Origin of the sequence: Methylotetracoccus oryzae, assembly GCF_006175985.1 — a bacterium.
GTDB lineage: Bacteria > Pseudomonadota > Gammaproteobacteria > Methylococcales > Methylococcaceae > Methylotetracoccus > Methylotetracoccus oryzae.
In genome coordinates this window covers 1-115,343 of the sequence record NZ_SRSH01000015.1, presented here as the reverse complement: position 1 = coordinate 115,343, position 115,343 = coordinate 1, and the positions used below count along the sequence as shown (strand labels likewise).

Sequence of the window (115,343 nt, the reverse complement as noted above, 5' to 3'; positions counted from 1 at the left end):
CCTGCGGTGTGGGACCACCCAGCGTCACGTGGTTGCCGCCTCCGGTCCCGGTATGGCGCCCGTCCAGCATGAACTTCTCGGTCGCCAGGCGCGACAGGCGCGCCTCCTCGTACAGGGTGACGGTGTTGTGCTCCAGGTCCTCCCAGCTCGATGCCGGATGGATGTTGACCTCGATAACGCCCGGGTCGGGGGTGACCTTCAGTACCTTCAGTTCCGGTGATCCCGGTGGTTCGTAGCCCTCGATCAGCACCGGCAGGCCGAGTTCGGCAGCGGTCGCTTCGATCGCTTCGAGCAGGTTCGCGTAATGCCACAGCGTGTTCAGCGGCGGCATGAAGAGGTGCAGGCAGCCGCCGCGGGGTTCGATGCACAGCGCGGTATGCGGGATCCCCTCCCAGGTCCGGTAGCGCTGCCGGATGACCTCCGGCCGTTCGTCGGCCGCGAGCGGCGCGCGGACGTCCGGCGCGGGCGAGGCTGGGGCGGGTCGCGCGCTGGGCAGGGCTCCGACGTTCGGCGAGCGCTGCGGCGAGGGCGCGCTGATCAGGACCTCCTGCTCGACCTCGACGGCCCAGGGCAGTTCGTGCGTGGGCAGGCGCAGGCCCATCGGCGAACCGCCAGGGGTCAGGTACATCTGCTCCCGCGCGAACCGCCACAGGCCGGAGCGCCAGCCGGCAGCGGCGTAGTCCCACAGCAAGGGCAGCGCGAGTCCGACCGGCTGGTCCAGTCCGCGCGCCAGCACCAGGCTCAGGTCGTCGCGGAACTGCGGTGCCCAGGGAATCGCGATCGGGTCGAGATTGACCGGTTGGTTGGCCTCCCGCCACAAATAGTAGACCCAGTCCTCATAGCCGTTGACCAGGTATCTCGGATCGATGCCGAGTCGCTCGGTCAACCGTTCCGCGAACGTTCTGGCCTGTTCCGGCCCCACACCATAATCGCGCTCGGCATCGGCGATCAGCTTTTCGTCCTTCCACAAGGCTTGTCCGTCGGTGCGCCAGAAACAGCCCAGGGCCCAACGCGGCAATGGCTCGCCCGGGTACCATTTACCCTGGCCGAAATGCAACAGGGCGCCGGGGCCGAAGGCCGCGCGCAAGCGTTTCAGCAGCACGCCGGCGCGCCGCCGCTTGTCGGCACCAAGCGCCTCGGTGTTCCACTCGGGACCTTCCATGTCGTCGACCGAAACGAAGGTCGGCTCGCCGCCCATCGTCAGGCGCGTGTCGAGCGCCCGCAGTTCCGCGTCGACCTGATGGCCCAGATGCTGGATATCGGCCCATTGCGCTTCGGTGTAGGGCTTGGTTACACGCGGGTCTTCCAGCACGCGCTTGACGACATTGGCGTAGCCGAACTCGACCTCGCATTTGTCGCTGGCGCCGGTCAGCGGCGCGGCGCTCACCGGATCGGGCGTGCAGGCCAGCGGGATATGCCCTTCCCCGGCAAACAGTCCCGATGTCGGATCGAGCCCGATCCAGCCCGCACCCGGAATGAAAACCTCCGCCCAGGCATGCAGGTCGGTGAAATCCTCCTCGGGCCCCGAGGGGCCGTCCAGGGACTTCTGATCGGCCGTCAGCTGGATCAGGTAGCCGGACACGAAACGCGCGGCCAGCCCCATATGGCGGAGGATCTGCACCAGCAGCCAGCCGGTATCGCGGCACGAGCCGAGTGCCTTGGTCAGCGTCTCTTCGCCGGTCTGAACACCGGGATCGAAGCGGATCGTGTAGTCGATGTCGTCCTTCAGGCGCTGGTTGATCGCGACCAGAAAGTCGACGATGCGCATCTTGCGCCGGTCGACCTTCTCCAGCCAGGCCATCAGCTTCGGACCGCTCTCGGTCAGTTCGAAGTACGGTTCGAGTTCCCGCTTCAACAGCGGCTCGTACTGAAACGGAAAGTGCTCGGCGTATTTCTCGACGTAGAAGTCGAACGGGTTGATCACCGTCATCTCGGCGACCAGACGCACGTCGATCTTCAGTTCATCGACCTTGCCCGGAAAAACCACCCGGGCGATGGTGTTCCCGAAGGGATCCTGCTGCCAGTACAGGCGGTGATCGGCCGGTGTGATGTCGAGGCGATAATCGTGTATCGGCGTCCGCGCATGCGGCGCGGGACGCAGGCGGATCACATGCGGGGAAAGCGAGACCGTACGGTCGTATCGATAAGAGGTGCTGTGCTCGATGGCGACATGTATTGCCACGTACGATTCTTCTCCGAAAGGCTGCGCAGGTCGGCCGCGGCGCGGGGGGCGAGAGACCGACGGTTTTCCTGGGGCGAAGCCGTACTGTAACGGATTTTCATGGGTCCGGGCGAACGCGTTCGAACAATGCAGTGGTTCCTTGCGTTCACTCCCTGGCGACCGTCACTGAACGATCACCGGCCACCGGAGTGAATAGCGTATGCATCCTAACGCAGGAAACGGAGCCGTCCAGCCACTGCGCCAAGGCAGCCTGCCCGGGCCTTGCGGCGAGCGCCGCAGGGCAGGCTGTCGGCGAACGTATCAGTCTTCCTGCCGCTTGTGCTTGCCGGCCAGTTCCTTCTGCACGGCGGGCGGAGCCGGTTCGTAATGGCTGAACTGGATGCCCCAGTTCCCCTCGCCACCGGTCAGCGATTTGACCCGCGAACCGTATTCCTGCAGTTCGGCCAGCGGCGCCAGGGCCCGGATGATGACCTCGCCATTCGGGCCGGCGTCGGTCCCGCTGATGCGCGCCCGGCGCGAAGAGAGGTCGCCGGAGATCCCGCCGGCGGAGTTGCCCGGCCCGCTGACTTCCAGATCGACCATCGGCTCCAGTACGACCGCCCCGGCCTTGTCGACCGCATCGAGAAAGGCCTTGCGACCGGCCGTCACGAAGGCGATTTCCTTGGAATCGACCGCGTGATACTTGCCGTCGACGACCGTGACGCGAACATCCTGTAACGGAAAGCCAGCCAGCGCGCCGGTGGCCATGACCTGACGCACGCCCTTTTCGATCGCAGGAATGAACGTTCCGGGAATGGCTCCACCGACGATGCGATTGACGAACTCGAAGCCTTCGCCACGCGGCAGCGGCTCGATCTGCAGCGCGACTTCCGCGAACTGCCCGGCGCCGCCGGTCTGCTTCTTGTGGCGGCAGAAACCATCGGCCGGCTTGGTGATCGTCTCCCGGTACGGGATGGTCGGAGCATGCGTTTCGACCTCCACGTGGAAGCGCTCGTCGAGCTTTTCCAGTGCGACGCGCAGGTGGAAATCGCCGAGACCGCGCAGCACGGTCTCGTTGGCGGTCATGTCGTATTCGATCCGCAAACCGGGATCCTCGGCCACGAGTTTGTGCAGCACTTCGGTGATCTTCTGCTCATCGCCGCGGCGCTTGGCCTTCAACGCCAAACCGACCAGCGGCGTGGGATACGACAACTGCGGCGCGGCAACTGCATCCTGCTCGTGCTTCTCGTGCAGCACGACGTCCTGCTCGACCTCCTCGATCTTCGCGACGGCGCAGATGTCGCCGGCTTCCGCTTCGTCGATCTCCTGGTGCTCCTTGCCGCTGATGCGAAGCAGATGAGCCAGCTTCACCTGTTTGCCATCGCGCCCCACCAGTATCTGCGAACCCTTGCGGAGACGGCCCTGATGAATGCGCACCAGCCCGATCTTGCCGATGAACGGATCGAATTCGAGCTTGAACAAATGGGCCAGCAGCGGCGCGTCCGCGTTCGGTTCGGCCCAGAGCTGCTCACCCTTGCCATCGGCTTCGGCGATGAACGGATAGGGATTGGCCTCCAGCGGGCTCGGCGCCAGGTCGGCCAGCGCTTGCAGCAGTTCCGGCACACCGGCGCCGCTCCGCGCGGACACGAAGCACACCGGAATCAGGTGCCCTTCGCGCAACGCCTTCTCGAACGGGGCATGCAGTTCGTCGGGGTTCATATCGCCCTGCGACAGGTATTGCTCGGTTGCCGCCTCGTCGACCTCGACCGCCTGTTCCAGCAACGCCGCGTGCGCCTCGGACACGGACGAAAAATCCGCGGACCCGTCGTTGTGGGCCACGACGTCGACGACGCGCTCGGCATGATCCGTCGGCAGATCCAGCGGCAGGCATTCCTTCCCGAATGCCTCCGTAATCTCTTCCAGCAGCGTGGCGAGCCGATCAGGCTCGGCATCGATCTTGTTGATCAGGATCATGCACGGCACATGCTGATGGGCCACCCAGTCCATCATGCGCCGGGTCATGGGCTCGATGCCGGTCTGGGCATTGACCACGACCGCGACGGTCTCGACCGCCGACAGGGCGCTGAGGGTCTGGCCGAGAAAGTCCGGATAGCCCGGCGTGTCGATCAGGTTGATCCGCCGCCCCGCGAAGTCGAAACCGACGACCGAGACCTGGAGTGAATGCTGGTGGCGCTGTTCCAGTGCGTCGAAATCACTGACGGTATCGCCCTTTTCGACGCTACCCTTGACCGGTTTGGCGCCGGCATGGAACAGCAAGGCCTCGACCAGACTGGTCTTGCCTGCACTGGCCTGTCCAACCAGCGCAATATTGCGTATGTTTTCTGCAGTGTATGCAGCCACGGTTCATCCCTCGAAAATCACCAGAATTTAATCGGCGCAGTATAAAGGCTGGGGCGAAGTCGCGGCTATGGCCTCAAGGTCGTACCCCGCGTTGCCGGCGAACTTACGCCCCGAGGACCACTCCAAAATTGTGCTGGGTTACCAATGACAGGAGCGGCTTCAATGCAGCGTGCATGCTCGATCGCAACAGCCTTTTTCATGGCCTTGTCGTGTTCCGACGGCATGGCCGAGGTGGATCATCGCTTGTCCTTGAGCGTCGTGCAGATCCACGCCTACCCGGAGGGCGGACCAATGTTCTTCGGATCGGGCGTCGCAATCGGCGGCGACCAAGTGGCGACGAACTGTCACGTGACCCGACTGGCCCACACCATCGTCGTTGCGAAAGGGCCTGTCCGTTACCGCGTCACCGCACAACAGGCGGACCCGCGCCACGATCTCTGCCTGTTGACGGTCCCGGGGCTGCCCGTGCCACAGGCGCAACTCGGCAGTGCCGCTGACCTGTCGGTGGGCGAGGAAGTGTACTTCTACGGATTTCCGCGCGCGCTCGGGATGTCCTTTTCGGTGGGGCGGGTCGAGGGCTTGCATCCATTCGATGGTGCGCCGGTCATCGAGACGTCGACCGACTTCGTGCAGGGCGGGAGCGGGGGCGGCCTGTTCAGTGAGCGCGGTCGGCTGATCGGTCTCGCAACCTTCCTGACCGCCGGCAAGGCAGGGCGGAATTATGCAATACCGGCCGACTGGATTCCGGCCCTGTCGCGAACCGCGGCGAACGCGGTCGTGCCACTCAGCGGCGCGTCATTCTGGGAAGACGTGAATCATCTGCCGGGCTTCCTGAAGCGGCCCGAACCGCTGGCGACGGTCCACGCGCGGCCCTGAAGACCGCATTCAGTGATTTCGTGCGCATGGCGCACGAAACACCCTGCCCCCGAGATGCGCTTCAGCCGCGAACGCCACCCGGGTTTGCCAGAGAAGAGGGTGTCTTGTCGCGGGCTGCGCAGCCACGCAAGTACCGCGCCGCGAATCACGCGGGGTGATTTTTCGCTCGGCCTGCGCTCACAGGTAGGCCGGAACCATGCCGCGCCAGGCGGAACCCTGGTGGGCGCGACCGTGCCAGGTGCGCAGTGAATGCCCGATACCTTTATCCCAAAGGGTTTGACTCAGGTTCAGGTTATTGCCGAGAAACGGGTCTTCGTCGCCGATGACCAACACGATGTCCATGGCGCGCAATTGATCCAGCCGCCCGTGGTCACCGAGGTTCGGCAGGAAGTGACTGGGGGTATGGTAGTAGACGTTCTCGTCGTAGTAGCCATCGAACAGGTTGCGGAAGTGCTCGATGCCCAGCGTCAGGTCATAACGGCCTGACAGCGCGCAGACCTTGCGAAACAGGTGCGGATGGCGAAATGCGATATTCACGGCGTGGTACGCACCGAGGCTGCAGCCGTGGGCAATGGTGCACGGATGGCCGTTCTTGGCGGCCATCAGCGGCAGCACCTCGTTCAGCACGTAATCCTCGAACTGCATGTGGCGCCGGATGCGGTCGGCCGGGTGGCGCCAGAAGCAGTAGAAGCTCTCGTGGTCCAGGCTGTCCAGACAGTACAGCTGCAACTGCCCCGCCTCCAGCTTGTGCCGGACGCTGTCCACCAGCCGGAGATTCTCGTATTCGTAGAAACGCCCGTCGCGGGTCGGAAACACCAACACTTTCGCGCCGGCGTGACCGAAGATCAGCAACTCCATGTCGCGACCGAGCCGGTGGCTATACCAACGGTGATATTCGCGATTCATCGCACCCAAAAAATTGCTCGAGTTCCGCCAGCAGCATCCGTTGCTGCTCCACGCGGCGGGGGTAATCGAAATGACCGGCGTCCAGCACGAACAGTCGCTTTTCATCCGGCAGCGCGTTGTAGACGGCGAACTGACCGGGTGGCGCGACGACCGGGTCGAACAACGCCGCCGCCACATGGACCGGCACCGTCGTGAAACGGGCTGCCACGGCGGCATCGTAGTAACGCAAGGTTTCCGGAATGTGACCGCATTGTTGCCGGTACCGCTGCACGGCTTCGCCGCTACCGATCGTGGGCAAGCTCAGGCGCAAGGCCTGGTGTCCGAAGCTCGGAACGTTGTAATGCGCACTGGCGATCCGCTCGTCCCAGGGCACGGCCATCGCTCCGATGCCGCCGCCAAAGCTGATGCCCAGGTAGCCCACGCGTCCGCGGGCGCCGGGAAACAATTCCTCAAGTGCGGTCACGGCGACCCAGACATCGTCCACGCAACCGCCCAGCACGTAGCGTTCGCGATCGTCTATGCCCCACAGCACGTGTTCGTTGGGCGCCTCCGGCAGGCCCGCGCAGCGGCTGCGCGAAATTCCGCGGGCGCAGGGAAAGAACAGCACGGCATCGTCGAAGGGCAGGTCCAGATCCGGACCCTCCCGCCCGCCGTAACCGTGACCGATCACGAAACCGCGCCGGACCGGCAGCCTGCGCGGCGCCAGTACCCAGCCGCCGATGCGCATGCCCCCGGTCGATTCGTAACTCAGGTCATGGACCTCGAAACGCTCATCCGCCCAACCCGCCGGGCGGAGTTCAGCCGCGGGGCGCTGCTCCCTCGCTCTCGCGTAGCGGGCTGACCAGAAGGCGGCGAAATCCGCGGGAGGCTCGGGCGGGATCACCGCCAGCAAGGCGTCCAGGTCGTAGCCGTAGGTGGGATCGAATGGAAAACCGTGGTCGAGGGACATGATCGGCGACGTGTTCAGTGAATCCATACTTCGACAATACAACGTCCTTTTGTCAATCAGCCGGAGGAAGATCACCGCAGCAGCCGCCCCCGGAGTTCCCCCGAACGGCCAGCCCCTCGCATCCCACGGTTTCGCCGCAACGGGGCCGAAGACGCTTGTACCGTCCTGTCATCGTTAAGGAGTCCTTGAATCGATGCGCCCGGACCAATCCGGCCAATACGCGCCCGCGCAATGTGTCTGGCCGGTTGGCGGCCGCACTATCCCGGTCGCCAGCCAAATCCCTCGGTGTCAACTTCAGTGCGGATCAAAAAAGGGCGTAAAGGCAACGGAACCGGGAGGCCTCAATCCGTTCCCGATCTTGGGTCCGGCGCCGTCACGACTGGCACTGCGGGTTGCGTCCAGCGCAGCAGCGTGGTGACGAACGTCTCCAGGTCCACCGGTTTGAGCAGGAAGTCGTTAGCGCCCGCGTTTTCTGCCGCCTGGCGCTGCTTCCGTCCCGCCGCAGCCGAAACGGCGATCAAAGGCAGCCCGCTCAGACCGAGTTCACCGCGTATCGCGCCGATCAACTCGAGTCCATCCATCACCGGCATCTGGAGATCGATCAGGACGGCATCGACGGGCTGACTTCGCGTACGCAGGTACTCCAGCGCCTCACGACCATCGGCGGCGACGTCAACATGAGCCCCCTCCCGCTGCAGCAGGTATTGCAGAAGGTCGCGGTTCATCGCGCTATCGTCGACCACGAGGCACTGCAGTCCCTTCAGCCTGGGACCGGTCACGGTCAAAGGCGCAGACGCCACCGCCGTTTCCAGCAGGGCGTCCGCGGGGGCCAGCGGGAAACCCGCTTCGAACCAGAAGGTGCTGCCGACGCCCAGGGTACTGTCGACGCCAAGCGTTCCGCCCATTGCTTCGATGAGATGCTTGCAGATGGAAAGTCCGAGGCCCGTCCCGCCGTAGCGGCGGGTGACGCTGCCGTCGGCTTGCGTGAAGCGCGTGAACAGGGCGTCCTGTTGTTCCGGCGCGATGCCGATGCCGGTATCGTGCACCTCGAAGCGCAGGTGCGCCTGGGTCCCGGTCAACGCCGTCGCGATCACTCGCACCTCGACACTGCCCTGGTCGGTGAACTTGATCGCATTGCTGGTCAGATTGACAAGCACCTGTTCCAGTCGGCCCGCGTCCCCGAGGAGTGTGATATCGCAGTCGGCCGGCATGTCGAGCCGCAGTTCCAGGCCCTTGCCGACGGCCATCGAGCACAGCAGTCCGACGACATTGGACAACACCCCGTCGAGCGAGAAGGGCTGCCGCTCCAGGGCGAAACGGCCTGACTCGATCTTGGAAAAGTCGAGGATGTCATTGAGCAGGCCCATCAACGATTCGCTGGCGGTGCGTATCCGCCGCACCATCCCGCGCTGCTCGGGAGTGAGCGCATCCTTCTCCAACAATTGCGCGAAACCCAGGATCGCGTTCATGGGCGTCCGGACCTCGTGACTCACATCGGCCAGGAAAATACCCTTGGCCTCGTTCGCCCCGTCGGCGGCGGCCTTCGCCTCGCGCAGGCTCTCCTCGAGCGCACGCTCCGCCGTTACATCGCGGTTGATACCGACCATCCTCTCGGGCGCGCCATCCGGTTGATGCTCGAACAGCGCGGCCGATTCGATGTAGCGGACCCGCCCCCCCGGCAACAGGATGCGAAATTCGCCCGACCAGGCGGATTGCGCAAGCCTGGCAGCCAAAAAACCGGCTTCTATACGCTCGATATCGTCGGGATGAACCCGTGATCGCCAGAATGCGTAGTCAAGCCCGGTTTCGCGCATGCCGTCCGGCACCTCGTACCAGGCCAAAAGCCGGTCGTCCCATTTCAGACGGTCATCGGCGAAATTCCAGGTCCAAACGCCGACATCCGCCGCTTCGGTGGCCAACTTCAGGCGTTGCGCAGCTCGTCGCACCTCGAGTTCCGCCCGCTTGAGCGGTGTGATGTCCTGCACCGTGCCCACGCCGCTCAACAGCGTGCCGCTTTCGTCGAACTCCAGTTCCGCGAGGGCCCTGATCCAGACGATCTCGCCCCGAACGACGATGCGGTAGACCCTCTCGTATGGCGCACCACGCAAGGCATCCCGCCAGGCCGCCGCAACGCCCGCCTGATCGTCGGGATGAATACGAGCGAACCATTCGGTGAACGTGAGGGGCCGGTCACCCGGGAGATCGAACAGCTTCGCTGTCTCCTCGGAAATTTCGAAAACCTCGGAGTCGCGAAACAGATGCCAACTGCCGATCTGCCCAACGGACTGGGCGCGCCGCAAGCCCGCCTGGCTTGCCTCAAGCGCCTGTTCCGCTTGAAGGCGGACCGTGATGTCGCGAGCGGCGGCGAAAACACCCTGGATACGACCGTCTTCGTCGCGGACAACGGAGGCGTTGTACAGCACATCCGTCAGTTGCCCGGACGTATGCCGGAGGGTCAGCGGATGGTCCCGCACATGACCTTCCGAAAAGGCTTGCCGGTAAACGGTGCGGGCTTGGGCAGGATCGGTGAAGTAGTTCGCGAAGTCGCTGCCAATCAGCTGCGCGCGGGGCCATCCGGTAGCGTCTTCGGTCGCTCGATTGACATCGGTGATGACGCCGTCGGCGCTGATGGTTACCAGCGGGTCCAGGCTGGTCTCGATCAGGGAGCGGGTGTAGCGGGAAGCCAGGCGCCATGCCTCCGCCTCACGCTGCGCCGTCTGGGTCGCCTTGCGGTCGGAGATATCCATCCCGGCACCCCGCATCCGCAGCGGCGTACCGTCACTGGCGTACTCGAATTCGCCCAGAGAGCTCACCCAATGCGTGCTGCCGTCCGGCCACAGCACACGATACTCGACCGAAAAGCGCGCCCGCGAGGACTGGCAACGGGCCAATTCGATTTCGACCGCAGGCAGGTCGTTAGGGTCGACCCGTTGCGTGACCCCCGCATACGTTCCGTCGAACTCGCCGGGCGCATAGCCCCAGAGCGCTTCGTGCCGGTGTGACCAAGTGATACGCCCGGTCACGAGGTCCCAATCGAACGTTCCCATCTGCGCGGCATCCAGCGCAAGGCGCAAACCCTCCTCGCTGATCCTCAGTGCCTGCTCCGCCGTTTTGCGCCCGGTGATGTCGATATGTGTCCCGATCGCCCGCTGGGGATTCCCTTCCGCATCCCTCGCGATAACCCTCCCGCGGCTGATGACCCAGATATAGGAACCCGCCCGCGTACGCATTCGAAATTCCAGCTGGTACTCGCCGGCGGTCGCCAGCAGGTGTAGAGCCTCGGCTGTAACGGATTCCCGCTCGTCGGGGTGCAACAAGTCGGTCCAGGTCTCAAAGGATTCGGGGAAATCACCGGGCGCGTAGCCGAGCATCCCGAAATAGGCCGGACTGTAGTAGGTATTCCCAGTCGTGATATCCCAGTCCCAGATTCCATCCTGGGTGACCTCCATCGCCAGGCGGAAGCGCTGCTCGGCAGCAGACAGCGCCTGCTGTACACGCTTGAGCTCGGAGACATCCGTGGCCACGCCACCCATGCCGACAATCACGCCCGCCGCATCGCGCAACGGGAACTTGGTCGTGATGACGTCGATACGGGTACCATCGGCAAGGACCAGTTCCTCCTCGAGTTGCAACGCTTGCCCCGTACGCATGACTTGTTCGTTGTCGGCCCAAAGCCGCTCGGCCGTCGCGGCGGGGAAAACGTCGCGTCCGGTGCGCTCCATCACACCATCCGGCTGCAGCCGACAGGTAGACAAGTGGGCCGGGTTGGTCAGCGTGAAACGATGCTCGCGATCGATCGCAAAGACCGCCGACGGCGCGCTCTCGATGATCCTTGCCAACAGTTCCTGGCTCGCGTGCAGGGCGGCATCGGCCTGCTTGCGCTGCGTCACCTCGACGACGGTGCCGCGCATGCGCAGCACCCTGCCATCCTCCCGGTAGACAAACTCGCCCCGACCGCCCATCCAGTGCGTACTGCCATCGGGCCAGACGACCCGGAACTCGCAGCAGTAAGGGACCCGGTCATCCCGGCTTCGGGCCAGAGCGGCCTCGACTTCAGGCAGGTCGTCCGGGTGGACGCGTCGCGCGAAATCCGCGTAGGCACCGGTCATTTCCCCCGGCTGGAACCCCCACAGCGCTTCGTGCTGCCGGTTCCAGGTCACGGATCCGGTCTCCAGGTCCCAGTCGAAGCAGCCCATGCCGGAGGCCTCCAACGCGAGCCGTAGCCACGACTCGCTCTCCGTCAAGGCCTGTCTCGTCTCATCAATCTCGCCGACATCAGTCAGCGTGATCACCACGCCCGTGTCTGAATTGCTCTGGGCGAGGATCGGGGCCAGTTTGAAGGCGATCGAACGTCGGCTCCCATTCCGTGCGATCAACTGGCCCGAAAAGCGGGGCGTTGCAACCTGCTGCTCACCGCCCAGGATTTGTTGGAGTGTCTGCTGCCAATCATGTGCCGACGCGTCCTGAGTGAGCGCCAGGACCTCATTGATTGGCTGCCCCATGGCTTCGGCCAGTGACCATCCGCTCAGTTCGGCGAAGGTCTGGTTGCACAGCGTCACCCGGGCCGCTGCATCCACCACCACCACGCCGTCGGCAACACCGGCGAAGGTCGCATCGAGCCACTCGCGGTGACGGTTCAGATCACGGCTCAGCTGCACGTTGCTGATGGCCCTGGCCACAGCCTGTTTGATCGATACCGCGGTGATGTGATCCTTCTCGATGAAGTCGGTGGCTCCCGCTTGCAAGGCAGCAACCGCCAATCTCACATCAGCATGGCCGGTCAGCACCACCACCGCGGGCTGTTCGCATGACGGCTCCTGGTGCAGCGCCTCGAGAAACTCGAGACCATTGAGATCGGGAAGCCGATAGTCGAGCAGGATGCAGTCCGGCTTCAGGCGCCCGATCAGTTCAAGACCCGCCTGGCCCGTGTCGGCATCCGACACCCGATACCCGGTATCCAGGAAAGTGCGACAGGTGTGTCGATCCTCGGGCGAATCGTCGACGATCAGGACCATCGGTTGGTGAAGAACTTCCGTATCCTTCATTGGCTTCCAATACCTCGTGAAACAATTCCGGATGGGCGACTCAGGGCGGTCCGTGGTGGTTGACAGCCCAGCAGCATGGGAACATCGCGCCCCAACGGGGGTCAGCGCCGCCCGTATCCGCAGGTGATCGGATAGCGGCGGTCGCGTCCAAAGGCGCGCCGGGAAATCTTGACGCCGGGCGGGGCCTGGCGGCGTTTGTACTCGTTGCTGTCGACCAGCCAGGCCACCCGCCGGACCGCGTCATCGGGATAACCCGCGGCAATGATGTCCTCGACCGAGCGGTCTTCCTCGACGTACAAGGCCAGGATGGGATCGAGCAGATCGTAGGGCGGCAACGAGTCCTCGTCCTTCTGGTCCGGCCGTAACTCGGCCGAAGGCGGCCGGTCGATGACCCGCTGCGGGATGACGCGCGAGATCCCGTTCCGATAATCCGCCAGGCGGTAGACCAGCAGCTTGGGCACGTCCTTCAGCGGCGCAAAGCCGCCGGCCATGTCGCCGTACAGGGTCGCGTAGCCGACGCTCATCTCGCTCTTGTTGCCGGTGGTCAGCAGGATCTTGCGCTTCTTGTTCGAGATGGCCATCAGGATCACGCCGCGGCAGCGGGCCTGGATGTTCTCCTCGGTGGTGTCGGCGGGCAGACCCTCGAACGTGTCGGCCAGGGTCTCCGTGAAAGTGCGGAAAGCCGGCTCGATCGGGATCACATGGTGGGCAACACCCATCAGTTCGGCCTGCGCCTCGGCATCGGTCACGCTGATGTCGGCCGTGTAGCGCGACGGCATCAGCACCGCCTCGACGTTCCCGGCTCCCAGTGCATCCGCCGCCAGCGCGAGCGTCAGGGCCGAATCGATGCCGCCGGACAAACCCAACACCGCGCCGGCAAAACGGTTCTTGGTGACATAGTCGCGAATACCGGTCACCAGCGCCTGGTATACGGCGGCGGTCTCTTCCAGCGGCGGCGTCACCGTCGCCCCAATTGGCTCCAGCGAGGCGCTGCCGGCGAAATCGACCGCGAACAGCGCTTCCTCGAAGGCAGGTGCTCGGGCGACGACCGACCCGGCGGCGTTCATGACGAAGGACGAGCCGTCGAAGACGAGTTCGTCCTGGCCACCGACCAGGTTCGCGTAAACGACCGGCACGCCCGCCACCGTGACGCGATCACGGACCACCCGCTCGCGGTCATCGCCCTTGCCGACCTGAAACGGCGAGGCGTTGAGGTTCAGCACCAGCCGTGCGCCGCCCGCGGCCGCGCCTTCGACGGCCCCCGGCAGCCAGATGTCCTCGCAGATCGTCAGCCCCACCGGTACGCCATGCAGTTCGAACACGCAGGCATCGGCGCCGGGCAGGAAATAGCGCTTCTCGTCGAACACGCCGTAGTTTGGCAAGGCCTGCTTGCGGTAGATGCAGTGCACCCTGCCCTCCCGCAGCACCGCGGCGCTGTTGTAGGGCATGCCGACCTGACGCTCCGGAAAGCCGACGATGACGTCGATGCCCCGCACCTGGGCCGCGAGCCCCTGCAGCGCGTCGTCGACACAGCGCAGGAAATCGGGCCGGAGGATCAGGTCCTCGGGCGGGTAGCCCGACAAGGTGAGTTCGGGGAAGACGACGGCGTGCGCCCCGAGGCGGTCGCGCGCCTCGCTGGCTGCCTGGAGGACGCGGCGGCTGTTGCCGGCCACGTCACCGACGAGGAAGTCGAGCTGTGCGATCGCAATGCGGAGGTTCATCGCCCGGCACCCCACGCCTGCCATCGCATTCGGACAGCGGGAGGCTTCAGGCCAGCAGCTCCGACATCCGGCGCCCCATCGCGGACGGCGAATCGACCACCGCGATGCCGGCCGCCTGCAGCGCGGCGACCTTGCCCTGACCGGTCCCCTTGCCGCCGGTGATGATGGCACCGGCATGGCCCATGCGCTTGCCCGGCGGAGCGGTCAGGCCGGCGATATAGCCGACGACCGGCTTGGTGACGTGGGCGCGGATGTACTCGGCCGCTTCTTCCTCGGCACTGCCCCCGATCTCACCGACCAGGATGATGCCGCGGGTTTGCTCATCGGCCTGGAACAAGGCCAGCACGTCGATGAAATCCAGCCCCTTGATCGGATCGCCGCCGATGCCCACGCAGGTGCTCTGCCCGAGACCGGCGCGTGTCGTCTGGAACACCGCCTCGTAGGTCAGCGTACCGGAGCGCGACACGATGCCGACCGAGCCCGGCATGTGAATGAAACCGGGCATGATGCCGATCTTGCATTTGCCCGGCGTGATCACCCCCGGGCAGTTCGGGCCGATCAGCCGCACATCAGGATAACCGCGCAGGGCATTTTTCACTTTCATCATCTGCAGCACCGGGATGCCTTCGGTGATGCAGATGATCAAGGTGATGCCGGCATCGGCCGCCTCGAGAATCGCATCGGCGGCGAACGGCGGCGGGACGTAGATCATCGAGGCCGTGGCCCCGGTGCCGGACACCGCCTGCCGCACCGTGTCGTACACCGGCAGGCCGAGGTGGGTCGTGCCGCCTTTGCCGGGCGTGACACCGCCGACCAGTTGCGTGCCATAGGCGAGACACTGCTCGGAGTGGAACGTCGCCTGTTTGCCGGTAAAGCCCTGGCAGATCAGCCGCGTCGAACGATCGATCAGAATGCTCATGCGCGTGCTGCCTCCACTGCCTTGCTGGCCGCATCGTCCAGGTCGGATGCGGCGATGATCGCGAGTCCCGATTCGGCCAACATGGTCCGGCCGGCCTCGGCATTGGTGCCCTCGAGCCGGACGATCACCGGCACTGCGACATGGACCTCCTTCACGGCCGTGATGACGCCCTCGGCGATCAGGTCGCAGCGGACGATACCGCCGAAGATGTTGACCAGCACGGCCTTGACCTTGTCGTCGGCCAGGATCAGTTTGAACGCCTCGGCGACCTTGGCCGCAGTCGTGCCGCCACCGACGTCGAGGAAATTCGCCGGCATGCCGCCGTGCAGCCGCACCATGTCCATGGTCGCCATCGCGAGACCGGCGCCGTTGACCATGCAGCCGATCTCGCCGTCGAGGGTGACATAGCTGAGCCCGTGCTCGCGCGCGGCGGCTTCGGTGGCATCTTCCTGCGACAGATCCCGCAGTTCGACGAGGTCCGGATGCGCGTACAGGGCGTTGTCGTCGATGTTGATCTTTGCATCCAGCGCCAGCAACTGCCCCGCCTCGTTGACGATCAGCGGATTGACCTCGACCTGGCTCAGATCCTTGTCGAGCAACAACCGGTAGAGTCCTTGCATGATGCGCCCCAGCGCGGCCACCTGCGCGCCCTGCAGATTCATTGCGAAGGCCAGATCGCGGGTCTGGTAGGCCTGCAGGCCGACCACCGGGTCGACACTGCAGGTCAGAATCGCCTCGGGCTGCTCCGCCGCCACGGCCTCGATGTCCATGCCGCCCTGTTCGGATGCGATGAACAGAATCCGGGCGCTGGCGCGGTCGACCAGCGCGCTCAAGTAGAGCTCGCGCGCGATCGGCCGGACCTCCTCGACCAGTACCCCGCTGACCGGAAGCCCCGCAGGGCCGGTCTGGTGCGTCACCAGGCGCATCCCCAAGAGCTCCGACGCGACGGCGGCCACCGAGTCCAGGCCTTCGACGACGCGGACTCCGCCGGCCTTACCTCGACCACCGGTATGCGACTGCGCCTTGAGTACCCAGCGGTCGCCGCCGAGCGCCGTCGCTGCCGCGCAGGCCTGTTCCGCCGAGAAGGCGACCTGCCCCCGAGGGACGTCGATGCCATAGTCGGCGAACAGGGCTTTGGATTGGTATTCGTGTAGGTTCATCAGTGTGGAACCGAAGAGCGTTATCCGGCGTGGGTTGTGCTGCCGGAACAGGCCGTTTACGGGCCGCGAGTGCTAAAATCTTTGCGAAACGGCATTTTAGCCAAGTCCTGCGAAAACTGCACCGCGATGGCAACGGGTTCGCTCGAAGGAACGAAGACATCAACCGTCAACGGCGCCGAAGACGGCGTTGCGACTCCCGATGCAGCCGACCCGGGCGCTTATCTGACGCCCTGCCCCTTTTCCCCGAATTACCGGGTGCAGGTCGATCCGGCCTGGCGGTCGCTGGCCTTGTACGTCGGCTACCGCGGCGTACTGGGGTTCGCGTTCGTCGTGCCCCTGTGGCTCGGCCGATTGACCTCGCTCGTGGACGTGCAGGATCCCCAACGCTTCGCCACGGTTTCCGGCCTGTGTCTGATCACCGCACTGCTCAGTGCACCCCTGGTCGCGCTGCGCCGTCCTCAGTACACGACCCAGGTCAACCTACAGGTGCTGACGGACATCGCGCTGATCGCGATGCTGATGAGCGCCTCGGGCGGCGTGTCGGGAGGACTCGGGATCCTAATGGCCTGCACCGTCGCTGCCGGCGGCATCCTTACCGGGGGACGCTGCGCCCTGGGCTTTGCGGCGGTCGCGAGCATTGCGGTATTGTCGCAGGAGTTGTCCATCGGGCTGGGCGTGCTGCCGTCGGCGATGTCCCTGACCTCGGCGGGACTGCTGGGCGCGGCGTTCTTCGCCGTCGCACTGCTGGCCACGGCACTGTCGGCACGTGCGGAACAGAGCCAGTTGCTGGCCGCCCAGCGCAGCCACGACCTGGCAACGCTGCGTCAGCTAAACGCCTTCATCATCGACCATCTGCAGTCCGGCATCCTCGTGCTGGACGACCAGCAACGCATCCGGACCGCCAACCCGGCGGCGCGACGCCTGCTCGGGGCGGGTCCTTCGGTCGCCTCCGTCAAGGATCTCAACCCGGTATTCCAGCAGGCTTATGTGGAATGGTCCCACCAGGATTCGGAGGCCTCCGGCACGCTGCGTTCGCCTAACGGCCAGCCGGTCCATGCCCGGTTCGCACGCCTGCTGCAGTCGGACCCAGCGCTGAACATGGTCATGCTCGAAGACGAAGCCGTCCATAAACAGCGCGTGCAACATAGCAAGCTCACGTCGCTCGGCCGCCTGACCGGCAGCATCGCGCACGAAGTGCGCAACCCACTCAGCGCCATCAACCATGCCGCTCAGCTCCTGACGGAGTCGGATGCCCTGAGCGGGGAAGACCAGCGCCTCCTCGAGATCATTCTGCGCCACTCGAAACGCGTCAACGAAATCGTCGAGAACATACTGCAACTGTCGCGCGGCCGCAGCACCCAGCGCGAACGCGTGGAACTGGGCCCCTGGGTCAGCCGGTTTCTGGATGACTTCACCGAGGAGCGCGATCTGTCCGCCCCACCCTTCGCGCTGCGCGGCGCCGAACGCTCTCTGTGCGCGCTGATCGATCCGAGCCATCTCCGGCAAATATTGGACAATCTGTGCACCAACGCGATGAAATACGGGCGACCGGACAAAACCATGCTGGAGATACGCCTTGAAGCGGACGCACGAGACGGTCGCCCCTGCCTGGCCGTGGTGGACCACGGCGGGGGCATCGATGGACAGACCGCCGATCAGATTTTCGAACCCTTCTTCACGACCTCACGCAGCGGCGTGGGCCTGGGGCTTTACGTGGCACGCGAACTGGCCGAACTCAACCAGGCCCGGATCGACTATCGGCCGCTCAGCGATGGCAGCGAGTTCCGCCTTTGCCTGGCTGACGGCCAGAACCCGGCGATCTGAACATGACTGAGCCAGTCGTACTGATCATCGACGACGAGCCCGACATTCGGGAACTGCTCGGCATCACGCTCCGCCGCATGGGAGTCTCCGTCAAGTCCGCCGAGGATCTGGCCACGGGGCGCGCGCTGATCGACAGCGGCACCGTGCATCTGGTCCTGACCGACATGAAGCTGCCCGACGGCAATGGACTGGACCTCGTCGAGATGATCCAGCAGCGGTACCCGAACCTGCCGGTGGCTGTCATCACCGCGTACGGCAACATGGACGTCGCGATCCGGGCACTCAAGAGCGGCGCCTTTGACTTCGTCCCGAAGCCGATCGACCTCGAGGTATTGCGCCGTCTGGTCGAGGTCGGACTGAAGCTCAGTCTGCACAGCGACCACATCGACCGGCGGTCGCGCGACACACTGATCGGTGACTCGCCGGCGATGCGGCAGATCCGCGCCACCATCGTCAAGCTCGCCCGCAGCCAGGCACCCATCCTGATCACCGGTGAATCAGGCACCGGCAAGGATCTGGTCGCCCGCCTGATCCACAGCAAGAGCCCGCGGGCCGACCAGCCGTTCATTGCGGTGAACTGCGGCGCGATTCCGGGGGAACTGATGGAAAGCGAGTTCTTCGGCCACCGCAAGGGCAGCTTTACCGGCGCAGCAAGCGACAAGGAAGGCCTGTTCCAGGCCGCGGATGGCGGGACCCTGTTTCTGGACGAAGTCGGGGACCTGCCACTGTCGCTGCAAGTCAAGCTGCTGCGCGCGATCCAGGAAAAGTCCGTGCGGCGAATCGGCGATCCCAAGGAGATTCGCGTCGACGTGCGGATTCTCAGTGCGACGCACACGAATCTGACCGAAGCGGTGCGCGACGGCGCGTTTCGTCAGGACCTCTTCTATCGGATCAATGTCATCGAACTGCACGTGCCGCCATTGCGTGACCGGGGCGGCGATATCGCGCAATTGGCCGAACGCATTCTGGCGCGGATCGCGGCCGAAAACGGTCTGCCCGGCCTACGGCTCAGTCAAGCCGCCCTCGATCGACTCGCCGCCTATGCGTTCCCGGGCAACGTCCGCGAACTGGAGAACATTCTTGAACGCGCCGTCGCGATGTGCGACGAGACCGAGATCAAGCCGGGCGACCTGCTGCTCGAAGCGGGAACCGACGCGGGTCGGTCGACGGAAGCCGCGCCCTACGACCGTTCGATGCCGCTGGACCGTTATATCGACGACGTGGAGAAGCGCGCGATTCTGGAGGCGCTGGAGAAAACGCACTGGAACAGGACGGCGGCGGCACGCGTGCTGGGGCTGACCTTCCGGTCGCTGCGCTACCGCCTCAAGCGACTGGGCCTGGAATGACGACGGCCGAAAGCGGCCGCCCGAGACCCTGCTGTGATACCCGGTCTGCAATAGTCCTTCGCCGCCGGAGCGGCGGGACTCAAACGGGTTGTTTCAACCCTGATATTTCTCGATGCTCTTCAGCCGTCCGATCGCTTCCTTGACCTGCTGCGAACCCACGTCATCGAGATCCGCTGCCTTGTAGACCCGGTCGAGCAAGCCTTCGGCAACCAGCGCATCCTTGACCCACTTCTTGGCAAAGCGGTAATTCGTCGGCACGGGGCAGGTCTCGCCGGTGGCGGGGTTGCGCAACGTCGAGATCACCTTGTCGGTGGGCGGAGCCGAGATCGGCGCCGATGCGGGCTCCGCGGCGGCTTCGGCGGCCGGCGGCGGCGCGGTGGCTTCAGCAGCCGGTTCGGGCACCGGCTCGGCAGCAGGCTTCGGAGCCTCGACCGGCTTGGCCGCAGCAGCCTTGGCCTCGGGCGGGAGCTTGGCCTTCTCCTGAGCCGGACCGGCTACGGGGGGCCGGCGGTTGGTTTCCGAAACCGTCTTGAAGACCTCGTATAAAACATAACCGGCGAATACCACCGTCAAGCCCGCTACCAACTCGAACATGTTCTCTCTCCTCTCCAGGATTGTTTGTCGTTTTAGATTGCTTGCGCGTTTTTCGTGGCCGAGGCGCCCCCTGGTTCGGCGCTTCGGCCGCTACACCTTATGGCGAAACCCGCGAAACCGCAATATCCCGGATTTAGCTGACATTTGAGTGCCTCGAAGCGGTGGCACCTCAAACGGCGGGATTCGGCGACGCCTGGACCGCGGCGGGCGCGCTGCGCCGGAGGCTGCCGCCGGTGGCATGACCGAACTGCAACGCATGGAGATCGGCATACGCGCCGTGAGCCGCGAGCAACTCGGCATGAGTTCCCTGCTCGACGACCCGCCCGTCACGCAGCACACAAATCTCGTCGGCGTTCTGGATGGTCGACAGCCGGTGCGCGATGACGAGCGTGGTCCGGTTGGCCATCAGAATGTCCAGGGCGGCCTGCACATGGCGCTCCGACTCGGCATCGAGCGCCGAGGTTGCCTCATCCAGAATCAGGATCGGCGCATTCTTCAGCAGCGCGCGGGCAATCGCGATGCGCTGCCGCTGGCCACCCGACAGGATCAGTCCCTGCTGCCCGACCATCGTCTCGAAACCCTGCGGTAAGGCCTCGATGAACTCCATGGCATGCGCGGCGCGCGCCGCCTCGCGGATCTCCTCGGGCGAAACTGCACCGCGCCGCCCATAGGCGATGTTGTTCGCCACCGTGTCGTTGAACAGTGTGACTTCCTGGCCGACGTAGGCAATGTGGCCGCGCAGGTTGGCAAGCGTCAGATCCCGAATCGCATGACCGTCGATCCGGATTTCCCCCGCTGTCGGCTCGTACAGGCGCGGCAGCAGTCGGGCCAGCGAGGTCTTGCCGCTGCCCGATTGCCCGACCAGAGCGACCGTCTTGCCGGCTTCAATGGTCAGGTTCACGTCGCTGAGCGCCGGTTGCTGGTCCTCGTTGTAGCTCAGGCTGATAGCCCGGTATTCGATGTGTCCCTCGATTCTGTCCAGTTCCAGCGTGCCGGTATCGTGTTCGCGCTCGGTGTCGAGCATCTCGAAGATGCTGTCGCCGGCCGCGATCCCTTTCTGGATCGTGCTCATGATGCTGATCAGCCGCTTGATCGGGCTCAGCATCATCGCCATCGCGGCCACGAACGCGATCAGGCTGCCCGGGGTGATGGTCTGCCGCACCGACTCCAACGAGACGACATACAGGATCGCCGCGAAGCCGCTGATATAGATGAACTGGATCACGGCACTGCTGAGCGAGTCGGTCGAGATCAACCGCAGGTAGCGCCGCGCGTTGCTCTCGTTCTCACGGGCGAATTTCTCGGTCTCGTAGTCGCTGCCGTTGAAGACCTTGACGATGCGGTGCGCGTCGATGACCTCCTGAGCCACATGGCTGACATTCCCCATGGACTCCTGGATGCGCGCGCTGATGTTCCGGAAACGTTTGCTGACGAAGCGGATGCTGAACACCAGCAGCGGCCCGACCAGCATGAACACGGTCGACAGGATCAGGTTCTCGTAGATCATCAACGCGGTCAGGCCGATGATCGTCAGTGCATCCTTGAAAGCCGAGACGAGGCCGGTGGTCAACGCATTCGAAACCTGCTCGGTGTTGTAGAGCAGACGGGACAACAACTGGCCCGAGGACGAACGGTCGTAGTATTTGCAGGGCAGATACAGCAGTTGGTCGAACAGGTCGCGGCGCAGATTGGCGATGATGCGGCGACTGACGTAGCCCGAGCAGTAATCCCCGGCGAAACCCGTGACACCCCGCACCAGCGACAGACCGAGCAGAATCCACGGCGCGTTGCGCATGACGGCCGGGTCCTTGTCGATGAAGGTGCCGTCGATCAGCGGCTGGATCAGCTTCGCGAACGCCGGCCCCAGCATCGCGTACAGGATCATCGCGACGACCGAGATTGCGAACATCTTCCAGTACGGCATCCCGTAGGCGAGGAGGCGGCGGTAGATGGCGAGACCGGTTTGGGTCTGCTGGGAGTCGGACTGGCCGGTCATGGTCGATTGGGCACGCGCAAAAAGACGCAATGATACGCGAAAGCCGCCAAATGCCGTGGCAGCGCATGGCCCGGCCGGAAGCCCGAGCGCGGTGCCGGAGGCTGGGTGGACTGCGAGCGAAATGGCTGGGGGCGCGCTTGGGCCGGGAGCGGCAGGCTAATCGGAATTCGGTACCGGTAGCGCAGACTCGACGTCCTCGAACAGCGCGGCCAGCGGTGCCTTGAAACCGACGCTTGCCAATTCGAGCGTGTCGCTGCCGGCGAACGGATACAACACCCAGTGATCGGACGGATCGCGCCGGAAACAGTCGACCGTGAACCGGAGCGGGTCAATCAGCACGTACTCCTGCAGGCTATCGACCTGGCGGTAAAGTGCGAACTTCTCGCCGCGGTCGTAAGCCGCGGTGCTATCCGACAGGACTTCGACGATCAGGCTGGGGTGACGCTTTGCCAGCGGATCGGAGCGGTCGCGCGCATCGCAGGTCACGAACACGTCGGGATAAAAATACACGTTCGCGGCGTCGACGCGCAGCTTCATGTCGCTGATGTACACCCGGCACGGACCGCCGCGCAAATGGGCGAGGAGCTCGGCAAATACATTGCCCGCCACGGTCACATGCGCATCGCGCGCACCCACCATCGCGTAGACCGGATACACGAAGCCGTCGACATACTCGTGCTTCTCGGACTGGGTCTGTTCCCATTCGAGGAATTCGTCAGCGGTCATCGACAGGACGGTTTGCGGCGTACTCATGAGCGCTTCCGGAAAACGGAGATCGGTCAGGCAAAGCTTACCACCCCGTGCAGGATCCGGGGCGGCAGGCGTCAGACCTCACCCGTGCGCACGGCGCACGCTACCGGTCGCCCGTTGGATGCCGCTGGGAATGACCTTGATCTTGTCGACCCGCCCCCCGGCCCACCGTGACGAACCGGCACGGTCGCGGGCGCCGCGCGCGGAAGGAAGGCGGCGTGCGCGTGCCGATCGCTTTAGCCCATCCAGCGTCGGGTGTGCGATCGGTCAGGCCAGCGAGAGCAGTACATCAGTCTTGCTGATTTCCCCCAGCAGGACGCCGTTCGCTCCCACCACTGGCAGGCGCTCGACGCCGGTTCGCGAGAAAGCGGCGAGTGCATCGGTCAACGGCGCGCCGCTGCGCATCGCCGGCACATCGTCTTCCATGAAAACCGCTGCAGCCCTGATGTGTCGAAGATCGTCGTGACCGAGAAAGCGCTTCATCGTGTGCAGCGCTATCGCTCCCCGGTAGCGCCCGGATGCGTCGACGACCCAGACATGCTGGACGGCGGACCGGCAGAAGATCTCTCTGACCTGTTCCGCCGAAACGTCGTCGCGGACTGTGGCAACCGGCCGCGTCTGCAGGTCCTCGACATGCAGCAGATACGGGAGCCGCGCCTGTCCCGTGCCCAGGGAATGCGCATAAACGGACGACGGCCGGATCGCCGCGGCCACATAGCGCGCGGTCATCGCCGCCAATATCAGTGGGAACAGGAGATTGGCATCCAGCGTCATCTCGAAGACCAGCACGATCGCCATCAGCGGCGCGTGCGTCGTGCCCGACAACAAGGCTCCCATGCCGAGCGCGGCAAAGGTCACCGCATGGGTTGCCAACCCGGGTAATGCCAGATGCAGAGCCTCACCGTACAACCAGCCGGCCGCGGCGCCCATTAGCAACGTCGGCGTGAAGACCCCGCCCACGGCACCCGAACCGACGGCGATAGCGGTCGCCAGGACCTTGAGCATCAGCAGATGGAGGACGAAATCCGCCTCGAGCTGTCCGCCGAGCAGCGCGGTCGTGGCCGCATGACCGTTGCCCCAGATCTCGGGCGTGTTCACCGACATCAGACCGACCAGGAACCCACCCAGACCGAGACGGATCGGCAGCGGCAGCCGCGACCACTGAAAGGCGCGGGTGGCTGCCCCCAGCAAACCCAGCAGCGCCGGTGCGAGCAGACCGGCGAGGAGACCGACTCCGAGCACCGGCAGCACGTCGACGTCGGCGGGCGCGGCAAGCTCGGGGGAGGTGAAGATGGGCCGTAGTCCGATCCAGTGCCGGATGGTCAGCGTGGCCGCTACCGATGCGACGACCAGGGGTCCGAGCGCTTGGATCGCGAGCGACTGGAGCACGACTTCGGCGATGAACAGCGCTCCCCCAAGCGGCGCGTTATAGGCGGAGGCGATGCCCGCGGCTCCGCCACAGGCAACCAGCAGGCGAAGTTGCGGCTTGGAGACCCGGAACAGGCGGCCCACGGTCGATGCCATCAGGGCGGACAACTGGACCATCCCACCCTCCCGGCCGATCGACGTGCCGGAACTGATCGACAACAGCGAAGAGACGAGCCGCGCGAGCGTCGGCCGCAACAGGATGACCCCGTCGCCGAGCCGGATCACTTCCAGATATTCTTGCGCTCGCATGCCGCGAAACAGCCGTGCCCCCACCGCCAGCGCGATGCCGGCGCCGATCCCGCCCACGGTCGGAATCAACAGTCGCATCCCCGGCGACAGGCTTTCCGCAATCGCGACGATATCGCCGGACTGCCCCGTCAACAGCCACTTCAACCCGATATTGGCCTCGCGGAAAAGGGCTGACGTCAGACCGCCGCCCATGCCGATCAGCGCGGCCCAGACCAACATCCCATGCGCAGGCATGCGACCGAACCGCGCCCCGAGCCGGATTCGCGCAAGCAGCAACAGTCGATCGAAACTGCCCATCATCGCGACCTCGGGGGGAAATGAGCCCAGCATTGGCCATGGCCGCGCACAACGCCGGTCCCTGTTCGCCGCCGAAGGGGAGGCGATGGATCGAGGAAAACACGGTCAAGCGCCATGGACAGCTTGCGGCCGGCAGCCCTTAGTGCCGGTCAGGCAATCCAGTCCAGCGGATCCTCGTCGACACCCGGCTGGCTTCCGGGCTGCTCGATGAACAGCCGATGCCAGATCGCAAACTGCATCAGACAGAAGAGTTCGCGGCCGGCGTTCCCCTTGCGACGCTGCGCGGCGAACAATGCCGGCAGGCGGCTGGGCTCGAACCATTCACGGACGGCAGCGTTGCGCATCAGCTTGTGCTCGAGTCCATCCAGAAAAGGGCCGCTGAGCCATTCGCGGACCGGCACCGTGAAGCCGCGTTTCTTGGTGTACAGATGGTCTCTGGGCAGGTACTTTTCGGCCCAGCGGCGCAGGAAGATCTTCGGTTCGCGGCCGTCGCTCTTCAGCGCGTCGGGCAGCGACAGACCGAACTCGACGACGCGATGGTCCAGAAACGGCACGCGCCCTTCGAGTCCGAACCCCATCATCATTCGGTCGACCTTGACCAGCAGGCTGTCGGCCAGATCGGTCGCGATATCGGTGTACTGGCAATGCGTCAAATGGCTCCAGTCGGCCGGTGCGCTCTGCCAGGCCCTGATGTAGGGGTCGCGAAAGCGCGGGCGCAGCGCAGCCAGTTGCGGCCCGAGCAGATGCTGCGAGCGCCGCCGCCACCAGTCGCTGCGGGTCCGGAAGCCGCCGGAGCCCGGCGCGAGCAGGTTTCGAAACCACCAGGCCAACGCCGGCTGGCGGTAGCGGCGGTATCCGGCGAAGACCTCGTCGCCGCCCTCGCCGCTGAACACGACCTTCAGTTCCTGCGCGGCCGCCTCCGACAGAGCCGAAGTCGGCAGACTGGCATAGTCGCGCATCAAGTCGTCGGCGGCCCAGATGGTATGCGGGATGCGTCGGAACAGTGCGGAACGGTCGACCCGCAGGGACGAATGCTGACTGCCGAATACGGCGGCGATCCGCTCGGCGTCATCCAGTTCGTCCTTCATCGCGGCGTCGCGGTAGCCGATCGAAAAGGTCCGTACCGGCTGGCTCTGGAAGCGGCTCAACATGGCCAGCAGGATCGCCGAGTCGTTGCCGCCGGAAAGGAACAGGCCATACGGCACGTCGGAGCGAACATGCTCGCGCATCACCTGCTCGAACAGCGCCTCGAACTCCGCATCGGCTTCGGTGAAATCGATCGCGCGTGGCCTGACGCTCAGCGCCGACCAGTAGGTCCGGCGACGGATTCGCAAGTCGGCATCGATCTCGATGATTTCACCCGGCGCGACGCGCCGAATTCCCTGAAAGATCGTCTGCTCGCCGATCGCACAGTGGTCGTGCAGGAATTCCGACAGCGCCTCGGGAGCGATCGCCGGGGCAGCCGGCAGTAAAGGCAGGATGGCCTTCAGTTCGGAACCGAACAGCACGCGGTCGGGAAGGACCGCGTAGAACAGCGGCTTGATGCCGAGGCGGTCACGACCCAGGACCAGTTTCCGCCGCTGAACGTCGACCAGTGCGAACGCAAACATGCCGTGCAGGCGTGCGACGAAGTCGACCGGGTCCTCCGCGTAGGCATGCAGAATGGTCTCGCTGTCGGAATGTGTGGCGAAGCGCCGACCGGACTGTTCCAGCTCGTCGCGCAGTTCGATGTAGTTGTAGATCTCGCCGTTCGCAACGACGGCGAGCCGGCCATCGTCGCCGAGAATCGGTTGACGTCCGCCGCTCAGGTCGATGATCGACAGGCGCGTGTGCACCAGACCGAAACCCTCGTGCGTGAAAAAGCCGAAGCCGTCGGGCCCGCGATGGCGCATCTGCTGCGCCATCGGCTCGAGCATGTTCTCGGTTACCCCCGCACCTCGCAGCACGATTCCCGCTATTCCGCACACTTAGCTCCTGCCCTCCTGACGATCGGTTGGAACGGCCCCGGCCCCTGCCAGCAGCGTTTGCAACGTGTCAAACACGCCTTCGACGGTATGCATCCGCATACAGGTGAATTCACCCCCGCAGGTCGGCCGGCGGTAGCAGGGATAACAGGGCAGCCGGTGATAGAGCACCCGACCATGGGCGGTGCCGGTCTCGAAATAGGGGTCGGTCGAACCGAGCAGCGTCACGCTCGGCCGGCCCATCGCGATGCCCATATGCGTCATTCCGGTGTCGACGCCGACCACCAGCGCAGCCCTCCGGATCACCGCGGCGCATTCGTCCAGCCGGGTCCGGCCGCACAGGTTGACTGCAGCGCCGGCGCTGGACTGCACGATGGCTGCGGCGCGCTCCCGGTCGCCTGGTCCCCCAACGAGCACGGGCACCAGACCCGCCTCCCGGCGTGTTCGCACCGCCAGTTCCACCCAGCGCTCGTCGAACCAGTGTTTCTGCGGCCGCGTCGTGAACGGGCAGAACACCGCGAACGGTCCCACGACACCGGACCCGTGCAACAACGTGGAGGCGTGGCGATCGGCCTCGGCCGAGACGGCCATGTCCATCGTGAATCGTTCCGGCGCGGCGGCCAGGACGTTCATCAGATGACGGTATTCCTTGCCGATCAGCGGGCTCTCGGTCGGCCGGTCGACGACCTCGGTCATCAGCCACTGCGACCCCTCCTTCGAACCGAGCCCGATGCGGCGGCGGCCGCCAGCCAGCCGCGCCCACAGCGCACTCTTCAGCAAGCCCTGCAAGTCGAGGATCCAGTCGAAGCGCTGACCCCTCAACTCCTGTCGGAGCTGATGGAATTCCCGCCAGACGGCCCGGCGGCGGCCCGCCTTCCAGTCTTCACGCCAGCGTCGGCGCGGCCAGACGAAGACACGGTCGAGGCGCGGATTGGCCTGCAGCAGTTCCTCGTTGCCGGCCTCGGTCAGCCAGGCAATGCGCGCCGCGGGAAAAGCGGCACGCAGGCACGGCAAGACACCCGAGGCCATGATGATGTCGCCGATCGCACTGAGCCGGATGATCAGGATGCTATCGGGCACAGCCGGCGACGGGCGCCGCTTGCTCATGACCACCGCATGGGCTGCGGCACACCAGCCGAAAGGGTCACGCTATTCCCCCGTCAGCAGGCAGACCGAAGGATCATCGAAGCGGTAGCCGAAGCGCTCGCAATCGGCCTGGTAATGTTCGGCGATCAGGGCTGCCGAGGCGTCGTCAAAGTAGGCGCGGTAGTCCCGCCTCCGGTCCGTCGCGCGGCGGCTGTGACGGAGTTTTGGCGCGCGTATGCCGATCTTGCGGCAGGCGGTTTCGAAATCCTCGACCAGATGCTCGTAGCGCCCCACGTAATCCACGATCAGGGAGCCATGCAGGTCGATCAGGTAGTCGCTCTGGACCACGGTCGACATGTCGGCATGATACTGCGGGGGGCGCTGCGGATCGAACTTCCAGCGCAGGAAAGCCGCGAAGTCGGGAATGCCCGTCATCAGGTCGGGCCTCTCACGGCGGATGTGATGGTAGGAGCTGACCTGGAGATCCCATGGATTCCGCACGAAGGCGAACTTGAACAACTGCTCGTAGACCTCGCGGGGCAGCATCTCCTGCGCGGCGATGGCCTTCGCATGGCGCGGGAACTTGGCGCCGATCCGATGCCCGGTCAGCCCGCTGAGCTTGCTGCACAGGAATTGCGGGAACCGGTAGGGATCGGTCCACTTATACCAGCCGAGCGAATCGCGCACGCTGGTGCCGCCGGTCTTGGCGATATGCACGAACAGGAATCGGTAGCGAAGAGATAGCAGCATGGCACCGTGGGTCCGGACGCTAGATCAGATGTAAGGCTTCGAGATAGCGTCGGGCGCTGACGTGACAGGAGTATTCGGCAACCGCCTGGCGCAGCACCGGGCCCGGCAAGGGCCGGTCCAGCGTCGCGAGGATGGCATCCGCCAGCGCCGCCGCATCGCCGACCGGCACCAGGCGTCCGAACTCTCCTCCGCGCAGAATCTCCCGCGGACCGCTGGGGCAGTCGGTCGCCACCGAGGGCGTGCCCACGGCCAGCGCCTCAGTCAGGACGTTGGGGCTGCCTTCCCAGGCGGAGGACAACGCAAACACCGCGGCCTTGGCCATGAAGGCGTAGGGATTCGTCACATGCCCGGGCATCCACACGTCATCGCCGACACCCAGCGATTGAACCAGCGCCTCCAGCTCCGACCGCAGCCCTCCCTGCCCCAGGATCACCAGACGACAAGGGCGCCGCACCCGAACCCGGGCGAATGCGCGGATCAGCGTCGGAAAATCCTTCTGCACGGTGAGCCGGCCTGCGCCCAGAATCACCGGTGGGGCCCCGGTGTGAAACCACGGATGCATGACCGGCTCCTGCGCCAGTACGTCCAGCGCCGGAGTCACGACGGGATTGCGGATCACGATCACGCGCTCATCGGGCAACTGCGTCAGTCGGCGCGTGTCCTCGGCCACACCCTCCGAGTTCGCCACGACACAGTCCACGCCCTGGTAAATGAGCCGCATCGGCCCGGTGCGGAACCAGCGCAACGGCGCCGGCTTGCGTTCCAGGGCTGCGGAAAGATGCGTGCCGAGGCGCCCGACCAATCGCACACGCTCGCGTTCACCGCTGAGCTTGCGGGCCACCACGGCGGCACGGATCGCGCGATCCTTCGCCGCCAGCAGAGCAGCCGGCCGGCTGGTCCGCAGGTAGCGCATCAAGGCCGGCACCGCCAGCGAGGAGTGGCGCACGTTCAGATCGATACGACGCACACCGTAGTCGCCCAGCTTCTTGAGTTCGGGCGTCGGATACCGCTCGATGGCCAGCAGATCGACCTTGACACCGGCGTTCACGATATCGGGCAACAGATTCAGGACCATCCGCTCGACACCGCCGGTCCCGGAAAACGAAATGAACACGGCCAGCTTCCGCGGCTCCGGCGCGCTCATCGGACCGCTCCGCCGGCATTGGCAACCCAGTTTGGCCGCGCCGTGTCGGCGGCGGGAACTGCCGGATTGGACAGTGGCATGAGGCCGAATGCCTGCAGATAACTGCGGGTGCTTTGCTCGACCGAGTAACGTTCGGCCGCCCGTTTCAACGCCGCACCCGGCAGCGGGTCGCGCAGGGCGGCGTCGATCGCTTCGGCCAGCGCCGGCGCATCGCCCACCGGGACCAGTGCTCCCCAGCGCCCGCTTTCCAGGATCTCGCGCGGGCCGTAGGGGCAGTCGGTTGCGACCACCGGAGTGCCGCAGGCCAGGGCTTCGATCAGAACGTTCGGCCCGCCTTCCCTCAACGACGACACGACGAACACCGACGCCCGGGCCAGATAGGCATAGGGATTATCCACGAAACCAGTGAACTCGACGTCTGAGGCCACGCCCAGCGTCCGCGCGAGTCGCTCCAGCTTCCGCCGCTGTCGCCCCTGCCCCAGGATCATCAAACGACACCGGCGCATGGCACGCAGCCGCGCAAAAGCCTCCAGCAGGGTCGGAAAGTCCTTGACCCGGCTCAGGCGCCCGGCGGCCATGACCACCGGTATCGCCGTATCGGATAGCCAGGGATGGTCGACCGGCGCCGCCGCCCGCGTGAGAATATCCGGCGGCACGGCGGGGTTCGGGGCGACGGCGATGCGGGACGGCGCAACGCCGAGAAATGTTGTCAGATCCCGTGCGACGCCCTGCGCGTTGGCGATCAGACCGTCACAGCGGGAAAAAAGGGCTCGCAAACGACGGCGATACCACCAGCGCTTGGGCCAGAACGGATGGCTTTCCCGCGCCTGTTGCGACAAGGGCGTGCCGACGCTGATGAAAAAACGGTGGCCGCCTCGATCGAGTTGGCGTTTGGCGGTCATCGCGATGCAGTCGTCGCGATGCTGGCCCGTCATCACGACCGCGGGCGGTTGACCGGCCAGAAAGGCCAGCAGCTCGGCTGCCAGCTCTCTTTCGCTCGCGCCCGCGAGGCGGCACAGGTCAACCCTGGGGTGTAACTGTTCCAGGAACACGCAGCGGTCGGCGCTGGTCATCAGTGTGACGGGATAACCGGCATGCGCGAGGCCATTGGCCAGATACACGAAGTTGCGTTCGACACCGCCATCGCCGTAGCTGGGAATGAACAGCACCACCGGTGTCGGGGCTGTGTGGGGTTCGTCCTGAATCAATGCGTGCAACAGACGTGGGGATGGAGGGGGCGCCGCATGGCTTAAGAACGATGCGCCCGACCGGTAAAGTTGTCAAGAATGGCCCGGCGGCGCGATAACGGTTCACGCCGCCCCCGCGCGGGAGCGGGCGGGGAAGCCGAGACACGCCGTGAATCCGTCCCTGGAGGCTCGCCTGCGGGTTCCCTCTCGCAGACGGTCTCGCCCTCCCGGCCCGCTCCCACTACCCAGCACAGGGGGGGTGAATGGCTGCGGCGGCGCATCAACCGGCAAAAAATTCATGCAGCACGCGGAGCAGGTAGGCATGGTCCAGAACGCCCGCGCTCTCCCGAATGCTGTGCATCGCCCACATCGGGTTGCCGACGTCGATCACATCCAGCCCCAGGCGCGCCGCTGTCATGGGTCCGATCGTGCTCCCGCAGGCGAGGTCGCTGCGATGGCAGTACATCTGATAGGGCACCCCCGCGCGCTCGCACAGATGCGCGAACCGCGCTGCGCCGACGCCATCGGTGGCATAGCGCTGATTGACGTTGCTCTTGATGACGGGCCCGGCATTGACGGCAACCAGGTGCCCCGGTTCGTAGGCGCCGGGGAAATTCGGCTGGAATGCATGCGCCATGTCCGCGCTGATCATCAGGCTCCGCGCCAGGCCACGCCGCAAGCCCTCGCGGCTGCCGCCGCCAGCCTGGACGATGCGCTCCAGCACGTCGGACAACAGGCTGCCGGCAGCGCCCTTCGCGCTTTCGCTGCCGATCTCCTCGTGATCGAAGAAAGCCCCGACACAGGTCACGGGCGACGGTGCGGCGCCCATCAACGCGACGAAGCCGGCATGGCACGAGGCGAGGTTGTCGAGCTGGCTGTTCGCGATGAATTCCTCATTCGCTCCCCAGAACGCACCGCGCTGGGTGTCGAACGCATTCAGCTCAACACCGAGGATGTCGCCCGCGCTACAGCCAGCGGCAGCGCCGAGCAGACGCAGAAAGACATCGTCTGCCGGCGCATCGCCGACACTCGTCAGCAGCAGCGGCAGTTCGGTCTGCCGGTTGAACTTCAGGCCGTCCTCGTTGACCTTGCGGTTCATGTGTATCGCCAGATTCGGCAGGCGCAGCAGAGGTCGGTCCAGCAGCACCAGTCGCGTCTCCACGCCCTGGGCGCTCCTCAGGCTCACGCGCCCCGCCAAGCCCAGATCCCGATCGGCGAAGGTCGCGAGGATGGGGCCGCCGTACACTTCGACACCGACCCGGATCAAGCGGCCGGCGGTATCGGCCGGTCGCGGTTTGACGCGCAGGCCCGGAGAATCCGTATGCGCACCGACGATCCGGAAACCGGCTTCCTCGACCGGCTGCAGACCGGCGATGAAAGCCACCAGCGAAGAACCGCCGCGGATCACATAGTGCCGCGCCCCCGGCGCAAGGCTCCAGGTCTGTGCTTCGTCCAGTTCACGAAAGCCTGCGGCCTCCAGCGCGCGCGCCATGACGGCCACGGCATGCCAGGGGCTGGGCGACGCATCGATGAAATCGAGCAGCGCCTGAGCATGGGCGCGAACGTCGGGCGTAATGATCATGTCCAGTCCAGATCAGTTATAACGGAAACCATGCAAGCGCTCCTGGCCCTTCGGAGTCTCTTCGGATCGTCCACGATCGGGCCGGCTCGTCACGATGGCGGATGGTAAGCAGCACCGGCTGAACCGCCAAACGGGACCGCAGCTTGCGCGGTCCGTGGTAACGCCGAACGCCCTGGGCGCCCTGCCTCGGCGGCTATTGTAGCCCGCCTTCCCTGCCCCGGCCGCATCCAGCGGGTCGCGGCCATGCGGGCCGCAGGCCGCGGACCGATACCCCGAGCGCCGACTGCCGAGGACCGGCTACTGTTCGCGCCGGGCCTGTCGCTGCGACGGGACAGACAGCGGTCCGGATGATTATCCGGATAACCCGAAGGGCCTAGCGGGGTCGCAGCGGAGCGCCGCAGCGACACGCCCGGGGCCCGGTCCACGTAGTGCACCGCGCTTTGACCCGCTGCCTGCAACCGCTATCATGCGCGCTGGCCGCGCAAGCGCGGCACGCGATGGGGAACGGTGAGGCGTTTCCCAACCGATTTCCCACCGTATTTTCCCAACACGACCCGATGGGTAAGCCGTCACCCGATGCCGCGGAGCTGCAAGCGCATGGCCTGGAATGCATTCGAGGCGACCGTCTGCTGTTCTGCGACTTGTCCTTCGATCTGGCTGCCGGCGAGTTGCTCGCCGTCGAGGGTGCCAACGGAGCCGGCAAGACCAGCCTGCTACGGATTCTCGCCGGCCTCAGCCTGCCAAGCGAAGGCAGCGTCGTCTGGCGCGGGCACGCCATCGCCCGCCGCCGCGCCGAGTATTGTGCCGAAATGATCTACCTGGGACATCAGGGCGGCCTGAAGATGGACTTGTCTCCCCTGGAAAACCTGCGTCTGTGGCTTACGCTGGCGGGGCTGGAAGCCAATGACGACGCGATCACGCACGCGCTGGCGACCGTGGGGCTGGACGGGTATCAGGATGCGCCGACGCGCATACTTTCGGCCGGACAGCGGCAACGCACGGCGCTGAGCCGTCTGCTGCTCAGCGCCGCTCCCTTGTGGATCCTGGATGAGCCGTTCACGGCGCTCGATACCCGAGGCTTGACCCTCGTCCGGCAATTGCTCGATCGGCATGCCGACCGGGGCGGACTGGCCGTGCTGACCTCGCACCAGCCGATCGAGGTATCCGGCCCGCTCCGCAGCCTGGTGCTGGCATAGCATGGACAGTCTCGTCGCCGCCTTCCTGGCGTTGCTCCGGCGCGACCTGATGCTGGCCTTTCGCCATCGCGGAGAACTCGCCAATCCCCTCATCTTCTTCCTGATGATCGTGACGCTATACCCTCTCGGCGTCAGCCCGGACGTGAACCTGCTGCGGCAGATCGCACCCGGCGTGATCTGGATCGCCGCCTTGCTCGCGGCCCTGTTTTCGCTGGAAAACCTGTTCCGCACCGATTTCGACGACGGCTCTTTGGAACAACTGTTGTTGAGCCCGCAGCCACTGCCGGTGCTCGTGATCGCCAAAGTCCTGGCACACTGGCTCGTCAGTGGCCTGCCGATGGTGCTGCTGGCACCCCTGCTGGGCCTGCTGCTCTCGATGCCGGCGGCGGCGGTCAAGGTGTTGGTCGCGAGTCTCGCGATCGGGACTCCGCTGTTGAGCCTGATCGGAGCGGTCGGCGTGGCGTTGACGGTGGGCCTGCGGCGGGGCGGCCTCCTGCTGACGCTGCTGATCCTCCCGCTCTACATCCCGGTGCTGATCTTTGCGACCAGCGCCGTTTCCGCTGCCGCCGCCGGACTTCCGGTCGCCGGTCAGCTGTACCTGCTGGCCGCGCTGCTGGCGCTCGGTGTCACGCTGGCACCGTTCGCCGTAGCCGCGGCCTTGCGCATCAGTTTGAGCTAACGCCATGTGGACTTTCCTGCATAAATTCGCCTCGCCCAAGCACTTCTACCGCATTGCCGGGAAAATGATTCCGTGGCTCGCGGCGCTCACCGTGCTGTTCATGGTTGCCGGGCTTTATTTCGGCCTTTTCGTCGCGCCGCCCGACTATCAGCAAGGCGAGAGCTACCGGATCATGTTCATCCATGTGCCCAGCGCCTGGATGTCGCTGTTCGTCTACGTGTTCATGGCGGTCGCGGCCGCGATACACCTGATCTGGAACATCAAGCTCGCCGATGTCATGGCCAGCAGTTCCGCCGTGCTGGGCGCTTCGTTCACGTTCCTGGCACTGGCGACTGGCTCGCTCTGGGGCAAACCGATGTGGGGCGCCTGGTGGGTCTGGGACGCACGCCTGACCTCGGAGCTGATCCTGCTGTTCCTGTACCTTGGGTATATCGCGCTGGTCTCCGCGATAGACGACAAGCGCGCGGCGGGAAGGGCCGGCGGCGTGCTGATTCTGGTCGGGGTGGTGAACATCCCGATCATTCACTACTCGGTCGAATGGTGGAACACGCTGCATCAGGGGCCGACCGTGACCAAGTTCGACAAGCCGTCCATCCACTTGTCGATGCTGCTGCCGCTGCTGCTCATGGCGGCCGCATTTCAGTTTTACTTTTTCACGCTGGTGTTGATGCGCGCGCGCACCGAGGTATTGGAGCGGGAACGCCGCAGCGCATGGGTGGAGGAGTTGCTGGGGTAGCTGCGTTCGGCGACGCTCCCCAGGCCGACGCACGCACAGGGCAGCATTAGACGCCGCATTTATCGAGCAGGCTGGCGCCGGGAATCGGCGTCGCGTTGCAGATCGAGCAACAGGCGCCTCGCCCACTCGCCATTGCGCTCATCGCTGACCTTGCGGAAGACGGTCGGCTCGGCCGGAAGCGACACGTTGTCCGGTTTGACACCGACAAAGGTGGCGATACGCTTCACCGCCCCCGGCAGGTCGTATTCGACGTCCTCGTAACTGAGGCAGAGCGGGAAGATGCGTCTCCGGAAGAAGTAGGCCTGCCAGCCACGCTCCTGTTCCACGATGTGCCGGTACCACTCGGCGATGGCCTCGTAGCGGTACTCCAGCGCTTCCAGCTTTCTTAGCGCCGCGTCGGCGTGGCTGACGTTCGTATGCCAGACGGAGGTCTCGACCGCCTTGTAGAGCGATACCGCCTGCGCCGCCAGGTCACGACGCGTGAGATAGATCCAGCGGAATCCGGCAAGGTAGGAGCGATCCTGCATGGCCGCCTCGAAGTCCCTGAACTGGAACCAGCTGACCTTCAGGCCCGACACCCGATTGCGGCTGCTCCAGGCACGGGTGACATTGCGGAGATAGGCCTCGGGTGTAGCGCCCGGAACCCACTTCAGGACGTTGGGAATGTCCGCTGCGTTGAGCGCTTCGTCCGGCCGGCCGAACCGACGCGTCGCCTTCAGGGCGGCGCAAAGCCAGCTGCTTCCGGAACGCGGCGTCATCGCGATGAGGTAACGACTGCGCGGCTCGGGCAGTGATTCCGCCGCTGCGAGCCGATCGGGATCGACGGCGGCAGCCGCGAAAATGCTCGCAATCGTCGGATTCGTGCTCATCCGCGCGGCTCCGCGCGGGCGACGTCGTCCTGCTCAGACCCGCCGCAACGCGTCGGAGCAAGGGGATGGGGCAGAGGGCTTGCCGCTTCGTCGGCTCCGTGCACCGACTTTTCACGCTGCCGTGTGACGGGTCAGGGCCTTCCACGAGACCGGGAACAGGCCGCCGACGATCTCGCTGACGGCCTCGGCATAAAGCCTCAGTTCGCGCTGGGCCATCGGCCCCGTGTGCAAGCCGCAGGCACGAACGAAATAATGCAGGCTGCCGGTCTCGATCCAGCGCGTGTAGGTGGCCTGAGGCAAAACGGCCTGCGCCAGTTCGGGCGCGACGCCTTCCTGAATCATCTGACCGTACAGCGTCCTGATGTCCCGATACAGGCGTTCGACCTCGACCGACAGGGCGGCCTGCCGCTCCGCACCAAGTTCTCCGGTGCCGCTGCCCGCCTTGGGTTGCTGCGCGCGCAGACGCCAGTGCGGAGGCTGGTAGCATTGCGGTTCCGCGACGACGTAGCGCCGGTAGACTTCCGAGCGGGACACGCCAACGGTCGAACGCCACCATTGATGCGCCAGGAAGGAAGGCATCGTGATGCGCAGGCAAATCTGCGGATGAAAGAACGGACTCACGTGCTCGTTCTCGGCCAGGAAACCGATCAGCTTCTCATCCTGATCCTGCAGCCACTGGCCGGTGTCATCGCATTCGAGGTGGCTCTCTCGATCGAAGCTGATCCGCGCCGCGTTGACCACGCGCAGATCGTCGCCCATGTGGTCGAGATGCTCCACACGGGAAATGCCATCGCCTAAGGGATCGAATGTCATCATGTCGGTCTCGCGTCGCAGCGCGGTACAGGGGTGCGCCGCGCCTTTATAGCAGAACGCACGGCCGACTGCCTACGCGCCACGCCGGATGCCTCACAGCCTGCCGCGCTCGGCCAGCAGTTCGCGATAGACCGCGAGATTTCCCTCGACCATCCGATCGACCGAAAACTCCCGCTGGACCAGGGAACGGCCCGCGCGCCCCATCGCGCTCGCCCGGGCCGGATCCCCCAGGATGGCCTCGATCGCCTGCACGAGGCCATCGACGTCCCCCGGCTCGACCAGCAGGCCGTTCACGCCGTCGTGCACGACTTCGGGCACCCCGCCGGCGCGAAACGCCACGATAGGAACGCCGGCGCTGGCGCCCTGCAGCAACGAGACACCCAGACCCTCCGCGAGCGCCGGGTGAACCAGCAGGTCCAGGCAGGGCAGAATGCGCGGCAGATCGCTACGGAAACCGGCAAAGTGCACCCGTTCGGCAACACCGGCCCGCGCCGCAAGCTGCCGCAATTCCTGCTCCAGTGCACCCTTGCCGAAGAACAGCGCGGAGAGCTGCGGGAAGCGCGCAACCAGGGGCGGCAGCGCCTGCAACAGGTAGCGGTGCCCCTTCCGCCCGATCAGCTGCGCAACGACCGCGAGGATCGGCCCTTCCAGAGGCAGGCCGAACTCCGAACACAGCCAGTCCCGCTCCGGTCGCGCGAGATAGGGCGTGGGATCAACTGCACTGTGCACGCACCGCAGCTTCGCCGCAGGTAACCCCTCGGCTCGCTTCACCCGGCCGATCTCTTCCGAAATCGCGATGACGCGGTCGAACAGCCGGTATTTCAGCGCGACGACGAGCGGGTGCTCCGGATTGTCGACACGACGGGAGTGGACCACCGGCACCCCGGCCAGCCGGGCAGCGAGTCCGCCCATGACGTCGGCCCCGATGCGGCTGTGCAGGTGGACCAGATCGGGTCCGACCGAACGTATGACCCGGCCGAGGCGCGCAATCAGGCGCACATCCAGGTCGCCTCCCATCGGCAGCTCATGTACCGCGGCGAACGGCGCCGCCCGGAGCCCCAACTCGCAACCGAGCGGGCAGACCAGCGCGTTCTCTAGGCCCCGCGCCGACAAGCCTTTCAACAGGTAGAGCAGCTGCTGCGCTCCGCCATAGAAGTTGCGGCCTCCTTCGACATGTAAAATCTTCATCGATTACGGCGGGGAATGCTGAACTTGCGGCCGCCGGATCGGCAGCGTAAACATGAAGAGGCGCGGTGGGGCCAGCCCGACCTGCGGCTTTCGGAATCGCCGTCTGCCGCAGACGGCTGCCGGCCGGGATTCTACACCAAGCGCAGCCCCGCTCGGGACCGGACCCGGTGATAGTATGTCGCGATAGGGCCGCGACCGGGGCCGGAGGACACACCGTCGGGAGGCCGACGCCGCTGCTTACCCACCGCGGCCGCCGGAAGCCTTGTTCGGCCCCGGCCCAGGTCCAGCCAGCCGCCTCGCCTAAAAGCCGCGCGCGTCACCTGACGTCCGGCCGCTGCGTCGACCCGGCCGAACCGCCCTGACGGCCCGTGCCGGGGATCTCGAGGTGCGATCGACCCTTTCTGTTATGAACCCGTCATGGAGCCAAAAGTGAAAAAACAGGAGACCATCGAAAGCCAGTCTGCCCGCGATATCGCCCACGTTCTGACCGAGGCCTTGCCCTACATCCGCCGTTTCCGCGGCAAGACCATCGTCGTCAAATACGGCGGCAACGCGATGGTGGACGAACAGCTCAAGAGCAGCTTCGCGCGCGACATCGTGCTGCTGAAGCTGGTCGGTGTGAATCCGGTCATCGTGCACGGTGGCGGCCCGCAGATCGGCGATCTGCTGAAGCGCCTCGGCAAGACCAGCGAGTTCGTCCAAGGCATGCGGGTCACGGATGCCGAGACCATGGACGTCGTCGAGATGGTGCTCGGTGGGCTGGTCAACAAGGAAATCGTGAATCTGCTGAACCGTCACGGCGGCTCGGCAGTCGGTTTGTCGGGCAAGGACGGCGATCTGATTCACGCCCGCAAGATTGTCATGAAGCAGCGCACTCCGGAGAGCGAAGAACAGGAAATCATCGATCTAGGACACGTCGGCGAAGTCGCCAGCATCAACGCCGCCGTGGTCGACATGCTGATCAAGGGCGACTTCATTCCCGTCATCGCACCGATCGGCGTCGGTCAGGACGGCTTTTCCTACAACATCAATGCGGATCTCGTCGCCGGAAAAATGGCTGAGGTCATGAAGGCGGAGAAGCTGATCCTATTGACCAATACCACCGGGATCCTGGACGCGCAGGGAGAATTGCTGACGGGGCTGTCGCTCGCCGAGGTCGACGCGCTGATCGAGGACGGCACGATCAGCGGCGGCATGATTCCGAAAGTCGACTGCGCCATGGACGCGCTGAAAGCCGGCGTCAACAGCGCACACATCATCGACGGCCGCATCGACCATGCGGTCCTGCTCGAACTCTTTACCGACCGGGGTATCGGCACGCTGCTGATGCGACGGTAACGGCAGCGACGCGGGCAGGCTCGATCCGCCCGCTTACGCGTCAGCCCGCAGCGTGCTGCGAACGGTATGCCAGAATTCGGGTCAGTTCGGCTTGACGGCCGGCTTGTTCGAGATACGCGACGATGTGTTCCAGCGTGATGATCGGATAGACGCGCAAACCGAACGTCTTCTCGACTTCCTGCACCGCGGTCAGGTCGCCCTGTCCTTTTTCCTGACGGTCCAGCGCGATCAGCACGCCGGTGGCCTCGGCCCCGGCGCCGCGGATGATGTCCACCGATTCGCGGACGGAGGTGCCCGCCGTGATCACGTCGTCGATGATCAACACGCGGCCTGCCAGCGGCGCGCCGACCAGTACCCCGCCTTCGCCATGATCTTTCGCCTCCTTGCGATTGAAGGCAAACGGAATCTCGCGCCCGGTCTCGTCCGCCAGCGCGATCGCCGTTGCGCAGGCCAGCGGTATGCCTTTGTAGGCCGGCCCGTAGATCACGTCGGCGGACAGTCCGTGGTGCTGGACTGTCTGCGCGTAGAACCGGCCCAGACGACCGAGGCGTGCCCCGCTGTCGAACAGTCCGGTATTGAAGAAGTACGGGCTCCGGCGACCGGACTTCAGCGTGAAATCGCCGAAGCGCAGGACCTGGCAACCCAGGGCGTATTCAATGAATTCATGCTGAAAGGCTTGCACGTCGGTCCTCTTCTGTCGTGACACGGGCGATGGCCGGCCCCGTGATGCGGTGCCTGCTTCAGGGCACCGCGACCAGCCGCAGCAACTCTTCGATCACCTTGTCGGTCGTGATGCCCTCGGCTTCGGCCTCGTAGCTGAGGATCAGCCGGTGCCGCAGGATATCCGGCGCCAGGGCCTGGATATCGTCGGGAATCACATAGTTCCGGCCGCGCAACCAGGCCCGAGCGCGCGCGCAGCGGTCGAGCGCGATGGTCGCGCGCGGACTCGCTCCGTATTGCAGCCAGCGCGGGATATCGCTGCTGTAGGCGGCCGCATTCCGGGTCGCCAACACTAGCTGCAGCAGGTATTCGCCCAGGGGCTCCGCCATGTACAGATCGAGTACCTCGCGTCGGGCATCGAACAGCACATTCTGCGTCAGCGTCTGGAATGGGGCGCTCCCGGCGGACACGCCGGCCGGTGAACGCGCCTCACGCCGCACCAGATCGAGGATCTTCCGCTCGTGCTGGGCCTCCGGGTAGCCGATCCGGACGTACAGCAGGAAGCGGTCGAGCTGGGCCTCAGGCAGCGGGTAGGTACCTTCCTGCTCGATCGGATTCTGTGTGGCCATCACCATGAACAGCTCGGGCAGCGGGTAAGTCTTGCGGCCCACCGTGACCTGACGTTCGGCCATCGCCTCGAGCAGCGCCGACTGCACCTTGGCCGGCGAGCGGTTGATCTCGTCGGCCAGTACCAGGTTGTGGAACAACGGCCCGGGCTCGAAGCGGAACGAACCGTCCTGCGGACGGTAGACCTCGGTACCGGTCAGGTCGGCCGGGAGCAGATCGGGCGTGAACTGCACGCGATGAAAATCCGCCTGGATGCCGGCGCCCAGCACGTTGATCGCGCGCGTCTTCGCGAGACCGGGCGCCCCCTCGACCAGGATATGGCCGTCGGCCAGCAGGGCGATCAGCATGCTCTCGACGAGATGCTCCTGCCCAATCACGCGGGTGCCGATGAAGTCCCGGAGCCGCGCCAGCTCGCGTTGGGCCGCGGTGAGCGGCGGCGTATCGTTCGTAGCGATCTCGGTCATGCAGTGTATGGACTGGTTGGCGTAGCCGCCTATTATGCCGGGCCCGGCGGTTCAGCGCATCGTGAGCGTCCGCCCGACCGGCTCACGCCGGTCCCGGGGGCGCGAGCCGTTGAATCAGCCAGGCGCCGATGTCGGCGATTTCGCGCGCACACACCGAGTGCGGCATCGGGTAGCTATGCCAGGCGACGGAGTAGCCCCGGCTTTCGAGCGTGGCCCGGCTGTTTTGCCCGAGCGCGAAGGGAACGATGGGATCCTCGGTGCCGTGTCCCATGAAAACCGGCAGCGCCGCGTTCGCCAGCGGCAGCTGGTCCGGCTGGGCCAGATAGGTCGACAGCGCGATGACGCCCGCCAACCGGGCCGGATAGCGAGCCGCTGTCTCGAGGGCGATGACGCCGCCCTGCGAGAAGCCGGCAAGAATGATGCGTTCCGGGGCGACGCCCGCCGCCACTTCACGTTCGACGAGCCGCGCGACCTCGCGGCACGAGGCCTCGACTCCCGCAACATCGACGCTGCGGCCAAGATCGGCACCGGCGATGTCGTACCAGGCTCGCATCACGTAGCCACCGTTGATCGTCACCGGACGATGCGGCGCGTTCGGAAACACGAAGCGGGTCGGACCCAGTCGGGACAACGGCAGCTCCTGGACGATGGGTTCGAAGTCGTGCGCATCGGCGCCGAGGCCGTGCAGCCAGATCACGCTGGCGGCCGGCGGCGCACCGGACTCGACGGTCAGGCAATCGAGAAGTTCAGCAGTCATTGGCAGGTTAGTATCGTCGGGTTGAACGGCGCGGGGCACTCACTCGGGGCCGGGACCTAAGGTGGTGATCGATGTGGCTGGAGCAGCCTGGCCGCAATACCGCGGCCAGGCATGGCCAAGGCAGCCAGCATAGCGGCAATCGTACGCCGCGGTAAACCGAACGAAATACGCCGACCGGCTGGCGCGAGAGACGAAACCCGGCGGATTGCCACTGCCGCCTTGGCGGCGGACCCTGTCGATGTCACCATGCCACAGTGGCCTGGCCGGCCATCGTGGCACCTTAACTCCCGCGTCCGACCTTATGCCCACCCGCCAAGAAACCTCTGCGCCTGTCGCTCCGCGCCGGCCACGCGACTGCCGGTCGCACGGACTGCGGTCGATGGCCTGGGTTGCGGCCATCCTGCTGGCGGTTTCCGGCGCCAGAGCCGGCTCCGCGGCGTTGCCGACGCCAGCCGAGGTCCATGCCGCCTGGCGGTCATCGGAAGCGTGGCTGCTGGATCGCCATGGCGAGGTGCTGCACGAACGGCGCATGGACCGGAATGTCCGGCGCCTCGCCTGGACCACGCTGGACAATATGTCACCGGCCCTGATCCGCGCGGTCATCCAGGCGGAGGACAGGCGTTTCTACCGTCACTCGGGCGTGGACTGGCGCGCGGTGGCCGCGGCAACCTGGGATCGGCTCGTCACCGGCCGGCGACGCGGCGCCAGCACGCTGTCGATGCAACTCGCCGCGCTGCTGGAACGCGATGGCATCGCCAAACCAGGACACCGCGGCATTCCGGAGAAGCTGGCCCAGATGCGCGCCGCGCTGCGCCTCGAGGAAACCTGGCGCAAGGACGAGATCCTCGAGGCATATCTGAATCTGGCCGTGTTTCGCGGGGAACTCCAGGGCATCGGAACGGCGGCGCGGGGCTGGTTCGGCAAGGAGCCCGCCGGCCTGAACGACCACGAAGCTCTGCTGTTGGCCGCACTGCTGCCGGCGCCGAATGCGGAACCCGGCGATGTCAGCGGACGCGCCTGTGCGCTGGCGGCAGCCGGAAACTCCTCGGCCGACTGCCACGAGCTTCAGGCCTTGGCGGCACGCCTGGCCCGGCCGCCGGCCGTCGCGACCGCCGCGAACCTCGCCCCGCAACTGGCGCAGCAACTGCTCCGCGCGCCGGGCGAAACCGTGACGACGTCGCTGGACGCAGGGTTGCAGCGTCTGGCCATCGACGCGCTCACGGAACAATTGCGCGCCCTGATCGACCGGAACGTGCGCGACGGTGCGGTCGTCGTGGCCGACAATGCCAGCGGCGACGTGCTGGCCTACGTGGCCTCCGGCGGTCCCTATTCCCGTTCCCCGGCGGTCGACGGCGCGCGCGCGCCGCGACAGGCGGGCTCGACCCTGAAACCGTTCCTCTATGCTCTGGCCCTGGAACGGCGCCATCTGACGGCCGCCTCGCTGCTGAACGACTCCCCGGTCAACCTGGAAACGCCGAGCGGGCTGTACATCCCGCAGAACTATGACCGCGACTTCAAGGGTATGGTCAGCGTGCGCACCGCGCTGGCCGGATCGCTGAATGTTCCGGCGGTGCGCGCGCTGGCCCTGGTCGGCGTCACGCCGTTTCGTGACTATCTCCAGGCGCTGGGGTACGCGGGCATCGACCGGGACGGTGAGTACTACGGCTACTCGCTTGCGCTCGGATCGGCGGAGGTCAGCCTGCTGGAGCAGGTTGCGGCGTATCGTGCGCTGGCCAACGGCGGCCGCAGCGGCGCGCTTCGCCTGCGGCTCGACACGCCATTCCCAACGGTTCGGCCCGCGGTCGACGCCGCGGCGGCCTGGGTGGTCGCCGATGTCCTCGCCGACCGCGCCAGCCGCGCGATCACCTTCGGGCTCGACAGTCCCCTGTCGACCCGCTATTGGTCCGCCGTCAAGACCGGCACCAGCAAGGACATGCGCGACAACTGGTGCATCGGCTTCAGCCGCCGCTACACGGTCGGGGTCTGGGTCGGCAACTTCGAGGGCGACGCGATGCACGACGTGTCCGGCATCACCGGCGCGGCGCCGGTCTGGCGGACGATCATGGACAGCCTGCATGCGCAGGCGCCCGGCGCGGCGCGCCCGGAAGCCCCGCCCTCGAGCGTCGTGAGCCGCGAGATCGTCTTTCTCCCGCCGCTGGAATCACCGCGGCGGGAGTGGTTCCTGACCGGGACCGAAGTCGGCGAGGTCGTGCTGAATGACCCCGCGACGCGTGGCCCACGCATCCTTTCGCCACCGCAGGGCATCGTGATCGCGCTCGACCCCGACATCCCGGAGGCTCATCAGGCCGTGATCATGACGGCAGCGGCACCGCCACCCGGGTCGGAACTGCAACTCGACGGAACCGCGCTCGGGTCGGCAACGATTCACCATCCCTGGCGACCGGTGCCCGGACGACACCGTCTGACGCTGGTCGACGCGCACGGCACGGTCATCGATGCGGTCGAGTTCTCCGTCCGGCCGCTCGCCAACGCGGCCAGGGTCAACGGCAACCCCGACCCGGACGAACAACCGGATCAGGGCGCTGCCGGGGACACGGGAAGCCGGCACTGACGGGTGGCAAAACGGCGAGCCTGCCGTATGATCACGGGTAGGCGCGGCCGCGATGAGCTCAGCAGAACTTCACCCCAGCGCACAGCATGGTTACCTACGATCCCAAGTCCTGGTGGGGACTCATTTTCCAGTTTCACAAGAGCGACACCTTTCGCCGGCTGCTACCGGCGATGCTCTCCGTGGCGCTGTTCAATGCCTTGATCGCCTACCTCGAGCATCGCTTCTTCGGAAACACGCTGCAGGGCACGAGCCTGGTGCATTCACTGCTCGGCTTCATCATCTCGCTGTTGCTCGTGTTTCGGACCAACACCGCTTACGAGCGCTGGTGGGAGGGCCGCAGGCTATGGGGCCAACTCGTCAACACCTCCCGCGACCTCGCGCTGAAGCTGCACGCATACCTGCCGGAGACACACCCGAGCCGTCCGAGCTTTGCGGCCCTGATTGGGCAATTCGCCGGGACGCTGCGGGAACACCTGCTCTATGGCCCGACACCCGGCATTTGCGCCGGGATCGCTCATGGTCCGAACCGCGTTTCGGCCGAGTTGTTCGCCGAACTGGACCGTCTGTACCGCGCCGGTGACCTGACCGACACTCACTACCGCAATCTCAACCCGGGCCTCTCGAATCTGGCCGACATCTGCGGTGCCTGCGAACGGATCAAGAAGACACCCATCCCCTATTCCTACAGCCTTTTCATCAAAAAGTTCGTCTTTGTCTATACCATCACGATGCCGTTCTGTTTCGCACCCGTATTCGGCTACTGGTCGATCCTGCTCAGCACGTTCATGCTGTATGTGCTCGGCAGCCTGGAACTGATCGCCGAGGAAATCGAGAACCCCTTTGGCGACGATGCCAACGACCTGCCGACGGACGACATTTCGCGCATGATCGGTGATAACGTGCGGGAGATCCTGATCATCGATCCCGGCACCCGACCACTGCACCGGATATTCCGACCCCGTGCACCGTGACGCAATCCAGGCGAGCGCAGCGCACCTACCCATTCGACAAGCCAGTACAACGACCATGGGCAACGCATTACAGGACCAGCTGCTGAAGGCAGGCCTGGTCAACGAAAGGCAGCTGAAAAAGGCCAAGAAGGACAAGGTCAAGGACGAACGCCGCGCGCAAGGCCAGCAGCCCGATGGCACTCCGCCGGCTCCCGCAGCGCCCGACCACCGGCGCCTGCAGCAGGAAAAGGCGGAGCGCGACCGTGAGCTGAACCGGCAACGACAGGAAGCGGCCGAGCAGAAAGCTGCCCTGGCCCAGGTGCGGCAACTGATCGAGGCCCATCGGGAACGGGTGGAGCCCGGTGAACGCCCCTACAACTTCGTCGTCGACGGCAAGGTGAAACGGCTCTATCTGACCGATGACACCAGCCGCAAGATCGCGTCGGGACGGCTGGCCATCGTTGCGCTCGACGGCAAGTACGAGCTGGTCGGGGCCGAGATCGCCGAAAAGATTCGCGCCCGTCATGCCGCCAGCATCGCACTGTGGAACGTCGCCGAGGCATCCGAGACCAGCGATGCGGTCAGCGACGAGTATGCGGGTTACGACATTCCCGACGACCTGGTCTGGTAGCGGCCGGCGCGGCCTCAGCCCGACCGGGGCTGTTCGATCGGCAGCGGTTCCCGTGTGCGGCCGTCCAGCACGCAGGCCACGCTCATGTCGCCCATCACGTTGACCGCGGTGCGGCATCGGTCGAGAAACCAGTCGATCGGCAACAACAGCGCGACATACTCGGTCGGCAGACCGACCGCCTGGAAGACTAGCACCATGGTCACCAGTCCGGCCTCCGGGATGCCGGGCGCCCCCACCGACGCGATCACCGCCATGAAGGCCACGAGCGGCTGCCGCAGCAGCGGCACCGGCTGGCCGAGCATCTGCGAGATGTACAGCGGCCCCATGGCCTCGTACAGCGCCGTGCCGTCGTTGTTGAAATTGCTGCCAACCAGCGCCCCCATCGTTGCCGACTCTTCGCGCAGTCCGATCCGGTAGCGGAGGCAGTGATAGTTGATCGGCGCGGAGGCGGTCGAACTGGCCGTCGAGAAGGCCGTCAACAGCGCCTCGCTGCCGCCGCGCAGGAACTCCAGCGGCCGTACCCAGGATTGCAGCCGCACCCGCAGCAGGTAATACGCGGCCTGCAGCAGCAGCGCAACCAATACGGCGCCGACGAAGCGGAGCAGCGATGCGAACGGCGCCAGTCCCTGCGTCGCGACGACGTGCATGACGATCGCCAGCACCGCGACCGGCACCAGGTCGACGATCCAGTGCAATGCCGTCAGGAAAACCCGATAGAAGGTTTCGAACAGTTCGGCGACGACCTCGACCCCGCGGCGAGCTTCGCCGTGCTCCCGCTCGCGTACGCGCCGTATCGCGACACCAAGTCCCACCGCGATCACGATGGCGGGAATGATGTCCTGTCGACCGGTGGCCCAGTTCGGCACCAGGGCCCCGAAGAAACTCTCGGGCAGCTTGGTCTTCAATTCGTCCCAGAGATTCAACGGCGGGAAGGTCACCTGGGGCGCGACCGCGGGCATCGCGCCCGCACCGGGCTCCAGCAGGTTCGCGACGAGGAGGCCGATCACGATCGCGACCAGCGTGTTCGTGATCAGCAACACGGCCAGCCGCCGCGCCGTGCGCGCGCCGATATCGGCCACGAGCAAGGCATGCACGATCGCGACGAAGATCAAGGGCAGCGCAATCATCGACAGCAGACGCAGAATCAGCTTGCCGACATCCAGCACATAATGGCTCAGCTGCGCGGCCAGATCCGCTTCCAGCCACTGGCGGGCCGCGAATCCCAGCGCGACACCGAGCGCCATCGCAACCAGGATGCGCTGGTACAGCGGGCGACCCCGCCAGGACCACAGCGGACGGCCGGGACGCGCGGGCACGGGATTCGCGAACGACGGATCAGCTGGCATGGTCAGGCCCAAAAGCCTGAGGTTAACACGCTGCACCCGAGGCCGCCGGCCACGCGGAGACTCCGAACCCGCCCCGCGCGGCTCAGTTGTCCGGCCAGCGCCAGGCGGGGCCGTCCAGTTCCCCCTGCCCGGCAAGGCGGGTCTGACCCAGCGTCTTTTCCAGTTCGAGCGCCCGACACGCCGGCGCCTGCTTCAGGGCGGCGATCAGGCGCGGGGCGTGCGTCACGACCCAGACCTGGGTCCGCTCCGCGGCGCGCACGATCAGCCGCGCCAGCGCCGGCAAGAGGTCGGGATGCAGGCTGGTCTCGGGCTCGTTCAACACCATCAGCGGCGGCGGTCGCGGGGTCAGCAGCGCTGCGATCCACAACAGGTAACGCAAGGTGCCATCGGACAGCTCGGCGGCCGACAGCTCTCGTAACAGGCCGTATTGCCGCAAGGCCAATGTGAAGCGGCCATCCGGTTGCGTGCCGATGATCAGCGACGCGCCGGGGAAGGCGTCCGCCACGGCGGCGTCGAGCGCCTCGGCATCGCCGATTTCCCGGATGGTCTGCATCGCCGCCGCGGCATCACGACCGTCATGGTGCAGCACTGGTGTCCGCGTTCCCAGCTGTGGCTGGCGCGCCGGGGCGTCGGCATCGGTCCGAAAATGATCGTAGAAACGCCAGCCCCGAATGCGCTCCCGCAGTTCCCAGACCTCCGGGGCAGCCTTGGGATCCGCGATCTGGCTCAGCAGGCTGTCAAACGTCCCGCTGTGCGCGGATACAACCGTCCAGCCGCGGCCGGACCGGACCTTGGTCACCGGACCAGAACGGTCCACAAGAACGCCGGCAGGGCGGTGCACCGGGCCGGCCCAGATCGACTCGCGCTTGATCTCCGGGTCCAGCGCGAACGCGGACCGGCTCGGCGTCGGCGACCCGAGCGCAATGGCATAACCGAAATCCTCGCTGGCGAAGCCGAGGCGCAACCGCACCGTATGCTGGCGCGGGCCGCCCTGCACCGGCACCTCGCCGCTGCGCATCCGACGCGAGACCGTCTCGGGTCCGGCCCAGAGTGTCGAGCTCAAGCCGCCCTCGCGGGCCAGGGCGTTGACGACGCCGCCTCGGGCGGTTTCGGCCAGCAGGCGCAGCGCGCGGTAAAGGTTGGACTTGCCGCTACCGTTGGGGCCGGTGATCACATTCAAGCGGCCAAGCGGAATCACCAGTTGCAGCAGCGAGCGATAGTTCCCGACGGCAAGCGTCGTCAGCATCGCTAACCGGCCGCCGCGTCGCGCTGCATAAGCTCAAATCCGCTCAATGCCACCAGGCGGCCTGACGCCCCAGCCCGGAGGTGATGACCTCGCGCCCCTCCATCACGACGAAACCCGAGGCACGGGAATAGCCGTCCTCGCAATAATCGAAGGTGTAGGTCCGACGCAGCGTCAGGCTGCCGCCGGCCCCGCGGACCAGCCTCCGAGAGGCCAGCGCCACCGTTTCGTCGAGCAGGCTGATGGCCCGGCGGGTACAGAGTTCGCGCGCCGCGTCGTTGGCCCGTTCCCTGGCGGCCAGGCTGTCGGCCCAGAAGGCCGCCAGTGCGACCAGCAGAATGGCGATGATCAGTTCGGCAAACACCGGGTGTCAGTGCCCTGACGACAACGGCGTCGGGACTCCATCCAGCCCGGCGAATGCGATGATCGGCTCGATGAATTCGCCAAAACGGGTGAAGCTGTGGTCACCCCCCTCGAGAACCGTCTGGGCAGCACCGGCGTAACGGGCTACGGCCTGCCGGTAATCCAGCAGTTCATCCCCGGTTTCGACCAGCAGCCAGAACCGCTCGGGCTTGGTGAGAGCCGGCACGTCGAGTTCGGTCAATTCCGCGATATGTTCCTGCGTGAAGACGAAGGTTTCGCCGGTGTAGAGGTTATCCTGCGGCCCCAGGTATCTGGCCAGCGCGATGTGGGCGACGACGGCCGGATTCACGAGCACGGCTTGCAGATCGTATTTTTCGGCCAGATAGGTCGCGTAATACCCGCCGAGCGAACTGCCGACCAGCGTGGCGTCCTGCGGGCAGTCATCGAGCACGGCTTCGACCTGCGCGATCGCCTCGCGCGGGCTGAACGCGAGTTGCTCGCACCAGAAACGGTGTTCGAGTCCGCGCTCGGCCATCCGCTGCGCCAGCAGCCGCGCCTTGGCCGATGCCGGAGCGGAACGGAAGCCATGAAGATAGATAATCATCGCCGATGCCGATAGAGTTGCGATCGAGGTCCAGGGACACAGCTTACCGTGTCGTCATGGCCCGCGTGAATCCACCCGGAGCGAAGACCCATGCGCTGCCGTCTCTCCGCCCAAGACTTGCCGTCCGCAGGGCCGGCACCCGCCGATGATTGAACCCGCGCCGCTGGCCGGCCTGTGGTGTGCGACGCTGACGCCGCTCGCAGCGTCCGGTGCCATCGATCACGACCGGCTTGCCGTGCATGTTCAAGACCTCATCGGACGCGGTGTCGACGGTATCGTGCTGTTCGGCACGACCGGAGAAGGCCCCTCCTTCTCGGTCTCCGAACGCACCGCCGCGCTGGACGCATTGCTGGCTACCGGTGTCCCGGCTGCCCGGCTGGCAGTGGGCGCGGGCTGTCCGGCCCTCCCCGATACGGCCGCCCTGGTCCGTCATGCGCTCGCCTCGGGTTGTCCGCGCTGTCTGGTGCTACCGCCATATTTCTGGAAGGGCGTTACAGACGACGGGCTTTTCGCCTGGTACTCGACCTTGATCGAGGCTGTTTGCAATCCGGCCCTGCGGCTCTACCTGTATCACATCCCGCAGTTGTCCGCAGTCGCGGTCAGCCCGGCACTGCTGGCGCGCCTGGATACCGCCTATCCCGGCGTCGTGGCCGGAGTCAAGGACAGCGGCGGCGACTTCACACACACACTCGCGCTGATCGAAGCCGCGCCCGATCTGCAGATCCTGACGGGTGATGAGCAGCAGCTTCCGGACCTGATGCGCGTCGGTGGCGCCGGCGCGATCTGTGGCGCGGCCAATCTGTTCCCGGAATTGATGGCTGCCTTGCTGACCTCCGGTGCGGACGTCGCGGCACGGACTCGGATACGCGCCTTCTGCCGGATCATCGCCACCTATCCATTTGTTCCCGCGTTGAAATCGGTCGTGGAATCGCTATGCGGAGACCGCGTGTGGCGTTCCGTGCGCCCGCCGCTATCGCCGCTACCCGAACCCGACGCAACCGCCTTGCTTGCCGAACTGCGCTCCGCCGGTCTGCTGGGCGAACGCTGAGCGTTCTCGCTGCAACGCATCCACCCGCCGGAAGGCTGACCGGGCGGGGCCGCGAAACGCCACTGCCGCGAGTCGCCCGCGCTGAATCCCGTCCGCAGCAGCGGCCGGCCGCCGAACGGCCGCTGAACGCTTCGAGCAACACGCGCTTGCGCCGCGCCAATCGGAGGAAATAACCAAATTCACCGCAACAGCGAACTGAGCGATCGCATCTCCACTCAGAGTGGGTCTTGGCGGGATTGTCGTTTCTCAACGGATCCGCTCAGACCTGGGTAAAGTTGCCCATATGGGAACAATAAGGAAGTCTGACTTGTTATTGTAAACATGGGACACTATATTGAACCTCGAAATCCCATAGAAAAAGGCTGCCGCGGGTGCTCCCGCCGCTGAAGAGGTGATAGCGAATGTTTACCAAGTTCACGCCACTACTCCATCAAATCGAGTCGCGCGTCCAGGCCTTCGAGTGGCCGGACCTGACTTCCGGCGAGGCCCGCGCGCTGATCGTGCTGGCGGCCTTCTGGCTGCTGTTCGCGCTCGAAGCGCGCTGCGCGTACCGGCCGGTAGAACCACGGACGAGTCGCCAATCCTACTTCGCGAACATCGGCTCGTTCATATTGAACGACACCTTGATGTCGCTGCTTTCCGTATCGACGCTCTGGCTGATCGCCGAGCGGTACGCCGACCATGGGCTGCTCAGCGGCATCGCGAACCCGACGCTCAAGGGCGTCGTATCGTTCGTGCTGCTCGATCTGGTGCTGTATCTGTGGCATCGGGCCAACCACAGCTTCGACGCCTTGTGGACGTTCCACAAGATCCATCACAGCGATCGCACCATGAACGTGTCGACCGCGTTCCGACTGCATGGCATCGAGGTCTTCCTGACGGCGGCCATCAAGGCCTTGTTCATTGCCGTCATGGGCATCGACGCCGCGGTGTTGCTGGCGAACGAAGCCATCGTGACGGTTTTCGTGATGTTCCACCACGCGAACATCACCTTTCCGGGCGAGGGTTTGCTGGGGCGGCTCTTCGTCGTGCCGCGGATTCATCGGGCCCATCACTCCACCCGGCGCGCGGAGCACGACAACAACTACGGCGCCGTGTTTTCGCTCTGGGACCGGTTCTTCCGGACATTCACGGACGTGGAACCGAAATCCATCGGGCTGGCGCAGGTGCCGGGTTTCGGTTTATGGGATCTGATCCGCTATGGCTTGCCGCAACTGCCCCAGCGACCGGCGGTGAAACCCGAAACCGTGCAGGCCATGATTGCCGAGGCCGCTTACTTTCGCGCCGAGAAGCGCGGGTTTGCGCCCGGTTACGACTTCATCGACTGGGTCGAAGCCGAGCGGGAGATTCTGCAGAAGACCCGTACCGCGAGGCGGCAGCCGGTAGGAGCGGCCGAACGGCACTGGCCGAACCCGTTGGCACTGTTCCGCGGACACGACACGCTGTCGTCCTGTTGAGCTTCGGCGAGAGGGTCTCACACCCGGGCGAGCGATGACCGTGCGTCTGCTGGCCCGGCGGATTGCCGTCGCTCCCGGGATCGAGGTTGCTTCGGAGTGGGCGGTTCCCGGGCCGTGGACGAACGGGACCGGCGTGGTCCTGGCCCATGGCGCCGGAAATGACATGACGCATCCCTTCATCGGCTTCATCCAGCAGGGGCTGGCCGACGCAGGGCTGCTGTCCGTCAGATTCAACTTCCCTTACAAGGAATCGGGTAGCAAGGCACCCGACCGCCCGGCGGTGCTGCAACAGACCTGGCAGGCCGTTATCGATGCCGTGCGCAACGATGAGGCGCTGGCGCCACAACGTCTGTTCATCGGCGGCAAGAGCATGGGCGGGCGGATCGCATCGCTCATGGCAGTTCAGGACGGCGTCTGCGACGGGCTGGTGTTCCTCGGCTATCCGCTACACCCCGCCGGACGGCCCCAGCGCTTGCGCACCGGGCACTGGCCCGAGATCCGCTGCCCGGCCCTGTTCGTCGCCGGAACCCGAGATCCGTTGTGCGACCTGGATCTGTTGCGGGCCGAACTCGGAAAACTGGGATCGTCCGCAACAGTCCGCGTGATTCACCAGGGGGATCATTCGTTCAAGGTACCCACTGCCCTCAACCGCAGCCAGACAGCGGTCTGGAGCGAAATCCTCGGCATGATCCTGGAGTGGACCCGACGACAGCCGGAGGTCGGCGGAGTCACGACACGTGGCGCATCGCCAACAGTGCCAGATAGGGCACCAGATTCAGCACGATGATCGCGATCTTGTAAGCCGCCATGGCGGCGTAGTGAATCGCATCGAAGGCTTCGGGGGCTAGCCGGAACCACCGGCCATGCAGCCGATAGAGCGGCTCGTGGGCGGAGGCGAATATGACGAACCACACCAGCAGCACGGTGTAGTTGAGGCCCAGACTCCACAGTAGCCAGCGTTCCAGTTCGCTCCCGGTCATCGGTCTTTGCTCCCCGCTCGATCTAGATCGGCCACGCAAGTTCTGCCAGCCGCAGGCTTTCGTCCCACAACATTCGGGCCCCCTGACTGTCCTTGGCTGCGGAAGCCATGGACGCCGGACGCTCGCGAATGAAGTACTCGCCATGACGCTGGCTCAACTCCGGCGCGCAGGCAACATGGATGGACGTGCGGGCGCCTCGTTCCGGCGAAAGGGCGAACCGGGTGGCGACTCGCCACAGGAACGGAGGCAGGAGCCGGTGCCGAATCCCGATATCGGTCGCCACGAAACCGGGATGTACAGCATTCACCGTGACCGCCGCAGGGTCCAGCCGCCGCGCCAGTTCCTGGGTGAACAGCAGATTGGCCAGCTTGCTCGCGCAGTACGCACGCCAGCCGCTATAGCGCCGCACCGACTGCAGATCCTCGAAGTCGAGCCGCCCGGCCTTGTGCGCCTCCGACGCGACGTTCACGATACGCGACCCCGCCGGCGCCGATCGTAGCATCGGCAGCAACAACAGACTCAGCGTGAAATAGCTCAGATGATTCAACGCGAAGGTCATCTCCAGACCCTGCTCGGTCTGCTGCCGCGTTCCGAACATCGCGCCGGCGTTGTTCACCAGCACATCGACGCACGGCCAGCGCGCGGCGATAGCCCGCGAGACCGCCCTGACCTGCCTCAGGTCCGATAGATCGCCGGGCTCGAAAGTCGCCCGCGGCTCACCGCAGTGTTCGTTGATTGCAGCGCAGGCGGCTTGTCCGCGCTCGACGTCGCGGCCGATCAGCAACACGGAGGCACCGCGGCTCGCGAGCCCTCTCGCCGTCATCAGCCCGATCCCCGCAGTTCCTCCCGTTACGACACAGCGCAATGTCCGGTCTTGATTCGTCATGACTCTCCACGCAACAGCATCATCGCCCTTGTCCTGGCATGGTAGAGAGGCCCAGATGCGTCGTCCAGCTGGAGCCTGACGCGTCCATCGAAATCGGCGTGCGATACGGCCGCTACTGCGCCGTCGCTCTCCGGCCTCCGGGGGCTGTCAAATTTTTTGCCAAGGCCCGCCGCCGTCGGCGCGACTTAATTCCATCTCCATGAATTTCACAGGTTTTCTTATGTGGTCCAGCGCTTGCTTATGTCTTTTTGGCTATTCCAGACCACCCCCTTTCTTTCTTCTTGACCAACATGCGTGACCAAAGTATCGCTTCCCGCCACGAGCCTTCTGTCGACTCCCTCGGCGCGCGAACCCGTACCGCCACAGGATCGACGAGCGAAGGCCATTCATCCGTCCACTGGCTGCGCGCTGGTGCCGGCTCGGCGTTCACCCGCACCGCGCCCTTGCTGCAGTTCCCCGACCTGATCGGCGACTCTGCGCCGATGCAAGCGCTTTACTCCAAAGCGCTTTCACTCGCAGAGGCCGGTCATCCGATCCTGATCACCGGCAAGGTCGGCAGCGGCAAGAGCGCGCTCGCAAGAGCGCTCCACCAGATTTCTTCGCGGAGTACCGGAAGCCTCTGCGTGATGCGATCCGTCGCGTTTCCGGATTGCCTGGCTACCGGGACGGAAGCCGATCTCCCGAATCGGGCCGCGGACCCGGCGATCGCGGCGCGTTTCGGGCACCTCGTCACTGCCGGGACACTAATCCTCGATGAGGTGGGTGACCTGCCGTTCGCAGCACAGACGACGCTCGCCCGGTTGCTGATGAGTCAGTCGGGGCCGGTCAACGTGATCGCCCTGTCTCACATGGATCTGCGGCGCGCGGTCGTCGAAGGTCGCTTCCGCTCCGATCTTCTCTGCGGCCTGAGCCGCGGGCAACTCGAGATGCCCAGCCTGCGCGAGCGGCCGGATGACCTGAAGCCGCTTGCGGCGCTCTTCAAAGACCGGCTGGCTCCCTTGCATGGCCAGATCGCGGAGTTCTCGGACGCCGCTTTCCGGGCCATGCTCCGACATACCTGGCCTGGCAACGTCAGGGAACTGCGGAACCGAATCGAGCGGGCGATGCTGGTCACACGCACACCCTGGATACAGGCCGCCGACCTCGGCCTTGCCGCATGACCGGGCTGACAACACAGACTCCGCCCCAAGCCCCAACAAACGGACTAAACCAAGCCATCTACAACCCATGAAAACCAAGAATCCATCAGGCGTTCTGGTTATTTCCGAAGCCCCGGAACGCAACACTCGTCCAAGCCTTCCGGACCTCGGCCACTGGCAGTGGCAGCACGCGCACACTCCCCAGGAGACGCAACGACTCATCGGCCTGGGTTCGTTCAGGGTCGGCGTTTTCGACTTCCGTTCCGCGGGGAGCTCCGGGACCATCGCCGGATGGCACGAAGAAATTCTGCGGACCAACAACACCATTCAATGGCTGGCCGTGATCCCGAAGCACCAGCTGCGCGACCCAAGGCTTGCCGATTTGGTATCCAACCGGTTCTTCGCCTATCAGGCCGCCCCCCTGGAGCCAGCCCAATTCGCGACGCTACTCGAAGCCGCCAGCGACATGGCGGAGTTGAGGCTGGGAAACAAATGTCCAGCGAACGCGGGGTGGATTTCAGGCGAGAGTCCGGCAATGCGACAGCTGGACGCACAGTTGACTCAGAGTGCGAATGCCGGTCTGCCGATCCTGATTTCCGGCGAGGTCGGCGCGGGCAAAAGTCTGGCCGCTTCCGTCATCCATCAGCGCTCACGGCGCTGCCATGAAGCGTTGCGGGTGATCAATTGCGTGACGCTGCCCGGATGCCTGCTCCCCTGCGACCCCGACCTGCCGGAAGAACGTCGGGAAGATCTCGAATTCCGGACTGAAGCCGCTTTTCGGCTGACAACGCCCGCCGGCGGCACGCTCGTGCTGGACGAAATCGGCGATCTGTCCAAGTCCGCTCAACGCGTCCTGCTGCGCTGGTTGGATACTCACCAGGATCACACTCAGCTGATCGCAATCACGCACATGGACCTTCAGCGCGCCGCTGAGGAGGGCCGATTCCGGGCCGACCTGTTGCACCGGCTGAGCGAACTGCACCTCCAGATACCGCCGCTGCGCCAGCGCGGTGATGACCTGATGTTGCTCGCGGAACACTTCATCAAGGCCAACTGGGCGCTAAACCGGCACGTGACCCGGCTTTCCCGGCCCGCGATCGAGGCGATGCTGAGCTACCACTGGCCGGGCAACGTGCGTGAACTGCAAGCGCGCATCCGGCGGGCAATGTTGATGAGTGACGACTATCTGCTGCATACCGAGGATCTCGGTCTGGCTCGCCCGGCCAGCCCCTTGCGTAGCGTCCCCCGGGGAGCGCAACCGCCCTGGTCCCCGCTTCGCGGACCATCGTCGGACGGGGTTCAGCTGCCACAGGGGCAATAGCCTTGGCTCTCGATCGCTGGCACGAGGCAGAATCCGCTGCCGGTGCGCCGCGACTCCACAACGACATACGAAAAGCCTACCGAAGGGAAAAAGCCGTATGTGCGCTGATGCTGATCTCGCTGGTCTGGGGCACCTTATCGCTACTGCCGATGCCGAGCGACGAGGGCCAGCCCTCGGCGATCAGTACCGGACGGCGCTGAGGGGCACCGGATCGCATCGCGCAGGACGCAGGACGCGGGCCTCCCGGCGAGGCCCGCAACGAGACACGACGATAGAAGCATGCGACGATACGCGCGCAAAGACCGGACGACTCACTCGTATCGATGAAACGTAGCGATGTCTTGATCGTCAATCCGAATCCCTTGTTGAATCTGGTCCATGCCGGAGCGTTCACTCCGGGTGCCATCAACCGGGTGCCGGCCCTGGCGATGCTGGCCGAGGGCAAGGGCGTCAACGTCGCACGCTTCCTCGCGCGACACGGGTATTCCGTGGTCCTGACCGGGTTCGCCGGCGGTCACAGCGGCGCCTGGCTCCGCGAACTGGTCAAGGCCGAGGGCATACGCGACGCCTGTCTCGAGACCAAGGCCCCGCTGAGGGTCGGCTTCATGGCCTCCAGCCGCGCCGACGAGCATCCGACCACCGTGCTGCCGACCGGATTTCCCGTCACGCAGGACGAATGTCAAGCGCTGTGGGCACGAGTCGCCGACTTGGCCTCATCGGTTCGGCTGGTCATCATGAGCGGTTCGGTACCCCATCCGTTAGCGGACGATCTTTACGCGGACCTCTTGCGACAGTGCCGGCCCTGCTCGGTGCCCTGCTGGCTCGACGCTCACGGTCCCGCGGTGGACCGCGCACTGAAGGGAGAGAGCCCACCCACGCTCGCCAAGCCGAATCGCGACGAACTGGACCACAGCGACAGTTGGCACCGGGTCCGGGAACTGCACATCACCGATGGCGCCGCCCCCGTCGAGGTCACGATAAGCGGCGAAGGACGCTGGCAGGTGCATCCCCCGGCCATTCGCCAGGTCAATCCCATCGGCTCGGGGGACTGTTATCTGGGCGGTTTGGCACATGGGTGGCTCAGCGGGCTTTCCGTCGCCGAGCGGCTGCGCTATGCATCGGCGGCGGGCGCCGCCAATGCCCTGCAGCACGACGTTGCGATGATCGGTCCGGAACAGGTCGCACCGCTGCTGAGCGCGGTGGACGTCAGATGCTTGTAATCGTGGGAATCAATGCTTGCGGATCGAGCCCATGACGCGGCCCTCGTCGGCGAACAGACTTCCGATATCCACGGCATCGAACTGATAAAGCCGGTTGCAAAAATCGCAATGGACGGCGATGGAAGGCTCTACCCGCAAGGTTTCCTCGATCTCCGCCCGGCCGAGGGCGACCAGCACCCGTTCGATCCGGTCGCGCGAGCAGTTGCAGCTGAAGGTCACGACCTCCGGCTCGAACAGTCGGACCCGTTCTTCGTTGAACAGACGATAGAGCAGGTTCTCGCTGGGCAGCGTCAGGAGTTCGTTGCCGGTGACGGTATCGGCCAACAGGCAGACCCGAGACCAGTCCTCGGAATCCTGATGGCTTCCGGGAACCTCCTGCAGGAACAGGCCGGCCGCACGCTGCGGATCGGCAGCCAGCCACAGGCGCGTGGCCAGCTGCTCGGAGCGTTGGAAATAGTGTTCGATCGCTGCCGCCAGCGTATCGCCGACCAGTTCGGTAACGCCCTGATAAGGTTCCGTGCCCTCACACTGTACGGTCAGGACGATCCGGCCGGATCCGAAGACAGCGTCGAGAGGTCCTTCCGGAACGTCGCCCCGCCAATGCGCAATGCCGCGCACCGTGCGCTGGTCCGTGGCCTGCACGACCAGCGTGTGCAGCGGGCCGTCGCCCTGAACCTGCAGGATCAACGCGCCCTTGAACTTGATGGTGGCCGACAGCAGTACCACCGCCGCCAGGGCCTGTCCCAGTTGACGACTCACTGTCTCGGGATAGGGATGGCGTTCGAGCACGGATTTCCAGCTGTTCCCGAGGCGGACGAACTCCCCGCGCACCCCGAGATCCTCGAACAAAAACCGGCGAAAACTGTCTTCCTGTAACATCGTGACCAACACAGGTGAGGGGGTCCGGACCGATTATACGGCCTTCGGTCCAAGCCACGGCGGATCATTTCCGGCGCCCGACCTGTCGACGTCGGATCAACTGACTGCGGAGGCATCATGTGGAGTTTCCTGAATGGTAAGCAGACGCTGCCGGACGCCGAATCGGCACTGCCGGGTCGGGCCACACTCGTCGCGGTTCCGGAGCACCATTTCGTCAACGGCCACCGGCTGCAGCCCCCATACCCGGATGGGCTGGAGATCGCCACGTTCGGCCTGGGTTGCTTCTGGGGTGCGGAACGCAAGTTCTGGTCGATACCCGGGGTTTATTCAACCGCCGTCGGTTATGCCGGTGGCTACACCCCCAATCCGACCTATGAAGAAGTCTGCACGGGAGGCACGGGCCACGCGGAAGTCGTGCGCGTCGTGTTCGATCCGGCAAAAGTAGCCTACGAGACGCTGCTGGCAACCTTCTGGGAGTCGCATGACCCGACACAGGGGATGCGCCAAGGCAACGACCGCGGCACCCAATATCGCTCTGCGGTCTATACCCACTCCGAACGGCAGCAGGCTGTCGCGGCGGCATCCTGCGCCCGTTTTCAGGAGGCGCTGACCCGCGCCGGCTTCGGCAAGATCACCACCGAGATAGCCCCGGCGGGACCCTTCTTCTTCGCCGAGGCTTACCATCAGCAGTACCTGGCGAAGAACCCTGCAGGTTATTGCGGGCTCGGGGGTACCGGCGTTACCTGCGCCCCACTCCGCGCAACTTAGCGGAACGAGTTCCCTGACCGGTTCCGTGCCCTCTTTGGACCCGGTCGGCAATATCTCGTATCATCACCCGCTTCGTTCACCGGACCCACGGCCTAATGCTTGTCACCCGACTATTCCGCGCTCTGATCATCCTGGGCTCAGCGAGCCTGCTGGCCGCCGGCTGCAGTTCCAAGGCGCCTCGCCAGACTGCACCGCAGCATGCGCTGCCCGCCACCGTGAACGTCACCAAACTGGCCGCCAAGGCCTTCGAACAGATCAAGGCCGCAACGCCTCTGGACGAAGACGCGCACACCAATGCCCACATCATTTGCGTAGCCGGTGCGGTCGTGCGGTCGCGGGGCGGCGACTGGGAAATCGCCGTTTTCCGCAAAGACCCGCCTTCGACCTTCGTCCTGCCGGGTGGCAAGATCGGCGTGAACAGCAGCCTGCTCAAGGTGCTGCGCAACCAGCACCAACTGGCGGCGGTGATCGCTCACAATGTTGGGCACATGCTGGCGCGGCATCCGGAGAGACGCGTTGGTGCCGCGCTGCATAACCGCCCGGAGCTCGATTTGAACGGAGCCTTCAACTCTTCGCGCAACCCGGATTCGGCTCTGGCGTATGGCTTGCTCGGCGTGCCCGCCGAGGGCGGAGTATCAGTGCCCTACGACGCGGCGCAAGAGGCTGAGGCCGATCGGCTCGGGCTCGAACTGATGGGGCGCGCCGGCTTCAATCCCAAGGAAGCGGCGATGGCGTGGCGGAACCTCGAAGCGAACGCGCGATCGGGAGCGTTCATGGCCTTGCACGCGGCTCACGGCAGCGAGCGCAGCGCCAGCCTCGACGCCGGCATCGCGACGGCCGTCGCACTGGAGGCGCAATATCTGGGCTCGCACAAAAAACCCGACTGCGACCGTATCCGCTGATGGCGGTGAGCGCCTGGGCGAAAAGCCGCTGTACGCGAGTCGAGACGGGTTTAGCCGCATAAAAAACAGGGCCTCAAGAGGCCCTGTAATGCACTATAGAAGGAGGAATTCAAGCACCGGTTGTGCTTCGGTAACAAACAAGGGAGCGATACCCAAGTAGTTAGGTTGAAGCATACTGATCAAAACCCGACTGAAAAATGTGACAAATTGTCGCGGCCAAAGGGCGGGTCACGGTTAGCCGTATTCTCCGCGGTCACGACAGGCTCGGTCATCTCCATCGGCGCCGGGCGCAGTGGGAGGAACACCGGCCCCGCATTCCACCTTACCGGGCTCCAGGCTTACACGATCCCGGGAAAACGATAGAATTCCGCGATGAATACGCCCGCCAAGATGTCGATTCCGGTCCCCGCGGATTCCGACCAAACCGCCCGGAAGAATCTTCACTGGCTCTTCGTCCTGAGGAACCTGTTGCTGGGCGTGGAAGCCATGCTGATCCTGATCAGCGTGTATGGTCTCGACATCCCTATCCGGCAGATTCCCCTGTGGGGAATACTGACCGTGCTGGGCACCTTTAACTGGATCACGTGGATTCGCCTGACCTCCGCTCCGGCAGTCAGCGAATTCGAACTGTTCACGCAGATTGCCGTGGATGTGCTGGCCATCACGGCGATCCTTTACTTCACCGGCGGCGCCACGAATCCCATGGCGTGGTTCTTCCTGCTCCCGCTGATCATCGCCGCGACGGTTCTGCCGCATTCGTACACGTGGTATCTGGTCATCTTTGCCTCGTCCTGCTACACGGTGCTGATCGGCTATTACCAGCCGCTGCCCGAGATTCAGGCGGTAACGCTCCCTTCCGACGTGTCGCTGATGACCCACAGCTACATGGAGCACCACGACATCCAGTTGCATGTCTTCGGGATGTGGTTCGGCTTCGTCTTCAGCGCCGTGCTGGTGGCCTATTTCGTCGTCGAGATGGCGAACACCTTGCGCGAGCGGGAACGCCGTCTGGCCGAAGCACGGGAACAAGCGCTGCGCAACGAACGGGTCGTCGCGCTCGGAACGCTCGCGGCAGGCGCTGCGCACGAGATGGGCACACCGCTAGGGACGATGGCGATCGTCATCCATGAACTGGAGCAGGAATTCGAAGCCGAGGAATTCGCGGCCCTGCGCGAAAAGATGCAGATCCTTCGCGGCCAGATCACCCGCTGCAAGAATGCGTTGGCCGTCATGTCGGCCTCGGCGGGCGAAGCCCGCGCCGAAGGCGGGCACCCGATGCCGATCACGCGGTATCTGAACGAAGTCACCGAAACCTGGCGCCGGGAGAAGCCGGGGGTGGCACTCGACTATCGACTCCGGACGCCCGGCCCCTCGCCGCTGATCATCGCCGAAGTGACACTGACCCAAGCCCTGATCAACATCCTGAACAACGCCGCCGAGGTTTCGCCGAAAGGTGTCATGCTCGAATCGGGATGGAATCAGGACCGGGCGTTCATCGACGTCACCGACCGAGGGCCCGGCATCGCGCCTGACCTGTCCGCGCATCTGGGCAAAGCCCCGATCACCACCAAGGAGCACGGCCTCGGCGTGGGTCTGTTTCTCGCCTTCAGCACGATCGAACGCCTCGGCGGCTCGATCGAATTGCTGCCACGCGCGGGCGGCGGTACCCGCACGGCCATCACACTTCCGTTGTTGCCCTACGCATGACACCCGAACTCGAAACCGATCAACTCGAACATCCCAGATTGCTGCTGGTCGACGACGACCCGACCTTCTGCGCGGTGCTGGCGCAGGCGCTGGAGAAGCGCGGCTTCGAAGTGCATGTCGCGAATGACGTTGAGGCCGGGTTGGCGTTGGCGGAACGCATCACGCCGGAATACGCGGTGATCGACCTGCGCATAGGCCATGAATCGGGGCTGCTGCTCGTCAAACGGCTTTCCGAACTCGACGTCAACACGCGCATCGTCATGTTGACCGGATTCGCGAGCATCATCACGGCGGTCGAGGCCATCAAGCTCGGTGCCGTACACTACCTGACCAAGCCGGCCGACACGGACGAAATCGTCAATGCCCTGCATAAGGACGAGGGCGACACCAATGTCGAAATCAAGGAAAAGCCGCTTTCGGTCAAACGGTTGGAATGGGAGCATCTGCAAAAGGTGCTCGTCGCGCACGACGGCAACATCTCCGCCGCCGCGCGCGCGCTCGGCATGCATCGCCGCACGCTGCAGCGCAAGCTCGAGAAGCGGCCGGTCAAGGAATAGCCGGAGAACTACGCCCTAGCCCAGCAGCGAGGCGAGCAACTCCGCCAGACGATGGGATTGCTGTGAGGTTCTGAGCCGCTGCGTCAGCACGATGTCCTTCAGGGCACCGAGCGCCTCCTCGAAGATGTCGTTGACGATGAGGAAGTCATATTCCGAATAGTGCGACATCTCCGAGATCGCATCGCGCATGCGCCGCGCGATGACCTCGTCGGGATCCTGGCCGCGGTCGCGCAAGCGCGATTCCAGTGCTTCGCGCGATGGCGGCAACACGAATACCGAAAGGCAGTCCGGCATCAGCGACTTCACGACACGCGCGCCCTGCCAGTCGATCTCCAGCAACACGTCCTGACCGGACGCCAGCGTGTCTTCCACGGTCTGCCGCGCCGTGCCGTAGTAGTTGTCGAAAACCCGGGCATATTCGAGGAACCCCTCGGCCGCGATCATCCGCTCGAACTCGGCGTGATCGACGAAGAAATAGGCCTCCCCGTGACGCTCGCCCGGTCGCTGAGCGCGCGTCGTATGCGACACCGACACCGCGAGCCCGGTGACCTCTGCGCGCAGCGCGCGCACGAGACTGGTCTTGCCGGCGCCCGAGGGCGCGGATAATACGATCAGGTTACCGCGACTCACGGCCCGCGCTCCGCCACGTGCGACAAGCCGCCACCGCCCCGCACCCTTCCCGCGACCTCACTCGACATTCTGCACCTGCTCGCGAATCTGCTCGATCAGCACCTTGATCTCCATCGCGGCGCGCGTCGTTTCGATGTCCGACGACTTGGAGCCGAGGGTGTTGGCCTCGCGGTTCATTTCCTGGGACAGGAAATCGAGACGGCGCCCCACCGACTCCGCCGTGTCCAGCGACCGCAGGAACTCCTCGACGTGGGCCGACAGCCGGTCCATCTCCTCCGCGACATCGAGCTTCTGGGCCCAGTACACCAGTTCCTGCTCCATGCGGTCCGCGTCGGGACGCGCGCTCACCTCGGCAATCTTGGCCTGAAGCTTTTCGCGCTGCATCCGCAACACCTCCGGCATCCGCACCCGCACGCGAGCGACACACTCGCCGATCTGCAGCAGTCGCTCGCGCAGCAATGCGGCGAGACTTTCGCCTTCCCGTTCACGCGCCGTGACGGCCTGCACCAGAACCTCGTCCAGCGAGGCCATGGCCAGAGCGCCCAGGCGCTCCCGATCGGCTGCCCGGTCTTCCAGAACGCCCGGCCAGCCCAGGACATCCAGCGCGCTGAACGGAGCCAGCGACCGCCCGGCCTGTTCCTCTACTGCCTTGGCCGAATCCAGCACGGCACGGAGCCGCGCCGCGTTCAGGCTGATGACGCCCGCCGTGCCCTCGGCCTTCTTCCAGATCAGCGTGCATTCGACGCGCCCGCGCCGCAGGCTGGCCCCGATCCGCGCCCGCACATCCGACTCGAGGAAGCGGAATGCATCCGGCAGGCGCAGCGAGACATCCAGGAACCGGTGATTCACTGACCGCAGTTCCCAGGTCAGAGACCAGTCTTCCAGCACACTGTCGTGGCTGGCGTAGGCCGTCATGCTTCTCAACATACTCCGCGGGTATTCCTGTTGGCTGGACAATCCGCCATGTTAAGGGCTACCGGGCTGCCGAGGAAACCCCATCGATACCACCCCGAGTCAGTCGGCGCCGGCGGGCACGAGCGTCAGCCCATGTTCGGCAACACCCGCCTCGAACGGCAGGGGCGCGCCGTCGACCCAGGCCTGGTGCTGATCCCGGTAGTGGGCGGACAGGGGATGGCCGGATTGACCTCCGGGCATGTGGAACAGTCCGTCCGCGGCATGGTTCGGCGAGATGACGAAGCGTTCGCTGGCCCCGTGCTCGCCGCTCAGGATGCGCACGCAATAGCCGGAGCAGCCGGCACTGCCGAACACCGGCATATCGACGAACGGCGACAGCAGTGCAATGAGCCGGCCGAACGGATGGCGGACGTGGATCTCGTTGACCCGGCCCCACGTCAGTTTGTCCACCCTGTCGATCGCGTAGTCGGCCCGCAACTGCCGGACGATGGACTCGAGTTCGGCGGACAGAAACCCGCGCCAACTGGCGTGGCGCCGGTCCGGCAGAGCAGCCTCCGGGCGTCGCCGGAGCAACGCCCGGAGCGGCGTTTCCATTTCGCGCCAGGCATAGGCGAAACCCGGCTCTGCCTGCACGCAGCGGCGCAGAAAAGGCTCAAAGACCGTCGCCGCCAGCCGCTGCCGAAAGCGCACCAATAGCGCGATGCCGCGACTGTCGGCCTCCATGCGCCCATCCCAGGCTTCGGCACTGCGGCGCGCGTCGGCCAGTTCACTGCCACCTCCAGGCGAGGGCGTCGCGGTCAGCTCAAGGACTAGCCGGCGGTAGAACTCGAAAAACTCACTGCCGGTGTCCAACTGCAGTTGCAACAGATCGGCTTCCTCTATCCCATCCATCGCGGCAAGCCGCTGCGCGATACGGAACGCCCGGAAGCCATGGGAAAAATTGTGACCGATCAGATGCGGATACTCGCGCCCCAGCGTCCGGTTGTTGGCCGTCGCGATGTAGCCGTCAACCGGGTCGATCAGCCGCGGCAGGGCTTCGGGCGGAAGAAACCCTTCCCATCCGACAGTCCCGTCCGCCCAGCTTCGCGCTACCAGTCCGTCGAAGCCCCGGCGCTTCGGAAACACGCCGGCATAAGTCCACGCGATACGCCCTCCACTGTCGGCCAAAACGACGTTCTGGGGCGGGATACCGCAGCGATTCATGACGGCCATCGCTCGCTCCAGCGTCATCGCCCCGTCCATTTCAAGGAGACCGAGGTTCATCGCCTGGGGCTGCAGCGCGGTCCAGCGCAAGGCCACGGGCGAGCCGAGCAGAGGGTCGGGCAATACCGGTCCCCAGATGGTCCGACGCAGATCGACCGTCAGCGACTCCGCGCCCCGCACCGGGATGGTCTCGGTGTGCGTGTCGAATCGAACCGGACCCGCGGGCGTTCGGTACGCGTCCGGATCGGCCGGGTCCGTCTCGATCCGCACCAGATCCATGACATCGGCATCGACGTTCGTGAAACCCCAGGCGACCGCACCGTTGCTGCCGGCGATGAGCAGCGGCAAACCCGGCAGCGTCACGCCTGCCATGCGGGCGGCGCCGTAGCGCAGTTCGGCCCGATACCAGGTATTCGGCAAGCCCAGCGCCAGGTGCATGTCATTGGCGACCATGGCGCGCCCGTCGCGGGTCTTGCGCCCGCCGACGGCCCACTGGTTGGAACCGGCGACAAGGCCATCGGCATCCACGGCGACACGCAACGGCTGTGCGGATCGCTCGCCGCTCAGTGTCGCCAGGGCTGCCAGCGGAATGGGCTGCGCCGGCCGGCGCGGCTCGCTGCCCCCGACCAGGGGCCGGCCGTACTCATCGGCATCCGGTGTCAGGAAGGCAAACACCTCGGGTGGCAGTTCCCGCTGCATCACCGTCAGCATGCGCTCGTCCTGTTCCTGCGTGGTCAGGGTCTGGAACATCCCGAAGGCGACGAGCAGGCTGTCCTCCGCACGCCACGGCCCCGGCCGGTAACCGAGCAGTTCGATCTCGGGCGGCCAGGCCCGGAGCGATGCCATCAGCGCGTTGACGCCTTCGGCGTAGGCTTCCAGCACGGTGCGCTGCTCAGGCGGCAGCGCCGCTGCCGCCGCGCGGGCGGCCTGCCGCGCCTGATAGACCCGCTGCCGGCGGTCGGTCGCCAGTAGCTTGTCCCCGAGGATCTCCGCCAGTTCACCGGCGCTCTTGCGGCGGGCCAGATCCATCTGGAACAGCCGGTCGCGCGCGTGCAGGTAGCCGAGCGCGCGGTAGGCATCGACCCGGCTGCCGGCACGAATCACCGGCACCGCCAATCCGTCCTGCGTGACCGCAACCTCTCGCTCCAGACCCGCCAGTACGACACGGCCGTCGGTTCCGGGCAGCGAGCGGTACAGCCACACGAGCGCGAGCGTGGCGCCCAGAAGCAGCAGCACCGCTGGCGTCCACAGCAGCCATCGCATCACTCGACGCATCGAACGACTCATCCGCGGCACCGCTCGCCGGAAAATGAGAACCCCGCGGGTTTGGGACGGACGCATCGATTAGGGTAGACTGGAGCGCTTTGCTTGAGAGGGCACTTCATGCGACCCAGTGGACGAGAACCGGGCCAGCTCCGGGCCATCCGGATCACTCCCCATTTCACGAAGCACGCCGAAGGCTCGGTGCTGGTCGAATTCGGGGACACCCGCGTCATCTGCACCGCGAGTATCGAAGAGCGCGTCCCGTCCTTCATGAAGGGTAAAGGCAGCGGCTGGATCACGGCCGAGTACGGCATGTTGCCGCGCGCCACCCACGAGCGCTCGGGCCGCGAGGCCTCACGCGGCAAACAGGGTGGCCGGACCATGGAGATCCAGCGCCTGATCGGACGTTCGCTGCGGGCCGCGATGAATCTCGAAGCGCTGGGGGAACGCACCGTGACCATCGACTGCGACGTGATCCAGGCGGACGGCGGCACCCGGACGGCTTCGATTACCGGCGGCTATGTCGCGCTGGTGGTCGCGGTTCAGCGCCTGATGGAAGTACGCAAGCTGCGGATCAATCCGGTGCATGGGCAGATCGCCTCGGTGTCGGTCGGTATCCATCGGGGCATCCCGGTTCTCGATCTCGATTATGCCGAAGACTGCGATGCCGAAACGGACATGAACGTCGTCATGAACGATGCCGGCGCCTTCGTCGAGGTGCAGGGCACGGCCGAAGGCCACGCCTTCCGCCGTGACGAACTCGACGCGATGCTCGATCTTGCGAACAGCGGCATTCGGGAACTGATGCAACACCAGTTGGAAGCGATAGCCGCCAGCAAAGTATCGCCGACAAAGAGCTGATGCCGGCCTCCCCTCCGTCAACAGGCCGTCAGCGTGCGGCAATCCGGGTGCTGGGCACGGTTGCCGGCGACGCGCCGGGAGGCCGGTCATGAGCGTCAGCGGGTCGCGCCTGGTGCTCGCCAGCAACAATGCCGGCAAGATCCGCGAACTGTGCGCACTGCTGTCCGGCACGGGCTACGAAATCGTTCCCCAGTCCGAATTCCGCGTCGCCGAGGCGGAGGAAACCGGCCTGACGTTCATTGAAAACGCGATTCTAAAGGCCCGCCACGCCGCTGAACAGAGCGGCCTGCCCGCCATCGCCGACGATTCCGGCCTGGCCGTCGATGCCCTGGGCGGCGCTCCGGGCGTGGACTCCGCCTACTATGCCGGGCGGCAAGCGTCCGATCGCGACAACGTCGACAAATTGCTGGCGGCGATGGCCTCGGTACCCGAAGACCAGCGCTCCGCCCGCTTCCACTGCGTGATCGTACTGCTGCGGCATGCCCGCGATCCCAGCCCGCTGATCGCCCACGGTCGCTGGGAAGGGCGCATCGCGACCGCGGCACGCGGCGCCTCGGGCTTCGGCTATGATCCGGTGTTCCTCGTCGACGCATCCGGACGGACCGCGGCGGAACTGGATGCGACCGAAAAGAACCGTCTGAGCCATCGCGGACAGGCGTTGCGCGCGCTGGTCGCGCAACTCAAGCCAGGAGGCTAGCTCGGAAGCAGCCGGCCACTGCAGGCCGGATGCATGGCGCAAAGCCCCAGACCCGACAACCGGCGTAGGTGGACGCCCCCGGAGGCCTCATGCCAGATCACCGAGAACTCCTCATCGCGCACTTTCCGGCCCTGTTCGAACGGCCGGATCCACCGCTCGAAAAGGCATTACAGCGAACCACGCTCATGCAACTTAGGGCGGGCCAGCAGGTCTTCTATCCCGGTTCGCCATGCCGCGGCTACGCCTTCGTGACCGAAGGCGTGATTCGCTGCCAAGTGCTGTCGGAACTCGGCCGTCAGATCGTGCTGTATCACGTCGGATCGGGCGGCTCCTGCGTCCTGACGACTTCCTGTCTGCTCAGCGACACGTTGTATCCGGCCGAAGGCGTCGCGCAGGCCGCGACCACCGCACTCCTGATGCCGCGCGACACGTTCCGCGAGGCCATCGACCAGTCGCCCGCACTGCGCTGCCATATTTTCCGCAGTTTCGCCGCCAGCCTCGCAGCAGTCATGGGCCGCCTATCGGACGTCGTTTTTGGCGACATCGGCGAGCGGCTGGTACAGACCCTGTTGGCCGACGGACAGATGCGCGTGACACGAACCCATCAGGAACTCGCCGACGAGTTGGGTACCGCCCGCGAAGTGGTATCCCGCCACCTCAAGCGTCTCGAGCACCAAGGCTGGATCCGACTGGGCCGCGGCTCTATCGAAGTACGCGATCCCACGGCTCTCCGCGCGTCCGTCCAGCTGCCCTGACGACCCCATTGTGACTCGATCACTGAAAGCCTGAGTGGACAGGTGCACTATCCCGCTCAACACGGCCCGAAAGCCGTGTCGACGGCTCCGCGCGGAACACCCGCGCGGCAGCCACCCGGTGCACTTTTCATCTCGGAGACATGACGATGGGCTTGATCCTGGACTGGTTGTCGACATTGATCGGCTTCAAGCTGAACGACCCGCATGAGATTCCGTTCGCCGGCCCGTTGATGTTCGGCGCCCTCCTCGCCTTCACGCTGGGCTTCATCATCAATTGGTCCCTCGACCGCAGCCTGGCCGACAAGAGTCGGGCCGCCGACCGGAAACCCGCGGACTGATCCCGCAGCGGACGCCTTCCGGGGGTTCCCGAATACGCGGCGCGGAACCTCCCCCCGAATCGATGGCGATGGCCCCGGGGGATAGCGGAGCCTGGGTCCTTCGTCCATAATGAGACCCGCATGTAGCCTTCGGGCCGCGTGCACGACAACCTCACAATGGCACGGATGTGTCGCCCTCGGAGCGACGGTCGGAAGCGCAGCCCATCGGGCTGGGGCTCAAGTACCTTCGCCATCCCGATTCTCGCGGGAGAGATCGCATGCCGAATACCGACTGCTACGCCTTCCTGAAGGCGATCCTGGCGAAGGAATACGAAGCCAATCACTATCGCGGCGATGCCGCGCACCCGCACCACGCACAAGTCGTCATCACGATCTCGCGCGACTTCGGAGCTGGCGGCGAACTCATCGGCAACGCCTTGTCGGAATGCCTCGGCATCCCGCTCTACGACCGTGAAATACTCCGTTTGATCGCGGAGCGGTCGAAAACCTCCGAGTTTCATGTTGAACTGCATGACGAGCAGGTGACGTCCGGTATCACGGCCGCGATCTCCAGCATGCTGACCGGCGCCGCGAACCATATCGCACACTACCGAAAGTACCTCTACGACGTCGTGAAGGATCTGGCCAAAAAGGACGCGATTCTGATCGGACGCGGGGCCCATCTGATTCTGAACGGCGAAAAGGCGTTCCGCATTCGCGTGATTGCGCCGCTCGAAACCTGTGTCCAGCGCGTGATGGCCGAAACCGGAGCCAGCCGCCGCGCGGCCGAAAAGCAGGTACTCGAAGTTAACTCGCAGCGGCACCAGTCGATCAAGAAGCTGTTCGGGGACCACGACCGCCAGGTGTCGCTCAACAATGCCGAAAACTTCGATCTGGTCTTGAACACCGACCAGATTCCGCCGGAACAGGCCGCCCCGGTCATCCTGATGGCGTTGCGCGCCGCCGGCTACCACCTGTTCGAGGCAGCGCCCACGAAATGAGCCAGTCGCCCGGCCGTTGTGTCGACGTCGAAATCGCCGATGTAGCCCGCCTGATCTATTCCGGCCCCTGTACCAAGCTCGTGGCGCCTGCTGCCCTGGGCGAGGTATGCATTCTGTATGGGCATGCGCCGCTGCTGACCCGATTGAAACCGGGGGCAGTCCGGCTGCAAACGGAACAAGGCCACGAAGAGGTCTACTTCGTGTCGGGCGGATTCATGGAAGTGCAGCGCACGGCCGTGACCGTGCTGGCGGATCAGATGCTGCGCTCGGAGGAGATAGACGAAACCGCTGCGTTGGCGGCGAAGCGGCGTGCGGAATCGATCCTGAAGCGCAATCCGCTGTTCAAGGATCGCGACGAAGCCCAGTTGCAACTGGTCAAGGCGCTCGCGCAGTTGCGGGTGCTGGAGTACGCGGAGCGCCTCCACCTGCACGACCCGCGACGGTCACGCTGAGGGGAGTGGTCCCGCCGCGCCGCGCCGCGGGTGCGGCACGACCGGTGAGGACGACTCCGCAGAGGCAGGGTCAGCCGATGACTTTGACTCCGCTCGGCGTGCCGAGCAGCGCCATGTGGGCGGGCTGCAGCGCAAAGATGCCGACGCAGACCACGCCGGGGATGTCGTTGATCGCCTTCTCCATCGACAGCGGATCGACGAGGTTGAGGCCGTGCACGTCGATGATCTGGTTGCCGTTGTCGGTCACGCAGTTCTCGCGCCAGACCGGACGGCCGCCCATCGCAACCATCTGCCGCGCGACGTAGCTGCGCGCCATCGGGATGACTTCGATCGGCAGCGGGAACTTGCCGAGCACGTCCACCTGCTTGCTCTCGTCGGCGATGCAGATGAATTTCTTGCTGGCTGCCGCGACGATCTTCTCGCGCGTCAGCGCGGCACCGCCGCCCTTGATCATCTGCATCGCCGGATTGATTTCGTCCGCGCCGTCGATGTAGATCTCCAGCGTGCCGACGTCGTTCAGGTCGAGCACCGGAATGCCGGCCTGCTTGAGCCGCGCGCTGGTCCCCTCGGAGCTGGACACGGCGCCGTCGATCTTGCCTTTGAAGCCGGCCATCAGTTCAATAAAATGGTTGACCGTGGAACCGGTGCCGACGCCAATGACGGGAATGTCCTTGACGTAATCGACTACGGCTTCAGCGACCTTTCTCTTGAGTTCATCGGGCGTCATGTGTGCATCCTTTGGTTGGACTGGTATGAATCGCGCAAGATCATACTTGGTAGAGCCCCTAACTGTCATGTGGCGACCCGAACGCCACACTTCATGATCGACGGCGGCCGCCGGCCGCAATGAATCTGCAACCCTACATCGAGCGCATCCTGCGCGCGCGCGTCTACGAGGTCGCCGTCGAGTCGCCGCTGGATCCCGCGCCGGCGCTGTCCGAACGCTACGCCAACCGGGTGCTGATCAAACGCGAGGACCTACAGGCGGTCTTCTCGTTCAAGCTGCGCGGCGCCTACAACAAGATGGCGCAGCTCGATCCGGACGCACGGGCAGCCGGCGTGATCGCCGCCTCGGCCGGCAACCACGCGCAGGGTGTTGCACTGGCCGCGCGCAAGCTCGGCATTCGCGCGCGGATCGTGATGCCCTGCACCACGCCGGGGATCAAGATTGCCGCGGTCCGGAGCCATGGCGCCGAGACCGTCCTGTTCGGGGATGCCTACGACGAAGCCTGCGAACACGCCCTGCAACTCGCCGAGCGCGACCGTCTGACCTTCGTCCACCCCTACGACGATCCCGATGTGATCGCGGGGCAAGGCACGGTCGGCATGGAGATCCTGCGCCAGCATCCCGGCGACATCCACGCGATCTTCGTACCGGTCGGCGGCGGGGGCCTGATCGCCGGCATCGCGGCTTACGTGAAATTCGTCCGGCCCGACACGCGCATCATCGGCGTCGAACCCGAGGATGCCGACTGCCTGCACCGCGCGATGAAGGCGCGCCGTCGCGTCATGCTGAAGCAGGTCGGTCTGTTCGCCGACGGCGTCGCCGTGCGGCAGATCGGCAAGGAAACCTTCCACGTCGCCCAGCACTGCGTCGATGACGTCATCACGGTCACCACCGACGAGATCTGCGCCGCGATCAAGGACATCTTCGACGATACGCGCTCGATCGCCGAACCGGCCGGCGCGCTGGGCATCGCCGGGCTGAAGAAGTACGCGGAACAGACGGGATTCCGCGATCAGACGCTGATCGCGATCGAGAGCGGCGCCAACATCAATTTCGACCGGCTGCGCCACGTGGCCGAACGCGCCCAGGTCGGCGAGCGCCGCGAGATGCTGCTCGCCGTCACGATCCCCGAGCGCCCGGGCAGCTTCCTCGATTTCTGTAGCACCCTGGGCCGCCGCAGCGTCACCGAATTCAACTACCGCTATTTCGACGAGCACGAGGCCCACGTCTTCGCCGGCATCGCGATCGCGCCCAGCGGCGGCGACCGCGAACGGCTCATCGACGAACTGCGCGCCCGGGGCTTCGCGGTGACCGACATGACCGACAACGAACTCGCCGTCGAGCATATCCGCTATATGGTCGGCGGACACGCACCGCGCCTGCTGAATGAAGTGATCTACCGCTTCGAATTCCCAGAGCGGCCCGGCGCGCTGTTGAACTTCCTGTCATTGCTGAGCGGGCGCTGGAACATCAGCCTGTTCCATTACCGCAACCACGGCGCGGCATACGGCCGCGTGCTGATGGGCCTGCAAGTTCCCAAGGCGGAACACCGGGCATTCCGCGAGTTCCTCGACGCGACCGGCTACGCCTATGCGGACGAGACGGTCAATCCCGCCTACCGCCTCTTTGCGGGCGGCAACGCGCGCCGCTGAATTCGCGACCCGGGACACCGTCGGACCGCCCCGGCGGCGATTCCGGCGATCGCACGCCTTCCCGCACCTCGGTGTGGCGCGGCCGCCGCTCCCTGTCGTCGATACCGAACTGCGAAGGCGCGGATCTCATCAGCCGGTAACGCAGGCTCGGTCCCAACTGCCTCCACAATTGCCGTCGATCATCAGGGCAACCAGCCGCTGACATATGGCGACGGGACGATGGAGTCGGCTTGGACCCTCCAGTAGCATGACCCGTATGGGCACCCGACTCACCGACAATCGTTTTCAACCTTCCCAAAATATTCCTGGAGCACTGACATGAGTGATAGCTATCAATCCAAGCCGTCACCGCTGCTCGCCGTGACCCTTTTCAGCGCGTTCTTGCTGGCCGGGGAAGCGCCCGCAGCAGGCGGCGAAACCACCGCGGACTTTTCCCTGCAGGAATTGGCCGGCCGGATCGTTGACCAGGGTAGTCCGACTCGCGTCTACGTGGCGCGCGAGTTCATCACCATGAACCCGAACCAGCCCAGGGTCCAGGCGATTGCCGTCAAGGACGGGCGCTTCACGGCGGTCGGTAGCCGCGATCAGGTCGTGGCGGCGGCGGGTCCGAGCGCGAAGATCGACACTACCTTCAGCGACAGGGTGGTGACCGCGGGTTTCGTCGAGCAGCACGTCCACCCGGTGCTGGCAGCGCTGACGATGAACACCAAGGTGATCTCCATCGAGGACTGGGACGCGATCGACGGCTTCTCCCCGGCCACCCGGGATGAGCAGACGTACATGGCCCGTCTGAAGAAGGCGTTGGCGGCGCACCCGGACAAACGGAAGCCGTTCATCACCTGGGGCTTCCACCAGTACTTTCACGGCAACGGCATGTCGCGGGCGCTACTCGACCAATTGGCGCCCAAGCTCCCGGTGATCGTGTGGCACCGTTCCTGCCACGAGTTCTACCTGAACAGCGCCGCACTCAAGCTGGTCGGTATCGACCAGGCGTTCATCGACGGCATGCCGGCGAGTGCGCAACAACAGGCGAGCCTGGCCAAGGGCCATTTCTTCGAACAGGGCGCCATCGCGATCCTCGGTAAACTGGCGCCGGTGCTGGCCTCGCCCGAGCAGTTTCGCAAGGGTCTGGAATTCACCGAGGTCTATTACCATCGCAACGGCATTACCCTGGCCTGCGAGCCGGGCGGCTTCTTCTCGAAGCCCCTGCAGGAGGCCATCAACGCGGTCTACAGCGACGATGCCACCCCGTTCAACCATTGCTTCATCGCCGACGGCAAGACCTTCGCCGCGCGTAACCCCGCCGATGGCGCCGCCCTGGTCGCGGACACGGAGCAGGTGATGAATTGGGGCAGGGGCCGCACCTTCTTTCTACCGAAGCAGACCAAGCTGCTCTCCGACGGTGCCATCTACAGCCAGCTCATGCAGATGAAGGACGGGTATACCGACGGACACCACGGCGCCTGGATCATGGACCCGCCCCTGTTCACCCACGCCTTCCAGAATTACTGGGATGCCGGCTACCAGATCCACATCCACAACAACGGCGATGCCGGTATGGATGTGCTGCTGGACAACCTCGAAAAAGCCATGGCGCGCAAGCCGCGGCAGGATCACCGAACCGTGCTGGTGCACTTCGGTTTCGCCACCCCCGATCAGGTCGCACGCTGGGGCAAGCTGGGCGGCATCATCAGCGCCAATCCCTACTATGTCACGGCACTTGCGGGTCGCTATGCGAAGCTCGGCATCGGCCCGGAGCGTTCCGAGAACATGGTGCCGCTCGGCGATGCCGTCAAGGACGGGATTTCCGTGTCCTTTCATTCCGATATGCCCATGGCCCCCGCCAAGCCACTGCAGCTGGTATGGGCGGGAGTCAATCGGACCACGTTCGAAGGGCCGGTGGCCGGCCCGCGGCACCGCGTCTCGGTCGACCTCGCGTTGAAGGCCATCACCCTCGACGCCGCTTACTCGATCCGGATGGAGAACAAGGTCGGGTCCATTGAAGTCGGCAAGGATGCCAACCTGACGGTGCTGGACCAGAGCCCGTACGACGTGCCGCTGGACAAGTTAAAGGAAATACGGGTCTGGGGCACGATGCTGGAGGGACGGGTGCAGCCGGTGCCGGGAGGCCTGAAGCCAAGCGGAACGAAACCGGCCAAGGTTGCGGCGAGCGCACAAGCCAAGCAGGACGCCGCGGTCACGCAGGCCGCCATGGTGCACGTGGCGAACCTGATGAACCATACGCACGATCACTGACGGCCTCTGGACGACCACCCGCCAAAAACCAGCGCGGACCCGAACCACTCACGATCCCTTAAACCACCAGGAGCAGCACGCATGACCGATGCGATAGACCGCCGCCGGTTCATCAAGACCGGAGTCACCACTGCGCTGGGCGCGGCCGTCACAAGCCAACTGCCGGCCTGCTCTGGAACGGTCACGCTGCCCTCGGGAACCGGCGCGGAGCGCGTCTATCACGGTGGCAACATCGTGACGATGGACGATGGGCATCGCCACGTCGAGGCCGTGGCCATCGCCGGCGGGAAGATCCTGGCGGCCGGTAGCCTGGACGAGGTCATGCAAACCCGCACCGGTGCAACCGAGGTCATCGATCTGCGTGGCAAGACGCTGATGCCCTCGTTCATCGACTCCCACGGTCACTTCATGAACGCGCCGCAGATCGTCCGGTGGGCCAACGTGTCCGGACCGCCGGTCGGGCCCGTGACACGGATCGCCGATTTCGTGCCGATCTTGCAGGCGCACGTCAAACAGCAGGGCCTCAAGCGCGGCGACTGGATCATCGGTTACGGCTACGACCGCTCCAATCTTGCCGAAGGGCGCGAGCTGTTGGCCAGCGAGCTGGATCCCGCGTTCCCCGACAACCCGGTCATGCTGATCCACAGTTCCAACCATGGCGCCGTGCTGAACAGCGCCGCGTTCGCGAAGGTGGGCTACAGCGAGCAGACCAAGACCCCACCCGGCGGCGTCATCAACCGGGTGCCGGGCACCCAGAAGCCCGCGGGCTTCATCATGGAGACGGCCTTCCTGCCGATCTTCGCCAACATGCCGCAGCCCAGCGAAACGGAACTGCTCGACACGCTGGACGCGGCCCAGCAGATCTATGCGCGGGCCGGCGTGACCACGTGCTCGGAAGGCGCGACGCATGCCAAGGACCTCAAGTTCCTGCGCAAGGGCGCCGACGAGGGCCGGCTTTACCTCGACATCGTGTCCTTGCCGCTGATCCTGGAGGTGCCCGCGCTGATCCGCGAGTACGCGCCGGACTTCAAGGGCGGTCCGATGGATCTCCCCGACGAAGCCCCGAAGGCTTTCGGCAGCTACCGCAACCGGCTGAAGCTGCAGGGCGTCAAGGCGCCCACGGACGGTTCGCCGCAGGGGAAAACCGCCTTCTGGACGCAACCCCTGCTGACGCCGGGTCCCGGCGGCGAGACGAATTGGCGCGGCCAGCCCCTGTTCCCGCCCGAGGTCGTCAACAAGGCCTTGAAGGCCGTCTTCGACAAGGGCATCCAGGTGTTTACGCACGCCAACGGCGATGCCGCGATCGACATGATCATCGACGCCGCCCGCCTCGCCGGCGTTCGCGCGGACCAGGACCGGCGCACGGTCATCATCCACTCCCAGTGCATGCGTCCGGACCAGTTGCCCAAGTACGCGGAACTCGGCTTCTCCCCCAGCTTCTTCACGATGCATACCTTCTTCTGGGGCGAAGAGCATACTGCCAACCTGGGGCCGGAGCGCGCGGCCTTCATCAGCCCGATGAAATCGGCCATCGCTCAAGGGCTCGTGTGCTCGAATCACACCGACTTCTCCGTCTGCCCGATGGACCCGATGCGCGTGATGTGGTCCGCGGTCACTCGGCGCTCGCGGGCCGGCACCGTGATCGGTCCCGATGAGCGAATCGACCGCTGGGAATCGCTGAAGGCGCTGACGATCAACGCCGCCTGGCAGATTCGGGAGGAAGATCGCAAAGGCACACTAACCCCCGGCAAGCTCGCCGATCTGGTCATCCTCGACAGCGATCCGCTGACGGTGGAGACCGACAAGATCCTTGACATCCAGGTGGTCGAGACGCTGAAGGAAGGCAAGTCCGTATACCGGCGAACCGCGGCGTGACGGGCCATCTCCCTTTCACGGTCATCGGCGGCTACCTGGGCGCCGGCAAGACCACGCTGTTGAATCAGATTCTGACCCAGGCGGCCGGGCGGCGGATGGCCGTACTGGTCAATGATTTCGGCAGCGTCAACATCGACGCGTCCTTGATCCGCGACCACGACGGCGACACCATTGCGTTGACCGACGGCTGTCTGTGCTGCAGCCTCGTCAACGGTTTCGCGGCCGCCATCGCGTCGATTCTGGCGCGGGCCGGTGACTTCGACCACGTGATCATCGAGGCCAGCGGCGTGGCCGATCCCGCGAAGATCGCCCAGTACGGGCAGATGTACGAGTTGCCGCTGGACGGCATCCTGGTGCTGGTGGATGCCGAGCAGATCCGCACACAGGCCACCGATGGGTATGTCGGCGATACCGTGTTGCGGCAACTGGCGCAAGCCGATTTGCTCATCGTCAACAAGACCGATCTGGTGACGACCAGCGATCTGTCGGAACTCCGCGGCTGGGTATCCGGGCAGGCGCCGGGAACGCCAGTGATCGAAGCCCGGCACTCGGATGTGCCACTGGAGGTCCTGTTCGGCTATGCGCACGAACGCGTTGCGTTTAGGCCGGCCGCCGCCTTCCCGCCTCATCCCGAGGCGTTTCGCACCTGGACCCTCGAATGGGAGCGCCCTCTTTCGCTCGAGGAAGTCGAGCGCCTGGCGTCAGGCTTCGGTGAGGGCGTCTACCGGGTCAAGGGGTTCGTTGCGCTGGAAAGCGATCCCGATCGCCGCCAGGTGTACCAGCAGGTGGGCGCGCGCTGGACGCTGGAGCCGGGCGAGAGTTGGGGAACGTCCGATCGGCGCACGAAACTGATCGTGATCGGGCGCGCCGAGGCGGGTCCAGACCCGGTCGACGCCGCGGCTGCGATGACCGGCGGCCAACACGATTTGGCCTGAGCGCGCGCGGCCGCCGGCATAAAGCCAAGCCTATAGCGACCGATGCTTTCTGCACCGGGCTAGGTCAGCATCCAGCGGTCGGTTTATTCCAGCGACAGGATGAATGCCCACTGTGCCTCGGTCACCGGCATCACCGACAGCCGGTTGGCACGTCGGATCAACGGCAGTCCCTCCAGCCCCGGTTGATCGCGAAGCTCGGCCAGGCTGATCGTGCGCTGCAGCTTTCGTACGAAACGCACGTCGACCATCAACCAGACCGGCTTCTCGGGCGTGCTCTTGGCATCGTAATGGACATGCTCCGGATCGAACGCGGTGGCATCCGGATAGGCCTCGCGCGCGATTTCAGCGATCCCGACCACACCGGGGACGGTGCAGTTGGAGTGGTAGAACAGCACCCCGTCGCCCGCTTTCATGTCGTCCCGCATCATGTTGCGGGCCTGGTAGTTCCTGACCCCATCCCAGGGCTCGGTCTGGTTCGGCCGCTGCTCCAGATCGTCGATACTGAATTCGGTCGGCTCGGACTTCATCAGCCAGTAGCGCATGCTCTCTTCCCATCTGCCTTGAAATGGGCTCGATCATATAGCCATTCGCGACTTCGGTGCAGATCGCGGACGCGTTGACGCGAGCAGCGGGGCGGGCTGGCGGGCTGCGCATTCGATGACCAACTGAGCCAGCCGAGTCATGCTTCGCCCCCGTCGACAGGTCCAATGATCGAAACGGCGCCCCTCTGGTCAGTAGGAGGCGAGCTTTCGACCCAAAGCAGGCGGTCGACAGGACTGACATTGGATGGCTCGTTTCAGACTGAAGCGGACATCCGGAATCACACATTGGCCGGCAGGTCTTCGAACAAAGCGGATGCTGGGGTCCAAGTTCCGATTTCGCCCGTGGTCGGCTTTCGGCAATGTGCTTGAACTGGGGCCGCGCGCCGAAAACGGTCGTCGGTCATCGATTCGGCAACTGTACTGAAGGGCAATCTCGGCGCTTCGAGCCGCAGAAGGAGTAATGAAGCCGAAACGCCAAAGGCGCGGCGCTTCGGCCTGCACATTCAAGTCGGCAACGCCAGGATCGCTTCGACCAATGGCCGCAATTCCTTTTCCAGGTCTTCGACCAGTTTCAGCAGAGCGGGCACACCGCGCCCATTCTTGATCTCTAACTCGAGCATTGCCGCTGCCGCTTGCACACTGCTCGCGCCCAAGGTCGCGGAAGCACCCTTGAGGGAATGGGCGAGCCGCCGAGCCACGATGAAATCGTCGGCAGCCAACCGCTCGCGCAGGCGGGCGGGTTCTTCCGAATGCGTTTCGGCGAAGCGCCGTAACATGCGGTGATAAAAGTGGAGCTTCCCTTGAACCGAGGTGAGTCCGCACTCGATATCCAGGCCAGGGATCGTGCTTAACCCTGCGAGCAAGGTGGCTTCGTCGGTTGCCCGGTCACCTTGCGGGGGTGTGTATGGCGCAACTTCCTCCTGCGGCGGAAGCCACCGCTCCAAGCTAGACTGGAGCACCTTTGGCTCCACCGGCTTGGCGATATGGTCGTTCATGCCGGCTTCCAGACACGCTTGGCGATCCTCGCCGAAGGCATTGGCGGTCATGGCGAGGATCGGCGTAGCGCGGTGCTCCGGCAGGCGGCGTATTGCCCGGGTGGCTTCCAGGCCGTCCATTTCCGGCATTTGCATGTCCATGAGGATCAGCGCATAGGGAACCCGTGCCGCCATCTCCACGGCCTGCCGGCCATTCTCCGCCAGATCGACCTCCAGCCCTGTATTCCGCAGTTGCTCCAGGGCGACTTCCTGATTGACTGGATTGTCTTCGGCCAGCAGGATCCTGACAGCCTGAAACTTGCCGGGCCAGACCGAGCCGGCGGCAGGTTTCTCGCCCGACGCGGCGGGCAGGGTCAGGCCGGGGCGCTTGGCGAGGCGCGCGGTGAACCAGAAAGTGCTGCCCCGGCCTGGTTCACTGTCTGCTCCGGCTTTGCCGCCCATGAGTTGGGCCAATTGGCGGGTGATGACCAGCCCCAAGCCGGTGCCACCAAATTTGCGCGTGGTGCTGTTGTCGGCCTGCTCAAACGCACTGAACAACCGGTGGATTTGCGCAGCCTCGAGGCCGATGCCGGTGTCCTTTACCTCAAAGCGGACCAAAAGGTCGTTTTCCCTGTCCTCGACGATGCATGTCTCAACGCGGATGCTGCCTTGCTCGGTGAACTTGATGGCGTTTCCCAGGTAATTGAGCAGCGCCTGGCGCAGACGGGTGGGGTCGCCGCTCAATACAGGCGGTAAATCATCGGTGACGAAGTGCAGGCTCAAGCCTTTGTCTCGGGCTTTCTCCACGATCAGGGAACGGATTTGGTCGAACAGGGCGGCGGGGGAAAAATCCACTGTCTCCAGGGTCAGTTTGCCGGCCTCGATCTTGGAGAGGTCGAGGATGTCGTTGATGATGGCCAGCAAATGGTGATTCGCTTCCTGGATCTTGACGAGCCGTTCCCGCTGGCCCGGTTCCGAGAGGTCCTTGCCAAGCAATTGGGTCAGGCCCACGATGGCGTTCATCGGGGTGCGGATTTCGTGGCTCATATTGGCCAGAAAGGCACTCTTGGCGCGGTTGGCGGCTTCGGCTTCCTCGACGCGGCGCGCCAACTCGGCGTTGAGGTGCGCGATGTGCCGATCCTTCGCCTTGCGTTCGCTGTTGTCGAACAGCGTCGTCCGGCTAAGAAGATAATGGCCGTCTTTGTCGCGCACCGCCGTGGCGCTCAACGAGACTGGCAGCACGGAGCCGTCCTTACGGACCAATTCGAGTTCCAGGTTGTTGACCTGACCGGTTTCCTTGAATTGCGGGAAGTTCTGCTCGAAGACCCGCACGCTTTCGGGGGTAAGGATCTGGACCATGTTCAGGCGCGACACGACTTCCTCGCGCCGGTAGCCAAGCCAGGCCAGTTCGGTATCGTTGATGGCAACGATCATGCCGTCGGCGTCAAGGGAGTGGTAGCCACACGGCGCATGGTTGTAGAGGTCGGTGATCTCCGCCGCGCGTTCCTCCAGGGCACGGTTGGCGTCCTGCAGTTGCCGGGTGCGTTGATCGACCCGGTGTTCGAGATCGTGGCGATACCGCTCCAGTTCTTCCTCGGTTCGTTTGCGTTCGGTGATGACGTCGAATACGGCGACAAAACACCCGCTGCCGACCCCATAGGCGGAGACGTAAAACCACATTTCCAGAGCGGATAGGTATATCTCGAGCCTTTCCGGCTTGCCGCCCGCCGCGACCCGGCCGTAGACGGCGAAAAGCTCCGGGTCCTTTTCACGCACGCCTGGGATGACTTCGGTGACGTTTTTCCCGATCACGTCGTGCAGTCCCGTCAGGCGCTCGAAAGCGGGGTTGACATCGAGATAGGTGAAGTCGCTTGGCTGGCCGTTCTCGTAAATCATGCGGCAATAGGCGAATCCCTCCAGCATGTTTTCGAACAGCGAGCGATAGCGGGATTCACTGGCCCGAACCGCCTCCTCGGCGCGCAAGCGCTCGGTGATATCGATGACGATGCCGATGTAGCGTTCGGGTTTGCCGTCCACCCCCATGATGGGACGGCCCCGTGCCATCAGCCAGCGTGTCGGCTGTCCTGCCGGGCGATTGACCCGCCATTGCGATTCGAATTCACGGCCTTGGCTGGCCGCGTCGTTGACCTGACTGGCGACCCGGCCGCGGTCGTCCGGGTGGATAGTAGCCAACCATGCCGCGTAGCTGGGCTCGCATTGGCCGAGCGTCAGGCCATAAAGTTCCCACAGAGTGTCGGACCAGTAATTGCGACTGCCGTCCAGAATCCATTCCCAGGTGCCGGCGTGGGACGCATCTTGGGCCAACCGCATGCGCGCTTCGCTATCGCGCAAGGCCTCTGCCGCAGTCCGTAGCGCCGTGACATCGGCGTGGGTACCGATCGCCCGCCGCGGTTTGCCCTCAGCGTCCCGTTCCACCACTTGCCCACGGTCCAGAATCCAGCGCCAGGAGCCGTCCTTGTGCCGAAGACGGTGTTCGCATTCGTAGAGCTCGGTGCGGCCCTCCAGATGGTCGGTTAGCGCCGCCATGACGAACTCGCGATCGTCGGGGTGAACCAGTCGTTCCCAAGAGCGGACATGAGGCTCGATGTCTGAGGGGGCGTAGCCGAGCATGGTGGCCCAGCAGCCTCCGAATTGCACCGCACCGCTAGGCACATCCCAGTCCCAGAAGCCCAGTTGTCCTGCCTCCAGGGCCAGCGCAAGCTGCTGCCGACTTTCCTCCAACCGCTTCTGCGCCTGCTGGCGCTCGGTGATATCGAGGTTGACGCCTGTGAGGCGCAAAGGCTTCCCCTCGGTGTCCTTGAACCCCTGAAACCGCCCGGCAATCCAACGCACGCTGCCGTCGGGCCGGACAATGCGAAATTCGGTTTGCACCGGCTTGCCCGTGGCGAGTGTTTCCTCGACTTTGGCGACCGCACCGGCGCGGTCATCGGGGTGGACCAATTCCTCCCAAGCGGGTTGCGTCCGCCCAAATTCACCCGGTGCGAGTCCGTACATCGCCTCCAATTCCGACGTCCAGATGTTCACGCCGGTTCGGACATTCAAGTCAAACGCGCCGATCCTGGCAGCCTCGGTCGCCAGCCGCAGTCGCGCCTCGCTCTCGCGTAGTGCGTCCTCGGCCCGCCTCCGCTCGGTGATGTCGCTGCCGACGGCCAGTATCCCGGTCACCCGGCCTTGCTCGTCGTAGATCGCGCGGTTGGTCCAGGCCATCCAGACGCGGCGGCCATCCCGGCAAACATTTTCATTGATGTGGTTGAGATAGCGATCCGGGTGGCTGACGATATCCTTGACCAGGCCCGAGTAGTCGATGCCGGTTGATCCCTGCGCCGGCAACAGGATGCCGACCTCCTTCCCAACGATTTCCTCGGTCCGCCAACCGAAGAACGACTGGGCGTATTCGTTCAGGAAGGTGACGCGACCGTCGCGGGACCAGCGGAGGATGGCGCTGTTGGCGTCTTGCACCAACTCACGGTAGCGGCGCTCGCTTTCTTGCAGGGCCGCTTCGGCCTTCTTGCGGTCGGTGATGTCCTGCTTGATGGACACATAACGGCACACACGGCCGTCTTCTCCTCTAACCGGAGTGATGGTCTGGTATTCATGAAAAAGGCTGCCGTCCTTGCGCCGGTTGACCAACTCCCCTTGCCAGACCTGGCCGGACCGGATGGTTTGCCACAGTTGCTCGAAGAATTCGCGGCTCTGTTGGCCGGAATGCACCAGTTCGTGCAGGGTACGGCCCAATACTTCCGCCCGGCTATAGCCACTCAAGGCAAGAAATGCCTGGTTGGCCCATTCGATGTGTCCGTCGGATTCGGTGATCACGATGGCGTTGGCGGCCGCATCGAGGGCCAGTCCACGCAGGGCCAGGGTTTCCTCGAGTTGCCGGCGTTCCGTGACATCCGTGCCGATACCCCCCACGTAGCGCATTCCGGCGCTATCCTCGAAAGAAAACTTGCAATTGCGCCATATGCGGCGCTTGCCGTCTTCGTCCAGGGTTTCCTCGTCGACCTCCATTGGGCGCCCAGCCGCCAGCACCGCCCGGTCATTGGCCATGAAGGAACTGGCGATTTCCGGCGGCCACAGGTCTTGGTCGGTCTTGCCGCGCCAGTCCTCCAGCCGCACATTGAAGAAGTCCTCGTAGGTCTTGTTAAGGTAGACGTGGCGCCCTGCTTCATCCTTGATCCAGGCGATGGCCGGGTTGTTGTCCATGAATAAGCGGAAGCGCTCCTCCGCTTCTTCCTGCCGGACTTCCGCCCGGTGCATCTCCGAGATATCGGTGAAGGTCAATACGGCGCCGACGCGCCCGCCTGATTCGTTGATATAGGGCGCGATTTGCATCAGGTAGTGGAAATCGCCCTGGTGGACGCGTTGCACCACCGTGTCCCCACCCGTGATCACTCCGTTGATTTGATCACGCAACTCGGGGAGGTCGAGATGGCAGGGTACGCCGTAGAGCATCTGGCCAATGTCTTTCGCCACCAATCCGAACACCCGTACCGCGAGGGCGTTGAAGCGGGTTATCTTGCCTTCACGATCCGTCACCACCAGGCCGGTGCAGATCGAGTTCTGGATATTGTTCAGCGTGGTGTTGATCTGGTCCGATTCCTCGGACTTGAGCCGTAAGGCTTCGTTGAGTGTTTTCAGTTCTTCGTTGGAGGCCTGCAACTCTTCATTGGAAGCCTGCAATTCCTCGCTGGAAGACTGGAGTTCCTCGTTCAGGGACTGCGATTCCTCGTGGGAAGCCTCCACCGCCTCGATCATCGCCTCCAGGTGTGCCCGCGTATCCGTCAATTCCTCCCTCAGGCGCGCGGTCTCATCGGCCTGGTCGGATTCGGTCGGAACGCCCCCCGCAGCGCTGGCGGGGCTTTCCTCGAAGTGAATCAGAAAGGCCGATTCGGTGCTGTCCGGCACCAACTTGACCCGGCGCAAGACCGGCCAGGCCCAGACGACCCGATCATCCAACACCAGCGCCGCGCCAGTCCCCCGTAGGCTTTCCAGGTCTTCCCACGCCATCCGGTAGGCGAGGGTCTTGAGTTCGCCCCGCAATTCACGGGGACACAGTGAAAACAGCGAGAAATCGGAGTCGTTCCCAGGCAGGCTGAAATACCGTTCCGACCGGCCGAAAAAATACAAGGGTTCGAACTTGGCGTTGACCAATACGCCGGGCGGGCCGTGGCGCACCAGGGCCGAGCGTGCGGCCTCTTCCAGGGATTGCGCAGGAAGACCGGGTTTAGCCCTCGCATGCGAGCGAGGCTGCGGCCACGCGGGTGGGGCGAACCACGCGCGGGGCTGGGCGAAGATAGCCGAGGCCGGACGGCGCCGGTAGAGCCTCTGGTTGGTGTCGATGGCCTCGAACAGTTGCGAGTTGAATCCGGTGGACTCCGATCTTCCCAGCAGCAGCAGGCCGCCGGGTTTCAATGCGTAGTGAAAGGCCTTGAGCAGTGTCTCTTGCTGTTCCTGTTTCAGATAGATCAGCAGGTTACGGCAGGTTAGCAGGTCCATGTTGATGAAGGGCGGGTGGCTGAGCAGATCATGGACCGAGAAGACACACAGTTCGCGCAGCTTTTTCGCGATGCGCCAACCCCCCGCTTGTTTCCTGAACCAGCGTTCGCGGTCCAGATCGGCCAACTCCTCGAATGAATACACCCCGGCGCGGGCGAATTCCAGGGCCTCCTGGTCGACATCGGTGGCGAACACCCGAGCATCGAAACGGCCCAGTCGATTGCCCAGAATCTCGCCGAGCAGGATCGCCACGGAATAAGCCTCCTCGCCGGTCGCGCAGCCTGCGACCCAGACCCGGATCGAGTCGCCCTCCCTTTTGCCGAGGATCAATTCGCGGAGAGCCTTTTCCAAGGCGAGGAAAGCAGGCCGGTCGCGAAAGAAGCACGAGACGGAAATCAGGAAGGAAGCTTGCAACCGAGAGAGTTCCTCGGGATTACCTTTGGCGTGGGCCAAATACTCCTCAAGAGAAGCGAAGCCCAGAGTCTGATAGCGCCGGGTGGTTTGACGGCGCAGCGTCGCTTCCTTGTATTGGCTGAGATCGAGGTGTGTGGCCTCGGTGACCAGCCAGAGCAATTCGTCGAAGGGCGAGGCGGTGGCTTCCGTCCGCCCTTCGCCCAGACGTTCGCGCAGGGTTTCGACGCTGTTCAGCCAGCGGCCGATATCCTCTGTGTTTCCGCAGAAGCAGCGGCCTGGTTGCTCCAGCGCGGAACTTGGCATCGCGGCCTGATCCGCATCCACGGGAGCCTGGATGATTACGATACCGCCCGCTTTCCGGATGGCGTCCACGCCGACCGTGCCGTCGTGCCCGGAACCGGACAGGATCACCCCAACCGCTTGGTCCCGGAAGCTTTCGGCTGCCGAGATGAACAACTTGTCGATGGAAGGCGAGATGAACGCGGAGGGTTCTGGCGGGAGCAGTTCCAGATGTCCATCGCGCACCAGGACATCGTGTCCCGGCGGAGCAACATAGAGATGATCCGGCCGGAGGGGGGCGCCTTGATCGGCGCCGAGAATGGTGAGCGCGCTATGGAAGCCCAGGATCTCGGCCAAATTGCTGACATGGGCGGGAGACAGATGCTGAGCCAGGACATAGGCCGTCCGGCCATGGCGCTCGAGCGAAGCGACCAGCGGGCGTAGCGCCCGCAAACCACCGGCCGAGGCACCGATGACGACCAGAAAGGAGGGGGATTCGTTGGTCATGGCGACCGCGCCTTCTTCAGATGTGTGTGAGTTTATTTTCGGCCGGTACTAGATCGCTCAATGAGGAATTCCGCCCGTGGCACGCTGACGAGGGGCGCTCGGCTCACATTCCGACGGAGAATCCCAGTTTATCCCGATCGCGGGACGTCCAGCCTAGGGCAATCGGCCAGCAAGCGCCGCAAAGCTTCGAGCCTGACCGGTTTGACCAGATGTTCGTCCAACCCGGCGGCGCGTGACTTCTCACGGTCCTCTCGCCGCCCGTAACCTGTCAGGGCGATAAGCCGCACCCTCCCTATTTTCTCGGACCGCCGCAGCGACCGGGCGACCGCCCAACCGTCCATTCCCGGTAGCCCGATATCCAGAAGCACGACATCCGGCCGTTCGGCCTGCGCCATTTCCAGCGCACTCGGGCCATCGTAGGCGATCCAGACCTCATGCCCGTCATTCCGCAACAACAAGGCGAGGCTTTCGGCGACATCGTGGTTGTCTTCCGCCACCAGGATGCGGAGTCCGCCTGTGGGCGAAAAATCCGCGGTCGCGGTTTGGGCTCCGGCGGACGGCGGGTCCAAAAGGCGCGGCAGCCGGATCGTGAACTCGCTGCCATGGCCCCGCCCCGCGCTGAAAGCCGCTACGCTGCCGCCATGCAGGTCCACCAGCTTTTTGACTAATGAGAGCCCGATTCCCAAGCCGCCCTCGGAACGGTCTAGGGTCCGACTCACCTGGTAGAACGGAATGAACAGATGAGGCAATGCAGCGGCATCGACGCCTTGTCCAGTGTCGCGAACCCGGATGACAGCCTCGTTGCCGCCAGACTCGACGGTCAATTCAATCCGTCCGCCCTGGTTGGTGTATTTGGCGGCATTGTTGAGCAGATTTGACACCGCCTGGGCCAGCCGGACCATATCGCCCTCGACCCAGACCGGTTCGGGCGGCAGGTTGACAGCGAGTTCATGACGTCGTTCGTTGATCAAAGGGAGGACGGTCTCGATGGCCCGTTGCACGATATCTGCCACGGCGAGCGGCGCTTTCAGGAGTTCGATCTTGCCCCGGGTGATGCGGAAAATATCCAGGAGCTCATCGACCAGCCGGGTCATTTGCGCGGTTTGGCGGTCGATGATGTCCCGGCACCAGGCCATCTGGGCTGCGTCGAGGTTGGGCCGCCGGAGGATATCGACGGCGTTGCCGATGGGGGCCAGGGGGTTGCGGAGTTCGTGGGCCAGCATCGCAAGGAATTCGTCTTTTCGCTGGTCGGCTTCGATGAGGGCGGCCTCAGCCTGTTTCAGGCGGCCAATATCGAGGTTGATGCCTGCCCAGCAGAGCACCTGGCCCCGCTCGTCCCTAACCGGTACGCCACGCGCCAGAACCGGGTGGTAGTTGCCGTCCACGCCCAGGAAACGATGTTCCATGTCCCAAACGCCCCCGGTGCGCACGCACTCCTTCCAGGCGGCCACGGTGCGTTCGACATCGTCGGGATGCAGCACTTCGCTCCAGCCGAAATCCGAGCATTGTGCCTGCGTAAGCCCCACCAGCTTGAGGAATGATTCGCTGGCGTAGGTGTTGCCGCCATCGGGTGCGCAAATCCAGACGCCATAGTCGATGGATTCGCCGATGGCCCGGTAGATGTGTTCACTCTCGCGCAGCGCTTCCTGGGCGAGCCTATGGTCGGTTATGTCCTCGGCGGACATGATGATGCCGCCGATCTCTCCCTCGCTATCGATCCAGGGCACCACCGCCCAGCGCAGCCAGCGGCAACTGCCATCGCTCTGAACCCATGGATCCTCGTCGCTCTTCAGAGTGGCGCCGTCCAAACACCGCCGATGGATACTCTTCCAACGGCCGGGTAAGTCTGGGTACAACTCGTAATGGTTGCACCCGGTCAGGTCGGCTTGTCCCTTACCGTAGTCCACCAGCCAGCGGCCGCTAGCGGCCAGATAATTCATTCCCCGGTCGAACATTGCGACGCTGATGGGCGCGTGTTGGATAAAGGTCAGCAGTTGAGCCTGGTTTTTCTTGAGTTTCTCCTCGGCCAGTTCCCGCTCCCTTTCGGCGCGCCGCATTTCCGAAATATCCGTGAAGGTCAGCACGGCACCCTCGCACTGATCGTGCTCGCCGATGTAGGGCACGATTTGCATGAGGAAATGCCGCTCGCCGATACCGACGCGCTGGGCCAGTGTCTTTCCGCCATCGCCGATGACCTCTTCGATTCGGTCTCGCAGGTGGGGCAGATCGAGATGGCAAGGCACGCCACAAATGTGCTGACCGATATCGCCTTCCACCATGCCGAAGATTCGCACCGCCATCGCGTTGAAGCGGGTGATCCTGCCTTCCCGGTCCACCACCACCAGGCCGGCATTGATCGAGTTCTGGATGTTGCCCAGCGTGGTGTTGGTCTGGCTCAATTCGAGCGACTTGTGGCGCAGTTCCTCGTTCAGCGTGGTCAACTCCTCGTTCGACGCTTGGAGTTCCTCGTTGGACGACTGAATTTCCTCGCTGCACGCCTGCGCCTCCTGGTTCAGGGACTCTAATTCCTCGTTGGAGGCTTCCAACGCCCTGATCAAGGCCTCCATTTGCTCCCGCGTACCAGTGAGCTCATCTCTGAGACGCCTGACTTCATCAGCTTGGGCGGATTCGGTATCGGCGACCGGCACGCACTCGGCAGGGCTTTCCTCAAAACTGATCAGAATGGCCGGTTCGGACCCATCTGAGGTCGACTCGATCCGGCGCAGTATCGGCCTGACCCGCAAGGCCCCGCCCTCCAATGGAAGTACCGTGCCGATCCCCGTCAGGGACTCCACGCGTTCTTCCGTCATGCGGTAGGCAAGGATCTTGACTTCGTTGCGCAATTCCTCGCGGCACAACGCCAATACAGAGAAGTTCGCGACACCGGCGGGCAACGCAAAATAGCGCTCTGACTCACCGAAAAATCGCAGTAGCTCGAATCGGGCGTTTACCAGTACACCCGGCGGCCCATATGCCCGCCCCATCGCCGCGAGCGCGGCGTCAATTTGCGTTTGGGGATCGCGTTGGGGCTTGTCTCGGGTGAGCAAGGGTCTGTGCGGCATCATGGAAATGACCGTGCTGCAAGATCTAGGGTATGGAAGCGGCGCGCGGGCGCCGCGCCGCTAGCGCGCTTCGTCGGTGTCGATGGCTCTGGACAGGCGCGAGCCGTCACCGGCAGATTCGGATTTTACGGGAGCAATGGGCCGCCGTCCCCAGGCTGTGATGGAAGGCGCTGAACAGAACAGCGTCGTGAGACAGCGTAAAGGCACGCAGCAACTTACGGCAACCGATCAGGCCGAGGCGTTGGCATCGACATCGCCAAACAGACCTTCGAAGCCGCCATTGGCATTGGCGGCAGCATCGAGGCCTTCGCCAATGACGAGGATGGCCACGACGCCTTCGTCGCCAGGCGGCTGGCGGGCGTAGCGGTCGATCTGATCGTCATGGAGGCTACGGGGGGACTGGAGCGTGATCTGGCCCGCCTGCTGCAAGCGGCCGGTTTCGCGGTAGCCGTCGTCAATCCGCGGCAGGCGCGGGATTTCGGCAAGGCCATGTAACTCGCTAGGACCGACCGGATCGACGCCACGGCGCTCGCCGGACTGGCCCATGTGCTGGCCCGCCACCCGGAGCGGAATCGATTCATCAGCGCCCTGCGCACGCCCGAACAGCAGGCGTTGCAGGCTCTGGTGGCCCACCGGCGCCAGCTTGTCGTTTTGCACGTTGCCGAACATCAGCGGCTCTCGGTCAGCCATGCCGCCGCCCGCAAGAGCATCGAGGCGTTGATCAAGGCGATTCGCGCGCAGCGCGCAGCTCAACGAGGTCGAGATTGAACTCGCCAAGCACATCGAAACGCATCACGCCGATCTCGCCCAGCGGCTTGCCGCCGTGCGCGGCATCGGTCCGGCCACGGTCGCCACGCTGATCGCCGATGTTCCGGAACTGGGGCGTCTGTTCCGCCGCGAAGTCAGCGCCTTGATCGGTGTTGCGCCGTTCAATCGGTACTCCGGACAGCTGCGCGGCAAGCGCGCCATCTTCGGCGTCCGCGGGCAGACGCGGTGCGGCGTCTATATTTGCCATACGGCTTCCCGCGCTTCCCGAGGGCGAAAAATAGCCATCATGAATGGCCTGGACAGCGCCAAGTGCCGCGCCATCGCCACCTGCAACGCCGCCGCCGATCGGTTCGACCATCCCGCGAAAACCTTCCGGGACCGGTTCAGGCGGGCCACCATTGATCGGCTGCATCTGCGATCGGGGCAGTGCGTGCTCGATGTTTGCTGCAGGAGCGGCGCCTCGGCACCCCCGGCGGCGGAAGCTGTCGATGCGGAGAGACGGGTGATCGGGGTCGATCTGGCTGAAAGCCTGCTCGAACTGCCCCCCGGCCAGGGTCCTGCGTTGCAGTCTGGCGCAGAGGCCCAATTCCGGACGGGGACATGATGTCGCAGGGATTTCCGGAGGCGACGTTCGACGCGGTCGTGTGCGTATTCGGGATCTTCTTCGTCCCGGACAGGCCGGGTGCGGTCAAGGAATTGTGGCGTACGGTGACGCTGGGCGGCAAGCTCGCCCTGAAGACCTGGGGGCCGAACTTATTCGAACCCGCCAATCTGGTGTTCTGGGAGTCCATCCGCCGGGAGGCTCCCAAGTTCGTCAAGCCCTTCAATCCGCGAGATTGGATCAGTCAGCCAGCCTCATTGGCGACGCTGCTGCGGGAGGCTGGCAGCGAAGACAGCCGCATCGAGGAAGAAGCCGAAATGAGGGGCACATCCGGGCCACCGGGCATCTTGTCCAGCATTAGCGCGCATTTGACCGCTAACGGAGTGCTGCTGTCGTCGGAAAGACCGGCTCTATCCGGTCCAATGGCCGGATCTGGCCGACAGCACCCATTCGACGACAGCGCGCAGCACCGGACAGACGGTTCACATGCCGGAACGACGCTCGGACTCCTCGTTGGCCATTGCTTTCTTTATGATCTCCGCGTGGATCTGGGCCGCCTGAGCGTATATCGCTTGGTACTCCGGATGCTGATCCACCAGCGGTTGAATCCGTTCCGCGGTTGTGAGGACTTCCTTCATGAACGCGATGTCGAGATCCTCAAGCTTTTCTCCGCGTTCCACCTTGTCCCGCAAAGCCAACGCCCTGGGCAGACGATGTTCCGTGAATTCGGTCAGCAAGGCCGTCGCAACTCCGACGTCTTTGGTGATATCAGTCATGGCGCCCTCATTTGAGTGGCCGAAGCGCCGTCCGTCAGCCAAGCGCTAAGGCATCGCGATGGCCAGACAAGCAGGCTTCGTCGTTGATCATGTGCGAATGGGAAACCCCGGAGAACGGGTGGGCTCCCAAACACGGCGGAGATAGTCTAGGTCAGCCCCAGGCAGCATGCCAACGACGGACGGCACCCCCGGGATGGGGGCGATGATCAGCAACGACCGCCGATGACCAGTGATCGCGCGAACCAGCGCTGCCGTGCTGAACCTGGACTTACGACTGCGGCCAGCGCGACGCCCCGCTTGCCCCGGTGGGGGCGACCGGAGTTCCGCAGTCTCTCCGTCGATCGCTCCGGCGCGTTGACAGGATCACACTACCAACGCATCCTCGCGTGCAATGGGTAAGAGCGCCCATTCAACGTGCCGCCCGAGAATCTTGACCTAACACGAAGTACCGGCGATGGATCAGGCAATCATCAGTGCGCTGGCGGCCGTCATGGGGTCGGTCGTCGGAGGGGCTTCCAGCATCGCTACTGCATGGTTTACTCAAAAGGCCCAGAGCCGGCGGGAATCGGCGAATGCCGAGATTCGCAGACGCGAGTTGGTCTACACGGAATTTATCAATGAGTGCTCCAGATTGGCGATCGACGCGTTTAGCAACACGCTCAACGACCCCGGAACACTGATGAATGCCTATGCGCTTCTTAACCGCATCAGGCTGACTTCATCGGATGCGGTGCTAGATGCCGCGGACCGGACCGTAAAGGACATCGTGGAGCAGTATTTTCGCCCGAATCTTTCCGCCGAGGACCTGCACCGTATGGCGGCTTCGGGTCGTGCTGATCCGTTGAAGGAGTTCGGCACCTGTGCCCGGCGCGAACTGAGCGCATTGAATCTTAAGGGCTGAGTCGCCCGGATGAAACGGAGCCTCGAACCCAGGCGGTAGACTCAACCCGCAAGCTTCGGGTTCGGGTGCGATCGCCTCGGATCGGCGTGATGGCTTCCCCGCGCCTCATCATTTGAGACGGCAGGTCTGTAGTCTGGAATCCTCCACCTTGAGGAGAGTTCCCATGGCGATGAATCGAGTGCAATCTCAAGCGGGCTTACCAGTGACCAAGTTCAAGGCGAAGTACAATGCGGAGACCCCGTGCGTGTAGGACGGGTCTATCATGCGGCCAATTTCGCCTACTGGAACTCGGCCAACGTCCAGTACCGCTTCGACCTGTGCCCTATTCCAAGCCGCCTCGTGCACGCCCGGTCGCCAGCGTTCCCTGGTCAGAGCGGAACATCCGGCTGGCTTAGGTTCATCGCTCATCAGGTCCGCATAAGCATAAGGCGACAAAACAATGTCCGACATGATCCTTCTCGGTACTCGCAAGGGCACAGTGATATTTGAACGTTCAAATTCCACGTGGCGTCCTCGGCCCATCGTGCATGCAGGCATCCCCGTTTGCTACGCAGCGCGTGACCCACGTGACGGTACGCTATGGGCTTCCCTGGATCATGGTCACTGGGGTCCTAAGCTGTCCCGTTCCCGTGACGGTGGTACGACATGGGAGGATTTAACGTCCTTGAAGTACCCGCTGGGCGCACGCTACATCGTCAAATATCTGCCCACAGCAGATTTCGATCCGGAGGCCCCGGTGGGACAGCCTGAGTATAAGGACGCAACCGTTTTCAAGATTTGGCATCTTGCGTTCGGCAATGCTGATCAACCTGGCAGGCTGTACGCGGGTACCATCCCCGGTGGTTTGTTCATCAGCGATGATGGCGGCGACAGTTGGGCACTCAACCGTCCGTTGTGGAATCACGAAAGCCGCGGTGGCGATTTGTTCACCGGTGAGGCGAGCAGCGAAAACCGGTGGGGTGGTACACCGGCAAGTATCGATTATGGCGTGTTCGAACCTGGCATCCATTCCATCGTTCTCGACCCGCGCGATTCGAATCATATCCACATTGCGGTGTCCTCAGCCGGTGTCCTGGAGTCTACCGATGGCGGACTAACCTGGACTGGTCGCAATCGCGGTTTGTTGATGGACTACCTGCCGAATCCGGAAGCGGAGTGGGGTCACGATCCCCATTTCATGACCAGTTGCCCCGGACAGCCGAATCACTGCTGGCAACAGAACCACTGCGGTGTGTTTTATAGCGACGATGGTGCGCAAACCTGGCAGAAGGTCAGCATGCCTGACGCCGGTGTGCATTTTGGTTTCCCTGTGGCCGTTGACGCCCATGATGGCCGTACCGCATGGGTTGTGCCCGCACGCGCGGACTCGGAGCGTATGGCTATTGGAGGCCGTCTGTCCGTTGCTCGAACGACGGATGGCGGGCAATCCTGGCAATCCTTCCACAGCGGCCTGCCTCAGCAGCATGCTTACGACATCGTACTGCGACACGCTCTCGATCTCGCGGGAGATTGTCTCTGTTTTGGGAGCAGTACCGGGAACGTCTACCTGTCGGAAGACCGGGGTGAAAACTGGCAATGCCTGGGAAACCACTTCCCACCCGTTTATTCGGTGCGATTCGGCTAAACGCCATGCCTACGGTAAAAATGACGGGACACCTTTACCGGTTCTTCCCAGCGCTCGAGAACCGGCCAATTACGGTGCCGGCCGGCTCGGTCGCCGAAATCTTGCGCGCGGTGAACGAAATGGCCCCGGGGTTCACCGATTACGTACTGGATGAACGGGGCGCTCTGCGCCGGCACGTCAATCTTTGCATCAATGAAACGATCGTGATCGATAGAACGACACTCGCAGATCGAGTTTCGGACGAGGGGACTGTTTTTATTTTTCAGGCACTCAGTGGGGGTTAGCGGCTCGTGGAGCAAGGGAGCCATCAACCGACTCAAGCGGTCAACGACTGATTTATGTGGTCAACAACTTTGCTTGGTCGCCTCTTCGTTCAGTCGACAGTGTGGTTAGGCGCGATGGGTTTGCTACTCTTCCTGCCCGCGGGCACATGGCGATGGCCTCAGGCCTGGGCTTTGCTCGCGATCTTCGCGATCGGCTCTGGCACTTTTGGGGCCTGGCTGTTGCGGCGCGATCCCGCTCTACTCGCAGCGCGACTCGGGCCATTGATGCAGCGCGGGCAGCCGCTGTGGGACAAAGTTTTTTTATTGGCGTTCGCCTTTGTTTGGTGCGGCTGGCTCGTGCTGATGGCGCTTGACGCGCAAGTCTGGCACACGTCCGCTATGCCGCCACTGTTCAATGTCATAGGGTGCCTACTGGTGATTGCCGGCTACGCGGCCACAGGGATTGTGTTCCGCGTAAACAGTTTCGCGGCACCCGTTGTGCGCATTCAGAGCGAACGCGAACAGCGCGTGATCGACACGGGTCCTTATGCGCTAGTGCGCCATCCCATGTACGCAGCGGGGCTAATTTACATCGTCGGAATGCCGCTTCTGCTGGGATCATGGTATGGGTTATTGATCGTGCCCGTCATGATCGTCGGCATAGCATCGCGTGCCGTGTTCGAGGAGCGCCTGCTCCAGCGCGATCTGCCCGGCTATGCCGATTACATGAGCCGCGTGCGCTACCGGCTTATTCCGGGCATGTGGTGAATCGGGCCGCCCAAACCACATCTGATCCAATACTCCCGCATTGTCGGAGCGAGTCCCGGACTGGGTGCCGCATGGAGGGCGGTCAGATAATTTCTTCCAATGACGTCAGGGCGAGGCGGATGCACCTTCGTAAACATCAAAGGAGTTCACCATGGCTGTTCAGCTGAATCACACAATCGTCTGGGTACGTGACAAAAAAACGTCCGCTAGTTTTCTTACCGAGATTCTCGGATTACCGGGGCCCACTCCCTTCGGGCCATTTCTTGTGGTGAGCGTCGCCAATGGCGTGAGTCTCGACTTCCATGACAAGGACGGCGAGATCGCACGACAGCACTATGCCTTTCTCATCAGCGAGGCCGAATTCGACAAGATCTTCGCCCGAATTCAGGAACGCGGCATCACGTATTGGGCTGATCCTGGTCAACATCACAAGGGTGAAATCAACCACCATGACGGCGGCCGTGGCCTGTACTTCGAAGACCCTGATGGGCATCTGCTAGAGATCATCACCCAGCCCTACGGCAGTGGCGCCTGACCGAATTCCGGCACTTGGCAAAAAGAGCAATCATCCTTGAATGACCGCTCCTGACCATGCCCAATGGCCACTGTGGCCGAGAAGTGTTCGTCCACCACCTGAGCGTATGTGACGGCTGACGGAGTGCTGCGGCGGTTCGGAGGACCTGTCTGATCCGGCTGCGAGTGTCCGGACCTGGCCGAGCGATGACATAGCAGGGACGCACCACCGGGCCTTGTGCGTGCCACTCTCAGCTGAACGACAGGTGGAACTGCTGTGGCTGGAACTTTAAGATCCGTCGGCGATAGACTTCGATTTCGCACTCACGGCGGCCAACAAGAACGACATCGAGCGGTAGCTGCCGACAGAGGATCTCTCTGGTTTACAATCACTGCCCCGCAGGCGCAGCCTTCCCGGGGATGGGCACAACCCCAACTGACATTCTGCTTCGTCTGGATGGGCGGTAGCGCCCATCGAAACTTTCATACGCAAAGCTTGGTGACGTATGTCTAGACCGTTCGTGGCCTTTCTGACTTTGGCGTTCGCACTTGTTGCTGCTGGAGGATGCACTACCTACAGCGTCAACCCCGGCTGGCATGGCGGCGGGGGGTGGGGGTACGGCGGCGGGGGTTGGGGGCACACCAACGTCTTTGTCGCCAACAATCATTACACCTACTACCACCCGGGGAGATGGTAACGATGGCACGATGGCTCGCCATTTCTCTGGCCGCAGTTATGAATGTCTCGGTTGGGGCGACCGACCCGTCAGTCGCCAAATTGGACCCAGCCTGGGCTGAGTTGGAAAAGAAGACGACGCAACTCCTTGGCCAAGAAGGACAGCGACAGGTGGTCGACATGGCATATGCGGAGATTGCGACCGACGCCTGTGGCGGCTTGACGTTGAACCAGAAGGCAATGACGGAAGGTTTTGACCAACTGGCTGAAGCCGGTAATAAGGCAACTGCCGGTCGTCAGTCCTACGAGCGGGGCATGATGGCCTATTTCGGTGTCTACACCGGGCTCATTCTGGCCGAGAGTTTCTTGGACAAGCGTTCGTTCTGCGATGGCGTTGAACGAGCAAAGGCGCGAAAAGGCGGCCCCAGCAGATTCTGGACTTCGCAATAGCGGTTCCAAGGCACAAGATGGATGGCCGGCCTCAGCAAACGCGAGTGTCGCCTGTGGCCGAGATGATCGCGTCCGGCACGAGAGCATCTGTGACCGCTGACGGAGTGCCGCGGTCAATAGCATGACCGGCCTCATCCGAACAGCCGGACCTGCCCGTCCGCCATCGTCGCACCTCCTCTGATCGATATCGCTGTACCGCCAGCCAGACGGCGCGCCGTGACGAAAACGCTCGAATCATCACAAGTCCGGCAGCAGGGCCATCGAATGAAGGCCAAAAGCGCTCGCTGAGGGGCGTTTCGTGCGCGCGACATCAAAATTAGCGGCTGCATGCGATTGCCCTGGGTCCAACAGGATTGCCTGATTGACAGGAGACCTCGCGACGATCCCGAAACCACTCGGCAATCGATAAAGCTGATCGTAACTTTGATGGCACATGGCGCGTCGATTCGAGCCCGTGCGAGACGGAATGGCACACGCTCTTTGCAACGTGCCGCACCGTCGAGATGGAAGAAGAACCGGGTCACGGCTTCTAGCTTGCGCTGCGCACGGGAAATGGGAGCACCAAGCCCCGCCCCATCCTGATGCGGCTTGAGGGCAACCGCTTTCTCGGGTTCGGAAGCGTCCATCCCCACGCCGGATGACGACCGGACACGGTGCCGGGCCAGTTCCATGGATGGAGACGGGAATGTGCTGACCTGCGGCAAGCTCGGCGCACAATTCGACCGGGAATCAAGAAAATGCCTCGCGGATTGGCTTCAGGCCACTCGCTTCAGCGCGCCGGATCCGGCAGTCGATAGCCTTCCTCCAGCAACACCCGCCGCACCACGGGTCGGCTCAACATGCGCTGATAATGCAGCCGGCACCGGGGAGGCAGTTCCATATTGAGCTTGTCGGCCCAAAACTCGATGTAAAACAGGGCTGCGTCGGCGATGGAGAACTCACCCACCGCGTATGCCCCGTCAGTCAGGGCATCGTTGATGATCAGAAATCCCTGGCTGACGATCTCTTCTCCTTTGGCCCGGACCGCATCATGTTCAGCGGGATTGTTGGTGAAGTTCGAAGTCGCGAAGATACGGGCAAAGCCCTGCATGTGCACCGTCCCGACGATGTAGCTGAGCAGTTCGAGCACCCTCGCCTCGGCTTCCACGGATTCGGGCAGGAGCCGGGCCCTCGGATAGTGTCTGGCCAGCCACCAGGCGATCGCTGGAAATTCGGTGAGTGCTGAACCGTCGCCCCGCACCAGCGTCGGGATGGTGGACTTGGGGTTGATGGCCAGATAGTCCCTGCCCTTATGTTCATTCGCCGGCAAATTGACGATATGGACTTCAAAAACGAGGTCCAGCTCTTCCAACAGAATGTGGATTCCGGTCGAGCACGACCCGGGTGCCATGTAGAACTTCATCGTGGGAATTTCTCCGAGCCAGAGGAGCCGTCGGCATGGTGACCCTACGGATTGTGCCATACCGACGCGACTGACCTTCGAAAGCAGCGGGCGCGTCAATTGGTAATGCGGCTTCGCTGCCCTCCTTGCCGTGGCGGGACCCGCGCCAGAACGCGATTGCCAACAATGGGAACTGCCGCAGCGCCGACGTCAGCAACCGCCGGCAAGTGAGCAAGGGGGACGGCTACTCGGCGAGCGTCCCCCACAGCTCGGAGCGGCTGAACGTCCCGCCATCCCGGCACTTCCGCGTCAGGGCTGTTCTCGATTCTGGACCGATTGCCGACCCGCATGCCGCAGGGTGAATACCCGTTCGATCAGTGCCATTTCCACGCCGGCCCTGGCATGACCTTGCACCGCTTGCCGCCCCAGGTAGTACCAGGGGTTGTTCCGGTGTATCAGACCGGCCGTCAACAGAAACAGCAGAAAGGCCGCGCCGGCTAGGACATACAAGCCTTTCCAGGCACACAGGCCGGCGAAGACCAGGCCGGCTACCCGCAAGAAATTGAGCCACCCAGAATAGACATGACCCGCGACCGGAAAGTCGATGGCCACGTGGTAACGACGGTAAGTCCTTTGTTCCTCCTGTTCCAGCGACCGGCAGAAGGGCAGATCGGTTTTGGGGCGGGTGGCCAGGTCAATGCCGAGGAAAATCAGCCACAGGCTGTAGGTAATCCCCAGAAAAACCTGCGTCGCTATCACCAGTGACGGGTAGCCGACCCCGACCGCGATCAGCACGGTGATCAGACCCAGGAAATTGCCCACAAAGACGCCCATGCATGACTCCGTTGTTTCAGTGCCGGGCAAGTATACGGTTTGATCGGACGACACGAGCCGATTCCACATCATCGGCGTCTGGCTACCGTGCCGCTGGTGGGTGGTGGTACGGATAGCGTTGCGCTCCTACTCCGCCTTACAGTGTGGCGCAAAGGTAAACCTAGGATAGGTGGGGAGCATACCGGAAGGCGAGCCACTGCGCGCGCGAAGCGACGTTGGATTTCAATGGAGTGCCCTGGAACGCGGGCTCGTTCAACAGAGCGAGGCGTAGGTGATCCCAGGTGGAGGGACAAGAATGTTCGCGAGCCCTGGCCATGTTGGGCGCGAATTTGAGTGGTCGGTGCCCCATCCGGTCAAGTCGGTACCTATGCGCGCGCCCGCGCTGGCGCTGGCCTTCGCGCTGGTGCTGTTGGTCGGCTGCGCCGGCATGCCGAAGGAGTACCCCCGGACGCCTTCTAAGGCCTTCCCGAGTTATGCCAGCACTGCGATTGGGGCCTATTTCGAAAAGGCAGCCGGCAGTCACCCGGGCCAGTCGGGGTTCGCGATCTTCCCCGATGGGCGCCGGGCCTTTACCACGCGGATTGCGATGACCGAACTGGCGGAGAAGACCCTGGATTTGCAGTACTTCATCTGGGATGCGGACACCACCGGCCGGATCCTGGCCGAACGAGTTGTTCGGGCCGCCGACCGCAGTGTTCGCGTCCGCATCCTGGTCGATGATCTGAACCTCAAGGGGCGCGATGTGGTCGTCGCGGCCCTGGATGCCCATCCAAACATCGAAATTCGTCTTTTTAATCCCTTCGCCCAGCGTTCCGCGCAGTGGCTGGACTTCATCGCCGACTTCGATCGCGTCAACCACCGCATGCACAACAAGCTCTTCGTCATGGACAACGTGGTCGCGGTCGTCGGCGGTCGCAACATCGGCAACCACTATTTCGAAGTCCATCAGCAGGTCAATTTCCGCGATCTGGACGTCGTCACGGGCGGACCGGTGGTCCGGGAAGCCTCCGGCGCGTTCGATCACTTCTGGAATAGTGATTGGGCGGTGCCGATCCGGGCGATGGTGGATCGGCCCGCGACCGAGGCCGACCTGCGGCGGGTGGTGCAAATGGGGCACGAGCGGATCGCCAAAGATCCCTACCCGTACCCGCTGGCTCAGGACGTGGCAAACCTCAGGTCGGAGCTAACGGCGATTTTCGACACCTTGATCTGGGCGCCGGGCCACATGATTTTCGACGACCCGAATGAGATCAAGAAATACGGGCGCACGACGACGATGACGGAACGCTTCTTCCGGCGCATCGAACGCCTGCGCAACGAGTTGCTGATAGAAGTGCCTTACTTCGTGGTCCGTGATCGGGGACTTGCGGCCGCGAAGCGTTTGCACGAGCGGGGTGTCCTGATCCGGGTGCTGACCAACTCCCTGGCCTCCAACGACGTTCTGGCCGCCCACGCCGGTCATGCAGAGCACCGCGACGAACTGGTCGCGGCCGGGGTGGAACTCTATGAGCTGCGTGCCGACCCGGCAATCAAAAAACGGACCTTTTACCTGTCGGGCTCAGCCCAGTCGACATTGCATAACAAAGTCATGGTATTCGACCGCAAGGACGTATTTATCGGCAGCCTTAATCTCGATCCTCGTTCCGGCGATATCAATACCGAGGCGGGACTTTACATCGAAAGCCCCGAGCTGGCCGCCAAGCTTGTAGCTTACATGGATGAAGGAGTGCGGCCTCAATACAGTTATCGGGTCCGCTTGGACGCCGACGGAGATTTGTACTGGACTACCGAGACCAATGGGAAGACAGAGCGATACGACCATGACCCGAACAGCACGGCCTGGCAGCGAGCCAAGGTGCGTTTCATCCGGATGCTGCCCGTCATGAACCAACTTTGATTCGCGATTCGCGAGTTTTTACGACGTGTTCCAACATGCGCAGTCCGCTTTCAGGATTTGTGCAACGCATCGAGCGACCTTGCGGTGGGGCGCATCGGTGTTTTTCCCACCACCGTGACTATGTAGAAGGAAAAACCAATGCCAAAAAAAAGCTTTATCGAGGATTGCTTGGCGTAGCGTTGATGCTGGGTCTGAGTCTGTCGAACCCGGCCATGGCCGGCAAGGACCTGAACGAAGCGGAAGTGCCCCCGGCGGCTCTGAAGTGGTTCAAAGCGACTTATCCGAACGCCGCGAAGGTCGAATGGGAACAGAAGAAAGTGCATATCGGCAAGCGGAGAGGCGAAACCATTTACGAGGTCGAGTTCACGGATGAATACGACATCGATCACGAAGTGAACGTATCTGCCGACGGTAAGCTCATCAAAGGCAAGCTGGACTAGAAACGCAATCATTCATTGCGAGTAGCGGCCAACTAACGAGGATCTGAACAAACGCGATACTGGCTTGCTCCGGAGTCGTGGCGGCCCGATCTGACCCGGCCGCCACTTTCGCCATCAATCGCGCCCAAATAGTGGTGGAGTCGCAGCATCCCTGCGTTGACGGAGCCTCCGAACCGCCCTGAGCCCCCTAGCTAGTCGCAATTCGGCTTCGAATTGCCGCAAGGCACCCATTCCGATTACTCGATCCCTCCTACTTCATTACGTTTAGTTCCACGCGGCGATTCAGCGACATTCCCTCGACCGACTCATTGTCGGCAACGGGTTTGCTCTCGCCGAAGCCTTTTGCTGTTAGCCTGTCCGCTGCCACCCCGTGGTGGACGAGATACTCGCGAACCGCCTCGGCGCGGCGTTGCGACAGGTCCAGATTGTGTGCATCCGAGCCTCGGCTGTCGGTATGACCATCGACTTCCACGCGTAGCCCCGGGTTCTCGTCGAAGACTTGGACCACTTCGTCAAGCTCGGAATGACTGGAAGGCTTGATGGTGGCCTTGTCCGTGTCGAACAGGACATTGGTGAGGACCCAGCAGCCTGCCCGATTGACCTTTGCGCCCTTGGGGCTGTCCCGGCACTGATCGTCGCAGTCGTTGACGCCGTCGGCGTCAGAGTCGCGGGTCGAGCAGTCTTCGACTGCGCCAGGCTTCAGGAACACCTTGGTGACGAAATCGCCCGCGCCTGCGCTGGAGACCACGTCACCGACCGCCGAACTGGTCCCGCAACCAGCGATGACCGGCAAAATTCCCATCAATGCCTGCCCCGGTCCGTGCGGGTTGTCCACCCAGACCGTATGGAGACAGAGCCGATCACCCAGCTGTTGCTTCAACCGCTTAACGGCCTCTCGAGGTTCGCCCCCGGCTTGCTTGCCGTCGCTCACCAATATGACTGCGACATTGCCTTGGCTGGCCTGCAAGTCGCTACTGGCCTCCTGCAGTGCCTTCCCCATCGGCGAGCCTCCACTCGAGCATTCCACGCTGTCCAGATTGCTTTGGAAAGAGGCTGCAGAATAGGGCGCCAGGGGCGCGTTCAATTTCGTGAAACTCCACGACAGACATGGGCCGAAGCCGAAGGTTCGAAGCCCGGCATTCAGTTTCAGGTCGGGGATGGTCTGGTTCATCCGCCTCAAAAACTCCTTCGCGACGCTGAACTTGTCCACCGAAGAGGCCTCGGGAAACCCTGTCCCAAGGTAGGTAGAGTCCATCGAATCAGACGCGTCCACAATAACGAGAAAGTCGTCGACTTTCTGTGTGTAGCCGGATTGGAGCTTGGCATTGAGATCCTCGGGCGTGAAGGGCTCGAAGGTGGTCGTCGGTTGGCCGGCGCAGCCGGAAAGCATGGCTAGAATCGGAGAGATCACTGTTCCGATTAGCTTGAGCCTGCGTCTCATGGTATTACTGCTCATGGCTTTCTCCTTGACCTCATGGTTTAGCGAGTAGCGAAATTGCCCGGCGAAGCTGGGGAATTTCGATTGCTGATCCCCCCAGAAAAGGCTTCCAAACTCCATCACCAAAATCGAACGGCACTGACCTCCATCAGTGACTCCCTTCACCCTTCCCACGTCAAGTCCTGGATCCAGCTAGGCCAGGATGCCCAGCAATTGCTTCAGGACGTCCTTGATGGGCACTTCGATGGACAACAAGCCCAGGACGGGCAGCAGAGCGGGAACCACGATGGCGAGGATGGCCGATTTCCCGATCGGTGCGGCGCGCATGTTGGCCACTGCCTGGTATAGAGTCTGGGTGTCGGCCACGGGGCCCAATTCCGGCGCATTAAGGACCTTGTCGTCCTCCAACGCTTTGGCTTCGATCCAGCGCCGCCGCACCAGCCGGCCGTGATCCCCCACCAAGGTGCCGTAGTCCAGCAAGGCCTGACGCTTGGCAGCGAACAAGGGGCCCGCGAATACAAACAGGGGAGAGAGACACAGGCCGGTCAGGAACACGACCAAAGCCACCAGTACGCCCTTCAGGTCCACCACGTGGGCGGCGTGATAAACGACTTCATGAGCGAGACGGGAAGCCACTACGGCGGAGACGGAAAAAGCGAAGAGACTGAACGCGATGGGCAGTTTCTCCAGGAAGCCGAGCCCACCGGCTTTGTCCGGGTGGGTCGGCACCAATGCCAGGTCGAGGCCCGCTACCCGCTTCAAGAGGATGATCAGCAGCACGAGTCGCCACAGCCATCCCGCCAGGAGCACGGAAAACAGGGGGCGGCTGATAAAGTGAAACCACCAGCCGGCGAAACCGGGATCGAAGGCACCGGTCGCGGCAGCATCCGCCCACACGAGTTCATGGGTAATCATGGATGGCTGCTCGAACAGCGCTTGGGCGGCGACGATCACGGCAATGATGAGCCAGGGCGTGCTCTTGTCGCGTAGCCGAATCATGCCACGGATGATTTCCCGCAACTGATCGAGTTGTTGGGGCCGGACCAGCCCCGACGTGGCGAAATAGGGTATGAGCCGGACCATCTGCTTGTGCAGGGTAGCCTCCCCCAGGATGAACAGCGGCACCGCCACCAGAAACCGGATATGGATCCCGAAATGCTGCAGCAGGGGTTCGGCTATATCGCCCGGCAGAGCCCGTCCCTGGAGGACGGCCCAGAGCGCCAGCGGCAGCCAACTGACCAGAGCAAAGAAGATTGCGCGCCGGATGAGGCCAAGGCCGGCTTCCGGGATCAACCCCATCCGGCGCTGGATTCGAAACGGAAGGTCGCCCCTTACCAGGGAGAGATCCAGTCCGAGTGGAGCGTCTGCATCCATGGGATATCCTCAGTTCGGCACCGATGAGCCTGGCGGTAACGCCCCCGAGGAGTCCCAGCCTTCGGCATCCCGCGAACAGCGGACCGGGATGGTCGCAATCGAGGGATACGGTCCGCCATTGGTGGAACACGCTCCGGGCGCGTCGTCCTTCAGTTTCGCTTGATGTCCTTGGCCGTTCCCCGTGCGTCCTGCTTGGTGTCCCGCTTGTCCTGTCGGCATTCCGAGCGGCTCTTCTCGTCTCCCGCCTTGCAGTCTTGCTTACCTTGCCGCGCCTGCTGGCGGCCGATCTGTCGGGTGTCTCTTGAGTCCTGCCGTTCCAGACTCCGCTCGGCAGGGTTTTCCGAGTAGCCCGGAGTCGACGCAACAAGCAGTCCCGCCGCAAGGGCGAGGGCAGGACGGAGTCCTTTGGTAGCTGTCGTTCCAGTCATGACGATTGCCCTCCTCGAAAAGGGTTGGTGGGTCGGCATCTGACCGGGTGGTTGACGCATGCCCACCCGGCAAGATCAGGCGATCATGTGTCCTGTCAGTCGGACACGCCGCCAACGCGGAACCCTGACAGATGCAGTGGGTATGCGGCCGCGTTGGATTCCGGTAGTGCCAGTCAATCGGTCACAGCGACCTTTACCCACTCCGCTGTGATCGACTCGGCCGGCAGCGCCTCGCGTGACTTGACCTCGACCGACAGGCCGGGCTTGAGGTCGAGGGGCGAGCCCGCCCGGTTCGGCCCCTTCCCGCGACTGCGGTCCAGCCAGACGGGCGCGGTCTCCGGAATCGTCACCATGACCGCGGCGTCCCCGACCTTGACGCTGAACCGCCGACCCTCGGTTTCTACTGTGGCGATCGTACCGACCACGGAGGCCTTCCCGGAAACCCCGGGGGAGGCGCCGATCGGGATGTACATCTCGGTGGCCTGCTGGGCTTGCGCCAGGCCACCCAGGGCGCTCAGCGCAACGAACAGAAGCAGATTTCTTGCGATCATGACAGACTCCTCGGTAACAGGGCGTGGAGCTTTCCGAAAGCGTCGGGCCCACACGGCAGGCGTGTACCCTCAGCCGCTCAGATGGCCTCGGGCGCGATTGACGGCCTTGAGCGCGCGACGTGCCAGATCCATGCGCTGTGCGGGATGCTGATCGGCCTCGATGGTCAGTTCGCGCGCTTCCCTGAGATCGACCACGGCATCCGGGTGCAGCCCGGCCTCGTTCAATACGCGAATCGCATCGTCGATATCGTTCACTGCCCGGTGCACGATATCCTGGGGATGCTCGCCGTCGGTTCGCTCATTGCGCTCGACCGCCCCCAACATGCCCTGCAGTTCATCGATATTGCTCAGGGCGTTGATGACGCGCAGGAACGCGGCGATGGCCGAGACCTCGGTCGCATCCAGACGGATCGGGCCGCCGGTCGCGCGGGCGAGGCCCTGGCCGGCCGGCGAATTATTGAAGGTGTCGCCATCGTAGAAGTCGACGGCCGCCTCGATCGTCGCAACCGCGTTGTTATGGAAGAACGGACCGGTGTCGGCCGCCTCGACCAGCGAGGGCGTGTTGAAGGTGCCGTTGCCCGGATTGCCCAGCCCATCATCCGGGGGCGTCGGTGTGCCGGCCAGCGCGGCAGGGTGGTCCGGAAGCTTCTCGACCCCGGTGTCGAAGTTGAGATTGCCCTCGCCCAGCGGCCCGCCAGGGGCCGCGTTGGCGCCGGCGTTGAAGTGGCAGAAGAAGCACTTGCCCTTGGTCGGGGAGTCGAAAAGCGCCTGGCCCCGCAGTGCGACGGCGCTCTTCAGCGGCAGCGGGAGTTGCAGTTCGACCTGCCGGCCTTCGCTCAGCTGGTAAGCTTCGAGCGCGTCCAGCTCGGCCTCGGTCGGCAATCGGAAATCGACGCCGGCGCGGCGGTTCAGGCTCTTCGTGAAGTGCTGGGTCACGGCGCCGACCGCGAACGCACGCAGGTCGCGTGTGCCGGGTGCACCGTCGCCGGACCATCCGGTGTGGGGACACCGCGTTGCGCTGAAGCATTCGAAACGGTCCCGCGGATTGCTGTCGATCGACACCCGCTGCGCAAACACATGCGGGACGCCGCGCAGCGTGAACTTGCGGTCGAGGTCGGAGAACCCGTCGAGATTCTCGAGGATCAGCCCCAACTCCCGCATCAACTTCGGGTTCTCGAAGTTCCTCGCGAGTTCCGGCACGAACTCGGCGACGAACAGTGGGTCGTCCTTCGGCAAGGTGGCAATGAACGCGGGGTCTATCGTCAGATTGTGCTCTGCGCGATGACAGGTACCGCAGGTGCGACCGTTGCCCCCAAAGGTTTCCTTGAAGAACAGTTCGCGTCCTTTCGCAACCAGCGGGTCGCCGACATCGCGAGCCGGGGGCAGCTTGGCTCCAGCGGGAGGAGGAGTCGACGGGCAACCCGCCAGCACCGCCAGACCAACGGCCAGCAGCGCTGGCATCCACATATCGAATTTTTGCATCGGATTACCCCCCTTGGGCATCACGTGAGCGGTGCCGGAGCCGCGACGCAGGCCGCAGCTCGGCCTCCGGCGGCGCCCTGGAGTGCCGACACGGCTCGGCGCGCGCAGCGCTATAACAGCGGGTTTGCCGCCTGAGAACAATCCGTATGCCCACGGATGGTCATCGGTTGCGTGAGATCGAGGAAACCGCGGCTGGACAATCAACGGGATCCCCGCGAAGGCCGGAATGCTGAGGGAGCTGGAACCGGTGTAGCCTCGCCGGCTTGAACGGGAACCCTGAGTGTTGGCGCCTTGGGATAAAATCCCGCTGGCCCACGGTCGAAAGGCTTGTAATGAAAACCCTACTCCGGCTTATCTACACCAGTCGCTCGAATGTGCACCTCGACGAGGCGGGCTTGGCTAGCCTTTTGGAGCAATCCCGCGGCAACAATTACGACTCCGGCATCACGGGTGTGCTGAGCTTCGGCCACGGTTTTTTTCTGCAGGTCCTGGAGGGTCCCGAGCGGGAGTTGATCTCCCTGTACTCGAGGATCATCGCTGATTCCCGCCATCGGGATTGCGAAATCCTCGATGTCAGTCTGACGCACGATCGCCTGTTTCCGAACTGGACGATGGGTTTCGTCGGCGCGTTCAAACGCGGCTCGGCGCCTTACAACGAACTGCTGGATTACCGGATCGTCCGTGACGACGCCGCGAAGACCCGCGCCCTGCTCGACGACCTGTTAGAAATCGTCACGGAGTGACTTTTGCCCCCGGGCAAATGCCCAGGCTGCAGGCTAGCCTGAACCGTCTGCCCGGCTCTCCGCCGGTTGAATCGCGTTTGACCAGGGCCGTTGCGGCCTCAGATAGGTGCCGCTGCGCACGGTCTTACCGAGACTCCGGGCGAGTCCCCGATAACCACCCGTCTGGAATACATCCGGTAGGCCGTAGCGCAAGAGATCGACGAAGTGCTGTTCGTCCACGCCCGCCAGCCCGATAGCCGTCGGCTCTTTATCCTGTAAGGTCCCGAACAGCCGGTCCCACAGCGAAAACACCGCCCCGTAGTTGCTGTCGTGCTCCGACCGCAGCACCGAATGATGCAGCCGATGTAACCGGGGGACGATGAACAGCCGGGACAGCAGATCCTCACCCCGGAAGCGGATGTTCGTGTGATGGAACAACACGAAAATGGAAATGACGGTCTGGCTGACCAGCACGACCGGGGCACTGACGCCGATCAAGCCGATGAAGGCGACGCGGACCAGCACCTCCAGGAACAACTCCCCGAAATGGAAACGCAAACCCGTGGTGACATTGAACACCCTGTCACTGTGGTGCACGCGATGGAACACCCATAAGGCATCGACGTGGTGGGTCAGGTAGTGCCACCCATACAGCGCCAAATCCAGCAGGACAAAGGTCAGGCCGTACTTCAACGGTCCGTCTGGCATCTGACTGAGCAGACCGTACCCGGATAGCTGCTGGGCAACGAACATCAAGGTAGGAATTGATAGCACCGACAAGGTGATATCGTTGAACAGGAACGTTTCAAGATTGGTCAGGTAGGAGTTTTTCAAGGCCCGGAGCCCCGGCCTCAGGAAGGGGCGCCGCATCTCCACCCACCACAGCAGGGCCAGGGTCAACACCAACAACAGCGCGAGCACGTCGTCATTGAAGAATCCGGCCTCGGTCGTCACCGCAATCGGTTGCGCGGCATCACTCATGGTCCGTGTCCCTGATACGTTTGGCAACTATCCGACAGACACTGCATCGCGGGTACAGTTTCCTCCCCGGGGCAATGCGTTGTTCGCTGCGCGTCAAGAATCAACGATGGCTGATGTACTCCCCCGTGGATCTGCTGCTTGAATGCCTTGCGGGGTACGAACTTCGGCGTACATGAGGCCGCGATCCGGCGCGTGTCACCCGTCGCCGGGTTGCGCCCTTCTTGGGCTTCTGTTTCAGCCGCTTTGAAGATGGGCAACGCAATGAAGGTTCCGGTCTCGCCTTCGCCAACGGCCCGTGTGATCTCGAAATACCATGATCGCCCTAACGAGGTGCGCGACTGCCGAGCCACTGCAGGAGTTTCTGATAAAGGCGGCCGGGCTCCACGGGCTTGGACAGAAAGTCGTTCATGCCCGCATCAAGGCAGGCCTGCCGGTCCTCGGCAAACGCGTTGGCGGTAATGGCTACGATAGGGACTTCCCGATATGCTGACAGCTGGCGCAGCCGGCGCGAGGTTTCCAGTCCATCCATACCAGGCATTTGCATATCCATGAGTATCACTGCGTAACGGTTGCCCATGGCGAACGCCAACGCCTCGTTGCCGTCGGCTGCGACAGTCGGGCACAGGCCGCCCTTCTCCAGCAGCGCGCTCATGACTTCCTGGTTGATGAAGTCGTCTTCCACCACCAGGACCCGGGCGCCGACAAAGCCCTTCAGGAGGGCTGGCCCGACGACCTCTTCATGCCTGCGGTCGACTGAGGGATCACAGCTCTTGCCCAGCCGAGCCGTGAGCCAAAAGGTACTCCCTTTTCCGGGCCGGCTGTCCACGCCGACTGCCCCGCCCATCAGTTGGGCCAACTGCCGAGTGATGGCGAGTCCGAGTCCCGAGCCGCCATGGCGGCGGCTTCGCGAGCCATCAGCCTGCTCGAAGGCTTCGAACAACCGCGCCTGTTGCCGCAGAGGGATGCCCGGTCCGGTATCGGTGACCTCGAACCGGATCAGGTAGTCTTCGGCAGTCGCATCCAGCACCCTTCCGCGGAGCGCTATCCCACCCTTGTCGGCGAACTTCACCGCGTTGCCGAGATAGTTCAGCAAGGCTTGGTTGAGGCGGGTGACATCCCCCTTCAGGCTGGAAGGCACCCCATCCACGTCCACCGTGAGACTCAGACCCTTGGCGAGAGCCAGTGGCTCGACGCCGGCGAGCAAAGTGCGCAGCAGGTCGTCGAGGCGAAAATCCGCCGGGTCGAGTTCCATCTTGCCGGCCTCGATCTTGGAAAGATCGAGAATGTCCTCGATGACACGAAGCAAATGTTTACCGGCAGCTTCAATCTTGCCCAGCTGGCGGGTTTGGGCCGGTGTCAGGAGGGGGTCCGTCAGGAGGATGTGCGCCAGCCCCAGAATGCCGTTGAGCGGCGTACGGATTTCATGGCTCATGTTGGCGAGAAAGACGCTCTTCGCCACGGTGGCGACCTCAGCTGCCTCCTTGGCCTGTTTCAGTGCCTGTTCGGCGTGTCTGCGCTGGCTGATGTCGACACCAAATGCGATATGTTGGGCCGGCTGCCCATCCCTGGGCTCCCTGTAGTGGACCGTTACCTCGATCGGGAAGCGGCATTCGTTCTTCGCCTTCACATCGGTCTCGAAGTGAAGAAAACCCCGCTCCCTGATCGCCTCGGCGACTTGCGGAAAGGTTTCCGGCGCGGCACCGGCGTCTACGTCCCAGACATGGAGTTGACGCAACTCCTCCTCGGTGTAGCCAAGGAGCTTCTGGGCATGGGAGTTGGCCGAGAGCAGACGGCCACTGCCGGCATCGACCCAGATGATGCTGGTACCGACGCTCTCCAATGCGAGCCCCAGGTCAGCCAGGCGATCGTTGGTGGTGCGCAATTCCGCAGTGCGCTCCTCCACCATCGTCTCCAACTGGTCACGGTAAGCCTTGAGTTCCGCATCCAGGCGCTTACGCTCGCCGATGTCTTCGATCAGGCCGAGCAAATACTTGACCGCACCATTCTCGCTGCGGACGCAGCCCACGCTCAGGTTCGCAAACAAAACTTCGCCGTTGCCACGCAGGAAGCGCTTCTCGAGCGTATACCCGTCAGTCTCACCGCCCATGATCCGTTCGAACTGGACAAGGTCGGCGGCCAGATCCTCCGGATGCGTGAGTTCGGCCCACGTCCTCTCCATCAATTCAGTGCGGGAGTAACCCAACATCCGGCATAGACGGTCGTTCACTTCGAGCCAGCCTTTATCCGGAGAAGTGATCGTGATGCCGACCAGGGGGGTTTCGAAATAACTGCGGAAACGCTGCTCGCTCTCACGAAGGGCCTGCTGGGCGAGCTTGGACTCGGTGATATCCACCACCACCCCGTCCCATAGGCTCTGCCCACCTTCCAAGGGCGTGGGCTCCGACTGTATGCGCGCCCAACGCACTTCGCCGGCAACCATGAACCGGCCTTCCCAGCAGAAGGGCTCCAGACTCGCAAAAGCCTGCATGTTGGCGGCGAGTAGCTCCTCCCGATCAGCCGGATGCACCGTTGCGAAGCCGGCGGCCAGGTCGGCGTAAGCGTCCCTGATGTCGAACCCCAGAAGTTCACCTACGCGGGGACTGAGGTATTCAAACGCCACGAAACCTTCCCGTGCCGCGCGCAAGCGGTAGATACCCACGGGCACTCGTTCCACCACCTGCTCGTAGCGATTCCGACTCTCGCGCAATTCGCGGACAAGCTGCTGATCTTCCGAGGGCTGGGCATCCCAACGGGTTACCGCCATCCCCAAAGCCTCGTCCGGATTGTGGCACGGCCTGCCGCAAACTGAATCGCTGGCATCGACCACGCGCTCGTGACCGTCCAGACTATGAACGGCCTCGCTGGTATTGCGAAGAATCGCCCGAGCAAGGTCCGCCTCACCGTGCGATCGCGCTTCTGTGAGAACGCGCTCACCGATCTCCTCGGCCATCAACAGCCGCTCGGACGCTGGACTACCGTCCGCGCCGAGCACCACCTCGCTGACTCTAAGCCAGATCGTCGTGCCATCGGGCCGGCGATAGCGCTCCACCCGACCGCTCGGGGTGTTGTCCGAAGCCGGCATCGCCATCTCGGGAGCGGACGCGGCCAGCGTCTCCGCCAGCGGCCAGGGCGAGTCGATCAACGCGGCTGGCGCCACGCCGAGCAATCCGGCCATCCGGGCGTTCATATCCCGAATATTGCCGCTGGCTGTTTCGATGAGGGCAATACCAATAGGGGCGTTGGCAAACAAAGCCGTGTAGCGAGCCGTGGCCAACCGACTTTGCTGCGGGTCTGGCAGTTCCTCATCGGGCTCTCCGCGCCCCGCTGCCGACCCTATCGTGTCGCCAAGTTCGGTCATGCTATCGGATGTTGACTGCGGATGGAGTGGAAGTACCGGGGGTTTCTACAGGACTGCAAAACGGGGGTAAGTATATGCCCTGTGGGCTTACTCATTGGAGTATCTCCCACGGGCAAGTTTCAGGGTGCGGAATCGGCGGATGAGGTCGAGGGAATCCGTGTTACTGAAAACCGGCATTCGAAACCACCACGGGTAGAGTACGAGTCGCCGGAACGGCCGAGGACGTAGGCTTCGCCGTGTACGAATCAACGCCCACTCCGTACTGAATGGAGCCATACGGTGCCTCGGGCGCCATTCCAGACCAGGGAACCACGCAGTGCGCTCCACTTTTCTGGCGTTCACGAGCGCCACGCCCCTCAGTCGAGAGGCGTCCGCATCGTCACAAACTCCTCGGCGGCCGTCGGGTGAATACCCAGGGTGGAATCGAACACGGCCTTCGTGGCACCGGCCCGCAGCGCCACGGCCATGCCCTGGATGATTTCTCCGGCGTCGGGCCCCACCATATGCAGGCCCAGCACCTTGCCATCCTGTCGGTTCACGACCATCTTCATCATCGTCTTTTCCCCCAGACCCGACAGCGTGTGCTTCATCGGCGTGAAGATTGATCGATACACATCGATCTCGCCATGCACCGCCCTCGCCTGTGCTTCGGTCAGACCGACCGTCGCGACGTTGGGCTGACTGAAGACCGCGGTCGGAATCGTGTCGTAGTCGACCGGGGTGCTTCGATTGGCAAAAAGCCGGTTCACCAGCGCCATGGCTTCGGCAGTCGCGACCGGGGTCAGGTTGACTCGGTCCGTGACGTCGCCGATCGCATGAATGGAAGGGATGTTGGTCCGATAGTCCCCGTCTACGATGACGGCACCTCGCTCGTTCAGCGCAACGCCGACGGCTTCCAGCCCCAGGTCGGCCGTATTCGGCGTTCGGCCCGTGGCATAGAGCACCAGATCCGCGGCCAGCGTCTCACCCCCGGTGGTGTAAGCAAGATAACCGTCCTTGGCCTTCTCAATGCGCTCGATCAAGGTATCAAGGCGCAGACTCAAACCTTTACGGAGCATCTCCTGCGGCAGGAAATCCCGAATGGCTTCGTCGAAACCGCGGAGCAGCTTGGGGCCGCGATGAACGAGCGTGGTCTGAACCCCGAAGCCATGCATGATGCCCGCGAATTCCACGGCGATATAACCGCCGCCGACGATCAGCAAGCGCCGCGGCAGGTGCTCCAGAAAGAACATCGCGTCGGACGTAACGGCGTGCTCCTTGCCGGGGAACTCCGGTACCGAAGGCCGGCTTCCGGTCGCCACCAGGATTCGCTCCGCCGTGATGCGCCGTTCGCCCACAGCGACCGTGTGAGGGCCCAGCACCGTCGCCCGGCCGGGCAGGATCTCGACACCGGAGCCTTCCAGCAAGCTGGAATAAACGCCCTGCAGCCTTTCGATCTCGCGGTTCTTCTGCGCCAGCAAACGCGACCAGTCGAAACGCGCCTCGCCAACCGACCAGCCGAAGCCACGGGCGGCATCGAAATCTTCACGAAAGTGGGAGGCGTAAACGAACAACTTCTTCGGCACGCAGCCGACGTTCACGCAGGTCCCGCCCATGTGACGGTACTCGGCGATGGCAACCTTCGCGCCCAGACCCGCCGCCATGCGGGCAGCGCGCACACCGCCGGAACCGGCACCGATCACGAACAAATCAACCGCATCAACCGTCATGGACCCTCGCTCCGTTGAAAAGACCCCGGGTCGGGCATCCGGGCGGTGTCGGTCCCGCCCATCCCGGGTATCCTCGAAGGGCACCGGAGACGGACAGAAGCCGCGCGACACTCAGCTCCGGGACTGTTTCAGGTACGCCAGCATCGTATCGACGTCGCTGACCTCGAAGGGATCCTCCGGGTGGTTGTCGGCGATGCCCGGCTCGGCGAACAGTTGCACGATCGTGCCATCCTCGACCAGCATCGAATAGCGCCAGGACCGGTATCCGAAACCGAGGTTCTCCTTCTTGACCAGCATGCCCATCAGGCGCGTGAAATCGCCGTTGCCGTCGGGCAGCATCTTCACGCGTTCGATCCCGAGGTGCTTGCCCCACTGGAACATCGTGAACGCATCGTTGACGCTGAGGCAGTACACCTCCTCCACACCCTGCTCGATGAGCTCGGCGTATTTGGCCTCATAACCGGGCAGATGCGCACTGGAGCAGGTCGGCGTGAACGCACCGGGCAAAGCGAACACGACCACCCGGCGGCCTTTGAACACATCCTCGGCGCTGACATCCTGCCAACGGAATGGATTCGGACCGCCGACGCTCTCGTCGCGGACACGGGTCTTGAAAACGGCAGGGGGGACAGTGTGAGTCATTGTAAATCTCCGCTTTAGGGGTGGTCCGGTCATGGGCCGGGATTTCGACGGGCCGGCGTTGCTCCCCTTCCCGTCCAGTGCGGAGACAGATTATGTCAGCCATTTTCCGCAGTAAAATCGATTGTTATAATTTCGACGATCGATGTCATCAATTGAACTCCGATGAACTTGCGAGACCTCCAATACGTGACCGCCGTGGCGGAGCTGCGCAGCTTCGTGCAGGCAGCGGAGCGCTGCTGCGTCAGCCAGCCGACGCTGAGCATGCAGATCAAGAAGCTCGAGGATGAGTTGGGCGTGCAGCTTTTCGAACGCACGAACAAATCCGTGCTGCCGACGGCCGTGGGCGAGCGCGTCATCGAGTCAGCCCGGCGCATCGCGAAGGAAGTCGATGGCATCAAGGACATCGCCGACGCGGCGAAGGATCCGCTCGCCGGGCCCCTGCGCCTCGGCGCATTTCCGACCCTGTCGACCTATCTGTTTCCGGCCCTCGTCCCGTTCATCCGGCAAGCCTTGCCCCGGGTGAAGCTGACCTTGGTCGAGGAAAAAACCGAAGGGCTGATCCAGCAGTTGAAGACCGGCCAACTCGACGCGGCCTTGCTGGCGTTGCCGGTACCCGAGGAGGGTCTGGAAGCTGAGTGCCTGTTCGAGGACGCGTTTCTGCTGGCGATCCCGGCAGACCACCCGCTGGCGCCGCGGAAAACGATCGATCAGGCCGAATTGGCGGGACAGTCGCTGCTGTTGCTGGATGAAGGCCATTGCCTGCGCGGTCAGGCACTGCAGGTATGTCAGCTCAACGGCGCGAACGAGGGGCAGGATGTCCGCGCCACCGGGCTGGAGACGCTTCGGCAGATGGTCCGGGCGGGCTTGGGCATCACGTTGATGCCAAGGATAGCCTTGAGACCGAACGACGAGCAGGTCCGCTACATCCCGTTCTCGCCGCCGACGCCCAGCCGCACGATCGGCCTGGTCTGGCGCAAGACGAGCGCCCGCACGGCGCTGTTCGCCGAACTCGGGCGCGTGGCCCGACAGGCTGCGGGCTGAATACCGAAAGGCGAAGGCAGGCATCATCCGAAGGGCGTGACGCGACCTCCGTCGGGCTCGGTTCCACAATCCGGTCCGGAGTCACCTGGAACCGGCACGCGTCGAGCGAACTCCTCCTCGTACGGTGATCGACCCCTACCCGATGCGCCCCAACTTGGACCAGCGCCGTCAGCCAGCGGACCGTGGCGGCGCTTTCGGACGAGTTGAAGGAGAAGGTTGTTACAACGAAGATCGATAAGCCGGGCCTCGGGCAGGCGATCGAGGCGGTACGGGGCGCCGCGCTTTCACGCTGGACGTACTTGGTGGTGAGTTAGCGAGGAGCCTGTTGCCTAGAGTTTGCGCTTCGCAAAAGAAAACCCCGGCGGGGAAGAACGATCCCCGCCCGGGGTTCACCGGCGTTTTCATCCGGGCTTCCCGTCTCCTCTGGAGAGCATGGAGCAACTGCAAGTGTAGAAGACGCTTCGGCTCTGGTCGCTGCTGCGGTGAGCCGCTAGCCCGGAATCAGGCCACCTCGGAGACGAGCGAGGTAGGACACCAAACTGCAGCCCCGTAGCCGGCCACCGCTCCGCCCTTGGTAGAGTCCAGCGACGTGGTGTAAATCGAGGGTCAGAGATGGGAGGCCATCGCGAACTCCGGTAAGGTTGAAAGTGCGAAAGACAACCTGAACGTGGAGACGACGATGGCCGACGACAGCAT

94 protein-coding genes and 1 pseudogene (1 of these 95 running past the window's edge) are annotated in these 115,343 nt (G+C 64.1%); 45 read left to right on the top strand and 50 right to left on the bottom strand.

What is annotated here, in order from left to right:
• A protein-coding gene (locus tag BWR02_RS15270) for a transglutaminase family protein (protein ID WP_139558789.1) crosses the window boundary here: on the bottom strand, nt 1-2,182 show its 5' portion. The gene continues 1,187 nt to the left of window position 1, outside the view; only the first 2,182 of its 3,369 coding nucleotides appear in the window; its start codon is at nt 2,180-2,182; its stop codon lies off the left edge, out of view.
• Between the two features lie 300 nt (nt 2,183-2,482).
• Entirely contained in the window at nt 2,483-4,522 is a 2,040-nt protein-coding gene (gene fusA / locus BWR02_RS15265) for an elongation factor G (protein WP_139558788.1), read from the bottom strand.
• Nucleotides 4,523-4,684: 162 nt separating this feature from the next.
• Here fusA and BWR02_RS15260 point away from each other — a divergent pair, with 162 nt between their 5' ends.
• Entirely contained in the window at nt 4,685-5,398 is a 714-nt protein-coding gene (locus BWR02_RS15260; RefSeq protein ID WP_162560180.1) for a S1 family peptidase, read from the top strand.
• 177 nt (nt 5,399-5,575) lie between these two features.
• Here the strand turns inward: BWR02_RS15260 and BWR02_RS15255 are convergent, their stop codons facing one another.
• From BWR02_RS15255 to sucC, 6 genes are all read right to left on the bottom strand, one after another.
• Nucleotides 5,576-6,304, bottom strand: a complete 729-nt coding sequence (locus BWR02_RS15255) for an esterase family protein (protein WP_139558786.1) — start codon at nt 6,302-6,304, stop codon at nt 5,576-5,578.
• Nucleotides 6,276-7,253: an acetylxylan esterase gene (locus BWR02_RS15250; RefSeq protein ID WP_139558785.1), complete on the bottom strand. Its 978-nt coding sequence runs from the start codon at nt 7,251-7,253 to the stop codon at nt 6,276-6,278. Before BWR02_RS15250 ends, BWR02_RS15255 begins: the two co-directional genes overlap by 29 nt.
• 341 nt (nt 7,254-7,594) lie before the next feature.
• Nucleotides 7,595-12,268 carry a PAS domain-containing protein gene (locus BWR02_RS15245; RefSeq protein WP_162560179.1) on the bottom strand — a complete coding sequence of 1,558 codons (4,674 nt, stop codon included), beginning with the start codon at nt 12,266-12,268 and terminating at the stop codon, nt 7,595-7,597.
• Nucleotides 12,269-12,399: 131 nt separating this feature from the next.
• The gene (locus BWR02_RS15240) at nt 12,400-14,019 is read right to left on the bottom strand and encodes an NAD+ synthase (protein ID WP_139558783.1); all 1,620 of its coding nucleotides are present in this window, start codon (nt 14,017-14,019) and stop codon (nt 12,400-12,402) included.
• A gap of 46 nt (nt 14,020-14,065) precedes the next feature.
• Complete coding sequence (gene sucD, locus BWR02_RS15235; protein WP_139558782.1) at nt 14,066-14,938, bottom strand: succinate--CoA ligase subunit alpha; 873 nt, start codon at nt 14,936-14,938, stop codon at nt 14,066-14,068.
• Complete coding sequence (sucC, locus tag BWR02_RS15230) at nt 14,935-16,098, bottom strand: ADP-forming succinate--CoA ligase subunit beta (RefSeq protein ID WP_139558781.1); 1,164 nt, start codon at nt 16,096-16,098, stop codon at nt 14,935-14,937. The genes sucD and sucC overlap by 4 nt, the downstream gene beginning before the upstream one ends.
• A 126-nt stretch (nt 16,099-16,224) precedes the next feature.
• On the opposite strand from sucC, the gene BWR02_RS15225 reads away from it, so the two are divergent.
• Together BWR02_RS15225 and BWR02_RS15220 are read left to right on the top strand one after the other, a co-directional pair.
• Complete coding sequence (locus tag BWR02_RS15225) at nt 16,225-17,922, top strand: sensor histidine kinase (RefSeq protein WP_139558780.1); 1,698 nt, start codon at nt 16,225-16,227, stop codon at nt 17,920-17,922.
• A gap of 2 nt (nt 17,923-17,924) precedes the next feature.
• Nucleotides 17,925-19,268, top strand: a complete 1,344-nt coding sequence (locus BWR02_RS15220) for a sigma-54-dependent transcriptional regulator (RefSeq protein WP_139558779.1) — start codon at nt 17,925-17,927, stop codon at nt 19,266-19,268.
• Between the two features lie 93 nt (nt 19,269-19,361).
• Here BWR02_RS15220 and BWR02_RS15215 read toward each other — a convergent pair whose 3' ends face one another.
• From BWR02_RS15215 to BWR02_RS15170, 10 genes are all read right to left on the bottom strand, one after another.
• Nucleotides 19,362-19,862 carry a hypothetical protein gene (locus tag BWR02_RS15215; RefSeq protein WP_139558778.1) on the bottom strand — a complete coding sequence of 167 codons (501 nt, stop codon included), beginning with the start codon at nt 19,860-19,862 and terminating at the stop codon, nt 19,362-19,364.
• Between the two features lie 169 nt (nt 19,863-20,031).
• Nucleotides 20,032-21,858 carry a lipid A export permease/ATP-binding protein MsbA gene (gene msbA, locus BWR02_RS15210; RefSeq protein ID WP_129884544.1) on the bottom strand — a complete coding sequence of 609 codons (1,827 nt, stop codon included), beginning with the start codon at nt 21,856-21,858 and terminating at the stop codon, nt 20,032-20,034.
• A gap of 156 nt (nt 21,859-22,014) precedes the next feature.
• A complete protein-coding gene (locus tag BWR02_RS15205) occupies nt 22,015-22,611 on the bottom strand; it encodes a Uma2 family endonuclease (RefSeq protein WP_129884543.1) in 597 nt (198 codons plus the stop codon).
• A gap of 264 nt (nt 22,612-22,875) precedes the next feature.
• Nucleotides 22,876-24,615 (bottom strand): ClcB-like voltage-gated chloride channel protein, encoded by a 1,740-nt coding sequence (locus BWR02_RS15200; protein WP_139558777.1) that lies wholly within the window; start codon nt 24,613-24,615, stop codon nt 22,876-22,878.
• A 116-nt stretch (nt 24,616-24,731) separates the two neighbouring features.
• The gene (asnB, locus tag BWR02_RS15195; protein WP_139558776.1) at nt 24,732-26,549 is read right to left on the bottom strand and encodes an asparagine synthase (glutamine-hydrolyzing); all 1,818 of its coding nucleotides are present in this window, start codon (nt 26,547-26,549) and stop codon (nt 24,732-24,734) included.
• Nucleotides 26,550-27,653, bottom strand: a complete 1,104-nt coding sequence (locus BWR02_RS15190; RefSeq protein ID WP_139558775.1) for a glycosyltransferase family 9 protein — start codon at nt 27,651-27,653, stop codon at nt 26,550-26,552.
• A gap of 42 nt (nt 27,654-27,695) precedes the next feature.
• Complete coding sequence (locus BWR02_RS15185) at nt 27,696-28,382, bottom strand: sulfotransferase family 2 domain-containing protein (protein ID WP_139558774.1); 687 nt, start codon at nt 28,380-28,382, stop codon at nt 27,696-27,698.
• 19 nt (nt 28,383-28,401) lie between these two features.
• The gene (locus tag BWR02_RS15180; RefSeq protein WP_139558773.1) at nt 28,402-29,526 is read right to left on the bottom strand and encodes a glycosyltransferase; all 1,125 of its coding nucleotides are present in this window, start codon (nt 29,524-29,526) and stop codon (nt 28,402-28,404) included.
• The gene (locus BWR02_RS15175; RefSeq protein WP_236102290.1) at nt 29,523-30,695 is read right to left on the bottom strand and encodes a glycosyltransferase; all 1,173 of its coding nucleotides are present in this window, start codon (nt 30,693-30,695) and stop codon (nt 29,523-29,525) included. The genes BWR02_RS15180 and BWR02_RS15175 overlap by 4 nt, the downstream gene beginning before the upstream one ends.
• A 298-nt stretch (nt 30,696-30,993) precedes the next feature.
• The gene (locus tag BWR02_RS15170) at nt 30,994-32,295 is read right to left on the bottom strand and encodes a M18 family aminopeptidase (RefSeq protein ID WP_139558771.1); all 1,302 of its coding nucleotides are present in this window, start codon (nt 32,293-32,295) and stop codon (nt 30,994-30,996) included.
• A 557-nt stretch (nt 32,296-32,852) separates the two neighbouring features.
• On the opposite strand from BWR02_RS15170, the gene ccmA reads away from it, so the two are divergent.
• From ccmA to BWR02_RS15155, 3 genes are read left to right on the top strand one after another with little or no spacing between them, the layout of a single operon-like run.
• Nucleotides 32,853-33,491, top strand: coding sequence for a cytochrome c biogenesis heme-transporting ATPase CcmA (gene ccmA / locus BWR02_RS15165; protein WP_139558770.1), 639 nt, complete (start codon nt 32,853-32,855; stop codon nt 33,489-33,491).
• A 1-nt stretch (nt 33,492) separates the two neighbouring features.
• Entirely contained in the window at nt 33,493-34,170 is a 678-nt protein-coding gene (ccmB, locus tag BWR02_RS15160) for a heme exporter protein CcmB (RefSeq protein ID WP_139558769.1), read from the top strand.
• Nucleotides 34,171-34,174: 4 nt separating this feature from the next.
• Complete coding sequence (locus BWR02_RS15155) at nt 34,175-34,906, top strand: heme ABC transporter permease (RefSeq protein WP_139558768.1); 732 nt, start codon at nt 34,175-34,177, stop codon at nt 34,904-34,906.
• A 59-nt stretch (nt 34,907-34,965) separates the two neighbouring features.
• Here the strand turns inward: BWR02_RS15155 and BWR02_RS15150 are convergent, their stop codons facing one another.
• The 3 genes from BWR02_RS15150 to BWR02_RS15140 form a co-directional block, all read right to left on the bottom strand.
• The gene (locus tag BWR02_RS15150; RefSeq protein ID WP_139558767.1) at nt 34,966-35,775 is read right to left on the bottom strand and encodes a Stf0 family sulfotransferase; all 810 of its coding nucleotides are present in this window, start codon (nt 35,773-35,775) and stop codon (nt 34,966-34,968) included.
• A gap of 111 nt (nt 35,776-35,886) precedes the next feature.
• Nucleotides 35,887-36,591 carry an FAD-dependent thymidylate synthase gene (thyX, locus tag BWR02_RS15145; protein WP_139558766.1) on the bottom strand — a complete coding sequence of 235 codons (705 nt, stop codon included), beginning with the start codon at nt 36,589-36,591 and terminating at the stop codon, nt 35,887-35,889.
• Nucleotides 36,592-36,681: 90 nt separating this feature from the next.
• Nucleotides 36,682-37,776, bottom strand: a complete 1,095-nt coding sequence (locus BWR02_RS15140; RefSeq protein ID WP_139558765.1) for a glycosyltransferase — start codon at nt 37,774-37,776, stop codon at nt 36,682-36,684.
• A 429-nt stretch (nt 37,777-38,205) separates the two neighbouring features.
• On the opposite strand from BWR02_RS15140, the gene argB reads away from it, so the two are divergent.
• The gene (argB, locus tag BWR02_RS15135; protein ID WP_139558764.1) at nt 38,206-39,114 is read left to right on the top strand and encodes an acetylglutamate kinase; all 909 of its coding nucleotides are present in this window, start codon (nt 38,206-38,208) and stop codon (nt 39,112-39,114) included.
• 40 nt (nt 39,115-39,154) lie between these two features.
• On the opposite strand, the gene pyrE is transcribed toward argB, so the two are convergent.
• From pyrE to BWR02_RS15120, 3 genes are all read right to left on the bottom strand, one after another.
• Nucleotides 39,155-39,796 carry an orotate phosphoribosyltransferase gene (gene pyrE, locus BWR02_RS15130; protein WP_139558763.1) on the bottom strand — a complete coding sequence of 214 codons (642 nt, stop codon included), beginning with the start codon at nt 39,794-39,796 and terminating at the stop codon, nt 39,155-39,157.
• A 58-nt stretch (nt 39,797-39,854) separates the two neighbouring features.
• Entirely contained in the window at nt 39,855-40,865 is a 1,011-nt protein-coding gene (locus BWR02_RS15125; RefSeq protein WP_139558762.1) for an AAA family ATPase, read from the bottom strand.
• Nucleotides 40,866-40,947: 82 nt separating this feature from the next.
• Nucleotides 40,948-41,622, bottom strand: coding sequence for an alpha/beta hydrolase (locus BWR02_RS15120; RefSeq protein ID WP_139558761.1), 675 nt, complete (start codon nt 41,620-41,622; stop codon nt 40,948-40,950).
• 379 nt (nt 41,623-42,001) lie between these two features.
• Between BWR02_RS15120 and pbpC the strand changes: the two genes are divergently transcribed.
• From pbpC to BWR02_RS15105, 3 genes are all read left to right on the top strand, one after another.
• Nucleotides 42,002-44,194: a penicillin-binding protein 1C gene (gene pbpC, locus BWR02_RS15115; RefSeq protein WP_139558760.1), complete on the top strand. Its 2,193-nt coding sequence runs from the start codon at nt 42,002-42,004 to the stop codon at nt 44,192-44,194.
• 86 nt (nt 44,195-44,280) lie between these two features.
• On the top strand, nt 44,281-45,165 hold the full coding sequence (locus BWR02_RS15110) for a bestrophin family protein (RefSeq protein WP_139558759.1): 885 nt from the start codon (nt 44,281-44,283) through the stop codon (nt 45,163-45,165).
• A 55-nt stretch (nt 45,166-45,220) separates the two neighbouring features.
• Nucleotides 45,221-45,775, top strand: coding sequence for a DUF2058 domain-containing protein (locus BWR02_RS15105; protein WP_139558758.1), 555 nt, complete (start codon nt 45,221-45,223; stop codon nt 45,773-45,775).
• Between the two features lie 14 nt (nt 45,776-45,789).
• Here the strand turns inward: BWR02_RS15105 and BWR02_RS15100 are convergent, their stop codons facing one another.
• The 4 genes from BWR02_RS15100 to BWR02_RS15085 all read right to left on the bottom strand — a co-directional run bounded on the left by BWR02_RS15100 (nt 45,790) and on the right by BWR02_RS15085 (nt 49,331).
• Nucleotides 45,790-47,121, bottom strand: coding sequence for a dicarboxylate/amino acid:cation symporter (locus tag BWR02_RS15100; protein ID WP_139558757.1), 1,332 nt, complete (start codon nt 47,119-47,121; stop codon nt 45,790-45,792).
• An 82-nt stretch (nt 47,122-47,203) separates the two neighbouring features.
• Nucleotides 47,204-48,367 (bottom strand): AAA family ATPase, encoded by a 1,164-nt coding sequence (locus BWR02_RS15095; protein WP_139558756.1) that lies wholly within the window; start codon nt 48,365-48,367, stop codon nt 47,204-47,206.
• Nucleotides 48,368-48,410: 43 nt separating this feature from the next.
• Complete coding sequence (locus BWR02_RS15090) at nt 48,411-48,728, bottom strand: DUF3301 domain-containing protein (protein ID WP_139558755.1); 318 nt, start codon at nt 48,726-48,728, stop codon at nt 48,411-48,413.
• A gap of 6 nt (nt 48,729-48,734) precedes the next feature.
• On the bottom strand, nt 48,735-49,331 hold the full coding sequence (locus tag BWR02_RS15085) for a YqiA/YcfP family alpha/beta fold hydrolase (protein WP_139558754.1): 597 nt from the start codon (nt 49,329-49,331) through the stop codon (nt 48,735-48,737).
• Between the two features lie 145 nt (nt 49,332-49,476).
• Between BWR02_RS15085 and BWR02_RS15080 the strand changes: the two genes are divergently transcribed.
• The 3 genes from BWR02_RS15080 to BWR02_RS15070 all read left to right on the top strand — a co-directional run bounded on the left by BWR02_RS15080 (nt 49,477) and on the right by BWR02_RS15070 (nt 52,623).
• Entirely contained in the window at nt 49,477-50,379 is a 903-nt protein-coding gene (locus BWR02_RS15080) for a dihydrodipicolinate synthase family protein (RefSeq protein ID WP_139558753.1), read from the top strand.
• Nucleotides 50,380-50,780: 401 nt separating this feature from the next.
• On the top strand, nt 50,781-51,836 hold the full coding sequence (locus BWR02_RS15075) for a sterol desaturase family protein (protein ID WP_139558752.1): 1,056 nt from the start codon (nt 50,781-50,783) through the stop codon (nt 51,834-51,836).
• Between the two features lie 34 nt (nt 51,837-51,870).
• Nucleotides 51,871-52,623 carry an alpha/beta hydrolase family protein gene (locus BWR02_RS15070; RefSeq protein WP_139558751.1) on the top strand — a complete coding sequence of 251 codons (753 nt, stop codon included), beginning with the start codon at nt 51,871-51,873 and terminating at the stop codon, nt 52,621-52,623.
• Here the strand turns inward: BWR02_RS15070 and BWR02_RS15065 are convergent.
• Together BWR02_RS15065 and BWR02_RS15060 are read right to left on the bottom strand one after the other, a co-directional pair.
• Nucleotides 52,565-52,816, bottom strand: coding sequence for a DUF6868 family protein (locus BWR02_RS15065; protein WP_139558750.1), 252 nt, complete (start codon nt 52,814-52,816; stop codon nt 52,565-52,567). The genes BWR02_RS15070 and BWR02_RS15065 overlap by 59 nt on opposite strands.
• Before the next feature lie 22 nt (nt 52,817-52,838).
• A complete protein-coding gene (locus BWR02_RS15060; RefSeq protein ID WP_139558749.1) occupies nt 52,839-53,702 on the bottom strand; it encodes an SDR family oxidoreductase in 864 nt (287 codons plus the stop codon).
• Between the two features lie 290 nt (nt 53,703-53,992).
• Between BWR02_RS15060 and BWR02_RS15055 the strand changes: the two genes are divergently transcribed.
• From BWR02_RS15055 to BWR02_RS15040, 4 genes are all read left to right on the top strand, one after another.
• Nucleotides 53,993-54,862, top strand: coding sequence for a sigma-54-dependent transcriptional regulator (locus BWR02_RS15055; RefSeq protein WP_139558748.1), 870 nt, complete (start codon nt 53,993-53,995; stop codon nt 54,860-54,862).
• A 67-nt stretch (nt 54,863-54,929) separates the two neighbouring features.
• Nucleotides 54,930-56,162 (top strand): sigma-54-dependent transcriptional regulator, encoded by a 1,233-nt coding sequence (locus BWR02_RS15050; protein WP_162560178.1) that lies wholly within the window; start codon nt 54,930-54,932, stop codon nt 56,160-56,162.
• A 2-nt stretch (nt 56,163-56,164) separates the two neighbouring features.
• A complete protein-coding gene (locus tag BWR02_RS15045) occupies nt 56,165-56,362 on the top strand; it encodes a hypothetical protein (protein WP_139558746.1) in 198 nt (65 codons plus the stop codon).
• Between the two features lie 123 nt (nt 56,363-56,485).
• A complete protein-coding gene (locus BWR02_RS15040) occupies nt 56,486-57,382 on the top strand; it encodes a 1-phosphofructokinase family hexose kinase (protein ID WP_139558745.1) in 897 nt (298 codons plus the stop codon).
• A gap of 9 nt (nt 57,383-57,391) precedes the next feature.
• Here BWR02_RS15040 and hslO read toward each other — a convergent pair whose 3' ends face one another.
• Nucleotides 57,392-58,273: an Hsp33 family molecular chaperone HslO gene (gene hslO / locus BWR02_RS15035; protein WP_328591526.1), complete on the bottom strand. Its 882-nt coding sequence runs from the start codon at nt 58,271-58,273 to the stop codon at nt 57,392-57,394.
• A gap of 105 nt (nt 58,274-58,378) precedes the next feature.
• On the opposite strand from hslO, the gene msrA reads away from it, so the two are divergent.
• From msrA to BWR02_RS15015, 4 genes are all read left to right on the top strand, one after another.
• Nucleotides 58,379-59,029: a peptide-methionine (S)-S-oxide reductase MsrA gene (gene msrA / locus BWR02_RS15030; RefSeq protein ID WP_139558743.1), complete on the top strand. Its 651-nt coding sequence runs from the start codon at nt 58,379-58,381 to the stop codon at nt 59,027-59,029.
• A gap of 95 nt (nt 59,030-59,124) precedes the next feature.
• Complete coding sequence (locus BWR02_RS15025) at nt 59,125-59,931, top strand: M48 family metalloprotease (protein ID WP_139558742.1); 807 nt, start codon at nt 59,125-59,127, stop codon at nt 59,929-59,931.
• A gap of 372 nt (nt 59,932-60,303) precedes the next feature.
• Nucleotides 60,304-61,638 carry an ATP-binding protein gene (locus BWR02_RS15020; RefSeq protein WP_236102288.1) on the top strand — a complete coding sequence of 445 codons (1,335 nt, stop codon included), beginning with the start codon at nt 60,304-60,306 and terminating at the stop codon, nt 61,636-61,638.
• Nucleotides 61,635-62,195: a response regulator transcription factor gene (locus BWR02_RS15015; RefSeq protein WP_129884507.1), complete on the top strand. Its 561-nt coding sequence runs from the start codon at nt 61,635-61,637 to the stop codon at nt 62,193-62,195. The genes BWR02_RS15020 and BWR02_RS15015 overlap by 4 nt, the downstream gene beginning before the upstream one ends.
• 15 nt (nt 62,196-62,210) lie before the next feature.
• On the opposite strand, the gene gmk is transcribed toward BWR02_RS15015, so the two are convergent.
• The 3 genes from gmk to BWR02_RS15000 all read right to left on the bottom strand — a co-directional run bounded on the left by gmk (nt 62,211) and on the right by BWR02_RS15000 (nt 66,218).
• Nucleotides 62,211-62,825, bottom strand: coding sequence for a guanylate kinase (gmk, locus tag BWR02_RS15010; RefSeq protein ID WP_139558741.1), 615 nt, complete (start codon nt 62,823-62,825; stop codon nt 62,211-62,213).
• A 57-nt stretch (nt 62,826-62,882) separates the two neighbouring features.
• Complete coding sequence (locus BWR02_RS15005; protein ID WP_139558740.1) at nt 62,883-63,752, bottom strand: YicC/YloC family endoribonuclease; 870 nt, start codon at nt 63,750-63,752, stop codon at nt 62,883-62,885.
• 87 nt (nt 63,753-63,839) lie between these two features.
• Nucleotides 63,840-66,218 (bottom strand): penicillin acylase family protein, encoded by a 2,379-nt coding sequence (locus BWR02_RS15000; protein WP_139558739.1) that lies wholly within the window; start codon nt 66,216-66,218, stop codon nt 63,840-63,842.
• Between the two features lie 108 nt (nt 66,219-66,326).
• Between BWR02_RS15000 and rph the strand changes: the two genes are divergently transcribed.
• From rph to BWR02_RS14970, 6 genes are all read left to right on the top strand, one after another.
• Nucleotides 66,327-67,067: a ribonuclease PH gene (gene rph / locus BWR02_RS14995; RefSeq protein WP_129884568.1), complete on the top strand. Its 741-nt coding sequence runs from the start codon at nt 66,327-66,329 to the stop codon at nt 67,065-67,067.
• 88 nt (nt 67,068-67,155) lie between these two features.
• Nucleotides 67,156-67,764 (top strand): RdgB/HAM1 family non-canonical purine NTP pyrophosphatase, encoded by a 609-nt coding sequence (gene rdgB, locus BWR02_RS14990; protein ID WP_139558738.1) that lies wholly within the window; start codon nt 67,156-67,158, stop codon nt 67,762-67,764.
• Between the two features lie 89 nt (nt 67,765-67,853).
• Nucleotides 67,854-68,519 carry a Crp/Fnr family transcriptional regulator gene (locus BWR02_RS14985; protein ID WP_139558737.1) on the top strand — a complete coding sequence of 222 codons (666 nt, stop codon included), beginning with the start codon at nt 67,854-67,856 and terminating at the stop codon, nt 68,517-68,519.
• Between the two features lie 146 nt (nt 68,520-68,665).
• Nucleotides 68,666-68,857 carry a hypothetical protein gene (locus tag BWR02_RS14980; RefSeq protein ID WP_129884500.1) on the top strand — a complete coding sequence of 64 codons (192 nt, stop codon included), beginning with the start codon at nt 68,666-68,668 and terminating at the stop codon, nt 68,855-68,857.
• Nucleotides 68,858-69,114: 257 nt separating this feature from the next.
• Complete coding sequence (locus BWR02_RS14975; RefSeq protein ID WP_139558736.1) at nt 69,115-69,837, top strand: cytidylate kinase-like family protein; 723 nt, start codon at nt 69,115-69,117, stop codon at nt 69,835-69,837.
• Nucleotides 69,834-70,289 carry a F0F1 ATP synthase subunit epsilon gene (locus BWR02_RS14970; RefSeq protein WP_129884498.1) on the top strand — a complete coding sequence of 152 codons (456 nt, stop codon included), beginning with the start codon at nt 69,834-69,836 and terminating at the stop codon, nt 70,287-70,289. Before BWR02_RS14975 ends, BWR02_RS14970 begins: the two co-directional genes overlap by 4 nt.
• A gap of 70 nt (nt 70,290-70,359) precedes the next feature.
• On the opposite strand, the gene rpiA is transcribed toward BWR02_RS14970, so the two are convergent.
• A complete protein-coding gene (gene rpiA / locus BWR02_RS14965) occupies nt 70,360-71,016 on the bottom strand; it encodes a ribose-5-phosphate isomerase RpiA (protein ID WP_129884497.1) in 657 nt (218 codons plus the stop codon).
• A 119-nt stretch (nt 71,017-71,135) separates the two neighbouring features.
• On the opposite strand from rpiA, the gene ilvA reads away from it, so the two are divergent.
• The 4 genes from ilvA (at nt 71,136) to BWR02_RS14945 (ending at nt 77,734) form a co-directional block, all read left to right on the top strand.
• The gene (ilvA, locus tag BWR02_RS14960; protein ID WP_139558735.1) at nt 71,136-72,668 is read left to right on the top strand and encodes a threonine ammonia-lyase, biosynthetic; all 1,533 of its coding nucleotides are present in this window, start codon (nt 71,136-71,138) and stop codon (nt 72,666-72,668) included.
• A 318-nt stretch (nt 72,669-72,986) separates the two neighbouring features.
• The gene (locus BWR02_RS14955) at nt 72,987-74,924 is read left to right on the top strand and encodes an amidohydrolase (RefSeq protein WP_139558734.1); all 1,938 of its coding nucleotides are present in this window, start codon (nt 72,987-72,989) and stop codon (nt 74,922-74,924) included.
• A gap of 81 nt (nt 74,925-75,005) precedes the next feature.
• Nucleotides 75,006-76,799, top strand: coding sequence for an amidohydrolase (locus BWR02_RS14950; protein WP_139558733.1), 1,794 nt, complete (start codon nt 75,006-75,008; stop codon nt 76,797-76,799).
• Entirely contained in the window at nt 76,796-77,734 is a 939-nt protein-coding gene (locus BWR02_RS14945; RefSeq protein ID WP_139558732.1) for a CobW family GTP-binding protein, read from the top strand. The genes BWR02_RS14950 and BWR02_RS14945 overlap by 4 nt, the downstream gene beginning before the upstream one ends.
• Nucleotides 77,735-77,817: 83 nt before the next feature.
• Here the strand turns inward: BWR02_RS14945 and BWR02_RS14940 are convergent, their stop codons facing one another.
• The 3 genes from BWR02_RS14940 to BWR02_RS14930 all read right to left on the bottom strand — a co-directional run bounded on the left by BWR02_RS14940 (nt 77,818) and on the right by BWR02_RS14930 (nt 89,032).
• On the bottom strand, nt 77,818-78,276 hold the full coding sequence (locus BWR02_RS14940; protein ID WP_139558731.1) for an EVE domain-containing protein: 459 nt from the start codon (nt 78,274-78,276) through the stop codon (nt 77,818-77,820).
• 503 nt (nt 78,277-78,779) lie between these two features.
• Nucleotides 78,780-85,967 (bottom strand): PAS domain S-box protein, encoded by a 7,188-nt coding sequence (locus tag BWR02_RS14935; protein WP_139558730.1) that lies wholly within the window; start codon nt 85,965-85,967, stop codon nt 78,780-78,782.
• Between the two features lie 128 nt (nt 85,968-86,095).
• Nucleotides 86,096-89,032: a PAS domain S-box protein gene (locus BWR02_RS14930; protein WP_139558729.1), complete on the bottom strand. Its 2,937-nt coding sequence runs from the start codon at nt 89,030-89,032 to the stop codon at nt 86,096-86,098.
• Between the two features lie 243 nt (nt 89,033-89,275).
• On the opposite strand from BWR02_RS14930, the gene BWR02_RS21700 reads away from it, so the two are divergent.
• From BWR02_RS21700 to BWR02_RS14880, 10 genes and pseudogenes are all read left to right on the top strand, one after another.
• Nucleotides 89,276-89,524, top strand: coding sequence for an IS110 family transposase (locus BWR02_RS21700; protein WP_139558811.1), 249 nt, complete (start codon nt 89,276-89,278; stop codon nt 89,522-89,524).
• Nucleotides 89,525-89,852: 328 nt separating this feature from the next.
• A complete protein-coding gene (locus BWR02_RS21695; RefSeq protein ID WP_407941082.1) occupies nt 89,853-90,401 on the top strand; it encodes a transposase in 549 nt (182 codons plus the stop codon).
• Nucleotides 90,398-90,469, top strand: a pseudogene (locus BWR02_RS21325) (hypothetical protein); the annotation flags it as partial. The gene BWR02_RS21695 and the pseudogene BWR02_RS21325, both read left to right, overlap by 4 nt.
• A 36-nt stretch (nt 90,470-90,505) precedes the next feature.
• On the top strand, nt 90,506-91,189 hold the full coding sequence (locus tag BWR02_RS21320) for a hypothetical protein (RefSeq protein WP_236102299.1): 684 nt from the start codon (nt 90,506-90,508) through the stop codon (nt 91,187-91,189).
• Nucleotides 91,190-91,628: 439 nt separating this feature from the next.
• Entirely contained in the window at nt 91,629-92,075 is a 447-nt protein-coding gene (locus BWR02_RS14905) for a hypothetical protein (RefSeq protein ID WP_139558728.1), read from the top strand.
• 664 nt (nt 92,076-92,739) lie between these two features.
• Entirely contained in the window at nt 92,740-93,699 is a 960-nt protein-coding gene (locus tag BWR02_RS14900; protein WP_201276287.1) for a WD40/YVTN/BNR-like repeat-containing protein, read from the top strand.
• Nucleotides 93,700-93,704: 5 nt separating this feature from the next.
• Complete coding sequence (locus BWR02_RS14895; RefSeq protein WP_139558726.1) at nt 93,705-93,983, top strand: ubiquitin family protein; 279 nt, start codon at nt 93,705-93,707, stop codon at nt 93,981-93,983.
• A 54-nt stretch (nt 93,984-94,037) separates the two neighbouring features.
• Complete coding sequence (locus BWR02_RS14890; protein ID WP_201276286.1) at nt 94,038-94,730, top strand: methyltransferase family protein; 693 nt, start codon at nt 94,038-94,040, stop codon at nt 94,728-94,730.
• Between the two features lie 151 nt (nt 94,731-94,881).
• Entirely contained in the window at nt 94,882-95,265 is a 384-nt protein-coding gene (locus BWR02_RS14885) for a VOC family protein (protein WP_139558725.1), read from the top strand.
• Nucleotides 95,266-95,943: 678 nt separating this feature from the next.
• Complete coding sequence (locus BWR02_RS14880) at nt 95,944-96,369, top strand: hypothetical protein (RefSeq protein ID WP_139558724.1); 426 nt, start codon at nt 95,944-95,946, stop codon at nt 96,367-96,369.
• A 769-nt stretch (nt 96,370-97,138) separates the two neighbouring features.
• On the opposite strand, the gene BWR02_RS14875 is transcribed toward BWR02_RS14880, so the two are convergent.
• On the bottom strand, nt 97,139-97,771 hold the full coding sequence (locus BWR02_RS14875; protein ID WP_139558723.1) for a glutathione S-transferase family protein: 633 nt from the start codon (nt 97,769-97,771) through the stop codon (nt 97,139-97,141).
• A gap of 288 nt (nt 97,772-98,059) precedes the next feature.
• Entirely contained in the window at nt 98,060-98,584 is a 525-nt protein-coding gene (locus BWR02_RS14870) for a hypothetical protein (RefSeq protein WP_139558722.1), read from the bottom strand.
• Between the two features lie 295 nt (nt 98,585-98,879).
• On the opposite strand from BWR02_RS14870, the gene BWR02_RS14865 reads away from it, so the two are divergent.
• Together BWR02_RS14865 and BWR02_RS21315 are read left to right on the top strand one after the other, a co-directional pair.
• Nucleotides 98,880-100,481 (top strand): phospholipase D family protein, encoded by a 1,602-nt coding sequence (locus BWR02_RS14865; RefSeq protein WP_139558721.1) that lies wholly within the window; start codon nt 98,880-98,882, stop codon nt 100,479-100,481.
• 35 nt (nt 100,482-100,516) lie between these two features.
• Entirely contained in the window at nt 100,517-100,921 is a 405-nt protein-coding gene (locus tag BWR02_RS21315) for a PepSY-like domain-containing protein (protein ID WP_236102282.1), read from the top strand.
• A 250-nt stretch (nt 100,922-101,171) separates the two neighbouring features.
• Here BWR02_RS21315 and BWR02_RS14855 read toward each other — a convergent pair whose 3' ends face one another.
• The 5 genes from BWR02_RS14855 to BWR02_RS14835 all read right to left on the bottom strand — a co-directional run bounded on the left by BWR02_RS14855 (nt 101,172) and on the right by BWR02_RS14835 (nt 106,194).
• Nucleotides 101,172-102,377 (bottom strand): OmpA family protein, encoded by a 1,206-nt coding sequence (locus tag BWR02_RS14855; RefSeq protein ID WP_162560177.1) that lies wholly within the window; start codon nt 102,375-102,377, stop codon nt 101,172-101,174.
• A gap of 174 nt (nt 102,378-102,551) precedes the next feature.
• On the bottom strand, nt 102,552-103,733 hold the full coding sequence (locus tag BWR02_RS14850; protein ID WP_236102279.1) for a hypothetical protein: 1,182 nt from the start codon (nt 103,731-103,733) through the stop codon (nt 102,552-102,554).
• A gap of 149 nt (nt 103,734-103,882) precedes the next feature.
• Nucleotides 103,883-104,161, bottom strand: a complete 279-nt coding sequence (locus BWR02_RS14845) for a hypothetical protein (protein WP_139558719.1) — start codon at nt 104,159-104,161, stop codon at nt 103,883-103,885.
• A 173-nt stretch (nt 104,162-104,334) separates the two neighbouring features.
• Entirely contained in the window at nt 104,335-104,712 is a 378-nt protein-coding gene (locus BWR02_RS14840; RefSeq protein ID WP_139558718.1) for a hypothetical protein, read from the bottom strand.
• 69 nt (nt 104,713-104,781) lie between these two features.
• Nucleotides 104,782-106,194, bottom strand: coding sequence for a hypothetical protein (locus BWR02_RS14835; RefSeq protein WP_139558717.1), 1,413 nt, complete (start codon nt 106,192-106,194; stop codon nt 104,782-104,784).
• 332 nt (nt 106,195-106,526) lie between these two features.
• Here BWR02_RS14835 and BWR02_RS14830 point away from each other — a divergent pair, with 332 nt between their 5' ends.
• A complete protein-coding gene (locus tag BWR02_RS14830; protein ID WP_129884996.1) occupies nt 106,527-106,937 on the top strand; it encodes a BLUF domain-containing protein in 411 nt (136 codons plus the stop codon).
• 33 nt (nt 106,938-106,970) lie between these two features.
• Here the strand turns inward: BWR02_RS14830 and BWR02_RS14825 are convergent, their stop codons facing one another.
• The 5 genes from BWR02_RS14825 to BWR02_RS14805 all read right to left on the bottom strand — a co-directional run bounded on the left by BWR02_RS14825 (nt 106,971) and on the right by BWR02_RS14805 (nt 113,606).
• Nucleotides 106,971-107,897, bottom strand: a complete 927-nt coding sequence (locus BWR02_RS14825; protein WP_139558716.1) for a sterol desaturase family protein — start codon at nt 107,895-107,897, stop codon at nt 106,971-106,973.
• Nucleotides 107,894-108,247: an HU family DNA-binding protein gene (locus BWR02_RS21690; protein WP_139558715.1), complete on the bottom strand. Its 354-nt coding sequence runs from the start codon at nt 108,245-108,247 to the stop codon at nt 107,894-107,896. The genes BWR02_RS14825 and BWR02_RS21690 overlap by 4 nt, the downstream gene beginning before the upstream one ends.
• Nucleotides 108,220-111,255 (bottom strand): PAS domain S-box protein, encoded by a 3,036-nt coding sequence (locus tag BWR02_RS14815; RefSeq protein ID WP_139558714.1) that lies wholly within the window; start codon nt 111,253-111,255, stop codon nt 108,220-108,222. Before BWR02_RS14815 ends, BWR02_RS21690 begins: the two co-directional genes overlap by 28 nt.
• Nucleotides 111,256-111,611: 356 nt before the next feature.
• Nucleotides 111,612-112,964 (bottom strand): glutathione-disulfide reductase, encoded by a 1,353-nt coding sequence (gene gor, locus BWR02_RS14810; protein WP_139558713.1) that lies wholly within the window; start codon nt 112,962-112,964, stop codon nt 111,612-111,614.
• Between the two features lie 111 nt (nt 112,965-113,075).
• Nucleotides 113,076-113,606, bottom strand: coding sequence for a peroxiredoxin (locus BWR02_RS14805; protein ID WP_129884992.1), 531 nt, complete (start codon nt 113,604-113,606; stop codon nt 113,076-113,078).
• Between the two features lie 162 nt (nt 113,607-113,768).
• On the opposite strand from BWR02_RS14805, the gene BWR02_RS14800 reads away from it, so the two are divergent.
• Nucleotides 113,769-114,647: a LysR substrate-binding domain-containing protein gene (locus BWR02_RS14800; protein ID WP_139558712.1), complete on the top strand. Its 879-nt coding sequence runs from the start codon at nt 113,769-113,771 to the stop codon at nt 114,645-114,647.
• The last annotated feature ends 696 nt before the right edge of the window (nt 114,648-115,343 follow it).

Excerpts from the sequence above, each read along its gene's own strand:
- BWR02_RS15260 (WP_162560180.1), top strand. The coding sequence starts at position 4,685 with ATGCAGCGTGCATGCTCGATCGCAACAGCCTTTTTCATGGCCTTGTCG.
- BWR02_RS15255 (WP_139558786.1), bottom strand. The coding sequence starts at position 6,304 with ATGAATCGCGAATATCACCGTTGGTATAGCCACCGGCTCGGTCGCGAC.
- BWR02_RS15250 (WP_139558785.1), bottom strand. The coding sequence starts at position 7,253 with ATGTCCCTCGACCACGGTTTTCCATTCGATCCCACCTACGGCTACGAC.
- BWR02_RS15245 (WP_162560179.1), bottom strand. The coding sequence starts at position 12,268 with ATGGTCCTGATCGTCGACGATTCGCCCGAGGATCGACACACCTGTCGC.
- BWR02_RS15240 (WP_139558783.1), bottom strand. The coding sequence starts at position 14,019 with ATGAACCTCCGCATTGCGATCGCACAGCTCGACTTCCTCGTCGGTGAC.
- sucD (WP_139558782.1), bottom strand. The coding sequence starts at position 14,938 with ATGAGCATTCTGATCGATCGTTCGACGCGGCTGATCTGCCAGGGCTTT.
- sucC (WP_139558781.1), bottom strand. The coding sequence starts at position 16,098 with ATGAACCTACACGAATACCAATCCAAAGCCCTGTTCGCCGACTATGGC.
- BWR02_RS15225 (WP_139558780.1), top strand. The coding sequence starts at position 16,225 with ATGGCAACGGGTTCGCTCGAAGGAACGAAGACATCAACCGTCAACGGC.
- BWR02_RS15220 (WP_139558779.1), top strand. The coding sequence starts at position 17,925 with ATGACTGAGCCAGTCGTACTGATCATCGACGACGAGCCCGACATTCGG.
- BWR02_RS15215 (WP_139558778.1), bottom strand. The coding sequence starts at position 19,862 with ATGTTCGAGTTGGTAGCGGGCTTGACGGTGGTATTCGCCGGTTATGTT.
- msbA (WP_129884544.1), bottom strand. The coding sequence starts at position 21,858 with ATGACCGGCCAGTCCGACTCCCAGCAGACCCAAACCGGTCTCGCCATC.
- BWR02_RS15205 (WP_129884543.1), bottom strand. The coding sequence starts at position 22,611 with ATGAGTACGCCGCAAACCGTCCTGTCGATGACCGCTGACGAATTCCTC.
- BWR02_RS15200 (WP_139558777.1), bottom strand. The coding sequence starts at position 24,615 with ATGCTGGGCTCATTTCCCCCCGAGGTCGCGATGATGGGCAGTTTCGAT.
- BWR02_RS15190 (WP_139558775.1), bottom strand. The coding sequence starts at position 27,653 with ATGAGCAAGCGGCGCCCGTCGCCGGCTGTGCCCGATAGCATCCTGATC.
- BWR02_RS15185 (WP_139558774.1), bottom strand. The coding sequence starts at position 28,382 with ATGCTGCTATCTCTTCGCTACCGATTCCTGTTCGTGCATATCGCCAAG.
- BWR02_RS15180 (WP_139558773.1), bottom strand. The coding sequence starts at position 29,526 with ATGAGCGCGCCGGAGCCGCGGAAGCTGGCCGTGTTCATTTCGTTTTCC.
- BWR02_RS15170 (WP_139558771.1), bottom strand. The coding sequence starts at position 32,295 with ATGATCATTACGCCCGACGTTCGCGCCCATGCTCAGGCGCTGCTCGAT.
- ccmA (WP_139558770.1), top strand. The coding sequence starts at position 32,853 with ATGGGTAAGCCGTCACCCGATGCCGCGGAGCTGCAAGCGCATGGCCTG.
- ccmB (WP_139558769.1), top strand. The coding sequence starts at position 33,493 with ATGGACAGTCTCGTCGCCGCCTTCCTGGCGTTGCTCCGGCGCGACCTG.
- BWR02_RS15155 (WP_139558768.1), top strand. The coding sequence starts at position 34,175 with ATGTGGACTTTCCTGCATAAATTCGCCTCGCCCAAGCACTTCTACCGC.
- BWR02_RS15150 (WP_139558767.1), bottom strand. The coding sequence starts at position 35,775 with ATGAGCACGAATCCGACGATTGCGAGCATTTTCGCGGCTGCCGCCGTC.
- thyX (WP_139558766.1), bottom strand. The coding sequence starts at position 36,591 with ATGATGACATTCGATCCCTTAGGCGATGGCATTTCCCGTGTGGAGCAT.
- BWR02_RS15140 (WP_139558765.1), bottom strand. The coding sequence starts at position 37,776 with ATGAAGATTTTACATGTCGAAGGAGGCCGCAACTTCTATGGCGGAGCG.
- BWR02_RS15125 (WP_139558762.1), bottom strand. The coding sequence starts at position 40,865 with ATGACCGAGATCGCTACGAACGATACGCCGCCGCTCACCGCGGCCCAA.
- BWR02_RS15120 (WP_139558761.1), bottom strand. The coding sequence starts at position 41,622 with ATGACTGCTGAACTTCTCGATTGCCTGACCGTCGAGTCCGGTGCGCCG.
- pbpC (WP_139558760.1), top strand. The coding sequence starts at position 42,002 with ATGGCCTGGGTTGCGGCCATCCTGCTGGCGGTTTCCGGCGCCAGAGCC.
- BWR02_RS15110 (WP_139558759.1), top strand. The coding sequence starts at position 44,281 with ATGGTTACCTACGATCCCAAGTCCTGGTGGGGACTCATTTTCCAGTTT.
- BWR02_RS15105 (WP_139558758.1), top strand. The coding sequence starts at position 45,221 with ATGGGCAACGCATTACAGGACCAGCTGCTGAAGGCAGGCCTGGTCAAC.
- BWR02_RS15100 (WP_139558757.1), bottom strand. The coding sequence starts at position 47,121 with ATGCCAGCTGATCCGTCGTTCGCGAATCCCGTGCCCGCGCGTCCCGGC.
- BWR02_RS15095 (WP_139558756.1), bottom strand. The coding sequence starts at position 48,367 with ATGCTGACGACGCTTGCCGTCGGGAACTATCGCTCGCTGCTGCAACTG.
- BWR02_RS15085 (WP_139558754.1), bottom strand. The coding sequence starts at position 49,331 with ATGATTATCTATCTTCATGGCTTCCGTTCCGCTCCGGCATCGGCCAAG.
- BWR02_RS15080 (WP_139558753.1), top strand. The coding sequence starts at position 49,477 with ATGATTGAACCCGCGCCGCTGGCCGGCCTGTGGTGTGCGACGCTGACG.
- BWR02_RS15075 (WP_139558752.1), top strand. The coding sequence starts at position 50,781 with ATGTTTACCAAGTTCACGCCACTACTCCATCAAATCGAGTCGCGCGTC.
- BWR02_RS15070 (WP_139558751.1), top strand. The coding sequence starts at position 51,871 with ATGACCGTGCGTCTGCTGGCCCGGCGGATTGCCGTCGCTCCCGGGATC.
- BWR02_RS15065 (WP_139558750.1), bottom strand. The coding sequence starts at position 52,816 with ATGACCGGGAGCGAACTGGAACGCTGGCTACTGTGGAGTCTGGGCCTC.
- BWR02_RS15060 (WP_139558749.1), bottom strand. The coding sequence starts at position 53,702 with ATGACGAATCAAGACCGGACATTGCGCTGTGTCGTAACGGGAGGAACT.
- BWR02_RS15055 (WP_139558748.1), top strand. The coding sequence starts at position 53,993 with ATGCGTGACCAAAGTATCGCTTCCCGCCACGAGCCTTCTGTCGACTCC.
- BWR02_RS15050 (WP_162560178.1), top strand. The coding sequence starts at position 54,930 with ATGAAAACCAAGAATCCATCAGGCGTTCTGGTTATTTCCGAAGCCCCG.
- BWR02_RS15040 (WP_139558745.1), top strand. The coding sequence starts at position 56,486 with ATGAAACGTAGCGATGTCTTGATCGTCAATCCGAATCCCTTGTTGAAT.
- msrA (WP_139558743.1), top strand. The coding sequence starts at position 58,379 with ATGTGGAGTTTCCTGAATGGTAAGCAGACGCTGCCGGACGCCGAATCG.
- BWR02_RS15025 (WP_139558742.1), top strand. The coding sequence starts at position 59,125 with ATGCTTGTCACCCGACTATTCCGCGCTCTGATCATCCTGGGCTCAGCG.
- BWR02_RS15020 (WP_236102288.1), top strand. The coding sequence starts at position 60,304 with ATGAATACGCCCGCCAAGATGTCGATTCCGGTCCCCGCGGATTCCGAC.
- BWR02_RS15015 (WP_129884507.1), top strand. The coding sequence starts at position 61,635 with ATGACACCCGAACTCGAAACCGATCAACTCGAACATCCCAGATTGCTG.
- BWR02_RS15005 (WP_139558740.1), bottom strand. The coding sequence starts at position 63,752 with ATGTTGAGAAGCATGACGGCCTACGCCAGCCACGACAGTGTGCTGGAA.
- BWR02_RS15000 (WP_139558739.1), bottom strand. The coding sequence starts at position 66,218 with ATGCGTCGAGTGATGCGATGGCTGCTGTGGACGCCAGCGGTGCTGCTG.
- rph (WP_129884568.1), top strand. The coding sequence starts at position 66,327 with ATGCGACCCAGTGGACGAGAACCGGGCCAGCTCCGGGCCATCCGGATC.
- rdgB (WP_139558738.1), top strand. The coding sequence starts at position 67,156 with ATGAGCGTCAGCGGGTCGCGCCTGGTGCTCGCCAGCAACAATGCCGGC.
- BWR02_RS14985 (WP_139558737.1), top strand. The coding sequence starts at position 67,854 with ATGCCAGATCACCGAGAACTCCTCATCGCGCACTTTCCGGCCCTGTTC.
- BWR02_RS14980 (WP_129884500.1), top strand. The coding sequence starts at position 68,666 with ATGGGCTTGATCCTGGACTGGTTGTCGACATTGATCGGCTTCAAGCTG.
- BWR02_RS14975 (WP_139558736.1), top strand. The coding sequence starts at position 69,115 with ATGCCGAATACCGACTGCTACGCCTTCCTGAAGGCGATCCTGGCGAAG.
- BWR02_RS14970 (WP_129884498.1), top strand. The coding sequence starts at position 69,834 with ATGAGCCAGTCGCCCGGCCGTTGTGTCGACGTCGAAATCGCCGATGTA.
- rpiA (WP_129884497.1), bottom strand. The coding sequence starts at position 71,016 with ATGACGCCCGATGAACTCAAGAGAAAGGTCGCTGAAGCCGTAGTCGAT.
- ilvA (WP_139558735.1), top strand. The coding sequence starts at position 71,136 with ATGAATCTGCAACCCTACATCGAGCGCATCCTGCGCGCGCGCGTCTAC.
- BWR02_RS14955 (WP_139558734.1), top strand. The coding sequence starts at position 72,987 with ATGAGTGATAGCTATCAATCCAAGCCGTCACCGCTGCTCGCCGTGACC.
- BWR02_RS14950 (WP_139558733.1), top strand. The coding sequence starts at position 75,006 with ATGACCGATGCGATAGACCGCCGCCGGTTCATCAAGACCGGAGTCACC.
- BWR02_RS14940 (WP_139558731.1), bottom strand. The coding sequence starts at position 78,276 with ATGCGCTACTGGCTGATGAAGTCCGAGCCGACCGAATTCAGTATCGAC.
- BWR02_RS14935 (WP_139558730.1), bottom strand. The coding sequence starts at position 85,967 with ATGACCAACGAATCCCCCTCCTTTCTGGTCGTCATCGGTGCCTCGGCC.
- BWR02_RS14930 (WP_139558729.1), bottom strand. The coding sequence starts at position 89,032 with ATGATGCCGCACAGACCCTTGCTCACCCGAGACAAGCCCCAACGCGAT.
- BWR02_RS14905 (WP_139558728.1), top strand. The coding sequence starts at position 91,629 with ATGGATCAGGCAATCATCAGTGCGCTGGCGGCCGTCATGGGGTCGGTC.
- BWR02_RS14895 (WP_139558726.1), top strand. The coding sequence starts at position 93,705 with ATGCCTACGGTAAAAATGACGGGACACCTTTACCGGTTCTTCCCAGCG.
- BWR02_RS14890 (WP_201276286.1), top strand. The coding sequence starts at position 94,038 with ATGTGGTCAACAACTTTGCTTGGTCGCCTCTTCGTTCAGTCGACAGTG.
- BWR02_RS14885 (WP_139558725.1), top strand. The coding sequence starts at position 94,882 with ATGGCTGTTCAGCTGAATCACACAATCGTCTGGGTACGTGACAAAAAA.
- BWR02_RS14880 (WP_139558724.1), top strand. The coding sequence starts at position 95,944 with ATGGCACGATGGCTCGCCATTTCTCTGGCCGCAGTTATGAATGTCTCG.
- BWR02_RS14875 (WP_139558723.1), bottom strand. The coding sequence starts at position 97,771 with ATGAAGTTCTACATGGCACCCGGGTCGTGCTCGACCGGAATCCACATT.
- BWR02_RS14870 (WP_139558722.1), bottom strand. The coding sequence starts at position 98,584 with ATGGGCGTCTTTGTGGGCAATTTCCTGGGTCTGATCACCGTGCTGATC.
- BWR02_RS14865 (WP_139558721.1), top strand. The coding sequence starts at position 98,880 with ATGTTCGCGAGCCCTGGCCATGTTGGGCGCGAATTTGAGTGGTCGGTG.
- BWR02_RS21315 (WP_236102282.1), top strand. The coding sequence starts at position 100,517 with ATGCGCAGTCCGCTTTCAGGATTTGTGCAACGCATCGAGCGACCTTGC.
- BWR02_RS14855 (WP_162560177.1), bottom strand. The coding sequence starts at position 102,377 with ATGAGCAGTAATACCATGAGACGCAGGCTCAAGCTAATCGGAACAGTG.
- BWR02_RS14850 (WP_236102279.1), bottom strand. The coding sequence starts at position 103,733 with ATGGATGCAGACGCTCCACTCGGACTGGATCTCTCCCTGGTAAGGGGC.
- BWR02_RS14845 (WP_139558719.1), bottom strand. The coding sequence starts at position 104,161 with ATGACTGGAACGACAGCTACCAAAGGACTCCGTCCTGCCCTCGCCCTT.
- BWR02_RS14840 (WP_139558718.1), bottom strand. The coding sequence starts at position 104,712 with ATGATCGCAAGAAATCTGCTTCTGTTCGTTGCGCTGAGCGCCCTGGGT.
- BWR02_RS14835 (WP_139558717.1), bottom strand. The coding sequence starts at position 106,194 with ATGCAAAAATTCGATATGTGGATGCCAGCGCTGCTGGCCGTTGGTCTG.
- BWR02_RS14830 (WP_129884996.1), top strand. The coding sequence starts at position 106,527 with ATGAAAACCCTACTCCGGCTTATCTACACCAGTCGCTCGAATGTGCAC.
- BWR02_RS14825 (WP_139558716.1), bottom strand. The coding sequence starts at position 107,897 with ATGAGTGATGCCGCGCAACCGATTGCGGTGACGACCGAGGCCGGATTC.
- BWR02_RS14815 (WP_139558714.1), bottom strand. The coding sequence starts at position 111,255 with ATGACCGAACTTGGCGACACGATAGGGTCGGCAGCGGGGCGCGGAGAG.
- gor (WP_139558713.1), bottom strand. The coding sequence starts at position 112,964 with ATGACGGTTGATGCGGTTGATTTGTTCGTGATCGGTGCCGGTTCCGGC.
- BWR02_RS14805 (WP_129884992.1), bottom strand. The coding sequence starts at position 113,606 with ATGACTCACACTGTCCCCCCTGCCGTTTTCAAGACCCGTGTCCGCGAC.
- BWR02_RS14800 (WP_139558712.1), top strand. The coding sequence starts at position 113,769 with ATGAACTTGCGAGACCTCCAATACGTGACCGCCGTGGCGGAGCTGCGC.